The sequence below is a fragment of the Arthrobacter sp. MSA 4-2 genome (assembly GCF_016405885.1).
Taxonomy (GTDB): Bacteria; Actinomycetota; Actinomycetes; order Actinomycetales; family Micrococcaceae; genus Arthrobacter_D.
On sequence record NZ_JAEKGC010000006.1, the window covers coordinates 115344 to 228425 of the forward strand.

General features: G+C 69.7%; 101 protein-coding genes and 1 tRNA gene (1 of these 102 cut by a window edge). 44 read left to right on the top strand and 58 right to left on the bottom strand.

What is annotated here, in order from left to right; all coding sequences use genetic code 11:
* Window positions 1-636: the start of an MtrAB system histidine kinase MtrB gene (mtrB, locus tag I6N91_RS08410; protein WP_198812132.1), read on the bottom strand. Its footprint begins 1167 nt before the window's first position; the window shows 636 of its 1803 coding nt (coding positions 1-636); its start codon is at window positions 634-636; its stop codon lies beyond the left edge, outside the window.
* 1 nt (window position 637) lies between these two features.
* Window positions 638-1315, bottom strand: a complete 678-nt coding sequence (gene mtrA / locus I6N91_RS08415) for an MtrAB system response regulator MtrA (protein ID WP_198812133.1) — start codon at window positions 1313-1315, stop codon at window positions 638-640.
* Window positions 1316-1547: 232 nt separating this feature from the next.
* On the opposite strand from mtrA, the gene I6N91_RS08420 reads away from it, so the two are divergent.
* The 6 genes from I6N91_RS08420 (at window position 1548) to I6N91_RS08445 (ending at window position 7961) form a co-directional block, all read left to right on the top strand.
* Window positions 1548-2834 (top strand): proline-rich domain-containing protein, encoded by a 1287-nt coding sequence (locus I6N91_RS08420; RefSeq protein WP_198812134.1) that lies wholly within the window; start codon window positions 1548-1550, stop codon window positions 2832-2834.
* A 43-nt stretch (window positions 2835-2877) separates the two neighbouring features.
* Entirely contained in the window at window positions 2878-3522 is a 645-nt protein-coding gene (locus I6N91_RS08425; protein ID WP_233091648.1) for a DUF4129 domain-containing protein, read from the top strand.
* On the top strand, window positions 3519-4817 hold the full coding sequence (locus I6N91_RS08430) for a DUF4350 domain-containing protein (RefSeq protein ID WP_198812136.1): 1299 nt from the start codon (window positions 3519-3521) through the stop codon (window positions 4815-4817). The genes I6N91_RS08425 and I6N91_RS08430 overlap by 4 nt, the downstream gene beginning before the upstream one ends.
* Window positions 4814-5866: a MoxR family ATPase gene (locus I6N91_RS08435; protein WP_198812137.1), complete on the top strand. Its 1053-nt coding sequence runs from the start codon at window positions 4814-4816 to the stop codon at window positions 5864-5866. Before I6N91_RS08430 ends, I6N91_RS08435 begins: the two co-directional genes overlap by 4 nt.
* 60 nt (window positions 5867-5926) lie before the next feature.
* Window positions 5927-7219 carry a DUF58 domain-containing protein gene (locus tag I6N91_RS08440; RefSeq protein ID WP_198812138.1) on the top strand — a complete coding sequence of 431 codons (1293 nt, stop codon included), beginning with the start codon at window positions 5927-5929 and terminating at the stop codon, window positions 7217-7219.
* A gap of 79 nt (window positions 7220-7298) precedes the next feature.
* On the top strand, window positions 7299-7961 hold the full coding sequence (locus tag I6N91_RS08445) for a DUF4166 domain-containing protein (RefSeq protein WP_307843287.1): 663 nt from the start codon (window positions 7299-7301) through the stop codon (window positions 7959-7961).
* Here the strand turns inward: I6N91_RS08445 and I6N91_RS08450 are convergent.
* The 4 genes from I6N91_RS08450 to I6N91_RS08465 form a co-directional block, all read right to left on the bottom strand.
* The gene (locus tag I6N91_RS08450) at window positions 7958-9034 is read right to left on the bottom strand and encodes a hypothetical protein (RefSeq protein WP_307843288.1); all 1077 of its coding nucleotides are present in this window, start codon (window positions 9032-9034) and stop codon (window positions 7958-7960) included. The genes I6N91_RS08445 and I6N91_RS08450 overlap by 4 nt on opposite strands.
* Window positions 9024-9416 carry a chorismate mutase gene (locus I6N91_RS08455; RefSeq protein ID WP_120165064.1) on the bottom strand — a complete coding sequence of 131 codons (393 nt, stop codon included), beginning with the start codon at window positions 9414-9416 and terminating at the stop codon, window positions 9024-9026. Before I6N91_RS08455 ends, I6N91_RS08450 begins: the two co-directional genes overlap by 11 nt.
* A gap of 61 nt (window positions 9417-9477) precedes the next feature.
* Window positions 9478-10620: a tRNA 2-thiouridine(34) synthase MnmA gene (gene mnmA / locus I6N91_RS08460; RefSeq protein WP_198812140.1), complete on the bottom strand. Its 1143-nt coding sequence runs from the start codon at window positions 10618-10620 to the stop codon at window positions 9478-9480.
* Complete coding sequence (locus I6N91_RS08465; protein WP_198812141.1) at window positions 10617-11843, bottom strand: cysteine desulfurase family protein; 1227 nt, start codon at window positions 11841-11843, stop codon at window positions 10617-10619. Before I6N91_RS08465 ends, mnmA begins: the two co-directional genes overlap by 4 nt.
* 137 nt (window positions 11844-11980) lie before the next feature.
* Between I6N91_RS08465 and folP the strand changes: the two genes are divergently transcribed.
* The 7 genes from folP (at window position 11981) to I6N91_RS08500 (ending at window position 17826) form a co-directional block, all read left to right on the top strand.
* The gene (gene folP, locus I6N91_RS08470; RefSeq protein WP_307843289.1) at window positions 11981-12925 is read left to right on the top strand and encodes a dihydropteroate synthase; all 945 of its coding nucleotides are present in this window, start codon (window positions 11981-11983) and stop codon (window positions 12923-12925) included.
* Window positions 12922-13662, top strand: a complete 741-nt coding sequence (locus I6N91_RS08475; RefSeq protein WP_198812142.1) for a pyrimidine reductase family protein — start codon at window positions 12922-12924, stop codon at window positions 13660-13662. The genes folP and I6N91_RS08475 overlap by 4 nt, the downstream gene beginning before the upstream one ends.
* 102 nt (window positions 13663-13764) lie before the next feature.
* Window positions 13765-14712, top strand: a complete 948-nt coding sequence (locus tag I6N91_RS08480; RefSeq protein ID WP_198812143.1) for a J domain-containing protein — start codon at window positions 13765-13767, stop codon at window positions 14710-14712.
* Between the two features lie 9 nt (window positions 14713-14721).
* The gene (locus I6N91_RS08485; RefSeq protein WP_133405054.1) at window positions 14722-15189 is read left to right on the top strand and encodes a tRNA (cytidine(34)-2'-O)-methyltransferase; all 468 of its coding nucleotides are present in this window, start codon (window positions 14722-14724) and stop codon (window positions 15187-15189) included.
* A gap of 20 nt (window positions 15190-15209) precedes the next feature.
* Window positions 15210-16031, top strand: coding sequence for a class I SAM-dependent methyltransferase (locus I6N91_RS08490; RefSeq protein WP_198812144.1), 822 nt, complete (start codon window positions 15210-15212; stop codon window positions 16029-16031).
* Between the two features lie 280 nt (window positions 16032-16311).
* Window positions 16312-16941: an ECF RNA polymerase sigma factor SigK gene (sigK, locus tag I6N91_RS08495; RefSeq protein ID WP_198812145.1), complete on the top strand. Its 630-nt coding sequence runs from the start codon at window positions 16312-16314 to the stop codon at window positions 16939-16941.
* A 15-nt stretch (window positions 16942-16956) separates the two neighbouring features.
* Entirely contained in the window at window positions 16957-17826 is an 870-nt protein-coding gene (locus I6N91_RS08500) for an anti-sigma factor domain-containing protein (RefSeq protein ID WP_198812146.1), read from the top strand.
* 211 nt (window positions 17827-18037) lie between these two features.
* Here I6N91_RS08500 and I6N91_RS08505 read toward each other — a convergent pair whose 3' ends face one another.
* From I6N91_RS08505 to I6N91_RS08520, 4 genes are all read right to left on the bottom strand, one after another.
* Window positions 18038-18784: a PIG-L deacetylase family protein gene (locus I6N91_RS08505; RefSeq protein WP_198812147.1), complete on the bottom strand. Its 747-nt coding sequence runs from the start codon at window positions 18782-18784 to the stop codon at window positions 18038-18040.
* A 1-nt stretch (window position 18785) separates the two neighbouring features.
* Entirely contained in the window at window positions 18786-19733 is a 948-nt protein-coding gene (locus tag I6N91_RS08510) for an electron transfer flavoprotein subunit alpha/FixB family protein (RefSeq protein WP_198812148.1), read from the bottom strand.
* Between the two features lie 39 nt (window positions 19734-19772).
* The gene (locus I6N91_RS08515) at window positions 19773-20600 is read right to left on the bottom strand and encodes an electron transfer flavoprotein subunit beta/FixA family protein (protein ID WP_198812149.1); all 828 of its coding nucleotides are present in this window, start codon (window positions 20598-20600) and stop codon (window positions 19773-19775) included.
* A gap of 100 nt (window positions 20601-20700) precedes the next feature.
* On the bottom strand, window positions 20701-22284 hold the full coding sequence (locus tag I6N91_RS08520) for a S1C family serine protease (RefSeq protein ID WP_198812150.1): 1584 nt from the start codon (window positions 22282-22284) through the stop codon (window positions 20701-20703).
* A 344-nt stretch (window positions 22285-22628) separates the two neighbouring features.
* Here I6N91_RS08520 and I6N91_RS08525 point away from each other — a divergent pair, with 344 nt between their 5' ends.
* The 3 genes from I6N91_RS08525 to I6N91_RS08535 all read left to right on the top strand — a co-directional run bounded on the left by I6N91_RS08525 (window position 22629) and on the right by I6N91_RS08535 (window position 27139).
* On the top strand, window positions 22629-24692 hold the full coding sequence (locus tag I6N91_RS08525; RefSeq protein WP_198812151.1) for a TPM domain-containing protein: 2064 nt from the start codon (window positions 22629-22631) through the stop codon (window positions 24690-24692).
* Between the two features lie 72 nt (window positions 24693-24764).
* On the top strand, window positions 24765-25529 hold the full coding sequence (locus tag I6N91_RS08530; protein WP_159617998.1) for a PspA/IM30 family protein: 765 nt from the start codon (window positions 24765-24767) through the stop codon (window positions 25527-25529).
* Between the two features lie 221 nt (window positions 25530-25750).
* A complete protein-coding gene (locus tag I6N91_RS08535) occupies window positions 25751-27139 on the top strand; it encodes a deoxyribodipyrimidine photo-lyase (RefSeq protein WP_198812152.1) in 1389 nt (462 codons plus the stop codon).
* A gap of 6 nt (window positions 27140-27145) precedes the next feature.
* On the opposite strand, the gene I6N91_RS08540 is transcribed toward I6N91_RS08535, so the two are convergent.
* The 4 genes from I6N91_RS08540 to I6N91_RS17470 form a co-directional block, all read right to left on the bottom strand.
* Window positions 27146-28459, bottom strand: coding sequence for a right-handed parallel beta-helix repeat-containing protein (locus I6N91_RS08540; RefSeq protein WP_198812153.1), 1314 nt, complete (start codon window positions 28457-28459; stop codon window positions 27146-27148).
* Between the two features lie 202 nt (window positions 28460-28661).
* Window positions 28662-28735, bottom strand: a tRNA-Met gene (locus tag I6N91_RS08545).
* A 62-nt stretch (window positions 28736-28797) separates the two neighbouring features.
* Complete coding sequence (locus tag I6N91_RS08550) at window positions 28798-31746, bottom strand: UPF0182 family protein (protein ID WP_198812244.1); 2949 nt, start codon at window positions 31744-31746, stop codon at window positions 28798-28800.
* 307 nt (window positions 31747-32053) lie between these two features.
* Window positions 32054-33151, bottom strand: a complete 1098-nt coding sequence (locus I6N91_RS17470; protein ID WP_307843290.1) for a S16 family serine protease — start codon at window positions 33149-33151, stop codon at window positions 32054-32056.
* A gap of 324 nt (window positions 33152-33475) precedes the next feature.
* On the opposite strand from I6N91_RS17470, the gene I6N91_RS08560 reads away from it, so the two are divergent.
* Window positions 33476-34873, top strand: a complete 1398-nt coding sequence (locus I6N91_RS08560; RefSeq protein WP_198812246.1) for a zinc-dependent metalloprotease — start codon at window positions 33476-33478, stop codon at window positions 34871-34873.
* Window positions 34874-35000: 127 nt separating this feature from the next.
* Here the strand turns inward: I6N91_RS08560 and I6N91_RS08565 are convergent, their stop codons facing one another.
* The 3 genes from I6N91_RS08565 to nudC are packed head-to-tail and all read right to left on the bottom strand — an operon-like array spanning window position 35001 to window position 38618.
* A complete protein-coding gene (locus I6N91_RS08565; RefSeq protein WP_198812154.1) occupies window positions 35001-35567 on the bottom strand; it encodes a M48 family metallopeptidase in 567 nt (188 codons plus the stop codon).
* Window positions 35560-37662, bottom strand: coding sequence for an ATP-dependent DNA helicase UvrD2 (locus tag I6N91_RS08570; protein ID WP_198812155.1), 2103 nt, complete (start codon window positions 37660-37662; stop codon window positions 35560-35562). Before I6N91_RS08570 ends, I6N91_RS08565 begins: the two co-directional genes overlap by 8 nt.
* Window positions 37659-38618, bottom strand: coding sequence for an NAD(+) diphosphatase (gene nudC, locus I6N91_RS08575; RefSeq protein WP_198812156.1), 960 nt, complete (start codon window positions 38616-38618; stop codon window positions 37659-37661). The genes I6N91_RS08570 and nudC overlap by 4 nt, the downstream gene beginning before the upstream one ends.
* A 157-nt stretch (window positions 38619-38775) precedes the next feature.
* Here nudC and I6N91_RS17565 point away from each other — a divergent pair, with 157 nt between their 5' ends.
* On the top strand, window positions 38776-40383 hold the full coding sequence (locus I6N91_RS17565; RefSeq protein ID WP_374058931.1) for a phosphotransferase: 1608 nt from the start codon (window positions 38776-38778) through the stop codon (window positions 40381-40383).
* Window positions 40384-40585: 202 nt separating this feature from the next.
* Here the strand turns inward: I6N91_RS17565 and I6N91_RS08585 are convergent, their stop codons facing one another.
* Genes I6N91_RS08585 through I6N91_RS08595 form a run of 3 tightly spaced genes read right to left on the bottom strand, consistent with a single transcriptional unit; the run spans window position 40586 to window position 47781 of the window.
* Window positions 40586-43978: an ATP-dependent DNA helicase gene (locus I6N91_RS08585; protein WP_198812247.1), complete on the bottom strand. Its 3393-nt coding sequence runs from the start codon at window positions 43976-43978 to the stop codon at window positions 40586-40588.
* Between the two features lie 50 nt (window positions 43979-44028).
* Window positions 44029-47343: an ATP-dependent DNA helicase gene (locus I6N91_RS08590; RefSeq protein WP_198812158.1), complete on the bottom strand. Its 3315-nt coding sequence runs from the start codon at window positions 47341-47343 to the stop codon at window positions 44029-44031.
* Window positions 47344-47373: 30 nt separating this feature from the next.
* Window positions 47374-47781, bottom strand: coding sequence for an MGMT family protein (locus I6N91_RS08595; protein ID WP_198812159.1), 408 nt, complete (start codon window positions 47779-47781; stop codon window positions 47374-47376).
* Between the two features lie 64 nt (window positions 47782-47845).
* Between I6N91_RS08595 and I6N91_RS08600 the strand changes: the two genes are divergently transcribed.
* From I6N91_RS08600 to I6N91_RS08615, 4 genes are all read left to right on the top strand, one after another.
* Window positions 47846-48559, top strand: a complete 714-nt coding sequence (locus I6N91_RS08600; RefSeq protein WP_198812160.1) for a 3'-5' exonuclease — start codon at window positions 47846-47848, stop codon at window positions 48557-48559.
* A gap of 251 nt (window positions 48560-48810) precedes the next feature.
* Complete coding sequence (locus I6N91_RS08605) at window positions 48811-49818, top strand: methionine ABC transporter ATP-binding protein (protein WP_198812161.1); 1008 nt, start codon at window positions 48811-48813, stop codon at window positions 49816-49818.
* The gene (locus I6N91_RS08610; protein WP_198812162.1) at window positions 49815-50558 is read left to right on the top strand and encodes a methionine ABC transporter permease; all 744 of its coding nucleotides are present in this window, start codon (window positions 49815-49817) and stop codon (window positions 50556-50558) included. The genes I6N91_RS08605 and I6N91_RS08610 overlap by 4 nt, the downstream gene beginning before the upstream one ends.
* A gap of 160 nt (window positions 50559-50718) precedes the next feature.
* The gene (locus I6N91_RS08615; protein ID WP_198812163.1) at window positions 50719-51561 is read left to right on the top strand and encodes a MetQ/NlpA family ABC transporter substrate-binding protein; all 843 of its coding nucleotides are present in this window, start codon (window positions 50719-50721) and stop codon (window positions 51559-51561) included.
* Between the two features lie 96 nt (window positions 51562-51657).
* Here I6N91_RS08615 and hemL read toward each other — a convergent pair whose 3' ends face one another.
* From hemL to hemE, 8 genes are all read right to left on the bottom strand, one after another.
* On the bottom strand, window positions 51658-52980 hold the full coding sequence (gene hemL / locus I6N91_RS08620; RefSeq protein WP_198812164.1) for a glutamate-1-semialdehyde 2,1-aminomutase: 1323 nt from the start codon (window positions 52978-52980) through the stop codon (window positions 51658-51660).
* An 11-nt stretch (window positions 52981-52991) separates the two neighbouring features.
* A complete protein-coding gene (hemB, locus tag I6N91_RS08625; RefSeq protein WP_198812165.1) occupies window positions 52992-53978 on the bottom strand; it encodes a porphobilinogen synthase in 987 nt (328 codons plus the stop codon).
* Window positions 53975-54847 carry a uroporphyrinogen-III synthase gene (locus I6N91_RS08630; RefSeq protein WP_198812166.1) on the bottom strand — a complete coding sequence of 291 codons (873 nt, stop codon included), beginning with the start codon at window positions 54845-54847 and terminating at the stop codon, window positions 53975-53977. The genes hemB and I6N91_RS08630 overlap by 4 nt, the downstream gene beginning before the upstream one ends.
* A gap of 5 nt (window positions 54848-54852) precedes the next feature.
* A complete protein-coding gene (gene hemC, locus I6N91_RS08635; protein ID WP_198812167.1) occupies window positions 54853-55797 on the bottom strand; it encodes a hydroxymethylbilane synthase in 945 nt (314 codons plus the stop codon).
* Window positions 55797-56951 (bottom strand): ferrochelatase, encoded by a 1155-nt coding sequence (locus I6N91_RS08640; RefSeq protein ID WP_198812248.1) that lies wholly within the window; start codon window positions 56949-56951, stop codon window positions 55797-55799. Before I6N91_RS08640 ends, hemC begins: the two co-directional genes overlap by 1 nt.
* A gap of 44 nt (window positions 56952-56995) precedes the next feature.
* On the bottom strand, window positions 56996-57721 hold the full coding sequence (hemQ, locus tag I6N91_RS08645) for a hydrogen peroxide-dependent heme synthase (protein ID WP_198812168.1): 726 nt from the start codon (window positions 57719-57721) through the stop codon (window positions 56996-56998).
* 72 nt (window positions 57722-57793) lie between these two features.
* Window positions 57794-59269 (bottom strand): protoporphyrinogen oxidase, encoded by a 1476-nt coding sequence (hemG, locus tag I6N91_RS08650; protein WP_198812169.1) that lies wholly within the window; start codon window positions 59267-59269, stop codon window positions 57794-57796.
* A 2-nt stretch (window positions 59270-59271) separates the two neighbouring features.
* Entirely contained in the window at window positions 59272-60333 is a 1062-nt protein-coding gene (gene hemE, locus I6N91_RS08655; protein ID WP_198812170.1) for a uroporphyrinogen decarboxylase, read from the bottom strand.
* A 183-nt stretch (window positions 60334-60516) separates the two neighbouring features.
* On the opposite strand from hemE, the gene I6N91_RS08660 reads away from it, so the two are divergent.
* Window positions 60517-61914 (top strand): glutamyl-tRNA reductase, encoded by a 1398-nt coding sequence (locus I6N91_RS08660; RefSeq protein ID WP_198812171.1) that lies wholly within the window; start codon window positions 60517-60519, stop codon window positions 61912-61914.
* Window positions 61915-61946: 32 nt separating this feature from the next.
* Here I6N91_RS08660 and moeB read toward each other — a convergent pair whose 3' ends face one another.
* Complete coding sequence (gene moeB / locus I6N91_RS08665; RefSeq protein ID WP_198812172.1) at window positions 61947-63140, bottom strand: molybdopterin-synthase adenylyltransferase MoeB; 1194 nt, start codon at window positions 63138-63140, stop codon at window positions 61947-61949.
* A gap of 106 nt (window positions 63141-63246) precedes the next feature.
* On the opposite strand from moeB, the gene I6N91_RS08670 reads away from it, so the two are divergent.
* Both I6N91_RS08670 and I6N91_RS08675 read left to right on the top strand, forming a co-directional pair.
* Window positions 63247-63867 (top strand): TetR/AcrR family transcriptional regulator, encoded by a 621-nt coding sequence (locus tag I6N91_RS08670; RefSeq protein ID WP_307843292.1) that lies wholly within the window; start codon window positions 63247-63249, stop codon window positions 63865-63867.
* A 47-nt stretch (window positions 63868-63914) separates the two neighbouring features.
* A complete protein-coding gene (locus tag I6N91_RS08675) occupies window positions 63915-64139 on the top strand; it encodes a DUF3107 domain-containing protein (RefSeq protein ID WP_198812174.1) in 225 nt (74 codons plus the stop codon).
* Window positions 64140-64189: 50 nt separating this feature from the next.
* Here the strand turns inward: I6N91_RS08675 and I6N91_RS08680 are convergent, their stop codons facing one another.
* Complete coding sequence (locus I6N91_RS08680) at window positions 64190-64924, bottom strand: ferritin-like fold-containing protein (RefSeq protein ID WP_198812175.1); 735 nt, start codon at window positions 64922-64924, stop codon at window positions 64190-64192.
* 124 nt (window positions 64925-65048) lie between these two features.
* On the opposite strand from I6N91_RS08680, the gene I6N91_RS08685 reads away from it, so the two are divergent.
* The 3 genes from I6N91_RS08685 (at window position 65049) to I6N91_RS08695 (ending at window position 69380) form a co-directional block, all read left to right on the top strand.
* Window positions 65049-66551 (top strand): RNB domain-containing ribonuclease, encoded by a 1503-nt coding sequence (locus I6N91_RS08685; RefSeq protein WP_198812176.1) that lies wholly within the window; start codon window positions 65049-65051, stop codon window positions 66549-66551.
* A 309-nt stretch (window positions 66552-66860) separates the two neighbouring features.
* Window positions 66861-68501, top strand: coding sequence for a DEAD/DEAH box helicase (locus I6N91_RS08690; RefSeq protein WP_374058934.1), 1641 nt, complete (start codon window positions 66861-66863; stop codon window positions 68499-68501).
* Window positions 68502-68507: 6 nt separating this feature from the next.
* Window positions 68508-69380 (top strand): site-specific DNA-methyltransferase, encoded by an 873-nt coding sequence (locus tag I6N91_RS08695; protein ID WP_198812178.1) that lies wholly within the window; start codon window positions 68508-68510, stop codon window positions 69378-69380.
* 15 nt (window positions 69381-69395) lie between these two features.
* Here the strand turns inward: I6N91_RS08695 and I6N91_RS08700 are convergent, their stop codons facing one another.
* On the bottom strand, window positions 69396-70238 hold the full coding sequence (locus I6N91_RS08700) for a PHP domain-containing protein (protein ID WP_198812179.1): 843 nt from the start codon (window positions 70236-70238) through the stop codon (window positions 69396-69398).
* Window positions 70239-70321: 83 nt separating this feature from the next.
* On the opposite strand from I6N91_RS08700, the gene I6N91_RS08705 reads away from it, so the two are divergent.
* Window positions 70322-71953, top strand: a complete 1632-nt coding sequence (locus I6N91_RS08705) for an aminopeptidase P family protein (RefSeq protein ID WP_198812180.1) — start codon at window positions 70322-70324, stop codon at window positions 71951-71953.
* A gap of 94 nt (window positions 71954-72047) precedes the next feature.
* Here I6N91_RS08705 and I6N91_RS08710 read toward each other — a convergent pair whose 3' ends face one another.
* Together I6N91_RS08710 and I6N91_RS08715 are read right to left on the bottom strand one after the other, a co-directional pair.
* On the bottom strand, window positions 72048-72932 hold the full coding sequence (locus tag I6N91_RS08710; RefSeq protein WP_198812181.1) for a general stress protein: 885 nt from the start codon (window positions 72930-72932) through the stop codon (window positions 72048-72050).
* A gap of 126 nt (window positions 72933-73058) precedes the next feature.
* Entirely contained in the window at window positions 73059-73418 is a 360-nt protein-coding gene (locus I6N91_RS08715; RefSeq protein WP_198812182.1) for a hypothetical protein, read from the bottom strand.
* 89 nt (window positions 73419-73507) lie between these two features.
* On the opposite strand from I6N91_RS08715, the gene I6N91_RS08720 reads away from it, so the two are divergent.
* The 4 genes from I6N91_RS08720 to I6N91_RS08735 all read left to right on the top strand — a co-directional run bounded on the left by I6N91_RS08720 (window position 73508) and on the right by I6N91_RS08735 (window position 77330).
* The gene (locus tag I6N91_RS08720; RefSeq protein WP_198812183.1) at window positions 73508-74185 is read left to right on the top strand and encodes a winged helix-turn-helix transcriptional regulator; all 678 of its coding nucleotides are present in this window, start codon (window positions 73508-73510) and stop codon (window positions 74183-74185) included.
* Window positions 74186-74336: 151 nt separating this feature from the next.
* Window positions 74337-75620 (top strand): magnesium transporter MgtE N-terminal domain-containing protein, encoded by a 1284-nt coding sequence (locus tag I6N91_RS08725; protein ID WP_198812184.1) that lies wholly within the window; start codon window positions 74337-74339, stop codon window positions 75618-75620.
* Complete coding sequence (locus I6N91_RS08730; RefSeq protein ID WP_198812185.1) at window positions 75613-76212, top strand: DUF1003 domain-containing protein; 600 nt, start codon at window positions 75613-75615, stop codon at window positions 76210-76212. The genes I6N91_RS08725 and I6N91_RS08730 overlap by 8 nt, the downstream gene beginning before the upstream one ends.
* The gene (locus tag I6N91_RS08735) at window positions 76209-77330 is read left to right on the top strand and encodes a P-loop NTPase (RefSeq protein ID WP_307843293.1); all 1122 of its coding nucleotides are present in this window, start codon (window positions 76209-76211) and stop codon (window positions 77328-77330) included. The genes I6N91_RS08730 and I6N91_RS08735 overlap by 4 nt, the downstream gene beginning before the upstream one ends.
* A 133-nt stretch (window positions 77331-77463) precedes the next feature.
* On the opposite strand, the gene I6N91_RS08740 is transcribed toward I6N91_RS08735, so the two are convergent.
* Window positions 77464-77847, bottom strand: a complete 384-nt coding sequence (locus I6N91_RS08740; protein WP_198812186.1) for a sec-independent translocase — start codon at window positions 77845-77847, stop codon at window positions 77464-77466.
* 55 nt (window positions 77848-77902) lie between these two features.
* Window positions 77903-78538, bottom strand: coding sequence for an RNA polymerase sigma factor SigE (gene sigE / locus I6N91_RS08745; RefSeq protein WP_198812187.1), 636 nt, complete (start codon window positions 78536-78538; stop codon window positions 77903-77905).
* Window positions 78539-78789: 251 nt separating this feature from the next.
* Here sigE and I6N91_RS08750 point away from each other — a divergent pair, with 251 nt between their 5' ends.
* Window positions 78790-79428: an O-methyltransferase gene (locus tag I6N91_RS08750; RefSeq protein ID WP_133405096.1), complete on the top strand. Its 639-nt coding sequence runs from the start codon at window positions 78790-78792 to the stop codon at window positions 79426-79428.
* Between the two features lie 82 nt (window positions 79429-79510).
* Here the strand turns inward: I6N91_RS08750 and I6N91_RS08755 are convergent, their stop codons facing one another.
* From I6N91_RS08755 to I6N91_RS08775, 5 genes are all read right to left on the bottom strand, one after another.
* On the bottom strand, window positions 79511-79678 hold the full coding sequence (locus I6N91_RS08755; protein WP_081737717.1) for a DUF3117 domain-containing protein: 168 nt from the start codon (window positions 79676-79678) through the stop codon (window positions 79511-79513).
* A 177-nt stretch (window positions 79679-79855) separates the two neighbouring features.
* The gene (locus I6N91_RS08760; RefSeq protein ID WP_307843294.1) at window positions 79856-81076 is read right to left on the bottom strand and encodes a hypothetical protein; all 1221 of its coding nucleotides are present in this window, start codon (window positions 81074-81076) and stop codon (window positions 79856-79858) included.
* Window positions 81073-81690: a DNA-3-methyladenine glycosylase I gene (locus I6N91_RS08765; RefSeq protein ID WP_198812188.1), complete on the bottom strand. Its 618-nt coding sequence runs from the start codon at window positions 81688-81690 to the stop codon at window positions 81073-81075. Before I6N91_RS08765 ends, I6N91_RS08760 begins: the two co-directional genes overlap by 4 nt.
* Window positions 81687-82040 carry a DivIVA domain-containing protein gene (locus tag I6N91_RS08770; protein WP_307843295.1) on the bottom strand — a complete coding sequence of 118 codons (354 nt, stop codon included), beginning with the start codon at window positions 82038-82040 and terminating at the stop codon, window positions 81687-81689. Before I6N91_RS08770 ends, I6N91_RS08765 begins: the two co-directional genes overlap by 4 nt.
* A gap of 47 nt (window positions 82041-82087) precedes the next feature.
* Window positions 82088-82897, bottom strand: a complete 810-nt coding sequence (locus I6N91_RS08775; protein ID WP_198812189.1) for a TIGR00730 family Rossman fold protein — start codon at window positions 82895-82897, stop codon at window positions 82088-82090.
* A gap of 116 nt (window positions 82898-83013) precedes the next feature.
* On the opposite strand from I6N91_RS08775, the gene I6N91_RS08780 reads away from it, so the two are divergent.
* From I6N91_RS08780 to I6N91_RS08795, 4 genes are all read left to right on the top strand, one after another.
* Window positions 83014-83790: an amino acid ABC transporter ATP-binding protein gene (locus I6N91_RS08780; protein ID WP_374058932.1), complete on the top strand. Its 777-nt coding sequence runs from the start codon at window positions 83014-83016 to the stop codon at window positions 83788-83790.
* Between the two features lie 61 nt (window positions 83791-83851).
* The gene (locus tag I6N91_RS08785; protein WP_198812253.1) at window positions 83852-84700 is read left to right on the top strand and encodes a glutamate ABC transporter substrate-binding protein; all 849 of its coding nucleotides are present in this window, start codon (window positions 83852-83854) and stop codon (window positions 84698-84700) included.
* Between the two features lie 76 nt (window positions 84701-84776).
* Window positions 84777-85454, top strand: a complete 678-nt coding sequence (locus tag I6N91_RS08790) for an amino acid ABC transporter permease (protein ID WP_120165007.1) — start codon at window positions 84777-84779, stop codon at window positions 85452-85454.
* A complete protein-coding gene (locus I6N91_RS08795) occupies window positions 85451-86329 on the top strand; it encodes an amino acid ABC transporter permease (RefSeq protein WP_198812190.1) in 879 nt (292 codons plus the stop codon). Before I6N91_RS08790 ends, I6N91_RS08795 begins: the two co-directional genes overlap by 4 nt.
* Window positions 86330-86413: 84 nt before the next feature.
* Here the strand turns inward: I6N91_RS08795 and dapE are convergent, their stop codons facing one another.
* Window positions 86414-87508, bottom strand: a complete 1095-nt coding sequence (gene dapE, locus I6N91_RS08800) for a succinyl-diaminopimelate desuccinylase (protein ID WP_198812191.1) — start codon at window positions 87506-87508, stop codon at window positions 86414-86416.
* Window positions 87509-87541: 33 nt separating this feature from the next.
* Here dapE and dapD point away from each other — a divergent pair, with 33 nt between their 5' ends.
* Window positions 87542-88519 carry a 2,3,4,5-tetrahydropyridine-2,6-dicarboxylate N-succinyltransferase gene (gene dapD / locus I6N91_RS08805; protein WP_198812192.1) on the top strand — a complete coding sequence of 326 codons (978 nt, stop codon included), beginning with the start codon at window positions 87542-87544 and terminating at the stop codon, window positions 88517-88519.
* A 6-nt stretch (window positions 88520-88525) separates the two neighbouring features.
* Window positions 88526-89392: a hypothetical protein gene (locus tag I6N91_RS08810; RefSeq protein WP_198812193.1), complete on the top strand. Its 867-nt coding sequence runs from the start codon at window positions 88526-88528 to the stop codon at window positions 89390-89392.
* A gap of 15 nt (window positions 89393-89407) precedes the next feature.
* Here the strand turns inward: I6N91_RS08810 and I6N91_RS08815 are convergent, their stop codons facing one another.
* Entirely contained in the window at window positions 89408-90019 is a 612-nt protein-coding gene (locus I6N91_RS08815; protein WP_198812194.1) for a hypothetical protein, read from the bottom strand.
* A gap of 124 nt (window positions 90020-90143) precedes the next feature.
* Here I6N91_RS08815 and galE point away from each other — a divergent pair, with 124 nt between their 5' ends.
* Window positions 90144-91157: a UDP-glucose 4-epimerase GalE gene (gene galE, locus I6N91_RS08820; protein WP_198812195.1), complete on the top strand. Its 1014-nt coding sequence runs from the start codon at window positions 90144-90146 to the stop codon at window positions 91155-91157.
* A gap of 93 nt (window positions 91158-91250) precedes the next feature.
* Here galE and I6N91_RS08825 read toward each other — a convergent pair whose 3' ends face one another.
* From I6N91_RS08825 to fdxA, 3 genes are all read right to left on the bottom strand, one after another.
* Window positions 91251-92534, bottom strand: a complete 1284-nt coding sequence (locus tag I6N91_RS08825) for a citrate synthase (protein WP_198812196.1) — start codon at window positions 92532-92534, stop codon at window positions 91251-91253.
* A 155-nt stretch (window positions 92535-92689) separates the two neighbouring features.
* On the bottom strand, window positions 92690-93844 hold the full coding sequence (dapC, locus tag I6N91_RS08830) for a succinyldiaminopimelate transaminase (RefSeq protein WP_198812197.1): 1155 nt from the start codon (window positions 93842-93844) through the stop codon (window positions 92690-92692).
* A complete protein-coding gene (fdxA, locus tag I6N91_RS08835) occupies window positions 93841-94167 on the bottom strand; it encodes a ferredoxin (RefSeq protein ID WP_159617946.1) in 327 nt (108 codons plus the stop codon). The genes dapC and fdxA overlap by 4 nt, the downstream gene beginning before the upstream one ends.
* Before the next feature lie 230 nt (window positions 94168-94397).
* Between fdxA and I6N91_RS08840 the strand changes: the two genes are divergently transcribed.
* Complete coding sequence (locus I6N91_RS08840) at window positions 94398-94628, top strand: hypothetical protein (RefSeq protein ID WP_198812198.1); 231 nt, start codon at window positions 94398-94400, stop codon at window positions 94626-94628.
* 52 nt (window positions 94629-94680) lie between these two features.
* Here I6N91_RS08840 and I6N91_RS08845 read toward each other — a convergent pair whose 3' ends face one another.
* Complete coding sequence (locus I6N91_RS08845) at window positions 94681-95313, bottom strand: hypothetical protein (protein ID WP_198812199.1); 633 nt, start codon at window positions 95311-95313, stop codon at window positions 94681-94683.
* 205 nt (window positions 95314-95518) lie between these two features.
* Here I6N91_RS08845 and I6N91_RS08850 point away from each other — a divergent pair, with 205 nt between their 5' ends.
* Window positions 95519-96013, top strand: a complete 495-nt coding sequence (locus I6N91_RS08850) for a helix-turn-helix domain-containing protein (RefSeq protein WP_198812200.1) — start codon at window positions 95519-95521, stop codon at window positions 96011-96013.
* Here the strand turns inward: I6N91_RS08850 and I6N91_RS08855 are convergent.
* The 7 genes from I6N91_RS08855 to I6N91_RS08885 form a co-directional block, all read right to left on the bottom strand.
* On the bottom strand, window positions 96010-96513 hold the full coding sequence (locus I6N91_RS08855; protein ID WP_198812201.1) for a hypothetical protein: 504 nt from the start codon (window positions 96511-96513) through the stop codon (window positions 96010-96012). The two genes, I6N91_RS08850 and I6N91_RS08855, sit on opposite strands and share 4 nt — an antisense overlap.
* Before the next feature lie 19 nt (window positions 96514-96532).
* Window positions 96533-98449 carry a translational GTPase TypA gene (typA, locus tag I6N91_RS08860; RefSeq protein WP_198812202.1) on the bottom strand — a complete coding sequence of 639 codons (1917 nt, stop codon included), beginning with the start codon at window positions 98447-98449 and terminating at the stop codon, window positions 96533-96535.
* A gap of 209 nt (window positions 98450-98658) precedes the next feature.
* Window positions 98659-100380, bottom strand: a complete 1722-nt coding sequence (locus tag I6N91_RS08865) for an ABC transporter ATP-binding protein (protein WP_198812203.1) — start codon at window positions 100378-100380, stop codon at window positions 98659-98661.
* The gene (locus tag I6N91_RS08870) at window positions 100377-101369 is read right to left on the bottom strand and encodes an ABC transporter permease (RefSeq protein WP_198812204.1); all 993 of its coding nucleotides are present in this window, start codon (window positions 101367-101369) and stop codon (window positions 100377-100379) included. The genes I6N91_RS08865 and I6N91_RS08870 overlap by 4 nt, the downstream gene beginning before the upstream one ends.
* Window positions 101362-102288 (bottom strand): ABC transporter permease, encoded by a 927-nt coding sequence (locus tag I6N91_RS08875; protein WP_120164991.1) that lies wholly within the window; start codon window positions 102286-102288, stop codon window positions 101362-101364. Before I6N91_RS08875 ends, I6N91_RS08870 begins: the two co-directional genes overlap by 8 nt.
* Before the next feature lie 133 nt (window positions 102289-102421).
* The gene (locus tag I6N91_RS08880) at window positions 102422-104065 is read right to left on the bottom strand and encodes an ABC transporter substrate-binding protein (RefSeq protein WP_198812205.1); all 1644 of its coding nucleotides are present in this window, start codon (window positions 104063-104065) and stop codon (window positions 102422-102424) included.
* A gap of 350 nt (window positions 104066-104415) precedes the next feature.
* Window positions 104416-106227, bottom strand: coding sequence for an ABC transporter ATP-binding protein (locus I6N91_RS08885; RefSeq protein WP_198812206.1), 1812 nt, complete (start codon window positions 106225-106227; stop codon window positions 104416-104418).
* Between the two features lie 95 nt (window positions 106228-106322).
* On the opposite strand from I6N91_RS08885, the gene I6N91_RS08890 reads away from it, so the two are divergent.
* Entirely contained in the window at window positions 106323-106952 is a 630-nt protein-coding gene (locus I6N91_RS08890) for a PH domain-containing protein (RefSeq protein WP_198812207.1), read from the top strand.
* Window positions 106953-106963: 11 nt separating this feature from the next.
* Here the strand turns inward: I6N91_RS08890 and I6N91_RS08895 are convergent, their stop codons facing one another.
* The 5 genes from I6N91_RS08895 to I6N91_RS08915 form a co-directional block, all read right to left on the bottom strand.
* A complete protein-coding gene (locus I6N91_RS08895; protein WP_198812208.1) occupies window positions 106964-107998 on the bottom strand; it encodes an ABC transporter permease in 1035 nt (344 codons plus the stop codon).
* Window positions 107995-109536 carry an ABC transporter permease gene (locus I6N91_RS08900; protein WP_198812209.1) on the bottom strand — a complete coding sequence of 514 codons (1542 nt, stop codon included), beginning with the start codon at window positions 109534-109536 and terminating at the stop codon, window positions 107995-107997. Before I6N91_RS08900 ends, I6N91_RS08895 begins: the two co-directional genes overlap by 4 nt.
* Before the next feature lie 185 nt (window positions 109537-109721).
* On the bottom strand, window positions 109722-111515 hold the full coding sequence (locus tag I6N91_RS08905) for an ABC transporter family substrate-binding protein (protein ID WP_198812210.1): 1794 nt from the start codon (window positions 111513-111515) through the stop codon (window positions 109722-109724).
* Window positions 111516-112212: 697 nt separating this feature from the next.
* The gene (locus I6N91_RS08910; RefSeq protein ID WP_198812211.1) at window positions 112213-112509 is read right to left on the bottom strand and encodes a hypothetical protein; all 297 of its coding nucleotides are present in this window, start codon (window positions 112507-112509) and stop codon (window positions 112213-112215) included.
* 4 nt (window positions 112510-112513) lie between these two features.
* The gene (locus I6N91_RS08915) at window positions 112514-112741 is read right to left on the bottom strand and encodes a hypothetical protein (RefSeq protein ID WP_198812212.1); all 228 of its coding nucleotides are present in this window, start codon (window positions 112739-112741) and stop codon (window positions 112514-112516) included.
* Window positions 112742-113082 lie beyond the last annotated feature (341 nt).

The following is a 113082-nucleotide window of genomic DNA, read 5'->3' on the forward strand; positions in this document are numbered from 1 at the left end:
GGAGAGGTCGTAGATGATGTAGACGGCGTAGGTGGTGCTGTCCGGGGGCAGGGTGACCTTGGTGGCAAAGGCGACACCCGGCGCCTGCAGTCCGCCGGTCGCTTCTGAGCGGGGAATCGTGATCGGGGCCCAGTACTGGTCCTCGCCCTCCGCGACGGCGGCGCTAAGCTCGGGCGGGATGAGGGCCGACTCCGTCATCGCCTTATGGCTGGCCAGGGCCGGAACCCAGTAGCCCTGCTGGCCGGGCAGCGGGCTGAGCAGCCACTGCCGTGGGGCGTCGGCGCCGGGGGCCCCGAGCCGGTCGAGGGTGTCACGGGCCAGCCGGTCCGTCGAGTCCCGGTCGGCGGCCGTGGTATCCCTAAAGATTTCCTTGATTTCGCGCAGGCCGTTGCTCGCCTCGCTCTGGAACTGCCCGAACCGCTCCTTGTACAGGCCGTTGGCGATCTGGTTGGACAGGAAGCCCCCCACCGCCACGAGGGCGAGGGAGGTCAGCAGCAGCGTCGCAACGACCGTGCGGAACTGCAGGGAACGGCGCCAGCGGCCGGCGATGAAGGACGCCGCCCGGCGGGCCTGCCGCAGCCCCCGTCCGGCGCCCTGGATCGCCGCTTCGACGGCGCGGGCTGCCCGGGTGTTCACCTCAGCCTTGACCTGCCTTATATCCGACGCCGCGGACCGTCAGGATAATCTCGGGTGCCTCGGGGTCGCGTTCGATCTTCGAGCGCAGCCGCTGCACATGGACGTTGACCAGCCGGGTGTCCGCGGCGTGGCGGTAGCCCCAGACCTGCTCAAGGAGCAGTTCCCGGGTGAAGACCTGCCACGGCTTGCGGGCCAGGGCCACGAGCAGATCGAATTCGAGCGGAGTCAGCGAGACCTTGTCATTGCCGCGGGTCACCGAGTGTCCGGCGACGTCGATGGAGACCTCGCCGATCCTCAGCGTCTCCGGCGCCCGCGTGTCACCGGGCCGCAGCCGCGCCCGCACGCGCGCTACGAGTTCGGCCGGCTTGAAGGGCTTGGGCACGTAGTCGTCTGCACCGGATTCGAGGCCGCGTACGACGTCGGAGGTGTCGGACTTGGCTGTCAGCATCACGATGGGGACGTCGGATTCGGCCCGGATCTGCCGGCACACCTCGATGCCGTCGAGGCCCGGCAGCATGAGGTCGAGCAGCACGAGGTCCGGCTGGGCCGACCGGAACACCCCGAGCGCCGCGGCGCCGTCCGCGCAGAACACCGGGTCGAACCCGTCGTTGCGCAGCACAATGCCGATCATCTCGGAAAGGGCTTCGTCGTCGTCAATCACCAGGATGCGTGCCTTCATGCCTCAATAGTCTCCCATCCGGTCTCCAATGTCCCATTGGGCACTTCCTCCGCGTGCCGCAGCGGATCGGGCGGCATCGGCGGGACGTTTGGTGGACGTGCGGCGGGACGTTTTGTGCTCCGCCGGGCCCGGGGGAAACACCAGCGTGTCCGCCCTACTGCCCTCGGGAGGCACCGGTGATTATAGTTCAACGTGAACAGACCGCACCGGCGCCCGCTTCGAGAAGGACAGCATGAGCAACGATCCATCCGACGGGTCCCGCCGCGACCCCGCCTGGCACCCTCCCGCGGGGCCGGCGCCAGAGCAGTACCCCGGCTTCCCCCCGCCCTCCGGCGCGGCGCCGGACCAGCCGTTCCGCCCGCCGGGCCAGCAGGACCCGGGCTTTGCCGGGCCCGCCCCCGACGGCTCCGGCCAGAACAGCTGGGGTCAGAACAGCTGGGGCGGCGGGCACGGGCCGGGCGCGGCCGCCCCCAACCCGCAGGCTCCCCAGGGCTGGGGTTCGCTGCCGCCGCAGGCCTACGCCGCTCCCCCCAAGCCGGGGGTGATTCCGCTGCGCCCGCTGGGCCTTGGCGAAATCCTCGACGGCGCCTTCCAGGCCTGCCGCCGGAACCCGCTGGCCACCTTCGGCACGGCCATTCTCTTCCAGACCATAGTGGCCCTGGTGACCGTTTTGATGTCGGCCGGGGTGCTCAGCAGCCTCGAGCAGCTGGCGATGGGCACCGTCTCCCCCGACCAGCTGGGCGGCACCGTGGCCTCGGTGGTCTCCTTCGCCTCGGTGGTGACGATCATTTCGGGCGGGGCGCTGCTCATCCTCCAGGGTGTGCTTGTGATTCCGGTGGCGCGTGCGGTGCTGAACCAGAAGACCGGCTTCGCCCAGCTGTGGAAGCTCTCGGCGCGCCGTATCCTCCCCCTGCTGGGGCTGGGGGTGATGCTCACCCTCGCGGTGGTCGTGGGTCTTGGCCTGTTCGTGCTGATCGCCATCGGGCTGGCCGCGGCGCTTGAGGACGCCTCACTGTTCATCATCATCCCGCTGATCTTCGCCGTCTTCGCGGTCCTCATCTGGATCAGCATCAAACTGGCCCTCGCACCGGCGGCCCTCATGCTTGAAGGGACGGGACCAATAGCATCGGCCCGCCGGTCTTGGGTGCTGACCGGGCGCAACTGGTGGCGGACCTTCGGCATCATCCTGCTGACGAGCGTCATGGTTTCGATCATCACCTCGGTGGTGGCCACCCCTATCACCTTTCTCGTGTCGGCGCTGTTCAGCTTCTCCGACGCCCCGGCGGCCGGCACGGCGGATGCGCTCGATTCCCTCCCCCTGCTGTTCCTGACCCAGGTCATCTCGGCCTTCTTCGCCGCCATCGGCTACGCCTTCCAGTCCGGCGTCACCTCCCTGCTGTACATCGACCTGCGCATCCGCCGGGAAGGCTTTGACGTGGTCCTCCTCGCCGAGACCGAACGGGCCGCGGGCCAGGGCGGCCCGGGGTACCGGCCGGGACCACTGGAGGGCCTGCGGTGATGTTGTCGGGCCCGGCGCCCTGCCCCCGGACGTTCCCCCGGTGATGCGGGAAACGCCGGTCGACCGCGACGAGGCCCGGGAGCTGCTTCGGGAGGAGCTGGCCAAACCGGCCTACCAGGAGGCCCAGCCCTCCCTGCTTGAACGGGCAGTCCAGGCCGCCTATGACTGGATTCTGGAAGCGCTGTCGGGCATCCGGTCGGTGGGGGCTGGGCCGGGTACGCTCCTGCTGGCCGCCGGAGCCGTGCTCATCATCGTCGTGGCCGTCGTGCTGATCCGGCCCCGCCTCAACGCCCGGGCGTACCGCGCCCAGCGGGCGGTGTTCTCCACCGGAGCCGCCCTTCCGGCCGCCGAGCACCGCCGCCGGGCGGCGGCCGCCGCCGGAGCGGGCCGGTGGAACGAGGCCCTGGCCGAACGCCTGCGCGCGGTCGTCCGGGACGCCGAGGAACGCGGAATCCTCGAGGAGCGGCTCAGCCGCACCGCCACCGAGGCCGCCGCCGACCTCGCACCGGCCTTCCCGGGCTCCTCCGGGGAGATCCGCTGGCTGGCCGAGAGGTTCAACGAAGTCCAGTACGGCCGGGGCGCGGCCTCGGAAGCCGATGAAGCCGACGCGGCGCGGGCCCAAGCGCTCGACGCCGCCCTGGCCGGGGGCGTCCCGGCGGGCGAGGGCGTCCCCGGGGCCGCTCGGTGAGCCGGCACGCCGCTCCCCGGCGGGCCTCGGCGCAACCGCCGTCCGCACTGCCCGCCGACCTGCCCGTCGCCCTGACGGCGGCCGGCCCAACACCAGCGGACCCGTCTGCCGCTCCGGCCGCGGCGGGCCGTGGGATCACCGGTGACGGCGGCAGCGCCGCCGCGACCGGCCGCCGGCGGCTGCGGCGGGCGCTGCCGGGGCTGCTGCTGGCCTTCGTCATTGCCGCCGTCGTGGTGCTCGGGCTGCTCACCCGCACCGACGCCGATACCACTCCGCTCTCGCCTGGCAATGCCACGCCGACGGGTGCCCGCGCCGTGGCCGAGGTTCTCGGCGACCAGGGGGTCGAAGTGGTTCACGCCCGCACCCTGGTGGAGGCGGAAGCCGCCCGGGCCCGCTTCCCCGGGGCCACCCTTTTCTTCTCCGACCCCAACGGGTGGCTCAATGAGGAACAGCTTTCGTCACTGAACCGCTCGTTCCCGAGCAGGGTCCTCGCCGCACCCTCCGAGCCCCAACTGCTGGTGCTGGCCCCGGAGATCCTGCCCGCAGGACCCGCCGAGGACGGGCGCGGAACGGTGCGCGCCGGCTGCGACGAGGAGGAGGCCCGGACCGCCGGGGAGATCACCGGCGGCGGCCAGCTCTACTCGGCGCCCGTCGAATGCTTCAGCTCCCCCTCCGCCGACGGCGGGAGGGGTGCCACGTATGCCGCCGTCGGTGGGACGGTCGTCCTGGGCAACCCGGGGATCCTCATGAACGGCACCATCGAGGAGGCCGGCAACGCCTCACTCGCGCTGTCCACCCTCGGCGCGGGAGAATCCCTCATCTGGTACCAGCCGACCACCGCGGACCTCGCCGGCGCCACCGGCCCGCCCGCCAACCCGCTCGAGCTGCTTCCGGACTGGGTCAACACCCTGATGCTCTGGCTGCTCGGATGCGCCCTCCTGGCCATGCTGTGGCGGGGCCGGCGGTTGGGCCCGCTCGCCGTCGAACCCCTCCCGGTCGTCGTCAGCGCCGCCGAGACCGCGGAGGGCCGGGCCCGCCTCTACCAGGGCTCCCGGGCCGTGCGGCACGCGGCGGCGAACCTGCGGGCGGCCGCCCTCAGCCGGGCCGCGGTCCGGCTGCGCCTGCCGCCGTTCAGCGCCCGGGCCGCCGTCGTGCAGGCAGTGGCCCACAAGACCGGCCGCCGCCCCGAGGACGTCCATTCGCTCCTTGACGGCCCGCCTCCGTCCACGGAGAAGGACCTCGCGCGCTGGGCGCAACAACTTCTCGACCTCGAAAAGGAGATCAACAACTCATGAACCCACAGAGTGGATGGCAGCAGGACGGCACCGGGGCGCACGCGGCGCATCAGGGGGTCGACACCGTGACGGAGCAGGCTCCCGCTGAGCGGCAGGTCGACGACTCCCCCCGCCGCGCGCTCCTCGACGTGCGTGCCGAGGTCGGCAAGGCGGTCGTGGGGCAGGACGCGGCGGTGACCGGGCTGCTCATCGCCCTGCTCGCCAACGGGCACGTGCTCCTCGAGGGTGTGCCCGGGGTCGCCAAGACGCTGCTGATCCGCACCCTGTCGGCGGCGCTCAGCCTCGACACCAAGCGGGTCCAGTTCACCCCGGACCTGATGCCCGGCGACATCACCGGTTCGCTCATCTACGAAGCGCGCACCTCCGAGTTCACCTTCAGGGAGGGCCCGGTCTTCACCAACATCCTGCTCGCCGACGAGATCAACCGGACCCCGCCGAAGACCCAGGCCTCGCTGCTGGAGGCGATGGAGGAGCGCCAGGTCTCGGTGGACGGGGTCTCCCGTGCCCTTCCCGACCCGTTCATCGTGGCGGCCACCCAGAACCCGGTCGAGTACGAGGGCACCTACCCGCTGCCGGAGGCCCAGCTCGACCGCTTCCTGCTCAAGCTCGTCCTGCCGCTGCCCGGACGGGACGACGAGATCGAAGTGATCCGCCGGCACAGCGAGGGCTTCGACCCGCGGAACCTCGGCGGCGCCGGCGTCCGCGCCGTTGCGGGGGCCTCCGACCTCGCCGCGGCGCGCCGCGCGGTCGGCAGGGTGTCGATCTCCCCGGAAGTGATTGCCTACATCGTCGACCTGGTCCGCGCCACCCGCGCGGCGCCGTCGTTCCAGCTGGGCGTCTCCCCGCGCGGGGCGACCGCGCTGCTGACGACGGCGCGGGCCTGGGCGTGGCTGTCCGGACGCAACTTCGTCACCCCGGACGACGTGAAGACCCTCGCCATGCCCGCCCTGCGGCACCGCGTCGCCATGCGGCCGGAGGCCCAGATGGACGGCGTCGGCGTCGATGAGGTCCTCGGCGGGATCCTCGCCGTCGTTCCGGTTCCCCGGTGAACCGCCGCCGCACCGCACCGCTCCGGGCGGCCGGCGGAGGCACCGGAGGGGAGGCCCGCGGTGGCGGTTAGCGGACGCCTGGTGCTGCTGGCCCTGCTCGGCGCGCTGCCCATCGTGCTGTTCCCCGGCGCGCTGCCCGCGCTGATCTGGGCGGGGCTGCTGGCCGCAGGTGTCGCCGTCGACCTGCTGCTTGCCGCTTCTCCCCGCCGGGTCGGAGTGCGCAGGGCCCTGCCCGCCACCGTGCGCCTGGGCGAGGGCTGCGTCGGCACGCTCCTGCTGTCCAACGACACCGGCCGCACGCTCCGGGCGACTGTCCGCGACCCCTGGCAGCCCTCGGCCCGGGCCGCCAACCCCGAACAGCGCCTGCGCGTGGCCGCCGGCCGGGTGCACCGCATGGAGGTGTCGCTGCTGCCGGCCCGCCGGGGGATCCTCACCACGGGCTCGGTCACTCTCCGCAGCCACGGACCGCTTGGCCTCGCCGCGCGCCAGCTGACCCTCCCGGCGCCGGCGGAACTGCGCGTGCTCCCGCCCTTCCTTTCCAAGCGCCACCTTCCCTCGAAGCTGCGCCGGCTCAGGGAGCTCGACGGGCGGGCCGCGGTACAGATCCGGGGCGCCGGGACGGAGTTCGATTCGCTGCGCGACTACGTGCGCGGCGACGACGTGCGCTCCATCGACTGGCGGGCGAGCGCGCGGCGGCGGGACACCGTGGTGCGCACCTGGCGGCCGGAGCGGGACCGCCGCGTGGTGATCGTCCTTGACACCTCGCGGACCTCCGCCGCGCGGATCGCCGACGAACCGCGCCTCGACACCGGCATCGAAGCCGCCCTGCTGCTGGCCGTGCTCGCCCAGCACGGCGGCGACAAGGTGGACTTCCTCGCCTTCGACCGCCGCCTCCGGGCGCGGGTCGACTCCGGGGCAAAGGCGAACCTCCTCAACGCCTTGGTGCGGGCGATGGCGCCCCTGGAACCCGAACTGATCGAGGCGGACTTCTCCCGGATCCCGGCGCAGATCCGCTCGGTCTCCCCCCACCGGTCGCTGGTGGTGCTGCTGACCTCCCTCGACTCCGGCGCCGTCGAGGAAGGCCTACTGCCGGTGCTTCCCGGGCTCACCGCGCAGCACCTGGTGGTAATTGCCTCGGTGCGCGATCCGCGGCTCGAGGAGCTGCGGGCCGTGCGGGGCACGGCCGCCGACGCGTACCGGGCCGCCGCGGCGGAGCGGGCGCTGCTGGACCGGGAGGCGGTCACGGCCCAGCTGAAGCAGCTGGGGGCCGAGGTGGTCGATGAGCATCCGCTGGAGCTTCCGCCCCGGCTCGCCGACACCTACATCCGGCTCAAGGCGGCGGGCCGGCTGTGAATGCCGCGGCCGCTGCCGGCAGTTCCCGCAGGCGGGGCACCGCCCGCGGACCAGAGAGCAAGCAGGGAGGAACATCGCGGTGAAATCGATCTATCAGGAGGTTCTGGGCCGGGACTTTGACCGGCTCCAGCCGGAACTGCGCGAGTACTTCGGGCTTCACGCCGGCAGCGGAAAGTCCGGGGTGGGAACCGGCCGGTTCGACGTCGCCGGCTGCCCGGCCCGGTTCGCCCGGCCGGCGTTCCGGCTCACGGCCCTCGACAACGCCTTCTTCCCCGAATACGAGACGTCGGTGCCGTTCACGATCGCCAACTATCCCCATATCGACCCGTTCGGCCGGCCGGCGCTCACCGCACGGCGCGAGATCCGGTTCAGCACGGCGGTCCGGGTGTTCGAGGACACCACCTCGCTTCAGGACGGGCGGCTGACCGACTACCTGGGCTCGCGGCGGCGCATGGCGACTGCGCTGACCTGCTCGGTCACGGACGCCGGGCACATGCGCATGGTGTCAACCGCAACGCGCGTCTTCGCGGGGATCCGGATCGCCCTGCCCGACGCCGTCGGCGCCAGCGCCACCATGGAGCAGTGGTGGGACGGCCAGCGCTTCCGCATCACGACCCGGGTGGTGCACCGCCAGCTCGGCACGCTGCTCGTGTACGCCGGCGGTTTCGACTATGAGCTGCAGGCGTTCGACGGCGTGCTCCCCGGGCCGGCCCAGCCGCGGCGGTGGGAGGAGCGGACCTAGGCCTCCGCGGCGAGCTGGGTCAGGGCCTCAGCGGCGCCGCCCAGCCGCGTCAGGCTCTGCCGGGCGGCGGCGGGGGTGAGCCCGGCCAGCCCCTCCAGGGACGTCACTGTCAGGGCGCCCAGCGCCACGTCCGGGAGGCCGACCCGGCGCCACGGATCAACGACGGCGGCCACGAGGGCCGAGACCTGCGGCACCGTGGCGCCCGGGACCAGGACTCCGGCCCACAGGCGGCGCCCCGATTCCACGGCCTCGGCCAGCCGCTCCCACTGGGCGTCAGTTACTGCAGCAAAGGGCAGCCCGAGCGTGTCGGCGGGGCTTGAGAGGGCGGCGTCGAGCACGTCGTCGCCGCCGGGCACGCGGAGCACCAGCCGGTCCGCGCCGGCGGCGCGGACGGCCCGGTGCAGGCCCGCCCAGGCGTCGGTGGCCTCCTGGCGCGGCACAGCGCGCAGCGTCCGGTAGCCGCTGGCGGTCGGGATCCGGCCGGCGAGCACGGCGTCGGCCTCGGGCTCATCGAGCTGCACCTCGACGACGGCGCCGCGGGCCACCGCCGCGGTCCGCCGGACCAGGTCGGCGGCCCCCGCCGCCAGTGAAGCGTAGATCTCCCGGCGGGCGCCGGGGTCGAGCAGGGCCCGTTCCCCGGAGTGGAGGTGGACGTTGGACGCCACCGAGAGGGGGCCGCGCAGGTGCACCTTCACCTGTGCGGCGGGTGCCTCCTCGGCTCCGGCGATATCGCCAAGCGCATTGAGGTCCGACGACAGCGCGGACTCCGCCCTGCGCTGGTCCTTTCCCGGGCGGGCCACGAGGCGCCAGCCGTGGGGCTGAAGGTCGAAAGGGAGCTCAACGAGCATCCCGAGGGTGCGGCCGACGGCGTCGCTGCCGGGCCCGCGCTGCGGCAGGGCGGCAAGGAACGGCAGGTGCGGGCCGCCGAGTTCGCCGCGCACCGCACGGTGCGCCTCCAGCGGGTCGGTGCCGGGCCAGTCGCCGGGGGCCGTCGCGGCGGCCTGCACCGCCCCGGTGCCGGCCGGGCCGGCGGGGGTTCCGGTCGCGGGCGCGGCGGAGGGGTCAGGCGCCACCGGTGCCCTCCGGTGCGCGTCCGGACGCTTCCCCGTTGCGGGTCTCCGAAATTGCCTGGTGGTGGCGGATCACCTCGGAGATGATGAAGTTGAGGAACTTCTCGGCGAAGGCCGGGTCGAGGTGCGCCTCGGCAGCCAGGGCGCGCAGGCGCGCGATCTGGGCCGCCTCGCGGGCCGGGTCGCCTGCGGGGAGCCGGTGCTCGGCCTTGAGGTGGCCCACCCGCTGGGTGGCCTTGAAGCGTTCAGCCAGCAGGTACACGAGCGTCGCGTCGATATTGTCGATGCTGCTGCGCACCGACAGGAGTTCGGCCATCACCTCGGGCTTCACGGATCCCGCGAGGGAACTCGCCTCGGGGTCGAAACCACGTGTCTCTTCGCTCATGGATCCAGTCAATCAGACTTCCGGGGGCACCCTTAACTGTGTCTGCCCTGCGGCGGGAGGCTCAACCGGCGGCGCCGGCCGGCTCGGGGCGGAGGGCGGACCGGGCCGAATCGATGGTCGCCTGGCCCAGCACGCGGCTGCCCTGGTACAGCACGACGGTCTGCCCGGGGGCCACCCCGCGCATCGGTTCGACCAGGCGCACGACCAGTTCGGGGCGTCCGTCGGCACCGGCTTCGACGCGGGCGCGGGCGTCGACGGGGTCGCCGTGCGCGCGCACCTGGGCCATGCAGTCGAACTCCTCACCGGTGTCGACCTCGGCGATGGGCCTGCCGGCCCAGGAGACCTTGATGCCGCGCATCTGGTCGATGGCGAGCATCTGCTCCGGACCGACCACCACGGTGTTTTCCTTGGGCCGGATCTCCAGGACGAAGCGCGGCTTGCCGTCGGGCGCGGGCCGGCCCAGCTTCAGGCCCTTGCGCTGGCCCACGGTGAACGCGTTGGCGCCGGGGTGGGTGCCGAGCTTCGTTCCGTCGACGTCGAGGATGTCGCCCTCGGTGAGGTCGATGCGTTCCTCGAGCCAGCCGCGGGTGTCGCCGTCGGGGATGAAGCAGATGTCGTGGCTGTCCGGCTTGTTGGCCACCGACAGTCCGCGGCGCTCGGCTTCGGCGCGCACCTCGGCCTTCGACGGGGTCTCCGCGAGGGGAAACATCGAGTGCTTGAGCTGCTCGTGGGTCAGCACGCCCAGCACGTAGGACTGGTCCTTCGCCCAGTCCGCGGCGCGGTGGAGTTCCCGGTTGCCGTCGGCGTCTTCAATGACCTTGGCGTAGTGCCCGGTGCAGACGGCGTCGAAGCCCAGCGCCAAGGCCTTTTCGAGCAGGGCGGCGAACTTGATCCGCTCGTTGCAGCGCATGCAGGGGTTGGGGGTGCGCCCGGCGGCGTACTCGGCGATGAAGTCGTCGACCACGTCCTCCTTGAAGCGCTCCGAGAAGTCCCAGACGTAGTAGGGGATGCCGAGGATGTCACAGGCGCGCCAGGCGTCCCGGGAGTCCTCGATGGTGCAGCAGCCCCGGCTGCCGGTGCGCAGGGTCCCGGGCATCCGGGACAGCGCAAGGTGCACCCCGACGACGTCGTGCCCCGCCTCCACGGCGCGGGCCGCGGCGACGGCCGAATCGACCCCGCCGCTCATAGCTGCAAGTACCTTCATAGGGAAAAACCTGTTCCTGCCGTTTGGATTGATGATGCATGCCCGGCCATTCCCGCCTTGCGCGCACGGGCGTAGGCGTCGGGGAGGGCCGCGAGAAGGGCGTCGACATCCTCCGCGGTGGAGGTGTGGCCCAGGGTGAAGCGTTGGGCGCCACGGGCTTCGTCCTCGCTCAGCCCCATCGCCAGAAGGACATGGGAGGGCCGGGGCACCCCCGCGGTGCAGGCCGCACCGGTTGAGGATTCGATCCCGGCCAGGTCGAGCAGGAACAGCAGCGAGTCCCCCTCGCAGCCGGGGAAGGTGAAGTGGGCGTTTCCGGGCAGCCGCGCTCCGGCGGGCGCCGGGTGCGCGACGCCGCGCAGGACGGACTCGGGCACCGCCCGCCGGACGCCCTCGATCAGGCGGTCCCGCAGGGCGGAGAGCCGCGCCGTTTCCTCGGCCAGATGTCCCACCGCCGCGTCGGCGGCGGCGGCGAACGCCGCGATCCCCGGCGCGTCGAGGGTGCCCGAGCGGATATCGCGCTCCTGGCCTCCTCCGTGCTGGACCGGGGTGAGTTTCACCGACCGGCCCACGAACAGCGCGCCCACCCCCACCGGCCCGCCGATCTTGTGGGCGCTGACGGCCATGGTGGCCAGCCCGGAGCCGGCGAAGGAGACCGGAAGGGAGCCGAACGCCTGGACGGCGTCGGAGTGCACCGGCACCGCATGGGCCGCGGCCAGGGCGGTGATCTCGGCGATGGGCTGGACGGTGCCCACCTCGTTGTTGGCCCACATCACCGCGACCAAGGCCGTGGCGTCGGCGTGGGCCTCGAGTTCGGTGCGCAGCGCCTCGACCGAGACGACGCCGGCGCCGTCGACGGGCAGCCACGTCACCTGCGCCCCCTCATGCCGCTCAAGCCATTCGATGGTGTCCTGCACCGCGTGGTGCTCGACGGGCGAGGCGATGATGCGGGTGCGGCGGGGGTCCTCGGCCGTGCGGGCCCAGTAGAGGCCCTTGACGGCCAGGTTGTCCGCTTCGGTTCCGCCCGAGGTGAAGATCACTTCGGAGGGGTGGGCGCCGGCAGCGCGGGCGAGGCTTTCGCGGGCGTCCTCCACGCCCCGGCGGGCGCGCCGGCCGGAGCCGTGCAGCGACGAGGGGTTGCCGCTGCGGCTGAGTTCGAAGGTCAATGCGGCGAGCGCTGGCGCCGATAGAGGCGTAGTCGCCGCGTGATCGAGGTACACGGGCATACATCGATTCTAGCGGCGGAGCCGGTATCCGCCGATTCGACGGCGGGGCGCCGGGCACCGGTCCGGCCTTGCTCCGGTGCGGCGGACGGCGGGCACGGCCCCGCCCGGGCGGCAGGCGGGTCTGGTAGAAATAGCTCGTGGACGAAACAGCTGTGGCCCCGGAGCCACCGGGCATCTTCGTGCCGGCCTTCCGGCACCCCGTCCACGCCTTCGGGTCCCGGATCCTGGATTTCGACCGGCAGGTGGCCCTGATGGCCATCGTCAACCGGACCCCCGATTCGTTCTACGACTCGGGCCGGACCTTCGCCCTGGAGGCCGCAACGAAGGCCTCCCTGGCCGCCGTGGCCGAAGGAGCCGACTGGATCGACATCGGCGGTGCGCCCTTTGCGCCCGGAGAACCGATCCCGGAGGCCGAGGAGGCCGAACGCATCGTTCCCGTGATCGCTGCAGTGCGCGCGGCGGGCGACGTCATCATCTCCGCCGACACCTTCCACCCCTCGGTGGCGGCCGCGGCCCTGGCGGCGGGCGCCAACGTCGTCAACGACACGACGGGACTGCGGAACCCGGACCTCGCCGCGGTGGTGGCGGACGCGGGCGCCCACCTGATCATCACGCACAGCCTCGCCGAGCCGCGCACCGCGTACCCCCGGCCCCGCTACGACGACGTGGCCCGGGAGGTCGCCGACTTCCTGCTGCGCCGGGTCGACCTCGCGGTCTCCCTGGGCGTCCCCGAGGAGCGCATCCTGCTCGACCCCGGGCATGACCTCAACAAGAACACCCTGCACTCGCTGGAAATCACCCGGCGCTTCGCCGAGATCGCCGGGCTCGGCTTTCCGACCTTGGCCGCCGTCTCGAACAAGGACTTCATCGGCGAGACCCTCGACCTCCCCAAGGAGTCACGGACCGAGGGCTCCCTGGCGGCGGCGGTGATCTGCATCCTCGGCGGGGCGAGGATCGTGAGGATGCACAATGTCGCCGCGGCCCATTCGGTCCTGCGCCTGACCGAGGCCGTCCTGGGCTTCCGGCCTCCCGCCTACCTCCGGCACAACATGGGCGAACGGAACGGCTCCGACGGGCGATGATCACCTCCCTGCTCCCCGGCGCGCCCGGTCCGCTCACCGAGGCGGACCTGCTGGCCGAATACGCGTATCCGCCCTCTCCGGGCCCCTTCGTTCGGTTCAACTTCATCGCGTCGGCCGACGGTGCCGCGTCCGTCGCCGGCCGCTCCGGCGGGCTGGGCAACGACGGGGACCGGCTGATCTTCGCCCTGCTGCGGCGGCTCGCCGACGTGATTCTCGTGGGCGCCGGCACCGTCCGCGCCGAGGGCTACGAAGGCGAGCTCATCGATCCGCACGCCCAGGCCGCGCGCCGCGCGTCGGGCCGGGCGGGCCATCCCGCCGTCGCCCTCATCTCCGGCTCGCTCGATCTCGACCCTGCCTCGGGCTTCCTCGCCGCGCCGCCGGTGCGTCCCCTGATCTTCACCACCACCGCTGCCGACCCCGGCCGGCGCCGTGCCCTTGAGCGGGTTGCCGACGTCGTCGACTGCGGTGACGCGGCGGTGGACCCTGCGCAGGTGGTGCGGCACCTGGCCGGGCGCGGGTTGGGGCGCGTGCTGTGCGAGGGCGGACCCGCCGTCCTGGCCTCCTTCACGGCGGCCGGCCTTGTCGACGAGCTGTGCCTTTCGCTGAGCCCGCTCCTCGTCGGCGGGGAGGGGCCGCGCATCTCCAACGGCACGGGCCCGCAGCAGCCGGCGCCGCTGCGGCTCGTGTCGCTGCTGCATGAGGAATCGGCGCTCTATGCGCGGTACGTTCGACGCTGAGGTTCCCTCCGGTGCCCGCGCGGCACCGCGGGCAGCACCGGCCGGGGCCCCGCCCGGCCCGGGTGTACGAAGTTCCGAAGTTTCCCCAATGAAAGGCGTGCGATGCCCGAGCGGTCGGACCCGTCCTACTACGACATCCTGGGCATAGCTCCGGGTGCCACGCCCAAGCAGGTCAAGGACGCCTACCGCCGTGCCGCGCGGAAGGCCCACCCCGACCTTGGGGGCAGCGAAGAACTGTTCCATTCGGTGGCCGTCGCCTACGAGACCCTCTCCGATCCGGCGCGGCGCGAACAGTACGACAAGCGCGGGCGGTTCGGCGGACGGCGCGACGAGGCCTCCAGGTCCCGCACCTTCGGCGCAGGCACGCGCCCGGCCGGCAGTTCCGGAGCCAGGGACGACGGCGTCTTCTCCCACCCGCCGGTGTACCTCCCCCCGTTCTCCCCGGATCAGCCCCCCGTGCTGCCCCTGGTGCTCGCCGGCCGGCAGTCGCACGGCGCCGCGCGCCAGCCCGGGCTGATCGCACGGCTCGGGGCGGAGGCGCGGTCCCGGCTTGACGGGGAGCTGCGCACCGCGGCCCTGGTGGAGGCAACCGTGCTTGAGGGATACCCGGCGGCACGGCTCGTCAACGGCCTCGTGTTCCCCAACCGGGCCCGGACGGCCGCCGGCCACGTCGTGCTCGCCGGGTACCGGATCGCCGTGATCGATTCGTTCACCGCATCGCCCGGGAACTTCAGCTGGGACGGGCGTTCCCTGCGCCACCAGGGGCGCCCGGTGCCGCTGCGCATGCCGGCGACGGTGCGGGAGGTCCAGGAGCTCTTCCCCGAATGCAACGTCACCGGGTGGGTGCTGATCCACGGGGCCCGCAACAACCCGTTCGACCCCGTCATCGACACCCCGCCGGGGTTCGACCGCTCGGCGCCCGCACTGGTGCAGGTGGTCAACGCCGGGACCGCGGCCCGCACGCTCAAGGCGTTCCTGGCCGCCGGACCCCAGCCCAATACGGTTCAGCTTCCGGTGCTGGGGCGGCTGCTTTCGGCGGCCGGGAGCTAGGATGGAGCGGTGTTCCGTATCCTCTTCCACTCCCCCGAAATTCCGGGCAACACCGGCAACGCGATCCGCCTTGCGGCGGTAGCCGGAGCCGAACTCCATCTGGTGGAGCCCCTCGGATTCAGCCTCGAGGATTCGAAGCTGCGCCGGGCAGGCCTGGACTACCACGACCTGGCGGTCCTGCGCGTCCATGCAGACCTCGAATCCGCCTGGCGGGCGCTCGCCCCCGAAAGGGTCTACGCGTTCACCGCCGAGGGGGACGTTTCGTACACCGACATCAGCTACCGGCCCTCGGATGTGCTCCTGTTCGGCCCGGAATCGGTGGGCCTGCCCGAGGAGGTCAAGCAGGACCCCCACGTCACCGCGAGGGTCCGCCTGCCGATGCTCCCCTCGCGGCGCTCGCTCAACCTGGCCAATACCGCCTCGATCGCCCTCTACGAGGCCTGGCGCCAGCATGGCTTCGCCGGCGCCGACCGCTGACCCACCCTAGGAGCCCGCAGATGACCCCACGCCACGCCTCAGCCCTCCCGGACCAGGGGGCCGAGGACTTCGAACTGCTGGCTCCCGCCCTGTGGAACCCGATCGCCAACGCGGTGGTCTCCGCCGCCGACGTGCATCTCGGTGAGCAGGTGCTCGACGCCTGGGCCGGCACCGGCGCCGGCACGATCCCCGCGGCCCAGCTCTGCGGCCCGGACGGGACCGTCGACGCCGTCGACCCGTCGGCGGCAATGCTCGATCTGGCACGGGCCAAGGCCGAGGCGCTGAACCTCGAGAACATCCGTTTCAGCGTCGGTGACCCCGCACACTGGACCGCCGGTCCCTACGACGCCGTCCTCTGCTGCTATGGGCTCTTCCTCGTCCCGGATATGGCCGCGACGACCACCCGGATGGCTTCCCTCCTGCGTCCCGGCGGGCGCCTTGCCCTGAGCACATGGAACGAGGGTGCCCTCGAGGGGTTCGAGGCGATCCTCCTCGAGGCCTGTGCCGCAGAGCGTGCCCCCGCGCTTCCCCAGGCCCGCCCGGACTTCACCGCCAACTGGGAGAAGCTGGCGTCCGAGGAGAAGCTGGTGGACTGGCTGGCCGCCCACGGATTCGGGGAGGCGGAGGTCCAGGCGGTGTCGCTGTCGGTTCCCCTCGAACCCGGTATGGCTTGGTCACTGGTGCTCGGCAGCGGCTACCGCACGGTGCTCCCCGAAGCACCGGACCTGCGCGGGCGGATCCGCGACCGGTTCGCCACTCTGCTTGGCGAGGACTTCGTGCTGAACGCCGATTCCCTCGTTGCCACCGCCCGCGTCGGGGAACCCCAGCAGCCCTCGGCCTGACGCGCCCACCCGACCCGCCGATCGCGCCGGGCCGGAACCCCGGCTCGGCCCATCCGGAACCGGCTCGGCTCCGAATCCCTTGCATGTACGCTCCGGGCCGCAGTGGACGGCGGCCCGGAGCGCCACCCGCGCCGACGGCGCGGGCAGCTGACAGGGTTTCCGGAGCACATTAAGGGCGGTGAAGTGGGTGAATCGGGTCTCGGAACGGTTGCACGCGGCTCTCCTCCCCTCTTCAGGGGATGTTCGGCACCGGCCGGTTGGCACTCTATGCTTGGACCCTATGGACACGCCACGAGTAAGCCGGGCCACAGCCGGGAGAAGCCCAGCGGGTGGGCTGGCCAATGATGCTGCCGCCGGCACCGCCGGCGAGCCCACGCTGACCGACCTCCTGCTGCGGATCGCCCGGCAGGACCAGGAGGCGTTTGCCGCGTTCTACGCCCAGACCTCCAGGCGTGTCTACGGGCTGGCCCGGCGGGTCCTGATCGACCCGGAACTGAGCGAAGACGCAACTCAGGAGGTCTACCTCCAGGTCTGGAACAGCGCCGGCCGATTCGATCCGGCCGCCGGCAGTCCGATGGCCTGGTTGATGACTCTGGCCCACCGGCGGGCCGTCGATAAAGTCCGGTCCGAGCAGAGCTCGACCGACCGGGAAGCACGGTATGGCGCTGCCACCCAGACCATCGACCACGACGACGTCGTTGACACCGTGACCCAGCGGCTCGAGGCCGAGACCGTGGTGAAGTGCCTCGACACCCTCACAGACACCCAACAGGAATCTGTCAGGCTCGCCTACTACGGTGGACTGACCTACCGCGAAGTCGCAGAGAAGCTCGGGGTTGCGGTACCCACCATCAAGTCGAGAATCCGGGACGGCTTGCTGCGCCTCAAGGCATGCCTGGGGGTGAGTTGATTGCAGGACAAGGACATGAACAGACAATTCGCAGAAGACCTTCAGCAGGACCTCCAGCGCGGTCACGTGCTTGAGTGGGCCGAGATGTATGCCCTGGACGCCGTGACCGACGACGAGCGCGCCGCGATCGAGGAGTTCCTGACCCACGATGACGGCCTCCGGCAGGCCTTCAACGATAGGGTCCGCTCGAACCGCGAGACGATCACCACGGCCTATGCCATCCAGGAGGAGGAGCCTCCGGCCGGACTGCTCGAGAAGATCCTGAGCCAGATTCCAGCCTCCGCACCTGCCGGCACCGACGGCGCAGGCGGCGGCACTGAAGCACCGGCAGGGGATCCGGCCGGCGCCGCTGCTGCCGGACCGGCCGCCACCGCTGCGGGCGGCGCGTCCGCGGCCGGCGACGAACTCGCCCGCAGGCGTCGGACCAAGGGGATGTGGGCCTCCCCCGCCACCCGCTGGCTGACCGCCGCGGCTGCGGCGGTGCTGGTCGCTGCGGGCGGTGTCACCGTAGCGCAGAACCTCGGGCAGACCTCCATTGAGCAGGAGGTCCTCCAGGCCTCCGACGTCGTCACCGGCTCCTACGTGATTCCCGCCGGCGGCACGGCGGGCCTGGCCCTGTCCGAGGAGGAGGACGCCGCGGTGGTGACGCTGAAGGGCGTCCCGGCCCCGCCCGAAGGCTCCGTGTACCAGATGTGGCGGCTGCCCGCGGACGGGTCGGCGCCCGTCTCGGTCAGCACGATGGACGCCGAGGACGTCGCCGGCACAAAGGTGACCGAGGTGGAGGGGATCAGTTCCTTCAGGGGCATCGCCATCACCGTCGAGCCCGACGGCGGGTCGCCGGTTCCCACCACGCCCGTCATCGCGGAGATCCCCTTCCGCACCTGAGCGGCGGGCCGGGGCGGCGGCCCTTGACGGAGCACGCACCTGACAGACCACGTACCCGACAGACCACGCACCTGACAGAGCAGACAGAGGGGCCCGGTGGACACCGGGTCCCTCCGCTTGTGCTGTTGGCTTGTCCTGTTTGCCTGCGCTGTCTTGCCTGCGCTGTTTTGCTTCTGCCGTTCTGTCTGTGCCGTTTTGCCCCTGTGTCGGGCTAGAAGCCGGCGATGGTCTGCTCGGTGTTCACGCCCACGACGTGGAACCCCTCGGCGCTGCGCCCGCCGGGCAGTCCCCCACGGACGGCGTTGCCGAGGAGCATGCTGCGCACCGCGGCGTCCATCTTCTCGACATCGGGGTGCTGGCTGGTGTGGGTGCGGATGGCCTCGAGTTTCACATCCTCGAAGCCGGTGATGTCAACGAAGTGGTTCTCCCTCTCCTCGGGCCCGCCGTAGAACCACAGCCAGGGCACCCGGTAGGCCTCAAGGCCTGCTGCCGCCAGCTCGGGGAAGGCGAACGGGTTCTCCACCGCAGGGTACACCGCCCGCGTGACGGCCTCTCCGCAGGCGAGGTGGTCGGGGTGGCTCTTCTGCAGCCGGTCCCAGTTCCGTTCCGGGTGGGAGGAGACAACGATATCGGGGCGCACCTCCCGGATGCGGGCCACGATGCCGCGGATCACCGACTCGGTGGGGCTCAGGTAGCCGTCCCGTTCACCGAGGAAGCTGACGTCCTCGACGCCGACGATGCGCGCCGCCCGGCGCTGTTCCTCATGGCGGGTTTCGACAATGGTGTTCCGGTGCTCCTCGGAGAAGCCTCCGGCGTCGCCGTCGGTCAGGATGCAGTAGCTCACCTGGATCCCGGCTGCGGTCCAGGCGGCCACGGTTCCGGCAGCACCGAAGTCGAGGTCGTCGGGGTGGGCAGCGAAGCACAGGACGCGGCGGATGGTGTTGCGCGCGGGTTCCACCTCAGGCCCTGCGCTTCCGGATCTCCTCGGCCGCCTGCGGCAGGACGGTGAACAGGTCGCCCACCACGCCGAAGTCGGCGATCTCGAAGACGGGTGAATCGGGATCCTTATTGATCGCCACGATTACCTGGGAGGTCTGCATCCCGGCCTTCTGCTGCACGGCCCCGGAGATGCCGGCCGAGATGTATAGCTGGGGGGACACCGTCTTGCCGGTCTGGCCGATCTGCGCCGAGTGCTCGATCCACCCGGCGTCGGTCGCCGCGCGGGAGGCCCCGACGGCACCGCCGAGGAGGTCGGCGAGTTCCTCGAGCGGGGCGAAGTTGCCGTCCACGCCGCGTCCTCCGGCGACGATGACGCGGGCCTCCGCGAGGTCCGGACGGCCGGTGGCGGGCTTGTCGACCCGGCCGGTGATGACCGCGGCGGCGGCCGGGGCCGGCACCTCGACCCGGACGGTTTCCGGCGTGGCCGGCTGCCCGGCGTCGGCGGCTTCGATGCTGTTGGGCTTCACCGCGAGGATCGGGATGCCGGTGGTGACCCGGCACTGTGAGGTGTAGGACCCGGCGAAGACGGATTTCGTCGCGGTCAGGTCATCGGCCACCGCGACAACATCGGTGATGACGCCCGATTCCAGCCGGACTCCTGCGCGGGCGGCGATTTCCTTCGCCTCGTAGGCATTGCCGAGCAGCACCACCGACGCACCGGAGGCCCGCACCGCCTCGGCGAGGAAGGCGGCCTTGCCCGCGACGAGGGACTTCCCCACCGACGGATCGGCGGGAAGGTAGCAGGTGGACACCCCGTAGGAGCCCAGTCCGTCAAGCAGGGGGTCGCCGGCGTCGCCGGCCACCGCCGCGACGGGATCGCCGAGGGTCCCTGCCAGGGTGAGCAGTTCCCGGTCATTCTTGGCGAGCACCGCGCCGGGGTCGTGGAGGAAGACAAGTACCGTAGGCATGCTGCGGTCTCCTTTTCGAAGGAAGTGGTGGGCGGCGGGCTAGAGGAGCTTTTGTCCCGCGAGGAAGTCGACGAGCCGCAGGCCCGCGTCGCCTTCGTCCGTGATCACAATGCCCTGGCTGCGCGGAGGCCGCGGTTCGGCGGCCTCGACGGCCGTCCAGGAGCCGGCGAACCCGACCTCGTCGGCGGCCAGCCCGATGTCGGAGAGGGACAGCGTGCGCAGCGGCTTCTTCTTCGCCGCCATGATGCCCTTGAAGTTGGGGTAGCGCGGCTCATTGATCTGGTCGGTGACCGACACCAGAGCGGGCAGCGCACAGGCGATGGTCTCTGAGTAGGCATCACCGTCGCGGCGGGCCGTGAGCGTCCACCCCGCTTCCGCGGCCTCAAGCTCGAGGGCCGCGGCGAACGTCACCTGGGGCAGGTCGAGACGTTCGGCCAGCTGGGCCGGAACCAGGGAGGTCTCCCCGTCCGTCGAAGCCATCCCGGTGAGGACCAGGTCGAAGGGGCCGAGGTGGGAGAGCAAGGCGGCGAGCGCGCGGGACGTCGCGGAGGCGTCCGATCCGGCCAGAGCGTCGTCGGTGAGGTGGACCCCCTCAGCCGCGCCCATCTGCAGGGCCTTCTTCACGGCGCTGACGGCCGGACCCGGGCCCATCGTGACCGCCGTGACCCGGTGCCCGGCCGCGTCCCCGCCGTGCTGCTCCACGAGCTGTAGGGCCGCTTCGAGGGCGTACTCGTCGAGTTCGGAGAGGATGCTCTCGGAGCGTTCGGTGGTGTTGCGGGGGCCGTTGAGGTGGCGGTCGAACTGGGCGTCGGGCACGTGCTTGACCAGTACGGCGATATTCAGTCCCGGAGTCGGGGCCTCGTCCATGAGAAACCTTCCTAAGGTGGCAGTCTGTCCCGCGCTCTAGCTAACCATAAAGTTGTCCGGGCCTTCTCCGCCGGGGCGCCCCCGCGGGGCGCCCCGGGAATCAGGCGGCGGGCGCCTCGGCGAGGGTCACGTCGATGGTGACCGTGTCTCCGCCGCGCCGCACCTCGACGGGGACGGTCTCCCCGACCGGCTGCATTCGTACCGCTGCGGTGAGCGACTGGGGGTCCCCGATGGGTGAATCCCCCACCTTGGTGATGATGTCGCCCTCGCGGATCTCGGCGTCGTCGGCCGGTGACCCGGCTTCCACCCCGGCCACCTGGGCGCCGACGGAGAAGGTGGAGCCGGAGGAGGCGTTCTCCCCGGCCGCAGGCTCAACGGTCACGCCGAGGAACCCGTGGGTGGCCTTGCCGTTCTCGATGATGTCGTTGGCCACCCGCTCGGCGTAGGAGATCGGGATGGAGAAGCCGACGCCGATGTTCCCGGCGCTTTCATCGCTTCCGCTTGAGGCGATGGCGACGTTGACGCCGATCACCCGCCCCTGCGCATCGACGAGGGCGCCGCCGGAGTTGCCCTGGTTGATGGCGGCGTCGGTCTGGATGACGTTCAGGTAGATGGAGCCCTGGGACTGCGGCTGCGGCTCCTGCGACCCGTCGGGCGGCAGGAAGTTGAAGCCGTCGCCCTCCTGCTGCTCGGGGGCATCCGACTGCTCCTCCGGTACCGCCGAGGACGCCACGCTGATGGTGCGGTTGAGCGTCGAGATGATGCCGTCGGTGACCGTGCCGCTCAGGCCCAGGGGGGCACCGATGGCGATGGCGGTGTCGCCAACGTTCAGCTCCTCCGAGTTTCCGAGCGCGGCGGGCGTCAGGTCGGGTGCATCAATCTTGATGACGGCGAGGTCGGATAGCGGGTCGGTTCCGACGATGTCGGCCCGGAAGACCCGGCCGTCGTTGGTCTTGACCTCGACGGCGGCGTCGGCGACCTGCCCTCCGAGGGTGACAACGTGGGTGTTCGTGAGGATGTGCCCTTCCTCGTCGAGGATGATCCCCGAACCCGATCCGCCCGAACCGTTTCCGCTGACGGCGATGGTGACGACGCTGGGCGATGCCTTCACGGCGGCGGCGGTGATCTCGTTAACGCTGTCGGAGTTATTGACGATCACGGACTCGCTGCGTCCGCCGCCCGAGCCTGAGCCGGCGGTGCCCCCGCCGTCGAACAGCCCGTCGGCCCCTGCCGCGATGGCGCCGCCGAGCAGGCCGGCCGCGAGGACACCGGCGAGGAAGGCGGGAACGCCGATGCGCTTCTTCTCCCGGACCCGTACGGACGCGTGCTGTCCGGAGGACTGGAGCCACGGCTGGGACGGGGGCTGGGCGGGAGGCACCGGCTGGCCGAACGTTCCCTGCCGGAAAGAGTTCTGCCCGTAGGAGTTCTGCCCGTAGGAGTTCTGTCCGTAGGAGCTCTGTCCATGGGAGCTCTGTCCCTGAGACCCCTGGGGGGAAGCCTCGGAGGTACCCTGGCGGTAGGGTGCCTGCCCGCCGGTGGGGAGGGCCGCCGTATCGCCGCCGGTGCGGTCCTCGGGGGCACGACCGGAGTCGGCGACCTGCGCCTGCTCTGCCGTTGGAGGGTTTGCCGGTCGGGGCGGGATCGGGCGGTCAGGACCGGCAGGTCCCCCAAACTGGTCAGCCATTCGAATTCCTTTCATCGCGGTTGTCTCCACTATGGCAACGAAGACTGAACCTTGAGGGAGCATTTGCTGGAGGTCTGCTGGGAAGCAGCCGGAAAGCGTAGGGTCCCACTGCCCATTATTCCCCCTGCGGGCTGGTGCTTCATCTCCGCGGCCGGGCGGAGGCCCGGGCCTTCACCCCGGAAGCGGGATGGCTTCGTGAAGTTTCGCTTGGGGCTTAGGTCCGGGCCCGCCGTGCCGGTGGACGGCCCCAACCGCCGGCCATAGAATCAAAATTCAGGGAGCCCCGGCGTCCGTCGCCTTTCTTCCCGACGGGCGTGGCCGGGGAACATGCTGAAGGGTACTGAATGCAACGGATGACCAGGCGGACCGGCGCCGCCGCGGGACTCAGCGCCCTGATCGCGCTGACACTGGCGCCGGGTGCGGCCTACGCGGCCGACCCTATCGATATCCCGGACGGGGAGACGGTGGTCGACCAGACCGGAGTCCTCACCCCGGCCGACGTCAGCGACGTCGAGGCCGCCATCACCGACCTCCAGAACGAATACGGGTACACCGTCCAGATCGTCTATGTGGACACCTTTACGAGTCCCTCGGACCCGCTTACCTGGGCGAGGGAAACTGCCATAGCCAGCAATCTTAACGCGGACGACGCCCTGCTGGCGGTCGCGGTCGACTCCGGGCAGGCCCGATTCGTCGCGGGCAACGGCACTGAGGTCACACAGAACACCAATGACATCTTTGCCCGGCAGATCGACCCGCAGCTTGACGGCGGAAACTACGCCCAGGCGGCCCTTGCGGCCGTCGACGGCACGGAGGCGGTTCTTGCCGACCCGGGCGCCGGCGGAGCGGCGGGCGACGGCGGCGGGGGCGGTGCGGGATTCCTCATCGGGCTCGTAGCACTCGCGGGCGCCGGCAGCTATTTCTTCATGCGTTCGCGCCGGCGCCGGCAGGCCGCGCCCAAGGAGATCACCTACGGGCCGGGGCAGGCACCCGACGGCGCCGTCGTCGACCCGCTGGCCTCCCTCAGCGTCGAGGACCTGCGCAAGCGGGCGGGAAGCCTGCTCGTCGCCGCCGACGACGCGATCAAGTCGAGCGAGCAGGAGCTCGGTTTCGCCGAGGCGTCCTACGGCGAGGCCGCGGTCAAGCCCTTCGCCGCCGACATCGCCGCCGCCAGGGTGCACATGAGCGAGTCGTTCAAGCTGCAGCAGCAGCTCGATGACCACATCCCCGACACTGAGGGGCAGCAGCGCGCCTGGCTGGGAGACATCATCCGCCGCTGCGAGGCGGTCAATGAGTCCCTGCAGGCGCACAAGGCCGACTTCGACTCGCTGCGCGAGCTCGAGCGGAACGCCCCGCAGGCCCTCGACGCCGCACGGAACGCCGCCAATGCGGCCGGCACCCGGTTCGTCGCCGCTGAGGAGCGCCTGACCGCCCTGCGGCGCCGGTACGCCGGCACGGCCACCTCCCAGGTGCAGGACAACGTCGATCAGGCCCGCGAGCGCCTCGCATTCGTTGAAAGTGCCGCCACCGAGGCCCGGACCCGGATGGACGCCGGTGAAACCGGACCCGCCGTCGTCGCCGTGCGCGCCGCTGAAGAGTCAGTCAGCCAGGCCAACCTGCTGCTCGACGCCATCGACAAGCGGGCCGCCGAACTGGAGGCGGCTCAGGAGGAGCTCGACCGGGCCGTCGCCGACACCGTGCAGGACCTCGCGCAGGCGACCGCCATGGTCCGCACCGGACGCCACGACGACCTCGTCGGGCCGGTCGCGGCGGCGGAATCGGCGCTCCAGACGGTGCGCTCACAGCGCCAGGCCGGTCCCATCGACCCCATTGCACTGCTCGAACGCGTCGAGGGCGCGCACCGCCAGCTCGACGCGGCGATCGGTGGAGTGCGCGACCAGAGCGAGCAGGCGCGGCGGGCCCGCGAATCCCTGCAGCACACCCTCCTGGCCGCTCACTCGCGCATCTCGGGGACCGAGGACTACATCCGGGCACGCCGCGGCGGCGTCGGCAGCGAGGCCCGCACCCGGCTCGCCGAAGCCGGCCGCAACCTCGACTACGCCGTTAGCATCCAGGACTCCGACCCCGTCACCGCCCTGTCCCATGCCGAGCAGGCCGTGATGCTCGCCGAGCAGGCGGCGCAGCTCGCCGAGCAGGACGTCTCGGGCTTCGGAGGAGGCGGCTACGGCGGTTACGGTGGCTACGGCGGCCGCCGCGGCGGCGGTGATGGGATGGGTGGAGCCCTGCTCGGCGGCATCCTGCTCGGCGGGCTCCTCAACGGCGGCGGCGGATTCTTCGGCGGCGGAGGCGACGGCGGCGGGGACGTCTTCGGCGGCGGCGGCTTCGGCGGCTTCGAGGGCGGAGGCGGAGGCTTCGGCGGCTTCGACGGAGGTGGAGGCGACTTCTAATCCCGCGGCGGCAGCTCCGGCTCCGCCGCACCAGTACTCACGAGAAACATCCACAGATCGAGAGGAAACCTCATGGTAAAGCAGTCAATTTTCGGCCGGATCGCTCAGCTGGCAAAGGCAAACATCAACTCCGTGCTCGACCAGGCGGAGGATCCGCAGAAGATGCTGGACCAGATGGTCCGCGACTACACCAACAGCATCGCCGAAGCCGAGAGCGCCGTCGCCCAGACCATCGGGAACCTCCGGATGATCCAGGACGACTACAACGAGGACATGGAGAACGCCCGCAGTTGGGGCAATAAGGCGCTTGCCGCGTCGAAGCGGGCGGACGAGTACCGCAGTTCCGGCGACGCCGTCGACGCCGAGAAGTTCGACAACCTCGCCAAGGTCGCCATCCAGCGGCAGATCGCCGCGGAGAACGAGGCCAAGGGTGCAGAGCCGACCATCGCTTCGCAGACGGAAATCGTCGACAAGCTGAAGACCGGCCTGAACCAGATGAAGGGCAAGCTGGGCGAACTCACGTCCAAGCGGGACCAGCTCATCGCCCGCGCCCGGACCGCCCAGGCCCAGCAGCAGGTCCACGACGCCGTCAAGAGCATCGACTTCCTCGACCCCACGAGCGAGGTGGGGCGTTTCGAGGAGAAGATCCGGCGGGAAGAAGCCAAGGTGCGCGGGCAGCAGGAGCTCGCCAGCTCAAGCCTCGATTCGCAGTTCGAGAGCCTCGAGGACCTCGGGGAGCAGTCGGAGATCGAGGCACGGCTCGCGGCGCTGAAGTCGGGAGCCCCGGCCCAGCCGCAGTCGGCCATCAGCCAGGGCACCGAGACGACCGCCCCGTAGCCGCCCACTGACACGCGATTTCCCGAGGAGAGCCGCAGCGCCCGCGCTGCGGCTCTCCCTGCGTCGAGGCGCCTTGCGTGACGGCACCCGGAGCCGTGCAGCGCAGCGGGCCCGGTTTGGCGGGCCCGCTGCCGCGGCATCGGCGTGCCCCGCCCCGCCCCCTGGATCTCCCGCCTGGATCTGCTGCCTGCGGGACCCGGCAGGCAGGTACATTGGGGACCATGGCCCTTACCCTGGTGTGGCTCCGCGATGACCTCCGACTCGCCGACAATCCCGCGCTCCACGAGGCGGCGTCCCGCGGCGGGGAGGTCGTCGTCGTCTACATCTTCGATGAGGAGACCCCAGGCATCCGCCCCCCGGGCGGTGCCTCCCGGTGGTGGCTGCACCACTCGCTGGCCGCGCTCGCCGAATCCCTCGAATCCATCGGGGTCCCCCTCGTGCTCCGCCGCGGTCCCGCCGGAACCGTCCTGCCCGCCCTAATCGGGGAAACCGGCGCCGAGGCCGTACTGTGGAACCGGCGCTACGGGCTCGCCGAACGTGAGCTGGACGCCTCCCTCAAGGCGGAGTGCGCGGAGTCCGGCGTCGAGGCCTCGAGCTTCCAGGCCAACCTGCTCTTCGAGCCCTGGCAGGTGCGCACCGGCGCGGGCGAGCCCTTCAGGGTGTTCACCCCCTTCTGGCGCGCCTGCCTGCGGGAGCCCGAGCCGCGGCAGCCCCTGCCCCCGCCGGAGCGCCTCACCGGCCCGGCGGTGCGCTCTGACGCCCTCGGGGACTGGGGTCTTCTTCCCACCCCGGACTGGGCGCAGGGCCTGCGCGAGACCTGGGTTCCCGGGGAGGCCGGGGCCGCCGCCCGGCTTGCGGACTTCTTCGACTCCCTCGTGGAGGGTTACGCCACCAACCGTGACCTGCCGGCCGTCGACGGCACCAGCCGGCTCTCGCCGTACCTGCGTCATGGCGAAATCAGCCCCTTCACCGTCTGGCATGCGGCCCAGGCACGCCGTTCCGGCCCGCTCGCCGAAGACATCCGGTCCTACCTCTCGGAGATCGGCTGGCGCGAGTTCTGCTGGCAGCTCCTCTACTTCAACCCGGAGCTCGCCACGGTGAACTACCGGCCGGAGTTCAACGCCTTCGCCTGGGAGAGCGATACCGGCGCCGAGCTGAAAGCCTGGCAGCGCGGCCGCACCGGCTACCCCATGATCGACGCCGGAATGCGGCAGATGTGGCAGATCGGCTGGATGCACAACCGGGTGCGGATGGCGACGGGGTCCTTCCTGATCAAGAACCTCCTGATCGACTGGCGGGTCGGCGAACAGTTCTTCTGGGATGCGCTCGTCGACGCCGACGCTGCAAGCAACGCCGCGAACTGGCAGTGGGTGGCCGGGTCCGGGGCCGACGCAAGCCCCTACTTCCGGATCTTCAACCCCGTCACCCAGGCGAAGAAGTTCGACCCCGACGGCGACTACGTGCTGCGCTACGTACCCGAGCTGGCCGACGCGGAGAACCTCCATGAACCCTGGAAGGGCTCCGCGCCGGGGTACCCGGCGCCCGTGGTCGACCTGGCCGAATCCCGGCAGCGCGCCCTGGCAGCCTTCAAAGCCCTCGGCGCGGGCTGAACCGCCTCAGGAGACGAGGGACACCCGCGAGCCCCGTGGAACCTCGCCTCCCACCGCCTGGACCGCGACGCGTCCCACGCTGAGGGTCAGGTTCACCCGGGCGGCGGCGTCGGCGAACTGGACGCCGTACTGCTGGTAGAGGTTGGCGCCGTCGTACTTCTGGTCGAACGAGGTCCCCTGCACGGTGGAGGGGTGGCCCTTCCGGCCCCGCAGGTAGAAACCCGAGCCGGTGTAGCCTGCTCCCCGGCCGCTTCCGCCGCCGCCGTTGTAGCCGTTGCTGTCCGCCACCGCCCCGCTGATGCTGTGATCGCCTCCGGCGATGAAGTACCCATGCCCGTAGTTGTCCTGCGCCGTGCAGCCGACCAGGGAGATGCGGTGGCCGTCGAGGTGGAAACCGTTGCCCTGGCCGAACCCGTCGGCGCTCCGCCCGCTGAACCAGCTCTTGCAGTTGGCCAGCTGGATGTTTGCGTTGGGCAGCCGGAACCCGTGTCCTGCGGACAGGCCGCTCTCGCAGTTCGCAATGCAGGTGTCCGGGCTGTCGATGAAGTACCCGGAGGCACCCTTGGTCACCCGGCGGCCCGCCTCAAGCACCCGGATCGTATCGAGCACCCCGGCACGCAGCCGGCTGTCGCCGGGCCCGTTGAGCAGGTACACCCCGTGGTGTCCGGTCCGGTAGATGTAAAGGTTCGACAGCAGGTGGGAGGCGTCCCATTCCGTCCCCCTGCCCTGCTCGTAGAAGATGCCCGAGCAGGAGCTGTCCGGCCCGCCGTGGATGCCCAGCCCGCGCACGCCCGTGTACTGGGTGTCCGGCGAGTTCAGTTCGAAGACGCCCTGCTTCTCGCCGCCATCTAGGTCCGCCGTCGCCTGCAGGGTGGTGACCATGCGGCCCTGGCCCTGGACCTCGCAGTGGGCGCGGAGGCGGATCGGCGCGCTGATGCTGAATGAACGCCCCCACAGGCCAACGGAGCCGCCCTGGCTGCCGAAGGCGGGCGACCGGTCGTTGGAGAGCGACTCGAGGGCTGCGTTGATCTGCTCCTGGTCGTCGACGCCGTCGCAGACGTAGTCCGCGGCGTCCTTCACCGCCGGCGGCGCGTCGTTGGCCGCCACAAGGAGACTTGCCGCGAACCGTCCCGCGGGCCGGACGGCCCGTTCGAGCTCGGCCACCCGGGCGGCGAGGTCACGGGCAGGAGTGCCGACCGGGGCCTGGACCGGACCCGGGAACCCGGCGGCGGCAGCGGACGGCACCGCGGCGGCGAGGAGGGCCAGGAACCTCCGGCGCTCCCAGGGAAACACCGTCGGTCTCCGTCGGTGAACTGGCATGGTCCGCTCCTCGCACCCGGGGCTCCCCCGTCCTCCTGCCGACCGGGCAGGCTCAGCAGGGCCGAACCCCCATGCTATGCCGGGTCCCCGGACGCGGGCAGGCCCGAATTCAGTACTTCGACCCGATGCCGCCGGTCCGGTTCCGCCAGACCCAATAACGCAGAAGGTCCCTGTCAGAAAACTGACAGGGACCTTCTCTTCGTTGCGGGGACAGGATTTGAACCTGTGACCTCTGGGTTATGAGCCCAGCGAGCTACCGAACTGCTCCACCCCGCGGCGCGGTTTCAACTCTACCGGCCGCGGGATGGGGAGGCAAATCGGGGCTGCCGCCCGGCCGCCTAGCCGTTGTCTCCTTCGGCTGGCGCCTCGGTCGCCTCGCCCTCGGCCGGCGCTTCGCCGTCGGCCGGCGGAACGACCGTGCCGGTGATCTCGCCTTCGGCGTCCAGCGCGCGCTGCAGCGCCGCGTTCAGCTTGTCCTGGGCTGCGCCGTAGGCGGCGAAGTCGCCCTCGGCCAGCGCCGTCCGGCCTTCCTCGATGGCCTCGTTTGCCTCCGCAAGCGCATCGCGGAGCGCCTGCTGGGCAGTCGGGTCCTCGGTGGGAGCCGGCGGTGTCCCGGGGGTCGTGGGCGTCTCCCCTGCGTTCTCGGAGTCCCCGGCGCTCGCGCCGGAGTCACCGCCGAACACCTGGTCGAGGGCCTCATCGAGGGTCGGGGCGAAGCCGACCTTCTCACCGAAGCTGGCCAGGACCCGCTGGAGCGTCGGATAGGACGACGCCCCGGAGGACTGGACGTAGACCGGCTGCACGTACAGCAGGCCACCACCCACGGGCAGGCTCAGCAGGTTTCCGTTGATCACCTCGGAGGCGCCCTGCCGCAGCAGGTTCAACGCGTTGGAGACCGTCGGGTCGGAGTTGAAGCGGTTCTGCGCCTGCCCGGGGCCGGGCACCGAGGTCGAACGCGGCAGCTCGAGCAGCCGCAGCTTGCCGTAGTCCTCCGACTTCACCCCGGCCTCACTGCCGGCGTCGCCGACGGCCGACAGGAACCCGTACAGCACGTTGCGTGCTTCCCCGCCCGGCTCGACGAAGGGAATGAACGGGGTGGTCAGGGAGAAGGCCGCCTCGTCCTGGCCCGGCACCTTCAGCGAGAGGTAGAACGGAGGCTGCTTCACGTCGGCGCTCTCACCCTCGGTGGGGTCGTCGGGAACGCTCCACGCGTCGCTGTTGGCGAAGAACACGTCGACATTGGTGACGTGGTAGCGGGCCAGCAGTTCGCGCTGCACCTTGAACTGGTCCTCGGGGTAGCGGACGTGGGACATCAGCTCGGCCGACATCTCGCTGTAGGGCTTGATGGTGGTGGGGAAAATCTTGCTCCAGGCCTTCAGGACCGGGTCCTGGTCGTCCCAGGCGTACAGCTCGACCGAACCGTCGTAGGCATCGACGGTCGCCTTCACGGCGTTGCGGATGTAGTTGACCTGGTCGGCCGGCAGCGGGGTGGACAGGTTGTCCGCCGTCTGGGAGTCGATCGTCGCCGATTCGAGTTCCTGCTGCGTGGAGTACGGGAAGAACTCGTTCGTCGTGTACCCGTCGACGATCCACTTGACCCGCCCATCGACGATGGCCGGGTAGGAGTTGCCGTCGACGGTGAGGTACGGCGCGAGCTTCTCGACCCGCTCCCGCGGGGTGCGGTCGTAGAGGATCTGCGATTCGCTGTTGACCGCATCCGAGAGCATCAGGTCGGTCGACTGGAACTTGATCGCGTACACGAGCTTGTTGAAGAAGTTGCCCACGCTCGGGCCGCCCTCGCCCGCGAACGTGTTTTTGGACTCCTCGTCGGAATCATCGCTCTGCGGGCGGTCGATCTCGCGCGGCTCGGCGCCTTCGGGCGCACCGACAATCGAGTATTCGGGGGACGCTTCGCCGAAGTAGATCCGCGGCTCGTACGTTTCGTCGCTGCCGAGCACTCCGGCGGAGGGGATGCCGGAGAGCGTGAAGGAGGGCTTGCCGTCGGCTTCGACGACCGAACCGCGGGCGGCGACGATGCCGTAGCCGTGGGTGTAGAGCACGTGCTCGTTGACCCAGCCGGCTGGAACGCCCTCGGGGTTGAGCTCACGTGCGGCGATCACGGTGTCCTGGACCTCGCCGTCGACCGTGTAGCGGTCAACGTTCAGGGTGGGCGGGAACTGGTAGTACTGCCGGAACTGCTCAAGCTGGCTGAAGGCATCCGACACGAGGTTCGGATCGAGCAGGCGGATGTTCGCCGTCGTCTCCGCGTCCTCGCGCAGCGCGCCGGGCTCGGCGGTCGTGGTGGCGTTGTAGGGAATGGCCTCAACCTTGTCGAGCCCGTAGGCAACTCGAGTCAGGTCGATGTTGCGCTGGATGTACTCGCGCTCGAGGGTCAGCTCCGACGGGGTGACCTGGAACCGCTGGACCACCCAGGGGTAGACGCCGCCGGCGAGGATCGCGGTGATGATGAGCATCGCCGTCCCGATGATGGGCAGCCGCCAGCGGCCGATGATCGCGGCGACAATGAACAGGACCGCCACCAGGACGGCGGCGACAGCGAGGATGGCCTTGGTGGGGATCACCGCGTTGACGTCGGTGTACAGCGCGCCGGTCCAGCGTCCGCCGGTGTTCTGCAGGGTGGCGTACCGGTCGAGCCAGTAGTTCACTCCCTGCAGCAGGAGGAACAGGGCCGCGATGACGGCGATCTGGACCCGGGCCGCCTTCGTGGTGAACAGGCCCTTCTCCTCGAGCCGGATGCCGCCGTAAAGGTAGTGGGTGAGCACCGCGGCGATCGCGCTGATGATGGCGACGCTGGTGAGGAAGCCGATGAGGAAGCCGAAGAACGGCAGGGAGAACATATAGAAGGAGAAGTCCAGGCCGAACTCCGGGTCGGTGTCGCCGAAGGGCTCTTGGTTGATGAACAGCAGGACCTGCTGCCACTGGGAGGCGGCGGCCGTTCCGGCGAAGGCGCCCAGGACGATCGGGATGCCGAGCATGAGGAGCTTGCGGATCGGCTCAAGCTGCGCCTGGTACCGGTTGAGGTTGTCCTGCATCACACTGTCCGGCGCGTAGATGGGCCGGCTGCCGTAGGCGATGCGCAGGCTCGCGTAGACGGCGCCGGCCATGATGACGAAGGCGGCGACGAACAGGGCGATCCGGGAAAGGTTTTCGGTGAGGAACACGCCGAGGTAGCCCAGCTGGTTGTACCAGAGGATGTCGGCGTAGACCTGCGAGAGGTACACGAAGGCGATGACGATGACCGCGAGCACGATGACCGTGGGAATCAGGGGGCTGCGTCGTCGGGCGGGTGCTGTCGCGGTGGAACTCGAAGGGCTCGGTCTGCTGCCGAAGGGCCGGTCTGGTCCGGATGTCACATTTACCTCATCGTTGGCGGCTGTGGGTCACGACGACGAGCACAAAACGGTCTGCTGCAGGCCCCGCGGGCCGGAAACATGGCGCAGTCTCTGCCTTCGTGGTTCCATTCTGCCCTGTTAGCGCGCGGGCGGTACAACTCAGCGGCCGATTACACCGCTTCGCCGCGAATCGTTCCGCAATCGTGTCCTGGCTGGGGCCCCCGGGCTCCCGGGAATCCGGTCAGCTGCAGGTGGGCAGGCCGGCGCCGTCCCCGCCCGAACCCAGCACCTCGACGGCGTTGACTGCCTCCTCCAGGGTGCTGACCTTGACCACCTTCAGCCCGTCGGGCACGTGGCCGACGACCTCCGCGCAGTTCTCGGCCGGGGCGAGGAAGAACTCCGCGCCGCTCTCGTGCGCGCCGACCAGTTTCTGCTGGATGCCGCCGATCTTCCCGATCGCCCCGGTGGAGTCGATGGTCCCGGTGCCCGCGAAGTGGCGCCCGCCGGTGAGGTCACCCTCGGTGAGCATGTCGATGATGCCGAGGGCGAACATGGAGCCGGCGGAGGGGCCGCCGACATTGTCGAGGGCGATGGTGACGTCGAAGGGGAAGTCGAACTCCGAAGTCAGCAGGACCCCCAGCTGGTAATTCCCTTCGGGGGACTGTTTCGGGGTGACCGATACCTCCTCCGCCGATCCGGCGCGGAGCACTTCAAGGTCGACGCCTGCACCCGCGGCGTCCGTCAGCGCGCTGCGGAGGGTGTCGATGTTCCGCACCGGGGCGCCGTCGATAGAGGTGATGGTGTCCCCGGGCTCGAGGACTCCCGCGGACGCCGACCCGTCGGCCAGTTCCACCACGGTCAGCGACTCCTCGTAGGGGATGTCCAGGTGTCCCAGCGCCGCCGCGATCGCGGACTCCTGCGAGGAGGTCATGGAGACGGTGTTGCGTTCCTCGATGTCCGACCGGGTGGTGCCCGGAGCATAGACGAGCTCCTCGGGGCGCACGGTCTGGTCCGGGTCGATCCACGCCCGGAAGGCATCGAAGATGCTGACGTCGCCGTTGGGTCCGCCGCTGACGTACACCGTCGTGAGGTCGAGCTCACCCTCCGGGTCGAAGGTCTCCCGACCGGAGATTTCAATCAGCGGCTTCGAGCGGGCTTCCCCGATGGTGTTGAACGTCGGCCCGGGCGCCTCGAGGACGTAGGGCGCCGGCAGCAGCACCGCCGCGGCGCCGAGCCCCAGGGCGAGCGCACCGGAGGTCACCATGGCCCGGACGCGGGGGTCACGGGGGCGTTCCGGCTCCACGGGTTCGTAGGTTCCGGAGCGGACGGGCTGTGACACGATGGGGTTTCCTTTTCCCTGGCGCGGGCCGTTCGGCCCGGCCAGCGGGGCACGGGAGGACGAAGGGATCTGCTCTACAACCCTAAACGGTTCGTGTCCCGGCACCGTCCCGGTCCGGGTCTTTGCCCTCAGCGAACTCCCCCAGGGGTTCTAGGACAAGCCCGCTCCCCTGCCGGTAACGTTGCCTCAACAGCTGCGCGGACCGGTGCCACGGCACGCAGGAACGGCAGGCCTTTTCAGCGACTTCCAGGACTGGTGGTATTAGTGACCAACCCATCCAACCCCTCCAACGGCGACGACTCCCCCAAGGATCCGCTGTCGGAAATGATCGCGAGGCTGCTCGGCGGCGACGCCGAGGGGTTCGATCCCCGGGAGATCGCCAAGGCGGCCGGCCTGCCGTCGGATCCCCAGGCGATGGCGATGATGATGCAGCAGGTCCAGGCCATGTTCTCGGCCCCCAGCAGCGGTCCGGTGAACTGGCAGCTCGCGCACGAGCATGCCCGGCGGGTGGCCGCTGCGGACAACGACCCCTCGGTCACCTCCCTGCAGCGCCGTGCCGTCGATGAGGCTCTGCGCGTGGCCGAAATGTGGATCGACCCCTTCACCGCGTTCCCGCCCACCGGGCAGCTCGGCCGGGCGTGGTCGAAGGCCGAGTGGATCGAAGCGACGATGGGCACCTGGCGCCGGCTGACCGAGCCGGTGGCGGTGAGCATTTCCAAGGCGCTTTCAGACACGCTCTCGGAGCAGCTGCCCGATGAGATGAAGTCGATCCTCGGAATGGCAGGCGGCGGCGCCTCGATGTTCCAGAACATGGGCGGGGCGATGTTCGGGATGCAGCTCGGCCAGGCCGTGGGCGCGCTCTCCAAGGAGGTGCTGGGCTCGACCGACATCGGCATCCCCCTCGCCGACGGCCAAATGGCCCTGCTTCCCGCCAATGTGCGCTCCTTCGGTGAGGGCCTGGACATCCCCGAACAGGAGGTGACGCTATTCCTGGCGGTCCGGGAGGCCGCCCATGTGCGCCTCTTCACGCAGGTTCCGTGGCTGGCGGGCCACCTGATGGGCACCATTGAGCGGTATGCCCGCGGAATCCACATCGATATGACCAAGATCGAGGACGCCGCCCGCGAGATCGACCCCACGAATCCGGAATCGATGCAGGCGGCCCTGTCCCAGGGCGTATTCATGCCCGAGCGCACGGCCGAGCAGGAAGCGGCGCTGTCCCGGCTCGAGACGGTGCTGGCCCTGGTCGAGGGGTGGGTCGACGAAATCACCGCCGCGGCCGCGGTCAACCTGCCCTCGGCGGCCGCGCTGCGCGAGACCGTGCGGCGGCGCCGGGCCAGCGGCGGCCCCGCCGAGCACGCCTTCGCCTCCCTGGTCGGACTCGAACTGCGCCCGCGCCGGCTGCGCGACGCCGCCGCGCTGTGGGCCCACCTCACCGAGGAGCGCGGGCTCGAGGGCCGCGACGCCATCTGGGAGCACCCCGACCTGCTGCCCACCGCCGAGGACCTCGATGACCCGACGGGTTTCACCGCCCGCCGCCAGCTCATCGAGTCGGCCGGGTCCGACGTCGACGCCGCCCTGGAGCGCCTGCTTGCGGGCGACTTCGAAAAGCCGGACGCCCCGGAAGACGGGGCCGACGGCGGGGACGGCCCGCAGGACGGTCCCGACGGCGGGGGCGAGCCTGGGATTGAGGACCGCGGCCCGGACGGACGCACCCCATAACGACCCGCGCACCCGATAACGACGGAAGCACCCGATAACGACAAACGCACCGGTAAAAACCGGTGCGTTTGTCGTTAAGTGGTGCGCTTGTCGCGAGGTGGTGTGCAGGGCTGCTGCGGAGCGCCTGCTAGCGGCCGGCCAGCCCGTGGTCGGCAGCGAAGGCCGCGCCGGCGAGGAAGGCCTTGGCCTTCTCGGTGTCCGGGTAGGACTCGAGCAGGCGCCAGAAGACGCGGTTGTGGGACGGCTCGATCAGGTGCGCCATCTCGTGGAGGATGACGTAGTCGACCACCCAGTCGGGCATGCCCCGGAGCTTGTGCGAGAGCCGGATGGACCGGTGCGCCGGGGTGGCCGAGCCCCAGCGGGAGTTCTGGTTGGTGACCCATCCGATGGTCCCCGGGATACCCCGGCCCCCGAGGTAGCGCCCGGCAAGGTCGGCTGCGCGCTGTGCGAGGGCGCGGTCGGCGGCCGCGGGGTCGGAGGCCTGTCCGGCACTCCGGCCCTGGAGCTTTCGAACCATCCGGGCCACCCATTCCTTTTCCTGCGCCCGGGTGAAGGTGGCAGGAATTGAGATGATCATCGTCCCGTTGCGCACATCCGCGCTCACGGTGCGCCGCCGCCGCGCGGACCGGCGCACCTCGACCGGCATCGGCTCTGCCGTGCCAGGGGCGCCGGTGTGCGGGGAGGGCTCAGTCATTCCGGCTGATGATGTCGATGACCGCTTCGCCGTAGCGCTCGAGCTTGGCGGAGCCGACCCCGGCCAGTTCGCCGAGCTCCTCAAGGGTCTGCGGCTTCGCCTCGGCGATCGCGATGAGGGTGGCGTCGGTGAACACGACGAACGCCGGGACGTCCTTGTCGCGTGCCTCCTCCAGCCGCCACCCCCGCAGCGCCTCGAACGTCTCTTCACGGTAGGTCGCCGGGCAGTCGCCGCAGCGGCCCATCTTGCGCTCGGAGCCCGTCCCGAGCGCCTTCCCGCAGACGCGGCACACCGCCGGCGCGGCGGACTTGCGCACCTTGCGCGCCGCCGGCTGCCGGAACTGACGCCCGCCGGTTCCGGCCGGGCGCAGGGCGTCGAGGAACCTGGACGGCTTGCGGGTGGCCCGGCCCCCCGGCGAGCGGGAGGTCGACCAGGACAGCGCGAGGTGGGCCCGCGCGCGGGTGATGCCCACGTAGAGCAGCCGGCGTTCCTCGTCGATCGCCTCCTGGGTGTCGGCGAACGAGATCGGCATCAGCCCCTCGCTCAGGCCCACGAGGAACACCGCATCCCACTCCAGGCCCTTGGCGGAGTGGAGGGACGCGAGGGTGACGCCCTGCACGGTCGGGGCGTGCTGGGCGGCCGAACGTTCCTCAAGCTCGGCAACGAACATCCGAAGGGAGAACGACTCGCGTGTCCGGGACAGCTCGTCGGCCAGGCCCACGAGCGCGGCCAGGGATTCCCACTTCTCCCGCACGGCCCCGGAGGTCTGCGGCGCCGTGGAGGTATACCCGAGGGAGGAAAGGACATCGCGCACCTGCTGCGGGACGTCGTCCTCGCCCTCGGCGCGGGCCGCCGCCCGGAGCTGAAGCAGCGCGTCCCGGACCTCGCGGCGGGCGAAGAAGCGTTCCCCACCGCGCAGCTGGTAGCCGATGCCGGCGCTGGCGAGCGCCTGCTCGTACGCCTCGGACTGCCCGTTGGTCCGGAAGAGAATGGCGATCTCGCTCGCCGGTACACCCGAGGCCAGCAGCTCACCGATGCGCCGTGCCACCTCGGCGGCCTCGGCCTCGTCGTCGGTGCACGCGGTGAAGACCGGTTCGGGCCCCGCCGGTCGCTGCGCGACCAGTTCGAGCGGAGCCGACCAGGAGGTGGCCCCGGCCCGCCGGTCCACCTCGCTGCTGCGTGCGGCGAGGAGCGTGTTGGCCAGCCGGACGACCTGGGGGGTGGACCTGTAGTCCCGGACGAGCCGCACCACCTGGGCGCCCTCGTAGCGGCTGGTGAAGTCCAGCAGGTGCCGCGAAGTGGCCCCGGTGAAGGAGTAGATGGTCTGGCTGGCATCGCCGACCACGCACAGCTCCTGCCGGTCGCCGAGCCATAGGTCGAGGAGGCGCTGCTGCAGGGGCGAGACGTCCTGGTACTCGTCGACGACGAAGTGCCGGTACTGGCTGCGGACGGTCGCCGCGACCTTCTCGTCCTCCTGCAGGATCCCCACCGTGGTCAGCAGGACGTCCTCGAAGTCGATCAGGTTCCGGTCGATCTTGAGGTCCTCGTAGGCCGAAAAGATCCGGGCCACGGTCGTGAGGTCCATGCCCGCGGGTTCCGCCCGGCCGGCGGCGGCGGCGACGTAGCTGTCGGGCATCAGCATCGACACCTTCGCCCACTCGATCTCGGCGGCGACGTCCCGGATGGCCGCACGGTCGGTGGACAGACGCAGGCGGCGGGCGGCCTCAGCGATGAGCTGGGCCTTGTGGTCGACGAGCGCCGGCAGGGGCCCGCCGACCGCCGAGGGCCAGAAGTACTGAAGCTGCCTCAGCGCGGCGGCGTGGAAGGTGCGCGCCTGGACGCCGCCTGCTCCGAGGTCGCGCAGCCGGGTGCGCATCTCGGCGGCGGCCCGGGCGGTGAAGGTGACGGCGAGGACCTGCTGGGGCTTGTACACCCCGGTGTGGACGCCGTACGCGATGCGGTGCGTGATGGCGCGGGTCTTGCCCGTACCGGCGCCGGCCAGGACGCACAGGGGTCCGGCCAGCGTCGTGGCCACGGCGCGCTGTTCGTCGTCGAGGCCATCGAGGATGCGTTCTTCAAACGGCTGATCGCTCACTGGAGGCGGGCTCCGTCCGGTTCGCCCTCAAGCGGTCCGCCGTACCAGCGCTCGATCAGGGCGCGGGCGATGGACATCTCCCCGGCCACGGTGATGCGGCCGTCACGGAGCTCCTCGTGCAGTTCCCGGCGGGTGAACCACCTGAGCGTCTCGATTTCGACGCCGTCCGGTGTCAGGTCCGTACCTTCCGCCACCGCCGTGTAGCCAAGCATGAGGGAGGCGGGGAACGGCCACGGCTGGGACCCGAGGTACTGCGGGGAGTGCACTTCGATCCCGGACTCCTCGGCCACCTCGCGGAGAACGGCCGACTCCAGTGACTCGCCGGGCTCCACGAAGCCGGCGAGGGTGGAGAACCGGTTGGCGGGCCAGGACACCGCCGAGCCGAGCAGGATCCGGTCCTCGGCGTCGATCACCGAAACGATGATGGCGGGGTCGGTGCGCGGATAGTGAAGCGAATGGTCGACCGGGCAGCGGCGCACCCACCCGCCGTCCTCGGGCACGGTGGGGCTGCCGCAGCGCGGACAGTGGGTGTGGGTGGCATGCCAGTGCGCCAGTGCCGCGGCCTCAACGAACAGGCCGACGTCGCGGGCGTCGAGGGAGGCGGCGACCTCGCGCAGCCCGTGCCATTCCGCGCTGGGGGCGAGCGCTTCGTCGACGTCATCGAGCGTCACCAGCACGACGTGGGCGCCGGCGGCCCGCGCCCCGGGCAGGACCCGGCCGAGATAGACAGGGTTCTCCGGGCGCGGCACCGCGTCCGTCCCGAACAGCCGCAGCGCACCGCCGGCCAGTGGGGCGCGCCCCTGGGCCAGGACCAGCACCTGGGTGTCGGTGGACGCCCACAGCCTGGCGAACAGGTCGGGGGTGAGCCGGAAATCGGCTCCGCGGTCGGCGTGGGAGCGGGAAAGCGGAAGGGAAACGAGCGGCGGCTGGAGGAGGGTGCGCAGGGGTTCGCTCATCCTTCTACGGTACTAACTTGGTCCCCCAAAAGACATTTGAGGGCCGGGACGGTGGAGGAGAAGTCGCGGAATTTCAAGGCATTCGACGACTCGCCGCCGCTGAATTGTCCCGAGGTGCACCGATGCACCTACCGTTGACAGTGTGAAACGGACTCCCATGGAACTTGCTGCCATTGCCAGCGCCGCTGTGCCTGGGCTCGCACCCACCGGTGTTACCGGTGCACCGGACGACAGCGCGGATTTCGACGCCGCCCTGCTTGTGGACGCCGCCGGCAAGCAGTGGAGGGTCCGTTCCCCCCGTCACCCGGAGGCCAGCATGCGCCTCGAAACCGAGCTGCAGGCCCTGAGGGCCTTCACCCCGGCGGTCCGGGCCGAGCTTCCCTTCCTCATCCCGCACATCGCCGGGAGCGTCCGCCAGGGCAACCTGAGCACCTTCGTCTATTCGCACCTTGAGGGCAGCACCAGGGACCTCGAGACCCTCGCGGCCGGCGGCCGCGGCATGGCAGCCGAGATCGGGAGGGCGCTGGCGGCCATCCACGAACTGCCCAAGGCGCTCGTGCAGCAGGCCAACCTTCCAAGCTATGAGGCGAACGAGTTCCGGACCCGCAAGCTCAACGAGCTTGACCAGGCGGCGACGACGGGCCGGATCCCTCCGGTCCTGTTGCGCCGGTGGGAGCACGCCCTCGAAGACGTGACCCTGTGGCGCTTCAGCCCCACAGTGGTCCACGGGGATTTGCACGAGGACCACCTCCTGATTTCGGGCAGCCGGATCTCGGCCGTGACCGGGTGGACCGACCTGCGGATCGGTGACCCCGCCGACGATTTCGCCTGGCTCGCGGCCGTCGCCGATCCGGCATTCGTGGATTCGGTCTACGCCGCCTACGCCAAGGCGCGCGGCGCAGCCGACCAGCACCTTGCCCGGCGCGCGGCGCTGGCCGCCGAGTTCGCCCTGGCCCAGTGGATGGTGCGCGGCCTGGCCATGGAGGACCCCCAGATGATCGCCGAGGCGCACGACATGATGGCCTCCCTCGAGGCCGATGTTGTGGCCTTCGACCTCGCCTCTCCCGGCGACGGCCACGGTTCAGGACGCGGCGGCAGCCCCTCCGGAACCCCGGGGGCAGCGGCCCCCGACACCGCAGGCACCGGAACCGCAGGCACCGGAACCATGGGAGCAGTGACGGTGGTCACCGCACCAGCCGGATCCACGACGGCGGGCAGCACATCGGTTACCGGCACGACGGCGGGCAGCACATCGGTTACCGGCACGACGGCGGGCAGCACGTCGGTTACCGGCGAACGTCCGGAGGCCTTGGCCGGCACCGCCGGAGGACCGAGGCCGGCGGTGGTGACCCCGACCGTGGTGACCCCACCGGTGATCGCTCCGACGATGATCGCCCCCGCGGTCGTCGCACCCCTGGCGGTTCCGCTGGCGGACCCGACGCCGTCACCGGACCTCCCGGCTCCGGAGCTCGGCCAGCAGGCAAAGATGCCCGCCCAGGATGCCGCACAGCCCTCGCCGGACGAGCCGGCCGAGCCTGCCGCCGGTCCTGCGGCACCGTCCATCCCGGCCCCCTCGACCCTTCCTGCGGTCCAGCGGGCCGGGGGCCATGCCGCTGCCACCCACGGCGTGCAGGCCGATGGCACGAAGGAAGTCCTCCCGGCGGTGACCCTGCTCCGCCCCGCGGGTACACCCTCAACACCGGCCGCCGGCTCGACCGACCACCTCGCCACCACGGCAATGCCGATCATCTCCTCCCACCGCTAGGAGTCACGCCCCAGGAGGCACCCCGCGTGACTGCCCGCCCTCGGAGTGATTGGCCCGGAGTGATTGGCCCGGAGTAACTGGCCCGGAGTAATTAGCCTGAAGTAATGAGCCCGGGGTGATTCGCTCGAGGTGATTCGCTCGAGGTGATCGGCCCGGTGAGTGCTCAGGATAGCGCTCCGGCAGCGGCGCCCCGCGGGCGGCCCTACCCGCCGAGCTCAACAGCGGCGGCGATGATCCCTTCGAGTTCGGCTTCCCCGGCGAGGTCGTGCGGGCGGATCAGGGCGTTGTCCGCGACATAGAAGAAGGCGGCCCGGACCGATTCCAGCGGCACCTCCTTGAGGCGGGCCCAGGCGAGCCGGTAGAGGGCGAGCTGGACCGATTTGGCGGCCCGTTTCGCCTCGCTGGGCGGCCGGCCGGTCTTCCAGTCGATGAGGTCCCACCCACCGTCGGCGTCCTGGAACACCGCATCAATGCGCCCGCGCACGATGACTCCGCCGACCTTCGTCTCGATGGGGACCTCGATTCCGGCCGGGGTCCGGGCGGCCCAGGACGAGTTTCGAAAGATCTCGGCCATGTCGTCAAGGCCGAGCGCCTCGTCGACATGGGCGTCGGCGGCTCCCGGGTACTCCCCCAGGTCCAGCATGCCGCTGGTGCCGTAGAACTCCTCGATCCAGGCGTGGAAGGCCGTTCCCTTGCGGGCGGCGGAACCGGGCTGGCGCGGCACCGGCCGGCGCAGCTGCGCCAGCACGGCGGCAGGGTCTTCGCCCAGTTCGACGAGCGTCGACGCCGAGATGTGGGCCGGCAGGGTCACCGGGAGTTTCTCCTCGTCCTGGGCGCGCCGGGCGAGGGCGAGTTCGACCTCCCGGCTCCACCGGCCGGCCGGGGGCGCCCACGCCTCGCGCGCTGCCGGCCCCGCGGCGGCGAAGGCCTGCGCCGCTCCTGCGACGGCACCGGCAGCCTCGCTCAGGGCCGGACGCCGGGGACCGAGTGGATCGATGGGCCACGTTGCGCGCTGCGGTACGGCAGCGGCAGGGTTCTCGTCGCCCTCGTCCTCCGCGGCCAGCCAGTGCAGGACGGCGAAACCGTCCTCCCCCTGTTCGGCCAGGGTGAGCAGGTCGAGCAGGTAGCCCGAGGCGGGCGTGGGACGCGTGCGTCCGCCGCCCCAGGCCGAGGAGGTGCAGACGAGGACGTGCTTGGCCCGGGTGAAGGCCACATAGGCGAGCCGGCGTTCCTCCCGTTCGGCATGGGCCCGCGCCTCGTCGGCATACCGTTTCTCGCTCTCCACCCACTCCTTCGCATCGGGTTGCTCCCAGTCCCACTGGGGCAGCTCGGGAGCGTCGCCGCGCAGGGTCCAGGGAATGGCCGAATCGCCGCTGCTCCACCGGGAGGCCGTCCCGCTGGGGAAGGATCCCTCGTTCAGCCCTGGAACGAGCACCACATCCCATTCGAGGCCCTTGGAGGCGTGAACGGTGAGCAGTTGGACCGCCTCGCGGCTTGCCTCGAGCTGGGTGACGGGGAGCCCGTCCTCCTCGGCGTCGGCCGCCTCAAGCCACGCGAGGAAGGCGGGAAGGTCGACCCTTTCGGCCGTCGAGGTGAATCCGGCCACCGCCTCGGAGAAGGCATCGAGGTTCCGGCGGGCGTCGTGGATGCCGACGCCGGGTTTGGCCGCGACCTCGATGTCGAGGAGGATGCTCCGCTCCACCTCGCCGATGATCGTGCCGAGGTCGTCCCCCACGTAGTCGCGCAGCCGCCTCAGCTCGTCACGCAGGCGTCCGAGCCGTTCTCTCCCCTCACTGGTAAGGCTGCGGCCTGCCCCGGACTCCCAGCCGTCGGGCGGGAGGTGGTCAACGGCCTCGACCAGGCTGCCGCTCTCGGCCGCGTCCGGGGCGATGACGGCGTCGTCGTCCCCCTGCCCTTCCCCGGCACGCGCTGAACGCCCGGCCGCCGCTTCCCGCGCCCGGGCCAGCTGGCGGGACCAGTCGCCGAGCGCCATCAGGTCAGCGGGCCCGATGCGCCAGCGGGCGCCAACCAGGAGCCGGAGCATCGAGTCGGAGCGGTCCGGGTCGCCGAGGACCCGCAGGACGGCGAGCATCTCCACGATCTCGGGGGTCCGCAGCAGCCCGCCGAGGCCGACGATCTGCACCGGGATGCCGTTGCGCTCGAGCTCACGGCGGATCGGCTCGAACTGTTTCCGGCCGCGGCACAGCACGGCGATGGTCGGGCGCAGCCGGTCGCCCGAGTCGTCGCGCTCGAAGGTGCGCCGGGAGTGGAACATCACTTCGGCCGCCACGGCCTCGGCCTCGGTGGCCGGCCGGGGAGCTCCGGGACCGGCCGGCCCGGAGGCCTCCGCCGGCCGGTCGCCGGCCGGGGCATCCGCGAGGAACCTTCCGATCCGGACCTCCCCCAGCGGTGCGCCGGGCCGGGGGCTCAGGCCGGGAACCGTCAGCGAGGGCGCGGAGCGGAGCCAGGGGGCGGGCACGTTGAGGGCGGCGGAGACGGTGTTGGCTGCGGCCAGGATCGCCGTCGAGTTCCGCCAGGCGACCGAGAGGTTCGAAACCGGCGACGGCGCGAGGGCCCCGCCCGGCGCCTCGACCGGGAAGGCAGTGCGGAAGGTGCCGAGCTGGCCTGCGGAGGCTCCGCGGAAACCGTAGATCGACTGGTGCGGATCACCCACGGCTGTGACGGCCCTGCCGTCGGCGAACAGCCGGGAGAACAGGACCATCTGGGCGTGGGAGGTGTCCTGGAACTCGTCGAGCAGGACAACCTCGTACTTCTGCCGTTCCATCGCGGTCGCCTCGGGAATCTCCTGGGCGATCCGGGCCGCGAGGGCCACCAGGTCGCCGAAGTCGAGCTGGCGCCGGGCCAGCTTGGCCGCAGCATACTGGTCGACCAGCTCGGTGACGCTCACCCGTGTCCTCAGCTTGTCCAAGAGGTTCGCGACCGCCTGGGTCGGTTTGCGCGCCGAGGTCTGCGAATACTGAAGGCCTTCAACAGCCTCGATGTGCTCCCGCAGCGCGGCCCGGACCACCGAGGGCGGCGTCAGGTGCTCGGCGCATTCCCCGGCCATGCCCAGTACGGCGTTCACGAGGGTCGACTTGGCGGCGGTGAAGTGGCTCCACTCCCCGCTGTACGCCTCGACGACGGACACGGCGAGCTGCCATGCCTGAGCGGTCCCGAGCATCACCGAATCGCGTTCCACCCCGATGCGGAGCCCGTAGTCCTGGACGATTCCATTGGCGAAGGAATGGTAGGTCGACACTGTCGGGTCCAGCCGGTCCTGCCCCGGGGCGTCCTCGCCGTCGAGGGCGCGGTACAGGGCCGCCAGGCGCTGCCGGATCCGGGTCCCGAGCTCGCCGGCGGCCTTGCGGGTGAAGGTCACCCCGAGGATCTGCTCGGGGCGGACCAGTTCGTTGGCGACGAGCCACACCACCCGGTCCGCCATGGTCTTGGTCTTGCCCGAGCCGGCTCCGGCGACCACCAGCAGCGGCTCCAGGGGGGCCTCGATGACACGCGCCTGGTCGGCGGTGGGGTACTGAACCGGCGAGGCCGGGTCGGTGTGGAGCAGCTCTGCCAGCGCCCGGGCCGAGAAGCGCATGCCTGCCGCCCCGATGGGGTCGCCGGCGGGCCGGTTCGCAACGTCCCGGCTCACTCGGTGACCTGCTTTCCCTCGGCGCACAGCGGGCAGATCTCCGGAAGCCGGCACCCGCTTCCGCCGAACCCGGACCGGCCCGGGTCGTGCACCGAATCGAACTCGGCGGCGGCCATCAGCAGCGCCGCCTGGCCGATCATGTCCTTCGCCCAGGTGTCCCCGGGTTCGAGGGGAGCCTGTTCCTGCACCGAGGCGCCCTTCGCCGTCGTCCCGAGCTGCACCAGCGCGGCGCCGCCCGGGGTGTCCGATCCTGCGGCCTCAAGCAGGCCGCCTTCGCCCACCGCCGCCTGGTAGGCGGCCAACTGCGGGTGCTGTCCGAGCTCGGCCTTGGCCGGCGCGGACTTACCCGTCTTCAGGTCCACCACCACGAGGCGGCCCGCCGCGTCGATTTCGAGCCTGTCGATCTGGCCCTTGAGCCGCGCCGTGCGCTCGTTGTCACCGGCCGGCACGGGAATGTCGACGGTGAAGTCGACCTCGGTGGCGACGAGGGACCTGCCGGCCTGGCGGGCGTCGACAATGTAGGCGGCGAGCTTGCGCACCATGGTTTCGGCCCGCCGGTAGTCGAGCTTGCCCTCCCAGTTTTCCTTCATGCCCAAGGTGGGCCAGCGGCGCTGCAGTTCGGCGACGTACTCCCCGCCGCTGGCGTGCGGGAGGTCCTGGGCGATCTGGTGCACCAGGGTCCCCAGCGAGCGGGCGAAGTCGGTGGCCGGTTCCCCGCCGGCAGCCGAGACGAACCAGTTCAGCGGGGAGCGGAGGACCGATTCGACCTTGGAGGGCGAGACCGGGATGGCCGCGTCGGGCGGGACCACCGGGCCGTCGGAACTCAGCGGCAGCAGGCCCCACCACTGGGAGGGGTGGGCACCGGGCACCGGCGGTGAGACCCCGGCCATGCGGCCCAGGTGCAGGACGGCTTCCGCGGCCAGCGCCGGGCTCCGCACCGGTTCCTGCACGAACTTGCGCAGTTCGGCCACCAGGGCGCGCAGCGTGAGGGGACGCTGCACCTCGGTGCGGGCCCGCTCGTCCACTCCCGGTGGCAGCGGGTCAACGAGGTCGAGGAACTGCGAGGGCTGCTCGTCCGGGGAGGACACCCCGATGCACAGCAGCTGCTCCGTTGCGCGCGAGACGGCGGTGGAGAAGGTCCTCAGCTCATCGAACCGAATGTCCTGAAGCAGGCTCAGCGGGTCCCGGTGCTGGCGGAAGGAGGCGCCGTGGTCGAGCAGGGCGCGCAGTTCGCCCGATCCGAGCAGCTCCCCGCGCAGCCTCAGGTTGGGCCATACCCCTTCCTGCAGCCCGGCGACGATCACCAGGGGCCAGTGCCGTCCGGCGGCGCTGGCCGGGGTCAGTACCGACACCGACGCCCGCCGGTGGGCCCGGGGGGCGAGGGTGTCCATCGGGAGTTCCTGGCTCAGGAGGTATTCGAGGAACAGCCCCGCCGGGGCACCGGGCATCTGGTCGACGAACCGCTCGGCGGCCTGGAACAGGGCAAGGACCGCGTCAAGGTCGCGGTCGGCGCGGGCGGAGGACGGGCCTTCGGCAACCGCCGCAGCGGACCAGGTGGCGGAGAGGCCCGAGGCCGACCACAGCGCCCACACCACCGACTCCGGATCGCCGGCCGCGGCGAGCGCGTTCCGGCCCGCCTCGATCATCCGGGCGATGCGCTGCACCGGGCGTGCTTCCCGCGGCAGGGTACCCGCCGGCACGGGTGCGGACAGCAGTTCAACGAGGAGTTCGTCGCTGGTGCGCCCGCCACCCTCGGTGAGCTCCTCACGGCGCAGCACCTGCCGCAGGCGCCTCAGCTCAAGCGGGCTGGCGCCGCCGATGCGTGAGGTGAGCAACGAAACGCACAGTTCGGGGGTGATCTCGGTGGCACCCACAACCACTGAAAAGATGTCAAGGAGGGGCCGGACGGCCGGTTCGTCGCGGATCGCCGTCTCGGCGGCCGGCACATTGACCGCGAGCCCCTGGGCGGTCAGGAACCGCTGGACCGCCTGGACCTGTCCGCCGTTGCGGACGATCACGGCGATGTCATCGAAGCTGCGGCCGTCGTAAAGGTGCGCCTCGAGGATCCGCTGGGTGAGGTAGCGCTGTTCGTGGAACGCGGAGTCGACGAGGTGGACCTCGACTCCGGGCGTTCCGCCGGCCGGGACGGATCCGGCGTCCGGCGGGGTGGGGCCGGTCCCTGCAGCCGGGCCCTGCCCAGCCTGCCCAACCTGCTCCGTTGCCGGCCGCCCCGCCAGCTGGCGGTAGGCACTGCCGGCGCCGGCCGTGGCGATACGGGAGGCGACATTCCGCCACGCCCCCAAAAGGTGCTCGTGCAGGGTGAAGGAGGTGGGAAGCACAACGGTGCGCAGGCCCTGGCCGGCGTCGAGCAGCTCCTCGAGCCGCCCGGTGAGCTCGGGGCGGGCTCCGCGGAAGCCCTGGACGGCCGTGTCGGGGCAGGAGGTGATCACCGCCTCGCTGCCCTGGGCGAGGAGCCCAAGCAGGGCGTGGACGGCCGGGTTCGCTTCCTGGTAGTCGTCAACGAGGATCAGTTTCAGCCGCGCCCGTTCCTCGTCGAGGAACTCCGGGTCCTGCTCCAGCAGCTGGCGTGCCCCGGTGAGGATGCCGGCCGGGTCGAAGGCCTCGGGCATCCTCAGGTCGAGGACGTCGCGGTACTCCTGGTAGAGGGCGGCGGCCGCGCTCCAGTCGGGCCGGTCGAAGCGCAGGCCCCACGCGTGGAGTTCCTCGGCGGAGGCTCCGTACTCGCTGACCCGGTCGAAGAGCTCGCGGATCTCCTGCCGGAAGCCGCGCGTGCCCAGGGCCAGGGCCAGGCTGGCCGGCCAGGCAGGAGCCGGAGCGCCCTCGCCGCCGTGGCCCGCGAGGAGCTCCTTGATGATGAGGTCCTGCTCGGCGCCCGAGAGCAGCCGGGGAGGCCGGCTGAGGTGGGGCATCCGGCCCTCGATCTTGGCGCGGCGGATCAGGTCGAAGGCGTAGGAGCCCCAGGTGCGGGCCGGGGCGGTGCTGAGGCTGCGGTCAAGGCTGCTGGTGAGCTGATCGCGCAGCCGTGCCGCCGCGGCGCGGGTGGGGGCCAGGAGCAGGAGCCCGGAGGGCTCGAGCAGGCCCGAGTTGATGCGGTGGACCGCCAGCTCGACGAGCAGCCGGGATTTCCCCGCCCCCGGGCCGCCAAGCACGAGCGTCCCCCCGGGGGCCGGCGGAGCGGTCACCACCGACGCCGCGTCCGCAAAGCCGCGCGGGCGGCCGGGAGCCCCCGGGTCGGTGAACGCACCGGAGGTTTCGGCGTCGGTCCAGGGGCCGGAAAGGGTGGTGGTCATGCCTTAAGCCCATCACGAGGTACCGACAATTCAGGCGAGGGTCGGCGCTGTGTCGGTCTCCGACTGCCCACGCAGCCGCTCCCGGATCCGCGTCAGCTCCCCCAGCTCCTCCGCCGAGGGGGTCCACCGGGCGGAGCGGAGGTCGACGGCGTAGTCGCCGTCCCGCTCCGGGCCGCCCCGGGCCGCGCGCAGCGGGGTACCCTCGGCGGTGTAGTGGGGGTGGGCCTCCCGGGCGAGCCCGCGGGGAGGGAATCCGCCCGCCCGGATCACCCGCCACCAGGGCACCGCCGATCCGCTGCGGCTCATCGCCGCTCCGACCTGCCGCGGCCCGCCGCTCTCGAGCAGTTCGGCGATATCCCCGTAGGTCAACACGAACGCCGGAGGGATGAGCCGGGCCACGTCGAGCACCGACTCCTGGTAGTCGGCAGCGCTCCTCATGGTTTCAAGCCTAGCCGGAGCGTCGCCGCCGGAAACGTGGGTGGCTGCCGTTAGCGTGGAATCCATGACCAGCTGGCACTCCCTCCCCCGGGCAGGGTTCGACCTCGAAACCACCGGGCGCGATCCGTTGGACGCCCGAATCGTCACGGCCTCCATCCTGGTTGTGGACGGCGGCGGATCCGTCGTCGAGCAGCATGAGTGGCTTGCCGATCCGGCGGTGGACATCCCGGACGAAGCGGCGGCAATCCACGGCATCAGCACCGCCTACGCGCGGGCCCACGGCCAGCCGGCAGGCACTGTGGTGGCAGAGGCGGCGGCGGTCCTGCGGCGGCTGTTCTCCTCCGGGGTGCCCGTGCTGGCGTTCAACGCCCGGTACGACTTCACGGTCCTTGCCCGCGAGAGCGCCCGGTACGGGATCGACGCGCCCACTCCGTCACCGGTGCTCGACCCGTATGTGATGGACAAGCAGGTTGACCGCTACCGGCGCGGCAAGCGGACCCTGACGGCTCTGTGCGGGCACTACGGCATCGAGTTCGAAAACGCCCACACCTCAGCCGCCGACGTGCTGGCCACCCTGCGCGTCGCCGAAACCCTCGCGGCCCGCTATCCGACCCTCGCCCGCCCCGCCGGAGACCTGCACGAAGCACAGGTGGTGTGGGCCGACCGTCAGGCCGCGAGCCTTGAGGAGTACCTGCGGCGCGCCGATCCGGAAGTGGTCGTGGAGCGCGCCTGGCCCGTGATTCCCGACCCGGCGGAGACCCTCCTCGTCGCCGGCTGAGCCGGCCCGGCGCACTGAACGGCCCGGAACGGAGTTCCGGAGCACCCGAAAGAGGTTCCGGAAGGACCCCGGAGCGGCCGGAGCAGGGCCAAGAGAGGGACGGGCTCCAACTTTTTTACGGTGCATGACGCGCGCCGGTGTGATCCCGCACACACAATTTCGCCGGCCCTTTGGTCCATGCGACCATCGAAGGGTTACCCAAGTGCCGCAGCGCCGCGCCGAATCCATTTCCAGCCAAGCCATGAGGATCCATGATTACGGTTACTGAGCTGCGCAAGTCCTACCGCCAGGGCGGACGGACCATTGACGCCCTCGACGGGGTCAGCCTTGAGGTTCCGCGCGGAACGATTCACGGCGTCATCGGTCATTCCGGAGCCGGCAAGTCGACACTGGTCCGCTGCCTGACCCTGCTCGACCGCCCCACGTCCGGCTCGGTCTCCATCGACGGCCGGGACCTCACCTCCGTCAAGGACTCAGAGGTGCGTTCTGCGCGCCGCCGGATCGGCATGGTCTTCCAGCACGCCAACCTCCTCGACTCGCGCACGGCCGCGGGCAACGTCGCCCTGCCACTGGAACTGGTGCGGCTCTCCAAGAGCGAGAAAGACGCGAAGGTCGCCCGACTGCTCGGCCTCGTCGGCCTTGCGGAGTTCGCGGACGCCTACCCTTCCCAGCTCTCCGGCGGCCAGCGGCAGCGGGTGGGCATCGCGAGGGCGCTCGCCGCGGATCCGACGGTACTGCTGTGCGACGAGCCGACTTCGGCCCTCGACCCGGCCACGACCGATGAGATCCTCGACCTTATCCGTGAGCTGGCGGACACCCTCGGCCTGACCGTCCTGATCATCACCCACGAAATGAACGTCGTGAAACGGATCTGCGACTCCGTCTCGTTGCTGGAGAAGGGCCGCGTTGTCGAACAGGGCCCTCTGCGCGAGGTGGCCGGTTCCCTCAACGGAAGGCTGGTCCAGGCGCTGCTGCCGCTGCCGCCCCATATCCCGTCCGGCACCGGCCCTGTACTCGACCTGCTCACGGCGGGCGGCTCCGGCTCGGGCCCGGTGCTCTCCGAACTCTCCCGGCGCTTCTCCCTCGACGTGACCCTGCTTGCCGGAAGCGTCGAAACACTCGCCGGCGAGCAGTTCTCACGGATGCGCGTGGGGCTGGCTCCGGCCTCGGAGGACAATGCTCCGGCCGAACCCCTTGAATTGAACGAAGTGGTATCCCATCTTCGGGCCCGCGGAGTCACGGTGGAGGTAGCGGCATGAATTTCCTTGAGGAGATCGTAAACAATCCCGGGCTGACCGAGGCGCTGCCCACGGAGTTCGGCGCAACGCTTCAGATGATCAGCATCTCCGGTTTCTTCACGGTGCTCATCGGACTCCCCCTCGGGGTCTTCCTCATCGCTAGTGCGCCGGGCGGACTCCGCCCGATGCCGGTGACCCACCGCATCCTCTCGGATGTGGTCGTGAACATCACGCGCTCGGTCCCGTTCGCGATCCTGATGGTCTCCCTCATTCCGCTGGCGCGCCTGATCACCGGCACCTCGATCGGCCCGATCGCGGCCTCGGTGTCGCTGAGCATCGGCAGCATCCCGTTCTTCGCCCGGATCGTCGAGACGAGCCTGCGCGACGTCGCCGCCGGCAAGATCGACGCAGCCCTGGTGATGGGATCCACCCGCATGCAGGTAATCCGCAAGGTGCTCCTCCCCGAGGCCCTGCCCGGACTTATCGCCGGTTTCACCTCGACCCTCGTCGCCCTCGTCGGATACTCGGCGATGGCCGGCATCATCGGGGGCGGCGGCCTGGGCCGGCTTGCCTACAACTACGGGCTCCAGCGCTTCGACACCACCGTGATGGTGGTGATCATCGTGATCATCGTCGCGATCGTCCAGCTGATCCAGCTGGCCGGGGACCGGGCCATGGCCCGGGTGGACCACCGCAACGCCGCCACCGCGGGGGCGGGACGGCGCCGCCGGCGCGCCCCGGCCGTCGAGGTCTCCGCCTAGGCAGATCCCACACTTCACCAGGTCTCGACCCACGCGGGTCGACCGATGCAGGTTTCCGCATGCCGGACCACCATCCGGCCGCTGCGGTTCGGCAGCCAGTAGCCGCTAGCTGCCCCGTTTCCGGCCCCTGGGCGCCGGACCTCCGAAAGGAAACGCACCCGTGCGTAAACTGCTCTCCCTTGCCGCCACCGGCCTCGCAGCCACCCTCACGCTCTCCGCCTGCGGCGCCTCCGCGGCCGAAAGCGAAACCGTCGAATCCCTGGATCCGGCCAACCCTGTCACCGTGACCGTCGGGGCCAGCCCGCTGCCCCACGCCCGCATCCTCGAATTCGTCGACGAGAACCTTGCCGAGGAAAGCGGAATCGACCTCGACATCGTCGAGTTCGACGACTACACCACCCCGAACATCGCACTGAAGGACGGGGACCTCGACGCCAACTACTTCCAGCACCTGCCCTACTTCGAGCAGCAGGTGGAGGGCCAGGGCTACGAGTTCTCCCACGGGGAGGGCGTCCACATCGAGCCGTACGCCGCCTTCTCGGAGAAGCACGACGACGTCTCGGAGCTTCCCGAGGGCGCCCGGATCGCCATCACCAACGACCCCTCGAACCAGGCCCGCGCGCTGACCCTGCTGCAGGAAGCCGGGCTGCTGACTGGCATCGAGGAGGACGCCTCGGTCCTCGCGCTCACCGACGCGCAGAACCCGAACGGCTACGAGTTCGTCGAGAACCAGCCGGAACTGCTGCTCAACGACGTCAAGGACCCGTCGGTGGACCTGGCAATCATCAACGGCAACTACATCCTCGACGCCGGGCTCAACACCGAGGACGCCCTGATCGTGGAGTCGACGGAGGAGAACCCGTACGCGAACTTCCTGGCCTGGAACACCTCGTCCGAGGGTGATGCTCGGATCGAAAAGCTCGACGAGCTGCTCCACTCCGACGAGGTCCGTGCCTTCATCGAGGAGCAGTGGCCCAGCGGAGACGTCACCCCCGCCTTCTAGGCCGTACCTCCCCGCTTAAACATCCACTGCGCAGTAATGCCGGGCCCCGAGGGGTCTTTCCGGGAATTACTGCGCAGTGGATGCATTTAAGGCTCCCTAGGCTGGCTGGGCGGCCGCCGCGGCCTTGGCCGCCGCCGGCAGCGCCGCGAAGATCTCCTCCATGGCGGCGTCGTCGTGCGCCGCGGAGAGGAACCACGCCTCGAACACCGACGGCGGCAGATATACACCCGAGTCGAGCATCGAGTGGAAGAACGGCCCGTAGCGGAAGGCCTCCTGGGCCTGGGCGTCGGCGTAGCTGCTCACTCCCCGCTCGGAGGTGCCGAAGGCGACGCTGAAGAGGTTTCCGGCGCGCTGGATCGAGTGGTCCACCCCTGCACGGTTCAGCTCCTCCGAGAGCGCGGTCGAGAGTTCAAGGGAGCGGGCGTCGACGTGACGGTAGACCTCGTCGGTCGCGGCCGTCAGCGTGGCGACGCCGGCGGCCATGGCCAGCGGGTTCCCGGAGAGGGTCCCGGCCTGGTAGACCGGCCCGATCGGGGCGAGATGGTTCATGACGTCGGCGCGGCCGCCCAGGGCCGCCGCGGGGATGCCGCCGCCGATCACCTTGCCGAAGGTCAGCAGGTCCGGCGTCCACGGCTCGGCGGCGTCGGGCGCTCCGCCCGTCAGCTTCCAGTACCCGCCGGGGTGGGTCCGGAACCCGGTCATCACCTCGTCGACGATGAACAGGGCGCCGTGTTCGGTGGTGATGCGGGACAGGAAGGCGTTGAACCCCTCACCCGGGGTCACGACGCCCATATTCGCGGGCGCCGCCTCGGTGATCACGGCGGCGATCCGATCACCTTGTTCGCGGAACGCCTCCTCGACGGCGGCGGTGTCGTTGTAGGGAAGCACCAGGGTCTCGGCGGTCGTCGCCTCGGTCACCCCGGCCGAGCCCGGCAGCGCGAGGGTGGCCACCCCGGAACCGGCGGCGGCGAGCAGGCTGTCGACATGGCCGTGGTAGCAGCCGGCGAACTTGACGATCAGGCTGCGGCCGGTGAATCCGCGGGCCAGCCGCACCGCCGTCATGGTGGCCTCGGTGCCGGTGGAGACCATGCGCAGCAGTTCGACCGCGGGAACGCGCTCCTTCACCAGCTCGGCGAGGTCGGCCTCCGCGGGGGTGGAGGCCCCGAAGGTGAGCCCGTGATCGACGGCGCGGTGCACCGCCTCGATCACCGCCGGGTGGGAGTGTCCGAGCAGCGCCGGACCCCAGGAGCCGACGAGGTCGACGTAGGTCTTCCCGTCGGCGTCAGTGACGCGGGCGCCGTGGGCGTCGACGAGGAAGCGCGGGATGCCGCCGACCGAGCCGAAGGCCCGCACGGGCGAGTTGACGCCGCCGGGCATGAGGGCACGGGCGCGGTCGTACAGTTCTTCCGAGGTGCTCATTGTCTCTTCCTTCAGCTGCGGGTTTCGTTGAGCCAGAGCGCCAGCTCCGAGGCCCAGTAGGTCAGGATCATGTCGGCGCCCGCACGGCGGATGCCGAGGACGGACTCCTCGATGGCCCGGCGCCGGTCGATCCAGCCGTTCGCGGCGGCCGCTTCGATCATGGCGTACTCCCCCGAGACCTGGTAGGCGGCCACGGGAACCGGTGACATCGCGGCGACGTCGGCCAGGATGTCGAGGTAGCTCATGGCGGGCTTGACCATGACCATGTCGGCGCCTTCCTCGAGGTCCAGTTCGACCTCGAGCAGCGCCTCGCGCCGGTTCGCGGCGTCCATCTGGTAGGTGCGGCGGTCGCCCTTGAGCTGGGAGTCGACGGCCTCCCGGAAGGGCCCGTAGAAGGCCGAGGCGTACTTCGCCGAGTACGCCAGCACGCCGGTGGCGGCGTGTCCGGCGGCGTCGAGGACCTGGCGGATCACGGCGACCTGACCGTCCATCATGCCCGAGGGGCCGAGCACGTGCGCCCCGGCGTTGGCCTGCTCCACGGCCATCTGCGCGTAGACGGCCAGGGTGGCGTCGTTGTCGACCGACCCGTCCGGCGCGAGGACGCCGCAGTGACCGTGGTCGGTGAACTCGTCGAGGCAGACGTCGCTCATGACCACGAGGTCGTCGCCCACCTCGGCGCGCACGTCGGCGATGGCGCGGTTGAGGACGCCGTCGGGGTCGATCCCCGCGCTGCCGGTGGCGTCACGGCGGGCCGGGATGCCGAAGAGCATGATGCCGCCGACGCCGAGGCTCACGGCCTCGGCGGCGGCACGCCGGAGCGTGTCGGTGGTGTGCTGGACGACGCCGGGCATCGAGGAGATGGGCGCGGGCTCGGTCAGGCCCTCGCGGATGAAGGCCGGGAGGATGAGGTCGGCGGGGCTGAGCCGGTGCTCGGCGGTGAGCCGGCGCATCGCCGGGGTGGTGCGCAGCCGGCGCGGCCGGTGCTGGGGGAAGCTCATGGGGTGACTCCGTTCGTCGGCGATGGTGGTGGCGGGGCGACGGCGCCGGCGACGGCATCGGCGACGCCGCGGGGGGTCGGTGCGTCGGCGGTGGCGGCGAGCCGCAGCCCCACCCGGGCGGCTTCGGCCGCCGTGCTGGGTCCGATGGCGACGGCGGCCAGGCCGTTCGGGGGTGCGCCGTCCAGCAGGGCGGAGAACCGGCGTGCCGTGCTGGGCGAGGTGAGCACCACGGCGTGGACGCCTTCGGCCGCCAGTTGCCGGTAGGCGGCGGCGTCGAGCACTTCCGGCGCGGAGGGCGGCGGCGTTTCGGCCTCCGAGAGGCGGAGCGCGGGATCGGCCGGGTAGTCGACGGTGCGGTACGCCTCGATCCGGTCCACCCGCCACGCCCTGCCGGAGAGGCCTACGTCGAGCGCGTCGTCGGCCAGGGACGCCTGCGGCAGCAGCAGCGCCCCGGGTCCGGGAGGAAGTTCGGCGAGCAGGCCCTGGGCGGAGCTGTTCCGGGCGGTCAGCGACACCGGAACCCCGGCGCGGGACAGTGCGGCCGCCGTAGCCTCCCCGACCGCGGCGGCCCGGGTACCGGCGGGCACGGCGCCGGCCAGCGTTGAGCCGGTGCGCCGGGTGCAGGCTTCGAGGGCCGTGACCGTGGTGGCGCTGGTGACCACGAGCCAGTCGTACCCGCCCGCGGCGAGCCGCTCCAGGGCCCGCTCGAGCGGGGCCGGATCGGCGGGCCGCTCGAAGTCGATCAGCGGCAGGCAGAACGGGAGCGCCCCGCGCCGGGCGAGTTCCTCCCCGAAGTCCACCGACCGGCCCGGGGTGCGCAGCAGGACCACCCGGAGGCCGTCGAGGTTCTGGCTGTCGGGCAACTGCATGGTCCTCAGGCGCTGAGGGGCGCGATCCGGGCGGCCCCCGCCTCGAGCAGCTCCTCGGCGAGGGACACCCCGAGCCGGGCGGCAGCCTCGGGCCCCTCGTTGGGGGCGGAGCGGCTGCGCCGGAGCAGGTGGCGCCCGTCGAGGCTGGCCACCACCGCCTCAAGGGTCAGCGTGTCACCCTGCACCGAGCCGAGCGCTCCGATCGGGGCTGAACATCCAGCCTCGAGCCGCAGCAGCACCGCGCGCTCGGCGGTGACGGCGGCCCGGGTCTCGGCGTGGTCGTAGGCGGCCAGTGCTGCACCGAGGCCGTCTTCCTCGTCACCGGTCCGGAACTCCACGGCCAGGGCGCCCTGCCCGGGAGCGGGAAGCATGACCGCCGGGTCGATGTACTCGGTGATGGCGGCGTCCCGGCCCAGCCGGTGCAGGCCCGCGGCGGCGAGGACCACGGCGTCCAGGTCTCCGGGACCGCTCTCGGCGCCGGCCACGCGGCCCAGCCGGGTGTCGACGTTGCCGCGGATGTCGACGACTTCGAGGCCGGGACGGGCGGCCCGGAGCTGCGCGGCGCGGCGCGGCGAGCCGGTGCCCACCCGGGCCCCGTCGGGCAGGGTGGCAAGGGTCAGGCCGTCGCGCGCGCACAGGGCGTCGCGGGTATCGGCGCGCTCGGGCACGGCGGCGACCCGGAGCCCCGGGGCGGGGGTGGTGGGGAGGTCCTTGAGCGAGTGCACAGCGAGGTCGCACCGGCCGTCGAGGAGCGCTTCGCGCAGCGCCACGACGAAGACCCCGGTACCGCCCATCTGGGACAGCGGCCCTTTCAGGACGTCGCCCTCGGTGCGGATCCGCACCAGTTCATAGTCCCGCCCCGCCAGTTCGGCGACCCGCTCGGCGACCGTGGTGGTCTGGGTGAGGGCCAGGGCGCTGCCCCGCGTCCCGACCCGGATTCCGGAAGACATCAGGAGCCGGGGTTGGGAAGGGGCGTTCCCACGGTCGAATCCACTGCGGCGACCGTCGGCTTCTCGCCGCGCCGGTTGGCGCAGCAGTTCGGCCGGCAGACATCGAACCAGGGGCCCAGCGCGGTGGCCGCGGGCCGATCGGCGATGTTGTTCTCGATGGTGCGCTCGGAGACGAGGTCGATCAGCCCGGCGACGAACTTCTCGTGGGTGGCGGGGGTCGGCACCCGGTCCGCCACCAGGTCCAGCTCACGGCAGGTCTCCAGCGCCTCCGTGTCGAGGTCCCAGGCCACCTCCATGTGGTCGCTGACGAAGCCCAGCGGCACGATCACGACCCCGCGGACCCCGGCTTCGGCGCGTTCGCGCAGCGCGTCGTTCACGTCGGGTTCGAGCCACGGGATGTGCGGGGCACCGGAACGGGACTGGTAGACCAGCGACCAGTCCACCCCTTCGGCCTCGGGGATACGGTCGAGGACCGCCTGGGCGGTGGCGAGGTGCTGGGCGACGTACGCGCCGTCCTCGTAGGCCGGGCCGCCGCCGGCGGCGCGGGGGCCGGAGGCCTCGGCGTCGCCGGTGGGGATCGAGTGGGTGGCGAACATGATGTGCACGGGCGCATCCGCTTCGCCGCGCCCGGCCAGTGAGGCGCGGACCTTCCGGAGGCCTTCGGTCACGCCTTCGACGAAGGGCTCGACGAAGCCGGGGTGGTCGAAGTACTGCCGGGTCTTGTCCACCTCGAGCAGGCCTTCGAGCCCGGTCTCCACCAGGGCCATGCCGAGGTCCTCGCGGTACTGACGGCAGCTCGAGTAGGAGGAGTAGGCGCTGGTGGTGACGGCGAGGATGCGCCGGTGCCCGGCGTCGTAGGCCTCGCGCAGCGTGTCGGCGATGAACGGGGCCCAGTTGCGGTTGCCCCAGTACACGGGGAGGTCGATGCCGCGCCGGCGGAGTTCGGCCTCCATGGCCGCCCGCAGCGCGCGGTTCTGCCCGTTGATCGGGCTGATCCCGCCGAACGCGCGGTAGTGGTGGGAGACCTCCTCGAGGCGCTCGTCGGGGATGCCGCGCCCGCGGGTGACGTTGCGCAGAAAGGGGAGCACGTCGTCCTGGCCCTCGGGCCCGCCGAAGGAGGCGAGGACGATCGCGTCGTAGTTCTTCGGGGCCATCCGGCCGGATTCGTCGACGCCGTCGAGCGGGTTGAAGGTCTGGGTCACTGGAGAACCTCTGCGATCTCTTCGGGGGTGATGCGCCGGCCGGTGTAGAACGGGACTTCCTCCCGCACGTGGCGGCGCGCTTCGGTTTCGCGCAGGTGGCGCATCAGGTCGACCAGGTCAACCAGTTCGGGGGCCTCGAGGGCGAGGATCCACTCCCAGTCCCCCAGCGCGAAGGAGGAGACGGTGTTGGAGATGACCTGCGGGTACTGCCGGCCCTTCATGCCGTGGTCGTAGAGCATTTCGCGGCGTTCCTCGGTGGGGAGGATGTACCAGTCGTAGGAGCGGACAAAGGGGTAGACGCAGACCCACTCCGCCGGCTCGACGCCCCGGGCGAACGCCGGGACATGGCTCTTGGAGAACTCGGCATCCCGGTGGACGCCCATGGCCGACCACGCGATGGAAGTGCCGGCAAAGGGTTCCGACCGGCGGATCCGCCGGACCGCGGCCTGCAGGTCCTCGGCGCGCGGACCGTGCAGCCACACCATCACGTCGGCGTCCTCGCGCATGGCCGAGACATCGTAGAAACCGCGCACCGTCACCCCGTTGCCGAGGGTACCCAGGACCTCCGTCAGCGGCAGGCCCGCGGCGCCGGTGCCCGAGCCGGCCCGCCGGAAGACCGTCCACAGGGTGAAGAACTGCGGCGTCTGCGGCTCGTCACCGGCGCTTCCTGATGATTCGGAGGAGGTGGTTGGGGAGACCCGGTCGCCGGTTAGCTCGCTCATGCTACTAGTCTGCCCCCTGCGCTGGAGCAAAGAAAATCTCGATGTTCTACAAGACGTAGAAAGTAATGAAGATCACAGGAGATCGCCCCGCGGCCCTTCGGGGAGGCCCAGTTCAGCTGCGAGCGCCCGCGCCCGGGCGGTCGCATCGTCGATGACCGACACCAGTCCGGTGCCGGCGATCCAGCCGCCCGTGACCTCGAGTGCCTCGAGCGGGCCCACCGCCGCCCGGAGCCTGGCCACGCGGTCGCGGTGCCCGACGGCGGCGTGTGGAAGGGCGCCGGCCCAGCGCACGACGTCCCAGGCGAGGACGTCGGCGGCCTCGAGCCGGACCCCGAGCAGCGCCGAGGCGTCGGTGAGGGCCTGGCGGAACAGGTCCTCGTCCCCTGTTGAGGCACCGGAATCCGCCGGGGAGTCCCCGGCCCGGCCGTAGGAGACCCGCAGGATGTGCGAACCCGGGCCCGCCTGCTCCCGCAGCCATTTCCATTTGGCGGTCGAGTGGGTCAGGGCCTTGGCCTGGACGCCTGCCACGCCGCGCGCCACCAGGACGCCGGTGCCGCGGGGGCTGGCGTCAAGTTCGGGCTGGTCGACGATCAGGGTGACCAGCGCGACGCCGGGCACGGGGTCCGGGCGTTCCACAGCGGCCTGCGGCAGCACCCCGGCGAGCAGGTCGACGGCGCCGGGGCCGTCGGCGGCCAGCACCACGGCGGAGGCGCTGACGCTGCGCTGGAGGGTCGAATGTTCGGTGGACACGGTCCACCCGCCTTCGGGTGCGCGCCGGAGGGCCCGGACGGTTTCGGAGGTGCGCAGGTCGGCCCCGCCGTCCCGCAGGGAGGCGACGAGGGCATCGCGCAGCTGGACCATGCCACCGCGCAGCCCGGCGACCGCGGAGCCGGCGGGTGCTGCCTGCCGCAGGGCGCCGGCGGCTGCGCCCAGAGAGCCGAGCCGGGCCATGGCCGGCCGCAGCCCCGGGGCGACGGAGTCGACGTCGAGCGTGTCGGGGTCGGCGGAGAAGACTCCCCCGGCGACGGGGGCCACCAGCCGGTTCAGGACCTCCTCGCCCATCCGGGCCCGCACGAGCTCGCCGAGGCTCACGCCCGGGCGGGTGGCCAGGGCGCCCGGCGGCAGCACCTTGTCCAGGGCGGCGCGCAGCGCTCCGGTCCGCCCGATCAGCGCGGCGGTCCCCGGGTCGGTGGGGTCCGCCGGGATGCCAAGGACGCCCGAGGCGGGCAGGGGGTGCGCGCCGGCCGGGAGGTCCCGCGCCGGCAGCTGCACCCACGCCCCGGGGGCGTCCGGGGTGACGATGAGGTCCTCGAGGTCGAGCTCGGCCGCGAGGGCGGGCACCGTGTCGGAACGGGTGGAGAAGGACTCGGCGCCGCTGTCGAGGATGAATCCGCCGAGTTCGCGGCCGCCGAGATTGCCCCCGAACCCGTCCGAGCGCTCGAGCACGGTAACCTGCGCCCCGCGCAGCATCAGCACGCGCGCCGCGACCAGGCCGGCGACGCCACCGCCGACGACGACGACTGCCGGACGTGCGGTGCCCTCGCCCATGGTCAGGGCTCCACCGAGTGGATCAGTTTCACCACGTGGGTCAGCACGTCCGGGTCGGTCTCCGGCGGCACGCCGTGGCCGAGGTTCACCACGTGCCCGGGCGCGGCCGCCCCGGCCTCGAGCACGGCCCGGACGTGCTGTTCGAGCACCGGCCAGGGGGCGCCGAGCAGGGCCGGGTCGATGTTGCCCTGGAGCGGGACGGTGCCGCCGAGCCTCCGGCTGGCCTCCGCCAGGTCCAGCCGGTAGTCGACGCCGATCACGTCGACGCCGACGTCGTGCATGGCTCCGAGCAGCTCGGAGGTTCCGGTGCCGAAGTGGATCAGCGGGGCCCCCAGCCCGCGGACGGCATCGAGGGCCCGGGCTGACGCGGGCGCCGCGTACGTGCGATAGTCGGCCAGTCCGAGGGAGCCGGCCCATGAATCGAAGAGCTGGGCGGCGCTCGCGCCGGCCTCGAGCTGGGCCCGCAGGAACCGCCCGGAGGCATCCGCCGCCCACTCGGCCAGCGCCTGCCAGGTCTCGGGGTCGGAATGCATCATGGTGCGCGGACCCAGGTGGTCGCGGGAGGGCTTGCCCTCAACCATGTAGGCGGCCAGGGTGAAGGGCGCCCCGGCGAAGCCGATCAGGGGGGTGCTGCCCAGTTCGGCGACCGTCAGGGCGACCGCGGCGCGGATCGGATCGAGGGCCTCGTCGGTGAGGACGGGAAGGGCGGCGACGTCGGCGGCCGTCCGGACCGGTGACCCCAGGACCGGGCCCACCCCCGGGACGATGTCGACATCGACCCCGGCGAGCTTGAGCGGGATCACGATGTCGGAGAAGAAGATCGCGGCGTCCACGTCGTGGCGGCGGACCGGCTGGAGGGTGATCTCGGCGGCCATCCCCGGGTCGAGGCAGGCCTCGAGCATCGCGGTTCCCTCGCGCAGCGCCCGGTACTCCGGCAGGGACCTTCCCGCCTGGCGCATGAACCAGACGGGACGGCGGGACGGTTTCCGCCCGCGGTAGGCCGCAATCAGCGGGGAATCTGCGGTGCGGCCGTCCACCAGCGGGTGGGATGCTCCAAGGGTCATACCCTGATTCTGCCCAAGATCCCGGGCGATGGTTAACCGGCGGGCGTTCCGGCGGGCAGCCGGGTGGTGAAAATCACGTACACCGGGTCCCGTGGAATTCCGCGGAAGTCCAATGAAATCAAGCCCGCACTTAGGGTTTCCTATTACCATCCGCAACCATCGGCTCGCTATGCTTGGGGAGCTGTGGTTCTACTTTCTCTCGTTGCGACTCACTCGAATGTGGACCTGGAAACCGTTGCCCGCCTGAGCGTGGGGGCGCCCCAGGTCCCTTCAGCCGTGCTCGCGGACGACCGCCCCGTGTCCGGCGCCGTGGTGCTCTCCACCTGCAACCGCTTCGAAATCTACTTCGAGGCCCCCTCCGAAGAGGACGTCGAGGCCGCCCGCTCCGCCATCATCTCCACCATCAGCAGCTACTCCGGCATCCCCGAGCCCTCCGTGTCCTCCGCCTTCGTCACCAAGAAGGGCGGCTCGGTCGCCAAGCATCTCTTCGCGGTGGGGGCCGGCCTCGATTCCGCCGTCGTCGGTGAGCGCGAAATCGCCGGCCAGGTCCGCCGCGCCCTGATCGAGGCACAGGCCTCGGGTGCGGCAAGCAAGGGCCTCGTGCGCCTCTTCCAGGCCGCCTCCCGCACGGCCAAGGACGTCGGGGCCCGTACCGTCCTCGGCAGCGACGGGCGCTCGATCGTCTCCGTGGCGCTCGAACTGGCCGGGGATATCTCCGGCAGCGCCGACTGGTCGCAGAAGTCGGTCGTCCTCTTCGGGACCGGCGCCTACGCCGGCGCGACCATGGCCCTGCTCAATGAGAAGGAGGCCGGCGAGGTCGCCGTATTCTCTTCCTCCGGACGCGCCGAGGCGTTCGTCGCCTCCCGCGGCGGCCACGCCCTTGACGCGGACAGCCTCGCCGGGGCGATCCGGGAGGCCGATGTGATCATCGGCTGCAGCGGCAGCGACGCCCGTATCGAGGCCTCGGACCTCGCGTCGATCCGGGAGGGCTCGTCGAACCCCCTGGTGGTCATCGACCTGGCGCTGAGCCATGACTTCGATCCCGCCGTCGCCAACCTCGACAATGTCGAGCTAATCACTCTGGAGTCCGTCCGGCTCGCCGCCCCCGAGGAGCAGGCCGAGACCCTGCGCCAGGCCGGTGAGCTGGTGCAGCAGGCGGCCGATGCCTTCGAGGAGCAGCAGAACACCAGGGCCATGGACGCCGCGATCGTCGCCCTGCGCAAACACACCCAGCAGGTGCTCGACGCGGAGATGAAGCGGGTGCGCTCACAGCACGGGTGCACCGCCGCGGCCGAGGAGGTCGAGCTCGCGCTGCGCCGGATGGTGCGCCAGCTGCTTCACACCCCAACCGTGCGCGCCCGCGAGCTCGCAGCGGAGGGACGCCAGGACGACTACACCGCGGCGCTCGAGGCCCTCTACGGCATCGATCTGCGCCCGACGGCCTCCCCTGAGCTGCCCGAGGCCCCCGCAGCGCTTTCACGCCCCGCGCTGCACCCAGCCGGCGTTCCGCACCCGGCCGGCAGTGGGGATCCCGCGCAGTGCCCGGTCAGCCACGAACCGCCCACTGCCGCCTCCGCCTGACCGCGCGGCGCGGTGGGTGCCACGCACCCCGGTCAGTAGACCGGCTGGCCCGGTTCGATCGCCGAGACCCAGGCCAGGATGCCGCCGTCGACGTTGAAGACCTGCCGGTGCCCCTGGCTGCGCAGGTGGCGCACCACCTCGGCCGAACGCCTGCCGGACTTGCAGTGCACGTAGACCGGCCGTGACGGTTCCGGGGTGTAGCCGCCGGCCAGCACCCGGTCCTTCGGAATCAGCTGCGCACCCTCGATCCGGACGATGCCGTACTCCCCGGGTTCCCGGACATCGATCAGGTCGAACGCCGCCTCGCCGCGTTCCCTGCCGCTCAGCAGCTCCGCAAGTTCCCGCACCCCGATCGACGGCACTTCCTCCTCCTCCGCCGGCGACAGTCCGCAGAACGCCTCGTAGTCCATCAGGGCCGTCACCGGCGTAGCCGTGGGGTCCCTGCGCACCGTGATTTCCTGCCACGACATATCGAGGGCGTTGAAGATCAGCACCCGGCCCAGCAGCGTTCTGCCGACACCGGTGATGAGCTTGACCGCCTCGGTACCCATGAGGGAGCCGATCGACGCGCACAGGACGCCGAGGACCCCGCCCTCGGCGCAGGAGGGAACCGATCCGGGCGGCGGGGCCTCCGGGTAAAGGTCCCGGTAACCGGGGCCGTGCTTCTCCCAGAACACGCTCACCTGCCCGTCGAAGCGCAGGATGGAGCCCCACACGTAGGGCTTGCCGAGCAGCGCGGCGGCATCGTTGACGAGGTAGCGGGTGGCGAAATTGTCGGTGCCGTCCACCGCGAGGTCGTACCCGCCCAGCAGCTCAAGGGCGTTGGCGGAGGTCAGGCGTTCGGGGTGCAGGACCACCTCGACGAGCGGGTTGATCTGAGCCAGGCTGCGCTGCGCGGAAGCGGCCTTGAGGTCGCCCAGGTCGCCCACCCCATGGATCACCTGGCGCTGCAGGTTCGAGATCTCGACGGTGTCGTCGTCGACGATGCCCAGGGTGCCCACGCCGGCGGCGGCCAGGTACTGCAGGACGGGCGAGCCGAGCCCTCCGGCGCCGATCACCAGCACCCGGGCGTTCTTGAGCCGCCGCTGCGCCTCCAGGCCGAACTCGGGGATCAAAAGATGCCGCGAATAGCGGACCATCTCCTCCTGAGTGAGTTCCGGGTGCGGGTCGACCAGCGGCGGCAGCGGAGGAAGCGGCGTGCCAGTGGCGCGGTGGTGTGCGCTCATGCCTTCAATGTATGCCCGCACCGCCTGCGCTGCCAGCCGAATCGGCCCCCGGGAGCACCGTAGGTAAACTGAACCGTACGGAACTCCAGAACAGAGGTTGCAGGTTGTGAGCGCAGAGGCTTCACCGAATGGAAAAGCGCTGCGGCTGCCGCGCGACGAGCGCCGCCGCCAGCTCCTGAACGCCGCGCACGAGGTCTTCGTGGCCCACGGTTTCCACGGCGCTGCGATGGACGACATCGCCGAGGCCGCAAAGGTCAGCAAGCCGGTGCTGTACCAGCACTTCCCCGGCAAGCGGGAGCTCTACCTGGCGCTGCTGGAGAACCACCTCGCCGAACTCACAGACCTGCTCATGGAGGCGCTCCGCTCCACCGGGGACAACAAGGTTCGGGTGCAGGCCACCATGCGCGCCTATTTCTCCTTCATCGCCCGTGACAGCAAGGCCCACCGGCTGGTGTTCGAGTCCGATGTCAGCAACGACCCCGAGGTCAGCGCCCGCCTAGAGGCGTTCAACGCCCACTTCGCCAATGCCATCGCCGAGGTCATCGCCGGGGACACTCAGCTGTCCATGGTGGAGGCCACCCTGCTCGGACGCGGCCTGGCCGGCATGGCGCAGATCAGCGCCCGGTTCTGGCTCGAAACCGACGGGACCCTCGACATCGAAACGGCCAGTGAGCTGATCTACCGTTTAGCTTGGCGCGGAATTAGTCGGTTCCCCAAGGAGATCTAGAGTAGGTTTCCAAGGGCTAAAGGTTCACTACACAGGAGGCACCCGCCGTGGAAATTAAGATCGGTATTCAGAACGTCAACAGGGAGATTGTTCTGGAGTCCTCCGAAAGCGCCGATGCGATTGCGGAGGTGGTCGCCTCGGCGATGAACGGCGGCTCCGAACTCCGGCTCACCGATTCCAAGGGCCGCACGGTGATCGTCCCGTCGACGGTCCTCGGGTACGTCGAGATCGGCGCCGAAGAGCAGCGCCGCGTCGGCTTCGGGGCTCTCTAGGGCCCACCTTCCGCCCCGGCCCGCCACCGGCGGGCCGGGCCCTCGGGCCGTCAGGCCGTCAGGCCCAGGGCGCTCATCCTGCGCGAATGGTTGCGCGTGAGCTGGGCAAACAGCGCTGTCGTATGGGCGGCCGGGTCGGTCGTGTCGGCGAACAGCAGCCCGCCGAGGAATTCGCGCTCAATGCCGATCCGCTGGGCCTGGGTCAGGGCCTCCCCCACCAGCCGGCGCCCCCACAGGGCCAGCCGCGAGGCGAGCCGCGGATCGTCGGCGAGCGCCTCCTTCAGGCGCCGCCCGAGCAGCGCGGTGTCGTCGTCGGCGTCGATCCTGCCGATCAGCCCACGGGTCTCGGTATCCAGCCGGTCCGCCAGGGCCCGGTAAAAATCGCCGGAGATCGCATCGATCACGTACGCCTTCATCAGGGACTCGAACCAGTCGGCGGGCCGGGTCCGCTCGTGGAAGGCATCCACCGAGGCCACGAACGGCGCCATGGCCTGCTCCACGTCGATCCCCCGGGCTGCGAGGTGGCTGCTGACCAGCTCGAAATGCGCAAACTCCTGCACCGCCAGTCGCCCGATGCCGGCCCGGTCGGCAAGGGTCGGGGAGAACCTCGCGTCCGAGGAAAGCCGTTCGAATCCGGAAAGCTCCCCGTAGGCGATCACCCCCAGCAGATCCGCGATGAAGCGGGCGTAACGGGGGTTTTGGACCCGGTCCGGGTCGGCTGCTGCGAAGGAGGTTTCGGCTCCATCGGGGCCGGGCTGAACGCCTTCGTTCGTGCGGTTGTTCATTCTCCTAACACTACAGAAGGCCCGGCCGTGCCGGGCCTCCCTGCCCCCGCCGCCCGATGATGCGGCGCCGCGCCCTCCGGGCCGTCCCCTCCCAGCGGCGCGGTGCGTGTATTACGGTGAGCGTGTGCCGTATTTGCATCCGGGTCTCGGGGACAGCGCCTCCCAGCAGCACCTCGCCGTCGCCCTGAAGGCGCTGCGGGACGAACTTGAGCTGCGGACCGTCTTCCCTCCGGAGGTCCTTGCGGAGGCGGAGGCCGCGGTCGCTGCCTACGAGTTCCCGCCCGAGGACCTCACCGGCCTGGACTTCATCACCATCGATCCCCCCGGCTCGATCGACCTCGACCAGGCCGTGCACCTGCAGCGCCGGGGTACCGGCTACCGCATCTGGTACGCCATCGCCGACGTCCCCGGTTTCGTCCGGCCGGGCGGGGCCGTCGATGCGGAAGCCCGGCTGCGCGGCCAGACCGTGTACGCCCCCGACGGACGGATCTCCCTCCACCCCGAGGTGATCGCCGAAGACGCGGCCAGCCTCCTGCCCGGGGTGGTCCGCGGCGCCTACGTCTGGGAGTTCGACCTCGATTCATCCGCCGCGGTGACCAAAGCGTCAGTGCGCCGCGCCTCCGTCCGCAGCCGCACGCAGCTGACCTACGCCGAGGTCGAGGAACACCTGCGCTCGGGCGGAGCGCCGGAGAACCTGGTGCTGCTGCGGGAGATCGGCCTCAAGCGCATCGAGCTCGAACTCCAACGCGGCGGAGCCAGCCTGAACCTTCCCGCCCAGGAGATCGGCTTCGAGCGGGGCCGTTACTTCCTCATGACCGCACCAGCGTTGCCCTCGGAGGACTGGAACGCCCAGATTTCCCTGATGACCGGGATGGAGGCCGCCCGGATCATGATCGAGGGACGCATCGGCATCCTGCGCACCATGCCGGCACCCGACGAGGCGGCGCTGGCGAAGTTCCGCAGCCAGGCAGCGGCCTGCGGAAGGGCGTGGCCGGAGGGGATCGCCTACGGCGGCTTCCTGCGGAGCCTTGACACCGATCGGCCCGAGCAGCTCGCCCTGATGCACGCCGCCGCGTCGCTGTTCCGCGGCGCCGGGTACACCGCCTTCGACGGCGAGGTGCCCGACGCGGTGGTGCAGGCCGCGATCGCCGCCCCCTATGCGCACACCACTGCACCGCTGCGCCGTCTGGTCGACCGGTACGTGCTGGTGATCTGCGAGGCCCTGTGCGCGGGGCGGCCGGTGCCCCGGTGGGCCCGGGAGGCCCTGCCCGACCTGAATTCCCTGATGTCCGCGGCGAACCAGGCCTCGGCGCGGATGGAATCCGGGGCCATGGACGCCCTGGCGGCGGCGCTGCTGAGCGACGACGTGGGCAAGGACTTCACCGCCGTGGTGTTGGCTGGTTCGAGGCCCAGCAACGGGGACGCCGGGCCCCGCAGCCGCCCCTCCGGCACGGTGCAGTTGATCGATCCGGCGATCGAGGCCAAGTGCTACGGCGAGCTGACCGCCGGTTCCCTGGTGACGGTGCGGCTCGTCGAGGCGGACACCGCCCGCCGCGTCGTGCGTTTCGAGCTGGCCGCACCCGCCGCCACGGGCGGCCTGCCCGTTTCCGCCGCGCCCTCGGGGTAGACTGGCCTCGTAGTAATGGATGCCCGGTCGTTATCGACATACCCCGATGACCCGCAGTACCTACTCGGTCCCGAGTTTTTCCCAGCCGGCGCTGGCGCTCAAACCGCCAGCCGGCACGCAGTTGCAAGCCCGCGATCGGCTTCCACTGGACGCCCTGCGCCTCCGATACGCTCCGAGCTGGATGCCAACCCCAGCTACCCGTCGAGCCTCGGTGGCCGCTTGGCCTTAATGAACGGTACGTAATTGAACACTGAGAACAGCCCGGTTGCGGATTCGCACCACCTCCTTGCCGATAACAGCGACGACGCCATCGACGTCGAGGACACGCTCGTCACCACCGAGGAACCTCACAAGGAGGTTCCCGAGACCTTCGCCGACTTCAACGTCCGTCCCGACATCGTCGAGTCGCTGGCCGACGCCGGGATCCTCCACCCCTTCCCCATCCAGGCGATGACCCTGTCGATCGCCCTGGGCGGCCACGACATCATCGGCCAGGCCAAGACCGGAACCGGCAAGACCCTCGGCTTCGGCATTCCCGCCCTGCAGCGCGTCGTCGGCCCCGATGACGCCGGCTATGACAAGCTGCCGGTCCCGGGAGCACCCCAGGCCCTCGTCGTCGTGCCGACCCGCGAACTTGCCGTCCAGGTCGCCGGCGACCTCACCACCGCGGCGAAGAAGCGCAACGCGCGCATCGTCACCATCTACGGCGGCCGGGCCTACGAGCCGCAGATCGAGGCGCTGCAGCGCGGCGTCGAGGTCGTCGTCGGCACCCCGGGCCGGCTGATCGACCTGCACCGCCAGAAGCTCCTGGTCCTCAAGAACGTCAAGATCGTCGTGCTCGACGAGGCCGACGAGATGCTCGACCTCGGCTTCCTGCCCGACGTCGAGACGCTGATCGCCGCCACGCCCCCGGTGCGCCAGACGCTGCTGTTCTCCGCCACCATGCCCGGCCCCGTCGTCGCCATGGCCCGCCGGTACATGACCCAGCCCACGCACATCCGCGCCGCGGATCCCGAGGACGAGGGAATCACCAAGAAAGATATCCGCCAGGTCATCTACCGCGCCCACAACCTCGATAAGGCCGAGGTCGTCGCACGGATCCTGCAGGCCCGCGGCCGCGGCCGCACCATCATCTTCACCAAGACCAAGCGCACCGCGGCGAAGCTTTCCGAGGAACTCATCGACCGCGGCTTCGCCGCCGGCGCGATCCACGGCGACCTCGGCCAGGGCGCCCGCGAGCAGGCGCTGCGCGCCTTCCGCGGTGACAAGATCGACGTCCTGGTCGCCACCGAGGTCGCGGCCCGCGGCATCGACGTCGAAGACATCACGCACGTGATCAACTACCAGTGCCCCGAGGACGAGAAGGCCTACCTGCACCGCGTGGGCCGCACCGGCCGCGCCGGCAAGAAGGGCACCGCCGTCACGTTCGTCGACTGGGACGACGTCCCCCGCTGGGGCCTGATCAACAAGGCACTCGGGCTGGACTCGCCCGAGCCGATCGAAACGTACTCCTCCTCGCCCCACCTGTTCACCGACCTGGACATCCCGGAGGGCACGAAGGGGCGGCTGCCGCGCGGCGCCCGCAAACTGGCCGGCATCGACGCCGAGGTGCTCGAGGACCTCGGCGAGACCGGCAAGAAGGGCCGCACCGGCGGCGCGCCGACCGGCCGCGGAGACGGTCCGCGTCGGGACAGCGCCCGCGGCGACGGCCAGCGCAGCGAGGGCGGGCGGAGCCGTTCGCGATCCCGCTCCGGCGGCCGGGGGTCCGGTTCCGCCGACGAGGGCAGCGAGGCCTCGACCACCCGCCCGCGCCGTTCACCGGCTGCCGCGGAGGGCGCCGTCGACACGGCCGCCCCGTCGGCCACTTCCCCCGAGCGTCCCCGCCGCACCCGCACCCGCAGGCGCAACGGCGAGGTCGTCGCCCAGCCCACCAGCGGCTCGGAGGAGTAGCACCCGATGACGGAACCTGCCTGGACCCCGGGCGGCAGCAACCTCGTGGTCCACGCAGACAACGCCGCCTATCTCCCGACCCTGCCCGACGGCGCCTTCACCATGATCTACGTCGACCCGCCCTTCAACACGGGGCGGGCCCAGCGGCGTCAGCAGCTGAGCATGGTCCGCAATGCCGACGGCACCGGGGACCGGGTCGGATTCAAGGGGATGAGCTACTCCACGGTGAAGGGCATGCTCGCCAGCTACGACGACGCGTTCGAGGACTACTGGGACTTCCTCGCGCCGCGCCTGGCCGAGGCATGGCGCCTCCTCGCCGAGGACGGCACGCTGTACCTCCACCTTGACTACCGCGAGGTGCACTACGCCAAGGTGATGCTCGATTCACTGTTCGGCCGCGAGTGCTTCCTCAACGAAATCATCTGGGCCTACGACTACGGGGCCCGCGCCAAGCGGAAGTGGCCGGCGAAGCACGACAACATCCTCGTCTACGTCAAGGACCCGGCCCGGTACCACTTCGACAGCGCCGAGGTGGACCGGGAACCCTACATGGCGCCGGGGCTGGTCACCGCGGAGAAGGCCGCGCTCGGCAAGCTGCCCACCGATGTCTGGTGGCACACCATCGTCTCGCCCACCGGGCGGGAAAAGACCGGTTATCCGACGCAGAAGCCCGAGGGCCTGCTGCGCCGGGCGGTCGCCGCGAGCAGCCGTGAGGGCGACTGGGTCCTCGACTTCTTCGCCGGGTCCGGGACCCTGGGCGCCGTCGCCGGGAAGCTGGGACGCCGGTTCGTGTGCATCGACCAGAACCCGCAGGCCGTGGAGATCATGCGCAGGCGCCTGGCTCCCTACTGCGAACCGGCCGGACGCAGCAGCGCGTGACCGGCGGCGCCGGCCCTAGCGGACGCGGTGGCCGCCCGCCCACTCAATGATGCGGTCGAGGGTTTCGGGCGCCGTCACGTTCTCCCCCAGCAGGTTCGGCTTGCCCGCGCCGTGGTAATCGCTCGAGCCGGTGATCAGCAGGTCGTGTTGGGCCGCGGTGCGCCGGAGCGCGGCCCGCGCGTCCTCGGGGTTGTCGCGGTGGTCGATCTCCAGGCCGAGCAGCCCCGCATCGATCATCTCGTTCAGGACCGCGCTGCCGATCACCCGGCCGCGGGCGAAGGCCGACGGGTGGGCGAAGACCGGCACGCCCCCGGCGCTGCGGATCAGTTCGACCGCGAGGGCCGGATGCGGAGCATAGTGCCCGACCCAGTACTTCGAGCGCACGGTGAGGATCCGCTCGAACGCCTCGGAGCGGTCGGCGACGATCTTCAGGGCGACGAGTGCGTCCGCAATGTGGGGGCGCCCCACGGTGGCCCCGTCGGCCAGATGGTCCTCGACCAGGTCCCAGCTGATCGGGAAATCCTCGGACAGCCGCTCCACCATGCGCCGTGCACGGCTCAGGCGCGCCGCCCTCGACTTCTCGATCTCCGCGAGCAGGCCGGCATGGGCGGGGTCGTGCAGGTAGGACAGGACGTGCACGCTGATGCCGGTGTCGCTCTGGCACGACACCTCCATCCCCGGGATGAACCTGATCCCTTCCGCCGAGGCCGCCTCCGCTGCCTCTGCCCAGCCCGCCGTGGAATCGTGGTCGGTCAGCGCGACGGCGTCGAGCCCGGCACGCTGCGCCGAGCGAATCAACGCCGCGGGGCTTTCCGTGCCGTCGGAGATGTTGGAGTGCGTGTGCAGGTCGATTCTCACCAACCCAATCTACGCCAGCGGACGCGGATTCCTCCTTCCTTGAAGGGGCGGCCCGCGCTTCAACACGCGCACGCCGCGGCGGTATGTTTGGCCGCCCGCGGGACCGGTGGGACCATGGACCAGTGAGTACAGCAGAGAATCCTCAAGCGTTCCAGCCCGAGCCCGGGGCCACCCCGGTCACCCCCGAAGACCAGCCGCTGTCGAGCCGCAACGAGAACCGGTCCCAGCGGCCGGACTCCGAGGCGTTCAAGGCCTTCATGGCCGGCAGTTGGGCACCCACCGACACCGCCCTGCCGGAGAAGGCTCCCGTGGCGGATTTCGCCGCGCGGCGCCGGCGCGCAATCTCGGAGCAGTTCCCCGGCGAGCGCCTCGTCATTCCGGCCGGCCCGCTGAAAGTCCGCTCCAATGACACGGACTACCGCTTCCGCCCTCACTCCGGCTTCGCCCATCTGACCGGCCTCGGCCTGGACCACGAGCCCGACGCGGTGCTCGTGATGGAACCGGTCGGCGAAGGAACCGGCGACGACGGCGGCCACCACACCGCTACCCTGTACTTCCGCGAGCTGGCCGGCCGGGACAGTTCGGAGTTCTATGCCAACGCGCGCTACGGCGAGTTCTGGATCGGCCCGCGTATGTCCCGCGCCCAGGTGTCGGCCCTGCTGGCACTTGAGACGGCCGACCTCGACGGCCTCGAGACGGCGGTGACCAAGGACGCCGGCGTACCGCAGATCGGCGGCATCAGTATCCGGCTCCTCCGCGAGGTCGACCTCAATGCCGACGCGCTCGTTGACACCTCCCGCATCAACACCGGAGTCGACCTGGAGAAGGCCGACGCCCTCGACGCGAAGCTCGCCGAGGCCCTCTCGGAACTGCGCCTGATCAAGGACTCCTACGAGATCGAGCAGCTCCAGTCCGCCGTGGATGCAACCGTCAACGGCTTCCATGAAGTGGTCCGCCAGCTCCCCCGGGCCATCTCCCACCCCCGCGGCGAGCGCGTGGTGGAGGGGGCGTTCTTCACCCGGGCCCGGGAGGAAGGCAACGACCTCGGCTACGACACCATCGCCGCCTCGGGCAACAATGCGACGGTGCTTCACTGGATCCGGAACAACGGCCGCGTCTCGGCCGGGGACCTGCTCCTGCTCGACGCCGGCGTTGAGGCCGAAAGCCTCTACACCGCCGACGTCACCCGGACCCTGCCGGTGAACGGCACCTACTCCGAGGTGCAGCGCCGGATCTACTCGGCGGTCCTCGAGGCCGCCGATGCTGCCTTCGCCGCGGCCCAGCCCGGTCGAAAGTTCCGTGACATCCACACCGCGGCCGTCACCGTCCTCGCCGAGCGCCTCAACGACTGGGGCCTGCTCCCGGTGCCGCTCGAGGAGGTTCTCGCCCCCGAGGGCCAGCAGCACCGGCGGTGGATGCCCCACGGCACCAGCCACCACCTCGGGATGGACGTCCACGACTGCGCCCAGGCGCGCCGGGAACTCTACCTCGACGGTGTGCTCACCGAGGGAATGGTGTTCACCATCGAGCCCGGGCTGTACTTCAAGAACGAGGACCTGTCGGTGCCCGAGGAGTACCGCGGCATCGGCGTCCGGATCGAGGACGACATCCTGATGACCAAGGACGGTCCCGTAAACCTCAGCGCCGCCCTCCCCCGCGATGCCGACGACGTCGAGGCCTGGATGGCCGGCATCTACAGCCCGACCGGCGAGTAGGCGCGCCGGCGGCGAACCGCCCGGGAATGCGGAAGAGCCCGGCACCCATGGGTGCCGGGCTCTTTCGCATGCCGGTGCTGCTCGTGCCTGGTATCTACCGGCCGTCGAGGGGAGGCTCGACCCTCGTCGAGCCATGCTGGCCCGCGTCCCCGGCCGGCCCGTCCGCAGCCGGTCCCTCCGGCTCCGCGGCCGGAGGCTGGCCACCGGCCGAACCCTCGGCCCGCGGGACGTCCTCCTGGACGGGGGTGTCGACCCGAATGCCGTACTGGGGCCTGCCGTCGGGCAGGTCTGGATACTTGCCGCGCCGGGGTCCCGCCGGGTCTCCGGGCGCACCGCCGGGGCCGGCCGGGGCCGGTGTGCCGGCGTCGGGTCGGGCCTGGCCGGCGATTTCCCCGGGACCGGGGACGCCGCCCTGCGGGACGGGGGGCTGATAGCCTTCCGCGGGCCGGTCCCAGCCGCCCGCCGGACCGCCGGGATGCAGCGCCTGGCCGTTCATGGGAAGCTGCTGGAGCCGGCGGCGCGCCTCCCCCGCGACCGAGGGGTCGACGATCACGTCGTAGCTTGTGGCGATGACCTGGTTCGTGGAGGTGAAGTCCCGCTTCCCCCGCTGGAACGCATAGGTGATGACTCCGAAGAGAAGCCAGAACATCGCACCGAGCGCCATGGAGGAGAGGACGCTGGTGAAGGGTTCGCTGCCGCCGAAGAGGGTGAGGATCAGCCCGACGAAGAAGCCGAACCAGGCGCCGGTGGCCGCACTGGCCAGGGCCACCCGCGGGTAGCTGAGGCGTCCGGTGACCCGCTCCACCGTCTTCAGGTCGTTGCCGATGATGGAGACGCGTTCCACCGGAAACTTGTTGTCGGCGAGGTAGTCCACCGCCTTCTGCGCCTCGAGGTAGGCCGTGTAGCGGCCCACCGTTTCACCGCGCGGCAGAGCGCGGCCTTCGTCACGGGACGGGGTGCGTCCAAGTACATTCGCCATGGGCCCATTGTTCACCACATCCGGACGCCCGGGATGGAGTATCGCTTGCAGTGAACTCGCGCCGCGACCGCCTAACGGCCGCACGCGATGGTGGGAGGTCCCGGCGGGGCGGGACGGCGGCTCCGCCTAGGCGGCGTACGCGAAGGCCCGGTCGGAGGGGCCGGCGTTTTCGCCGGCGGCGAGCGGAGTCAGAAGGAGTGAGCTCTGCTCCTCGGTGAGCAGCTCCGGACAGCTGAGCGCGAGGTGGGCCACCGCGAGGGCGGCGACCATCCAGTAGGTCCCCTCGACGCGCCCCATCGTGCGGGTGACCAGTGCCCGCAAGGACGGCATGTCGACGCGGTCCGTCCGGGAGGCGAGGCGCACCACCGTGCTGTTGAATGAGGTGTGGGACTGGACCACCTCATAGCTTGCGGCCGCGGCCTGAAGACGCTCCGGCGTCCACTCAATCCCGAAGATCCGGTCCAGCGGTGCGGCTGACTTCTCCATAATTCGCCTCCCATGCAGCTTTGATCCTGTTCTAGGATCATAAAATCTTATTCCCATACCAACCCGTGCAGCTGCGATATAATTCCTTCATGGCCCAGAGAACTTATGACGACTCGTGCGGAGCGGCCCTCGCGATGGATGCAGTCGGTGAACGGTGGTCGATGCTGGTGGTCCGTGAGCTCCTGCTCGGACCGAAGCGCTTCAGCGACCTGCGCGCCGGCCTGCCGAACGCCAGCCCGAACGTCCTGAGCCAGCGGCTGAAGGAACTTGAGGCCTCGGGCCTGCTTCGGCATGTGAAACTCGGGCCTCCGGCAAGTGTCTCGGCCTATGAGCTCACCGACAGCGGGCGCCAGCTCGAACCGATCCTCCTTGAGCTCTCGCGGTGGGGGTCGAGGATCTCGCACCGGCCGGAGAAGGGCATGAGCACCGACGCATTCATGCTGATGCTCAAGGCGCTCTACTTTCGGCCCGAGGGATCCCGGTTCGACGCGAGGATCCGGATCCGGGTCAACGGGGACCAGTTCACCGTGGTGGTGGCCCCGCAGGCCATCGACGTCAGCCGGTCCGGCGCGGGAACCGTCGACGTGGAGGTGGCCGGAGATGTCCTCGCCCTCTGGGACCTGATTTTCAGCGGCGAGACCGTGCCCGACGCGCTCGCGTCCGAACGGATCACCCTGGCCGGGGACGCCGGGCTGGCCGCCGAGTTCTTCACCCTGTTTTCCGTCGCTCCGCCCGCGGTGCTCTCACCCGTGCCGGTGGGCGGCTGACGCAGGGCCCCCGTCGACGGGGCACCGCACCGCTCGCCGGGCCGCACCTTCAGGACCGGCGTGCTTGCCGGAAAGCCCCCGGGACAGCCTCCGCACCGATGAAACTGTCACCGAATACACCGGATCCCGCTCCGCGAAGTAGCCTTGCCTTGTGAGTACCAATCCAACCCGCGTCTTTGTGGCCCGCCTCCTCGGCCTCGACGTTTTCGACCCCTTGGGCGACCGCCTGGGCCGGCTGCGCGATGTTGTGGTGCTCGACCGCGGCGCCCTGAAGGAGCCGCAGGTTGTCGGCATCGTCATCGAGGTTCCGGGCAAGAAGCGCATCTTCGTGCCCATGACCAGGGTCACCTCGATGGACACCTCGCAGATCATCTGCACAGGCCTTGTGAACCTGCGCCGCTTCGAGCAGCGAGGGGCGGAACTGCTGGTGGTCGGCGAGCTGTTCGACCGGAAGGTCACCCTGCAGGACGGCTCCGGGGATGCCGTCATCGAGGACATCGCCATGGAGAAGAACAGGGCCGGGGACTGGCATGTCTCCCAGCTGTTCATCCGGCGCGGCGGGCCGACCTCGCCCCTGCGGAGCCTGCGCAGGAGCGGCGAGCGCCTGATCATCAACTGGCTCGACGCCTACCACGGGGCCGCGAACGAACCCCAGGGGGCCTCCCAGTTCGTCGCCCAGCACGAGGACCTCAAGGCCGCCGACTTCGCCGAGGCCCTCCACGAGATGAGCAACAAGCGCCGCCTCGAGGTGGCCGGCGAGCTTCAGGATGACCGGCTTGCCGACATCCTCCAGGAGCTGCCCGACGACGACCAGGTCCAGATCCTCTCATCGCTCAACCGCGAACGGGCCGCCGACATCCTCGAGGAGATGGACCCCGACGACGCCGCTGACCTGCTCAACGAGCTCCCGGAGGCCCAGAAGGAGGAACTGCTCCAGCTGATGGAGCCGGACGACGCCGACGACGTGCGCCGCCTGCTCGAGTACGAGGAGGACACCGCCGGCTCGCTCATGACCACGGTGCCGGTCATCCTCCCGCCCGAAGCGACGGTGGCCGAGGCGCTGGCCCACGTCCGGCGCGAGGAACTCACCCCGGCGCTCGCCTCCTCGATCTTCGTGTGCCGCCCGCCCCTGGAAACCCCGACCGGGCGTTACCTCGGCGTGGTGCACATCCAGCAGCTCCTGCGTTTCCCTCCGCCCGAGCAGCTGGGCAACATTCTCGATGCGGACCTAGAACCGGTCAGCGACCAGGCCAATGTCAGCGAAGTCTCCCGCATCCTCGCGACCTACAACCTCAACTCGCTGCCGATCATCAACAAGGAGGGCCGCCTGGTGGGCGCGGTGACGGTGGACGACGTGCTCGATCACCTTCTGCCGGACGACTGGCGGGCCCAGGACGACGCACGCGCACTTCGTCGGGGAGGAACAAATGGCTGAGAGAATCCGCTCGACCTCGACCGGTCTTGACACCCCGCGGGAGAGCCGCAAACGGGTGTTCCCCCGGCTGCGCCCCAACCCGGACCGTTTCGGCAGCGCCACCGAGAACTTCGCCCGTTTCATGGGAACCCCCCAGTTCCTCTTCTACATGACGGTGTTCTGCGTGCTCTGGCTGGTCTGGAACACCTGGGGACCGGCGAACGCCCGGTGGGACAGCGCGGCGCTGGGCTTCACCGCCCTGACGCTGATGCTGTCCCTGCAGGCCTCCTACGCGGCTCCCCTGCTGCTGCTGGCCCAGAACCGGCAGGACGACCGCGACCGGGTGTCGCTGCGCGAGGACCGGCACCGGGCCGAACGGAACCTGTCCGACACCGAATACCTGACCCGTGAGATCGCCGAGCTGCGCATCGCCATCCGCGAGGTCGCCACCCGCGACTACGTGCGCTCGGAGCTCCGCTCGGCGCTCGAGGAACTGCTCGAGGCCGCGGACGGCCAGGAGCTGACCCTTTCGAAGAAGCCGCGGAGGAAACCGTCGGATAACACCATGAGCCTGCCCCGGGTCGCCCCGCCGGTCGGAAGCGACAATCAGTGATCTCTGAGACAGCAGTGCTCACGGCACTCGCTTCGGTGCTCGACCCCGAACTCCGCCGGCCCATCACCGACCTCGGCATGGTCGAGGGGGTGGAGGCCTCCGGTGACGGCACCGTGACCGTTCGGGTGCTGCTGACCATCGCCGGGTGCCCCCTCTCCACCACCATCACCTCAGACGTCGAGGCGGCCCTGGCAGGCCTGTCCGGCGTCGAGCGCGTACGCGTGGACCTCGGCGTGATGAACCAGGACCAGCGCGATGAGCTGAAGACCAAACTCCGCGGCCCGGGCGGCGCCCGGGGCATTCCCTTCAATGAGGAGGGGTCCCTGACCCGCGTCTACGCCGTCGCCAGCGGCAAGGGCGGGGTCGGTAAGTCGACCGTCACCGTCAACCTCGCCGCCGCCATGGCCGCGCAGGGGCTGCGGGTCGGCATCATCGATGCCGACGTCTACGGGTTCTCGGTGCCCGCGCTGATGGGAATCACCCAGCAGCCGACGAAGGTCGATGAAATGATCCTGCCGCCGGTGGCCCACGGGGTGAAGGTGATCTCGATCGGCATGTTCGTCAGCGGCAACCAGCCGGTGGCCTGGCGCGGACCGATGCTTCACCGCGCCCTCGAACAGTTCCTGACGGACGTCTACTTCGGCGACCTCGACGCGCTCTTCCTCGACCTGCCCCCGGGCACCGGGGACATCGCCATCTCGGTGGCCCAGCTGCTGCCGCGCTCCGAACTGCTCGTGGTCACCACCCCGCAGAGTGCGGCGGCGGATGTGGCGGAACGGGCCGGGGCGATGGCCGCACAGACGGGCCAGAAGGTGGCCGGCGTGATCGAGAACATGTCCTGGCTCGAACTGCCCGGCGGCGGGCGGCTCGAGCTGTTCGGCGCCGGCGGCGGCGCCACCCTCGCCTCCCGGCTCACCGACACCCTCGGCACCGACATCGGGCTGCTGGGCTCGGTGCCCGTCGAGGTGGCCCTGAGGGAGGGCGGCGACGCCGGCCTGCCCATCGTCCTATCGGGAGGGGACTCCCCGGCGGCCGCTGAGCTGAGGAAGGTTGCAGACGGGCTCGTGCACCGCCCACGCGGGCTTTCGGGGACCAAGCTGACGCTCTCCCCGCGCTGAGCCCGGGCCTAAACAAACCCCGGCGGGCCTGACGGTCCAGCTCGCCGGGTCCAGCTCGCCGGGTCCAGCTCGCCGGGTCTAGGTCGCCGGGTCTAGGTCGCGCGGTCCGGTCACCCGGTCCAGGTCGTTGGGCCTAGGTCGCCTCGGCGTCATAGGGCGCCGCCTGCCCGGCGGACAGCCGGGCCGCCGGGGGCGCGCTGGGGATTGATGCAGGGGGGACGGGTACGGGCGCGCCGCTGCTGACGGGCTTGAGGACGTCCTCAAAATCGTCCAGGAGCGCTTCGCGGATGATCCGCCGGGGATCGTACTGGCGGGGGTCGAGCTTGCGCCAGTCGACCTCGTCCAACTCGGGGCCCACTTCCTCCCGCAGCTGCTCGCGGGCGCCGGTGGCCATCCTCCGGAGCCCCTTGACGAGCCGGGCGAGCTGGGCGGCGTACTCGGGAAGGCGCTCCGGGCCGAGGATCACAACGGCAAGCAGCGCCAGCACGACAAACTCGAGACCGTTGATTCCCAACACGAGAAAAGACTACCTTCCTGGGCGGCACCCGGACCATTTGGTCCGGTGCAGCCGCCTAGCCGACGCCGGCGATGCGCGGGATCGACAGGGCCGGACGGCGCGGCGCGCGGTGGGCGAGCTTCTCCCGGAGCATGGTGCGCCCCCGGTGGATGCGCGAGCGCACGGTTCCAAGTTTCACCCCGAGCACCGCGGCCACCTCGTCGTAGGCCAGCCCCTCGAGGTCGCAGAGCACGACGGCGGCCCGGAAGTCCGGGGGCAGCTCCTCGAGCGCGGACTGGACATCGATGTCGAGGTTGTTGAACTCGTAGCTGCGCTCAGGGCCGGGATGGCCGCTGGGGAGCCGGCTTTCGGCCTCCTCGGTGAGCCCGTCGAACCGGATGCGGGTCTTGCGCCGCGCCTGGTCGAGGAAGAGGTTCGTGGTGATGCGGTGAAGCCAGCCATCGAGGGTGCCCGGCTTGAAGTTGGCCAGCGAGCGGAAGACCCGCACGAAGACCTCCTGCGTGAGGTCCTCGGCGTCGTACTTATTGCCGGTGAGCCGGTAGGCGAGCCGGTACACCTTGGGTGAGTAGTTGGTGACGACTTCCTCCCAGGACGGCGCAACCCACTCACTGTCGCCCGTGCCGGCTTCGGTCCCTGCCTCGATTTGAGGGAGCGCCGGCCCCGCGGCCGCTGCCGCCCGTACTGTAGACATCAGTTTCCTCTTCCCGCCGTCGAACTGTTCCCGCTCCGGGCTGCTGCGAGATGAAAATGCAGCCAGAAGGAGTTCGACGCCGCACGTGCGTTGGATGTCCCGGAAAGAAAATACTTTCGCATCAAGCTGGGAGCACGCTGATAAAAGCAGGTGCGTTGGATGGACGTCGGTGCGCGCCCTGAGGGGCATTAACAGTAGGGTTGAAGCGGGGTGGGGACCCGAACCAGAAAACACCGACAGAACGGACACCGATGGCCGCGGATAAGCAGAGCAGCTGGTCCTACACCGAAGGGCTTCCGGAGGAGGACGACGTCCTCCTGCGTGCCCGGGACCGATCCCACGAGCTCGGCGTGACCCCCGTGTCCCCCGGCGTGGGAGCAGCGCTGACAGTGCTTGCCGCGGGCTCCAAGGCGCAGACGGCCGTGGAGGTCGGCGCGGGCGCTGGGGTCTCGGGCGTGTGCCTGCTGCGCGGGCTCGGCCGCAGCGCCGTGCTGACCACCATCGACTCCGACGTCGACCATCTGCGCACCGCCCGTGAGGCCTACGCGGAGGCGGGAATCCCCGCCAACCGCACGCGCACCATCTCTGGGCGCGCAGCCGATGTGCTCCCCCGGCTGACCGACGCCGCCTACGACCTCGTGTTCATCGACGCCGACAAGCCGAATCTTCCCCTGTACGTGGACCAGGCCATCCGGCTGCTGAAGCCCGGCGGAATGCTCATCGTCAATGACGCCCTCGACGCGGACCGTGTGGCCGAACCGGCGGTACGCGAGGCCTCAACCAATACGCTGCGCCAGGTCGGCAGGACCGTTCGGGAGCACGAGAAGCTCCTGTCGGCGCTGCTGCCGACGGGCTCGGGCCTGCTGCTCGCCGTGAAACGCCAGGCCTGACGCGGCCAATCCGTCGGGCCTGACCGGGCTGGCCGTCGGGCCTGACCGGGCTGGCCGGGCGGCCCGACGCGGCGCGGCGGGCTCAGCCGGTGACGGTGAGCAGGCAGTCCTTAAGCTTTCCGGCTTCCTCCGCGTTGAGCTCGACAACGAGCCGTCCCCCACCGTCGATCGGGACCCGCATGATGAGGCTGCGCCCCTCCTTGGTGACTTCCATCGGTCCGTCGCCGGTTCGCGGTTTCATGGCAGCCATAAGGAGTGTCCCTTTCAACAGTGCGCTGCCGGATGAGGGCCGCGCGTCGGTAAGCGGTGTGCGCGGAACGCACCCCCTAAGAGAGAAGCGCGCCGATACACGTCATCACCAAACATTATCCAGCACAATCGCGCGCAGGGACTAATTCAGTGCGGTGCGGATCACAGTGTCGCGCCCTCAGGGGGGAAAGTCGCTGGTGCCCCCGGAGGGGTTCCACATCCACAGCAGGGCGATCCAGACGGCCTGCAGCAGCACCGACACCGCGAGGACGGCACACCGGGCCGGCGTGGACCGCACGGCGAAGACGGCGGCCAGCGCGAGGGGGAACAGCGGCAGCAGGATGCGGTAGGTGCTGGTCTGGGGATTCCAGAACGCCGCCAGGTACAGCAGGTAGGAGGCGCACCACCAGACGGGCACCCGCCCGAGGCGCCGCACCGGCTCCAGCCGCAGCAGCAGGACGCACCCGGCCGCGGCGGCCAGCACCGCCACCGGCCCACCGACCGGCCCGAGCAGGTTCGTCCCGGCCTGCAGCCAGGGCAGGAAGGGTGCCAGGTGTGATCCCCGCCAGGCCGTCTCGGTCTCCAGATAGGCGTCGATCCGCCCGGTCACCGCCCATGCGGTGGTGGGCCAGAGAAGCGCCGCGGCGCCCGCGGCCAGGGTCAGCACCGCGAGCCGGGCCACCGCCGGACCGGAGGGCTCTTCCGGGGACGGGCCGGCCGGCCTCCGCCCATACCGGACCGCCGCCCGGACCAGCAGGGCAAAGACGAGCACCGCGAAAGGGACCCCCGCCGGCCGGGCCAGGCCCATCGCCAGGACCACCGGCACCGCGCCGAGGTAGCGTCCGGTCGCCACCAGATACAGCGCCAGCGCCAGCAGGAGCAGATGGAGCGACTCGGCGTACGGAACCTGGAGGATCGGCGCCACCGGCAGGAACGCCACGAACGCCACCCCCCACACCGCCTCCCGGTGGGCGGCGGCCAGGCGGAAGAGCCGGTAGAGCACCAGGGCGGCGGCGAAGCCGCAGGCGGTGGCCACGGCCGGGGCCAGGACATTCCAGCCGCCTCCGGTCAGGAAAGAGAGCAACCGGACCAGTGCCGGGAAGAGGGGATAGAACGCCCACTGGTTCTGGAGCACGGACCCGTCCTCGGCGCGCGGCAGAACCTCGGGATATCCCTCGTCATGGATCCGCCGGTACCAGCCGCTGTCCCAGAATTCGACGAAGGAAAGGTAGGTAGGGAAGGCCGGCCCCCAGGGGCTGGCCGACTGGCGGGAGGCCGCGGCGGTGAGCAGGACCGCGGAGACGGCACGGGCGGCGGCGAACACCAGAAGGACCTGCACCGGCCAGGGCCACCGGAGCAGTGCCCCGCGCGTGCCTCCCTGCAGTCCCTGGCGCGTCACGGCACCGGCGCCGACGCGCCGTCCGGCCCACCGGCGGCGGTTTCCGCGCGCACCCAGCAGGAGGCGAGATGGTCGTTCACATAGCCGGTGGCCTGCATCATGGCATAGGCCGTGGTGGGCCCGACGAACCGGAAGCCATGGCCGCGGAGGGCCTTCGCGAGCGCCGTCGACTCGGCGGTGATCGCGGGAACGTCCTGCAGCTCCACGGGCGCCGGGCGCGGGGCCGGCTGGTGCGCCTCGAGCAGACCGGCGAGGCTCACCCCCGGCGGCAGGGCCGCCAGCGCCCGGGCGTTGGCGATGGTCGCCAGGATCTTGGCCCGGTTGCGCACGATCCCGGCGTCGGCGAGCAGCCGGGCGATGTCCTCATCGTCGAAGGCCGCGACCCGGGACGGCTCGAAGCCGGCGAAGGCCTCACGGAAGGCGGGGCGCTTGCGCAGGATGGTGATCCAGCTCAGCCCCGACTGGAAGGCCTCGAGGCTGAGGCGCTCGAACAGGGCGGCCTCGCCGTGGACCGGCCGGCCCCACTCCTCGTCGTGGTAGCGCTCGTACTCGGCGCTGGAGACCGACCACCCGCAGCGCAGTTTCCCGTCGGACCCGGCGGCGGCCGGCGTCACGGCTGCGCCCCGCCGTGGCCGCCGGAACCCTGAGCGCTCCGGCGCAGGGCCTCGATCTGGGCATCCCGCTCCGCGAGCGCCCCGGCGAGGGAGTTCAGGACCTCATGCACCTGGTCGGTGCGGTAGCCCCGCAGGGCCCGTCCGAACCGGATCGCGGTGACATCCTCGGCGGCCGGTGTGTCCGGGAGCAGGATCGGCGGCAGCACCGGGAGCTGGACGGCAAGACCCGGAAGCACCCAGCCGGGGCGCGCGGACCGGCGCAGCGCGGTGCGCCCCTGCGGGAGCCGCCAGGCCGCGGCTGCAGTGCCGGCCAGCAGGGCCACCGCGACGAGAACGAGGAAGATACTCACAGTGCCATCGTGCCAGAAAGCCCTCCGGCAGCGGTTATGGTCCCGCCTTAGGGCGCGGTGTGGGTCTTGGTGTCGGCAATGACGAAATTGACGGCTTCCTCGGCGGTGTCGACGAGGTGCACCAGGCCCAGATCCGCTTCGGCGATCATGCCCTCGGCAAGCAGGGTGTTCCTCACCCAGTCCCACAGCGGAGTCCAGTAGTCGATACCGATCAGCACGATGGGGAACGAGGTGACCTTGCGGGTCTGCACCAGGGTCATGGCTTCGAAGAGCTCATCGAGGGTGCCGAAACCGCCGGGCAGCACCACGAAGCCCCGCGCGTACTTCACGAACATGGTCTTGCGGGCGAAGAAATACCGGAAGTTGATGCCGAGGTCGACCCACTCGTTCATTCCCTGTTCGAAGGGAAGCTCGATCCCCAGCCCCACCGACATGCCGCCGGCCTCGCAGGCGCCCTTGTTGGCGGCCTCCATGGCACCCGGGCCGCCACCGGTGATCACGGCGTACCCGGCCCCGACGAGCCGCCGGCCCACCTCCTCGCCCACGGCGTAGAAGCGCGAGTCCCGCGGCGTCCGCGCCGATCCGAAGACGCTGATCGCGGGGCCGAGTTCGGAGAGGGTGCCGAAACCTTCGACGAATTCGCTCTGGATCCGCAGCACCCGCCACGGATCCGTCTTGGTGAACGTCGGCTCTTCATCGGCGTCCAGGAGGAAGCTGTCGGACTGCGGCTCGGCCGCCTGCCCCCGGCGCAGCTCGACCGAGCCGCGTCGTCGTGGCTCTCCCCCGGTGGCCCGTGAAGGCACCTGGCGGGAGGGGGTGCTGGCGTCGGCGTCGGAGTCGCGGTTCAGGTGAGGCATGCTCCTAGGCTAACCGTCCGGCCCGCCGTTGGGGCTTTGGTTGCTCTTGAATCACAATTCCCCCTTTTGGGCGCGCTTGTATTGCCAGAGGGCATTCGTTCGCTAGATTCTTCTCCATGACAAGCGAACCGCAGCCGTCCACGTCCGCGTCTTCTGCGCACCCTCTGGTCTCCCTGAGGAAGGTCAACAAGCACTACGGTCCCCTGCACGTCCTCAAGGACATCGACCTGGAGGTGGCCCGCGGCGAGGTCGTCGTCGTGATCGGCCCGTCCGGTTCCGGAAAGTCGACGCTGTGCCGGGCGATCAACCGCCTGGAGACCATCGACGACGGCGAGATCCAGGTCGACGGCAAGGTGCTGCCCGCCGAGGGCAAGGCGCTGGCACGGCTCCGCGCCGACGTCGGAATGGTCTTCCAGTCCTTCAACCTCTTCGCGCACAAGTCCATCCTTGAAAATGTGACCCTTGGGCCGATCAAGGTCAAGGGCATGAAGGGCGGCGAAGCGAAGGAGCTGGCCATGTCGCTGCTCAAGCGCGTGGGCGTCGACAACCAGGCCGACAAGCTGCCGGCCCAGCTCTCCGGCGGCCAGCAGCAGCGCGTGGCGATCGCCCGGGCGCTGGCAATGAAGCCCAAGGTGATGCTGTTCGACGAACCGACCTCGGCCCTGGACCCCGAAATGATCAACGAGGTCCTCGACGCGATGGTTGCCCTCGCCAAGGAGGGAATGACGATGATCGTTGTGACCCACGAGATGGGCTTTGCCCGCAAGGCCGCCGACCGGGTCATCTTCATGGCCGACGGTCAGATCGTCGAGCAGGCGACTCCCGAAGAGTTCTTCACCAACCCCAAGAGCGAGCGGGCCAAGGACTTCCTTGGCAAAATCCTCGCCCACTGAGTTCAACGACCTGCCCGTACCGCACCTCAAGGCCTTCGAGGCCGCAACGCAAGGAGAAATCATGCGAAAGACCCGTTATGCAGCCGCTATGGCAGCGGCAGCAGCACTCACCCTCACCGCCTGTGGTGGCGGAGGCGGCAATGAAGGCGGCGGCGGTGGCGGCGGCGGCGAGGAAGGCGGCGGCGAAACCATCACGATCGGCATCAAGTTCGACCAGCCGGGCCTGGGCTTCGACGAGGGCGGCTCCTACTCGGGCTTCGACGTCGACGTCGCCAAGTACGTCGCGAATGAACTCGGCTTCTCGGAAGACCAGATCGAGTGGAAGGAAGCCCCGTCAGCCAACCGCGAGAACCTGCTCTCGAACAATGACGTCGACATGATCTTCGCGACCTACTCCATCACCGACGAGCGCAAGCAGACCGTCTCCTTCGCAGGCCCGTACTTCGTTGCAGGCCAGGACCTCCTGGTGCCCAAGGACAGCGACATCGCCGGCCCCGAGGACCTCGAGGGCAAGAACCTGTGCTCGGTCACCGGTTCCACCTCCGCGCAGAAGATCAAGGACCAGTACCCGGGCGTGAACCTGGTCGAGCAGCCCGGTTACGCCGAGTGCGTCAGCGTGATGGGCGGCGGCCAGATCGACGCCGTCACCACCGACGACATCATCCTGGCCGGCCTCGCCGCCCAGGAGACCAACGCCGGCCAGTTCAAGGTCGTCGGCAACCCCTTCTCCGAAGAGCGCTACGGCGTCGGCCTGCCCAAGGACAGCGACCGCTGCGAGGACATCAACGCGGCGATCGCCAAGATGATCGAGGAAGGCGCCTGGGAAGAGGCGATCACCAAGAACACCGAGGGTGCGGACTACAGTTTCAATGAGGAACTGAACCCGCCGGAGCCCGAGCCCTGCGCCTGATCACCTCCTGTCTTGGTGGGGCGGCCGATCCCGGCCGTCCCACCAATGCATGTCCCCCCAATGAATGAGGTGAACCGTGGATAACTTCCTGACGCTCTTCGAGACCTACAACGTCCCGGCGGCCTTCTGGGTGAACATCCAGCTGACCTTCTGGGCCGCCGTGTGGTCCCTGGTGCTCGGCACCCTGCTGGCGCTCATGAGAATCTCCCCGATCCCCAGCCTTCAGTGGCTGGGCGCTGCGTACGTCAACATCTTCCGCAACACCCCGCTGACGATCATCATCGCCTTCGGGGTGCTCGGGCTTTTCGGGCAGCTCCAGGTGTCCCTGACGGACGACTTCAACCTTAACTTTTTCCGTCTGGCCATCCTCGGCCTGACGATCTACCACGCGGCCTTCGTCTGTGAGGCGATCCGCAGCGGCGTGAACACGGTGCCGCTCGGACAGGCCGAAGCCGCCCGCGCGATCGGGCTCAGCTTCCTCCCGGCGGCCCGCCTGATCATCCTGCCGCAGGCCTTCCGCGGGGCCATCGCCCCGCTGGGCAACGTCCTGATCGCCCTGATCAAGAATTCGACGGTGGCCGCGGCCGGTTCGGTCGCCGCCGAGGCCTCAAGCCTGATGAAGACCATGATCGAGTTCCGCGGCGACCTGGTCATCCCGATCTTCTTCACGTTCGCCATCGGCTTCGTGATCCTCGTGATCCCGGTCGGGCTCCTCACAACCTGGGCCTCCAGGAGATTGGCGGTGGCCCGATGAGCGCCCAGAACGTCCTGTTCGACGCCCCCGGCCCCAAGTCGCGGCGCAATATCCTCATCTTGAACATCATCGGGGCCCTGCTCATCGCCGGGCTCATCGCTTATGTGGTGTTCCTGCTGGGCGGCAAGGGACAGCTTGCGGCCGGCAAGTGGACGCCCTTCCTCGAGGGGCGCACCTGGGAGTTCTTCCTGCTTCCGGGCCTGCTGAGCACCCTGCGGGCGGCGGCCATCGCCGTGGTGACCTCGGTCCTGTTCGGGCTGATCTTCGGCCTCGGCCGGCTCTCCCATGTGAAGCCCATCCGCTGGTTCGCCGGGCTCATTGTGGAGTTCTTCCGGGCCGTGCCGGTCCTGCTCATGATGATCTTCCTGTGGCTGGCCCTCGGACGCTCCAACCTCGTCGAGGACGCGCCCTTCTGGGCCGTCGTCATCGCCCTGACCCTCTACAACGGCTCGGTCATCGCGGAGCTGATCCGTTCGGGCGTGCAGGGTCTGCCCAAGGGCCAGCGCGAGGCGGGCCTTGCGATCGGCATGACCCAGATGCAGTCCCTGCGCACCATCGAGGTGCCCCAGGCGCTCATCGCCATGCTGCCGGCGCTGGTGAGCCAGTTCGTCGTCATCCTGAAGGACTCGGCCCTTGGCTACATCATCGGCTTCCCGGAGCTGCTGCAGAACGCCCGGCGCCTCGGGGTCGGCGAGGGCAACCTCCTGCAGTCCCTCCTTATCGCCGCCGTGATCTTCATTGTCATCAACTTCGCGCTGTCCTCCCTCGCCACGAAGCTCTCCACACTGCTGAGCTTCCGGAGCAAGGGCAGGGCACGTGATGAAACCCTCGATGGGATCGCCGCAGCGGAGCCCGAGGGCACCCTCTCCCGCTGAGTCGCACCGGGCGTCTGCCCGGACGACGTCGGCACCCTCCACAAAAGGGCCCCGGTCAGCTCAGCTGACCGGGGCCCTTTCCTGTCAGTCGGAGAGCCAGGTGGTCAACACCCGCAGGCACTCGCGCACCTCGCCGGCATGCAGGTGCTCGTCGTCGCTGTGGGCCAGCAGGGCGTCGCCGGGCCCGAAGTTGACCGCCGGGATGCCCAGTTCGCTGAAGCGCGCAACGTCCGTCCACCCGTACTTGGGCTTCGGCTCAGCCCCGACCGCCGCCACGAAGCTCGCCGCGGCGGGGTGCTGCAGCCCCGGCCGCGCACCGGCCGCGGCGTCGGTCCGCTCGATCTCGAAGCCCTCAAGCACCCGCCGGACATACTGTTCGGCCTCGTCCGGGCTCTTATCCGGGGCGAAGCGGTAGTTCACCTCGATGACGGTGCGGTCCGGAATGACGTTGCCGGCGGTGCCACCGCTGATCAGCACCGCGTTAAGGCTCTCGCGGTAGTCAAGCCCGTCCACCGGCACCGTCGCCGGCTGGTGCTCCCGCAGCCGCACGAGCACCTCGGCGGCCTTATGGATGGCGTTCTCGCCGCGCCAGGCGCGGGCCGAGTGGGCGGCCTTGCCCGTCGTGGTGACGTTGAAACGGGCCGTGCCGTTGCATCCGCCCTCCACGGTGCCCGCAGTGGGTTCGAGGAGCACGGCGAAATCGGCGCTCAGCCATTCAGGGTAGTGCTCGGCCAGCCGGCCCAGGCCGCTGAGCGAGGCCTCGACCTCCTCGTGGTCGTAGAAGACATAGGTGACGTCGCGGACCGGGTCCGTCAGCGCGGCGGCCAGCGCAAGCTGGACCGCGACGCCGCCCTTCATATCAGTCGTCCCCCGGCCGTAGAGCACCTCGCCGTCCCACTCGCCCGGGACCGTCGCCCGCGCGCCCGCAGCGGTGGGCAGGGGCACCGTGTCGAGGTGCCCGGCCAGGATCACCCGCTCGCTGCGGCCCAGGGAGGTGCGCGCGATCAGCGCGTCGCCGTCCCGCACCACCTCGAGGTGGGCAAGGCCCCGCAGGGCCTCCTCGAGCGCGTCGGCGATGGCGCGTTCCTCACCGGAGACGCTGTAGATGTCAACGAGATCTGCTGTCAATTGGGCAACATCGACGCCGAGATCGAGGCGCCGCAGGCTGGGCTGAGTCATTTTCCCACCCTATCCCTCGGTAGACTTCTGCCCATGACCCAGAGCGAAGATCATCCCTCCACGCCCGCGCCCGGCGCACGGACCGCTTTCGGCCTTGGCCTCGCCACCCTCGCCGCCGACGGCAGCGTGCTCGAGGCGTGGTTCCCGGCCCCCCGGCTCGGGGAGGTCCAGGAGCAGGGATCCGACCGGGCCCTGCGGAGCGAACTCGAGGCCCTCGCCGTGGCGGGCGCCGATCCGGTGCGCCGGACAACGAGCGCGCTGGTCTCCCCCTCGATCGACCTTGACGCCCCGCCCGCCGACGCCGTCGACGCGTACCTGCGCCTGCACCTGCTCTCACACCGGCTGGTCACCCCGAACAGCATCAACCTCGACGGAATCTTCGGGCTCCTGGCCAACGTCGTCTGGACGAACCACGGGCCATGCGCCGCCGCAGACTTCGAGGGCGTGCGCCTGGCCCTGCGGGTCCGCGGCCCGGTGAGCGTCCTGTCCGTCGACAAGTTCCCGCGCATGGTCGACTACGTGGTGCCCACGGGAGTGCGCATCGCCGACGCCGACCGGGTGCGGCTGGGAGCCTACCTCGCGGAAGGCACGACGGTCATGCACGAGGGCTTCGTGAACTTCAATGCGGGCACCCTCGGCACCTCGATGGTTGAGGGCCGGATCTCCGCCGGCGTCGTCGTCGGCAACGGCTCCGACATCGGCGGCGGAGCCTCGATCATGGGGACGCTCTCCGGCGGCGGCACCCAGAGGATCACCATCGGCGAGCGCTGCCTGCTCGGCGCCCAGGCCGGTGTGGGCATCTCGCTGGGCGACGACTGCGTGGTGGAGGCCGGGCTCTACCTGACGGCCGGCACGAAGGTCACCCTCCCCGACGGCAGCACCACGAAGGCTGCGGCCCTGTCAGGGGAACCGGGGATCCTCTACCTCCGCAACTCGACCACCGGCGTCGTTGAAGCCCGCCCCCGCCGCGGCGAGGGCATCGCCCTCAACGCCGCGCTGCACGCCAACTAAGAGAGCATGCCTGCCACCAGCCCCTCGCGGGCAGTCCTCCGGCGTCGGAGAATCGGAGCCGCCGTGCTGCTCGCCGTCGTGGGCGGAGGCGTGTGGGCCGCGGCCGCGCAGCTTGAGCCCCCGGAGGTCCTCCGCACCGAACGGTGCACCGCCACCGTGGGCTCGGACAGTTATGACCTCACCCCGGTGCAGGCGCAGAACGCCGCCCTGATCGCCGGGGTCGCCGTGGTCCGCGGCCTCCCGGCGCGGGCGGCCTCGATCGCGATTGCCACCGCCGTGCAGGAGTCCCGGCTTGAGAACATCGACTACGGCGACGACGCCGGGCCCGATTCGCGTGGGCTCTTCCAGCAGCGGCCCTCCCAGGGCTGGGGCACCGAGGCGCAGGTGATGGATCCCCTGTACGCGGCGGGCGCGTTCTACGACGCGCTGGTGCGCATCCCGGGCTACGAAACGCTGCCCATCACCGACGCCGCGCAGCGGGTCCAGCGCAGCGCCTACCCCACCGCCTATGCCGACCACGAACCGGAGGGACGGGCCTTCGCCTCCGCGCTGACCGGACAGTCCCCGGCCGCCCTGACGTGCGTGCTCCGCAAGGCCTCTGCCCCGGGCGATCCGGCCGCCGTAGCCGCGGCCGCAGAGCGGATCTTCGGCCCCCTCGGCGGTGTGGCGGACGGCAATGCCCTGGTGGTGCCGGCCACCGAGCCCGGGGGCTGGACCACCGCATCCTGGGCCGTGGCGACGGCCGATGCCCTGTCCATCACGGAGGTCTCCTTCGCCGGGCAGGTGTGGACCCGCGCGTCGGGCGAGTGGAGCCCCTCCCCCACCGAGGCGGGAAACCTCACCATCACCGTCGCCGGCGATCCGGCCTCCTGAGCGGGACCCTGCGGTCTACGCAAGCATCTTGATGACCGGCTCGACATAGCTGCGCAGGGCTCCCTCGTCCGCGCCCAGGTCCTGGCACATCAGCAGCCGGTCCGGCTCCACCCACCAGGCCCGCTGCGCGCCCAGCGGCAACTCGACGACGTCGAGGGCGAAGCGCCGGGCGCTGCGTCCCAGCTCGAGTTCGCGCTCCTGCACGAGGACTTCCAGCAGGGCTTCGAGCCGCTCTCCCCGGGCGCCGGCGTGCAGGGCGTACTCCGCCCGGCGTTCCTCCGCCCACTCGATGGCGGAGCCGAAGTGCGCCTGGGCAACCCGCTGCAGGGCCGCCATGCCGTCGAGCTCCTCAAACTCGGGCGGGATCGGCAGCGACGCGCCGGCAAGGTCCCCGCTGACCAGGCGGTGCCACCAGGCCTCCCACTCGACCCGCAGCGTCTCGGTTCCACCGGCGTCCTCGACCGGCCGGCCCAACGTTGATGCACGGACGGCGGGGCGGACCGGCGGGAGGCAGGGCTGGCCGATCCCGCGCAGTCCTGAGCAGTCGCGGAGGTACAGCGCTACGAGCAGGACCTCCGAGGTATCGACGCTGAAGCGTCCGCCGCGCTGGGACGGCTGGTGCGTCATGGGCCTCCTTCGACCGATGTGCTGCTCCAAGAGTAGACCTGACTTCCCCGCCGCTCCAGAGTCTTCAACCGCACCGGGCGCCCCGCTTTCCTGCTTCGGCCCGCGGGCAAACTAGAGTGGAGGCATGAAGATTCTCGTTACCGGTGGAAGCGGATATATCGGCTCGCACACCGTCCTTGCCCTGCTCGAGGCCGGCCACGAGGTTGTCGTGATCGACAACCTCTCGAACTCGACGGAGACGTCCCTGCAGCGCGTCCAGAAGCTGGCCGGACTGCCCCTGCGGTTCCACAAAGTGGACCTGCTCGACGAGCCGGCCCTGCGGGCCGTTTTCGCGGAGGAAGCGGTCGAGGCGGTGATCCACTTCGCCGGGTTGAAGGCCGTCGGAGAATCGGTGGAGAAGCCGCTGACGTACTATCACAACAATGTGGGCGGCACCCTGAACCTCCTGCGGGTCATGGACTCCTACGACGTCCGGACGCTCGTCTTCAGTTCCTCGGCCACCGTCTACGGCGCATCCGAGCAGGTCCCCCTGATCGAGAAGATGCCCCTGGACGCGGTGAACCCGTACGGGCGGACCAAGGAACAGATCGAGGACATCCTCTCCGACCTCGGCGCCGCCGACGGCCGCTGGAACATTGCCCTGCTCCGCTACTTCAACCCGGTCGGCGCGCACGAGTCGGGGCTGATCGGCGAGGACCCCACCGGGATCCCCAACAACCTGCTGCCGTTCGTGGCGCAGGTGGCAGTGGGCCGGCGGGAGAAGGTGCGGGTGTTCGGCAACGACTACCCCACGCCCGACGGCACCGGGGTGCGCGACTACATCCACGTCGTCGACCTCGCGGCCGGGCACCTTGCCGCGCTCAAGTACCTGACCGAGCACCGCGGGGTGTACCGGTGGAACCTGGGCACCGGGAAGGGCTCCTCGGTCCTCGAGGTGCTCGAAGCCTTCTCGAAGGCCTCGGGGCGCGAAATCCCCTACGAGTTCGCCCCGCGCCGGCCCGGAGACGCCGCCGTGAGCTACGCCGACCCTTCGGCCGCAATGGCCGACCTCGGCTGGTCGGCGCACCGGAACCTCGACACCATGTGCGAGGACCACTGGCGCTGGCAGAAGAACAACCCGCAGGGTTACAACGGCTGACCAGCATTTCTGAACCGAAACAAGAACAGACGAAGGCGGCCACCCACCGACAGGTGGGTGGCCGCCTTCGTTCTGAGCGGTCCGGCCGCGCGGCTAGCGCACGGGGTAGTTGCGCTCCGGTGAGCCCGTGTACAGCTGGCGGGGCCGGCCGATCTTCGTCTGCGGGTCCTGCATCATTTCGCGCCATTGGGCGATCCAGCCCGGGAGGCGCCCGATGGCGAAGAGCACGGTGAACATCTTCTCGGGGAAGCCCATCGCCTTATAGATCAGGCCGGTGTAGAAGTCCACGTTCGGATACAGCTTGCGCTCGATGAAGTAGTCATCTGCCAGGGCCTTCTCCTCGAGACGCATCGCGATGTCGAGCAGCTCGTCGTTGCCGCCGAGCTTGGTGAGGATGTCGTGGGCCGTGGCCTTGACGATCTTCGCGCGGGGGTCGTAGTTCTTGTAGACGCGGTGCCCGAAGCCCATGAGCTTGACGCCGTCTTCTTTGTTCTTGACCTTCTCCATGAAGTCCTCGGGCTGCATGCCCTTGGCCTGAATGTCGCGGAGCATGTTCAGCACGGCCTCGTTCGCGCCGCCGTGCAGCGGACCGAACAGGGCGTTGATCCCGGCCGAAACCGAGGCAAACATGTTGGCGTTGGAGCTTCCCACCAGGCGCACCGTGGAGGTCGAGCAGTTTTGCTCGTGGTCCGCGTGCAGGATCAGGAGCAGGTCGAGGGCCTTGGCCACCATCGGGTCGACGTCGTACGGCTCGGCCGGGAGCCCGAAGGACAGGCGCAGGAAGTTCTCGACGAGGTTCATCGAGTTGTCCGGGTACAGCATGGGCTGGCCGATTGACTTCTTGTGGGCGTAGGCGGCGATCACCGGGAGCTTCGCCATCAGGCGGAAGGTCGAGAGCTCCACCTGCTCGTCGTCGAACGGGTCAAGCGAGTCCTGGTAGAAGGTTGACAGCGCCGACACGGCCGAGGAGAGGACCGGCATCGGGTGGGCGTCGCGGGGGAAGCCGCCGAAGAAGCCCTTGAGCTCCTCGTGCAGCAGCGTGTGGCGGCGGATCCGGCCGTCGAACGCCGAAAGCTCCTCCGGGGTGGGCAGGTTGCCGTAGATCAGCAGGTAGGACACTTCGAGGAAGGTCGAGTTCTCTGCCAGCTGCTCGATCGGGTATCCCCGGTAGCGCAGGATGCCCGCATCGCCGTCGATGTAGGTGATCGCCGACGTTGTCGCGGCGGTGTTCATGAAGCCCGGGTCGAAGGTGACGTGCCCGGTCTGCTTCAGCAGCTTCGAGATGTCGAAGCCGTGGTTGCCCTCAGCCGCAGCCATCGTGGGCAGGCTGAGTTCACTGCCGTTGAAGTGCAGCGAGGCACCGTTCTGCTCGGTCATTGACTCTCCTTCAGGAGCTGGAGTGGAACCATCACAACGAAGGAGGGAAAAATCCACACCGCGTTGGCCTATTCAGTCTGAAACGGTACCGGTATGACCGCCCTCTGCACTAATCCTCCATCGCGTGGTGTGACGGTGGCAACAGAGGTTCGGCTTTACAGTGCGCCGCGGAGCCTTTCGACGGCGGCGTCGATCCGCTCGTCCGTGCCGGTGAGTGCCACCCGCACGAATCCATGGCCCGCCTCCCCGTAGAAGGTGCCCGGTCCGACCACGATGCCCCGCTCCGCGAACCGGGTGAGCGCCTCCCAGGTGTCCTTACCGTCGGTGGCCCACAGGTACAGGCCCGCCTCGGAGCCGGACACCGTGAAGCCGAAGGACTCGAGCGCCGGCAGGAGCCGGGCCCGGCGGGAGCGGTAAAGGTCCTTCTGCTGCTGGACGTGCGCGTCGTCGGCCAGGGCGGCCCGCATGGCCTCCTGCACCGGGAACGGGACGATCATGCCGGCGTGCTTGCGCGAGTTGATGAGATTGGCCACAATCCTGCCGTCACCGGCCACGAAGGCGGCCCGGTAGCCGGCGAGGTTCGACTGCTTGGACAGCGAATACACGGCGAGCAGCAGGTCATTGCTGCCCCCGGAGACCCGCGGATCCAGGACGCTCGGCACGGGCTGCCCGCCCCGGGCGCTGTCCCAGTCGCCCCAGCCAAGCTCGGCGTAGCACTCATCGGAGGCCGTGACGGCGCCCAGGGAGCGGGCGTCGTCGACGATGTCCTTCAGCCCCTCGACGGGCAGCACCGATCCGGTGGGGTTGCCCGGGCTGTTCACCCAGACCAGCCGGACCCGCCGGCGGACCTCCGCGGGCAGTGCGGCCAGCGAATCCGCGGCCACTGGCGTGGCTCCGGCGAGCAGCGCCCCGACGTCATAGGTCGGGTACGCCACCGTGGGCCGCACGACGACGTCGCCCGGGCCCAGCCCGAGCAGGGTCGGCAGCCACGCGACGAGCTCCTTCGAACCGACGGTCGGCAGAATGTCATCCGGATCCAGGCCGGGGACACCGCGCCGCCGTTCGAACCAGGCGCTGATCGCCTCCCGCAGCGCCGCCGTTCCGTGGGTGGTGGGGTACCCCGGGGCATCCGCGGCACCGGCGAGGGCGGTGCGGATAAGCTCGGGCGTCGGGTCGACCGGGGTGCCGATGGAGAGATTAACCACGCCCCCGGGATGCGTCGACGCCGTCTGGATATAGGGGGCCAGCGCCTCCCACGGGTAGTCGGGAAGGCTCAGCCCGAAGGCGCGCGTCGGCCCCCCAGCGGTCATGCGGGCTGGTTCTGCGGAGGGAGGGCGGCGATGATCGGGTGGTCCGTGCCGGTGTTCCCGACCTTGGCGGCACCGCCCGGAGAGCCGAGGTCGTCGAAGAATTCGACGTTGGCCTTGTAGTACTCGGCCCACTGCTCCGGGGTGTCGTCCTCGTAATAGATGGCCTCGACCGGGCACACCGGTTCGCACGCGCCGCAGTCGACGCACTCGTCCGGGTGGATGTAGAGGGAGCGTTCACCTTCGTAAATACAGTCCACCGGGCATTCTTCAATGCAGGCCTTGTCCTTGACATCCACGCATGGCTGCGCGATTACGTAGGTCACTTCCCACGCCTTTCCTTGAGACTGTTTACTGCGGGCACACCCTTGGTGCTTCCTCCAGCTTACCCAGTCCGGGGCGACCGGGAGTGCCCGGATCCAGCAGGCGGCCCGCCCCGGAAGGCACGCCGCCTGAGCTTCTCCACCTGCGCTCCCCCGCTCCTACCCAGTTCGCCTCCCGTGCGCCGGCCCCTGCTCCTGTCCCTGGAGCCGGCCGGTCCGGATACGCTGAAGGAATGACAGCTCCGGTCCGCCTGCTCCAGTCCCTCGCGCAGGGAACCCGGGTGGTTGTCCGGTACCGGATCGACGGGCAGCTGACCGATGCCCTCGGCGATCTGATCGCGCTCGACGACGAATCGTGCACCGTCCGCACCCGGCGCGGCGACGCCGTCGTACCCCTGAGCGACGTGACCGCCGCGAAACCCGTTCCGCCTGCGCCTCCCCGGAGGGAGGCCCGACCGCGCTGACCATCCCACGGCGACCCCGTGACCGGGCGAAGACTGCGGGCGCAGGTGCCGGTCAGGCCTGTCCGTCATGGCGGCGGCGGGCTAGCAGGCCAACCACCGCGCCGGCCGCGAGCACGGCCGCACCCAGCACACCCAGGCCGGACCCGATTGCGGGGTCCGTGCCGCTGGCCGGCACCCCGGTATCGGCGCCCCCCACCGGTACCTGCTCTATCTGTGGGCCCGGGAAAATGCCGAACTGCTGGGGGCCGAATATCTGGACGTAGTTGATGAAGCAGGGGTAGCGGCCATCGGGGAAAACAATACTTCCCGGGTTCTCCGCGCACAGATCGATTCCCTCCGCTGTGATCACACGCCCCGGAACGATCGTCACGGCAGTCGGGTCGACCACGGTGGCCTGGTCGAACGGAATCAACGTCGGCATGTTGATGGGAAATCTCGCACCGGGGGTGGCTTCCCAACCGATAAAGCAGGGGTAGGTTCCGTTGGGGAAGACAATGCTTTCCGGTTTCGTGGCGCAGAGATTCGTTCCATCAGCGCCTAGCAGGCCGCCATCAGCGTGAATGACATCGGCTTCGTTGACGACGGTCGCCTGATCGAACGGGACGAAGTCCACCGGTTCCGGCGCGGCCAGCGCACTCGTCGAAGCACCTAGGAGCACCACTGCTGCCAGGGCGTCTCCGGCCATGGTACTTACATAATTCACTTCGGTTTCCCCCCTTTAATGCAGTCCACCGAGGACAGCGGTGCGGCCAGTGAACCAGATGAAGGTGCTGATTTCTAGAGCACCAGCGCCTCCCAGATGCCCTGAAATCTGATCGGAATACTGAAGGGAAGATCGGACGCATTGGTATTCACCAATGGCACGCCTCCGCTACCGTATGATGTCCCTCATGCACACTGACGAGGACATTCAGGCGCGGGCCCGCGCCCTGAGTTCGCCCCTCCGCCTGCGGATCCTGCGCCTCTGCCTGCACAAGGCACGGACGAACAAGGAGATCGCAGGCATCCTCAAGGTGAACCCGGCCACCGCGCTGCACCATGTGCGGACGCTCCTGGCCACCGGATTCCTGCGCGCCGAAGAACCCCGGACGGGCAACCGGGGCGCACGTGAGATTCCGTACCGGGCGACGGGCCTGTCCTGGGGTACCCAGCTGCCCAATGCGGCGCCGGTGCTGGTTGAAACCTTCCTCCAGGAGATTGAAGGACTTGCCCCGTCGGAAATCGACGTCTGGCGGCTCGGCATCCGCCTGAACCCGGCGAACCGGGCGGAAATGATGGGCCGACTGCGCGAGATCTTCGAGGAGTACGCGGCCCGCGGAGCCGATCCCGACGGCACGGCGACCTCGATTCTGCTCGCCCACCACCTGGACCGCGCAGCGGACTAGCTCCCGGTCGGAGCGCTTCCACCGGAGCGGTGGCCGCGCAGCGCCGCGCCGCACACCGCGATGCCGGCGATGGTGGCCGCCGCCAGTCCGAACATCCAGATGTTCCCCGCCAAGACGGCGGCCGGTTCCGGGCCCGGTCCCTCGAGCCCGGTAAGGATCAGGGTTTCGGTACTCAGTGAGACCAGGGCGACAAGTAGATACGCCGTTCCGCCGCTGAGCGCCGAGATGAGGATGCTTCGGGCCCACAGCCCGCACCAGGTGATGACGCTTCCAGCCAAGACCAGCGCGGCGGCCGCCCCCACGGGCAGCGCCAGCTCGCCAACCCTCAGCACCTGCGCGTGGAGCGCGGTCCCGAGCAGCGCCGCCAGCATTCCCCCAAGCAGCGCGCCGGCCACCGACCGCCAGCGCGCCAGCGCCGGGCCGGAGGGGCCGGCGGTGTTAAACGCCGGACGCCGGCCCTTCCGTGGAACGGAAGGACCGGCGTCGACGTCGTAAGGCATGATCCGGGAGGACCCTTACCTAGGCGCGGGCACGCGAGCGGGAGGCACGCATGCGCTCGTTGGCGTCCAGGATCACCTTGCGGATGCGGATCGATTCGGGGGTCACCTCGACGCACTCGTCCTCGCGGGCGAACTCGAGGGACTCCTCGAGGGTGAGGTTGCGCGGCGGGGTCAGGTTCTCGAAGGTGTCCGAGGATGCCGCACGCATGTTGGTGAGCTTCTTCTCCTTCGTGATGTTGACCTCCATGTCGTCGGCGCGGGAGTTCTCGCCGACGATCATGCCCTCATAGACCTCGGAGGTGGGCTGCACGAAGAACGAGCCGCGCTCCTGCAGGTTGATCATGGCGAACGGCGTCACGACGCCGGCGCGGTCGGCGATCATCGACCCGTTGGTGCGGTACTCGATATCACCGGCCCAGGGCTCGTAGCCCTCCGAGATCGACGCCGCGATGCCGGCACCGCGGGTGTCGGTCAGGAAGCGGGTGCGGAAGCCGATGAGGCCGCGGGCCGGAACGATGAATTCCATCCGGACCCAGCCGGTGCCGTGGTTGGCCATGTTCGTCATGCGTCCCTTGCGGGCGGCCATGAGCTGGGTGACGCCGCCGAGGTATTCCTCGGGCACGTCGATGGTCATGTGCTCCATCGGCTCGTGGATCTTGCCGTCGATGGTCTTGGTGACAACCTGCGGCTTGCCGACGGTGAGCTCGAAGCCTTCGCGGCGCATCTGCTCGACCAGGATGGCCAGGGCGAGCTCGCCGCGGCCCTGGACCTCCCACGCGTCGGGACGCGCGGTGGGCAGGACGCGCAGCGACACGTTGCCGATGAGCTCCTTGTCCAGGCGGTCCTTGACCTGGCGGGCCGTGACCTTGGCGCCCTTGACCTTGCCGGCGAGCGGCGAGGTGTTGATACCGATGGTCACGGAGATGGCGGGGTCGTCAACGGTGATCAGCGGCAGCGGCTGGGGGTTGTCGACGTCGGTGAGGGTCTCACCGATGGTGATGCCCTCGATGCCGGCGACGGCGACGATCTCGCCGGGTCCTGCGGACTCGGTCGGCACGCGGTCCAGCGCCTTGGTGGCCAGGAGCTCGGTGATCTTGACGGTCTTCAGCTCGCCGTTCTGGCGGGCCCAGGCAACGGTCTGGCCCTTGCGAAGGGTTCCGTTGAAGATGCGCAGCAGGGCGAGGCGGCCCAGGAACGGCGAGGCGTCAAGGTTGGTGACGTGCGCCTGCAGGACACCGTCCGGGTTGTACCGGGGGGCGGGGATGTGCTCGATGATGGTCTGGAACAGGGGCTCCAGGTTGTCGTTCGAGGGGGTCGTGCCGTCGGCGGGCTGCTCGAGCGAGGCGGCTCCGGCGCGCGCAGCGGCGTAGACGACAGGCACGTTGAGGATCGAGTCGAGGTCAAGGTCGGGGACCTCGTCGGCGAGGTCGGAGGCAAGACCCAGGAGCAGGTCCATCGACTCGCTGACGACCTCTTCGATGCGGGAGTCGGGGCGGTCGGTCTTGTTGACCAGCAGGATCACGGGGAGCTTCGCGGCGAGGGCCTTGCGCAGCACGAAGCGGGTCTGGGGCAGCGGGCCCTCGGACGCATCGACGAGGAGGACGACGCCGTCGACCATGGAGAGGCCGCGCTCGACCTCACCGCCGAAGTCGGCGTGGCCGGGGGTGTCGATGACGTTGATGGTGATGGTCTCGCCCTTGGCGGCCGGGCCGTTGTAGAACACCGTGGTGTTCTTCGCGAGGATGGTGATCCCCTTTTCGCGCTCGAGGTCGCCGGAGTCCATGACGCGGTCGGCGACGTCGCCGTGGGCGGCGAAGGAGTTGGTCTGCTTCAGCATGGCATCGACCAGCGTGGTTTTTCCGTGGTCAACGTGGGCCACGATGGCTACGTTGCGGAGATCGCTGCGGACAGCGGTGTTGCCTGTGGTTTCAGACATGCTTAATGACTCAATTCAGTATCTAAAGCGGGGAAATGTCGGCGGCAGCAATGCGCGCCCTGCGTCAAGTCTACGGGTTTGACAAAACCAGACCTAATGCGCGGGCGCCCGCGGGGGCCCTCCAACGACGAACGACGCCGGCGCTGCCCCGCATTCGGGGAGCACCGGCGTCGTTTCGGCCCTTAGCGAAGCGCCGTCAGCTCAGCACCTCAGGCGGCTTCCGGAGGAAGCACCAGGCCAGCACCCGGAATCGCCGCGAGCAGCGACTGAGTGTAGGCGGTCTTCGGGCTGTCGAAGACCTCGTCGGTGGAGCCCTGCTCAACAAGCTTGCCCTTCTCCATCACGGCCACGTGGTCCGCGATCTGCCGCACGACCGCGAGGTCGTGGGTGATGAAGAGGTAGCTCAGGCCCAGCTCGGCCTGAAGGTCGGCGAGCAGGTTCAGGATCTGCGCCTGCACCAGCACGTCGAGCGCCGAGACGGCCTCGTCGCAGATGACGACCTCGGGATCCAGGGCCAGGGCCCGGGCGATGGCCACGCGCTGGCGCTGCCCGCCGGAGAGCTCGTTGGGGAAGCGCTGCATCATCGAGGACGGCAGTGCCACCTGGTCGAGGAGCTCGCGCACCTTCTTCTCGCGGCTCTTGGCGTTGCCGATCCCGTGCACCCGGAGGGGTTCCTCGATGGTGCGGTAAATGTTGTACATCGGGTCGAGCGAACCGTAGGGGTCCTGGAAGATTGGCTGCACCCGGCGGCGGAAGTTGAACAGTTCCTTCCGGCCCAGGGTGGTGATGTCCACCCCGTCGAACCGGATGTCCCCCGCCGTCGCCGTCTCCAGGCCCAGCACCATGCGGGCGACCGTCGACTTTCCGGAGCCGGACTCCCCCACCACGGCGGTGGTGGTGCCGCGGGCGATCGAGAACGACACATTGTCGACCGCCGTGAAGTCGGTCGACCTGCCCCAGCTGCCGCGGATCTTGAAGACCTTGGTGAGGTCCTTGACCTCGATCACCTTGTCCTTGGAGTCGGACTTCTCGGCCGACGGCGCGAGCAGGTCGTCCGTTGCGACGCCGAGCTTCTTGGCCGATTCGATGCGCCGGGAGGCGATCGAGGGTGCCGAGGCGACCAGCTTCTGGGTGTACGGATGGCGCGGGTTGGTCAGCAGCTCAAGTGCGGGACCGGCCTCGACGACCTGCCCCTTGTACATGACGATGACCTTGTGCGCGCGCTCGGCGGCGAGGCCGAGGTCGTGGGTGATCAGCAGCACCGCGGTGCCCAGCTCATCGGTCATCCGGTCGAGGTGATCGAGGATCTGGCGCTGCACCGTCACGTCCAGGGCGGACGTGGGTTCGTCGGCGATCAGCAGGCGCGGTCGGCACGAGAGCCCGATGGCGATCAGCGCGCGTTGGCGCATGCCGCCGGAGAATTCGTGCGGGTACTGGTTGGCGCGCGACTCCGCGTCGGGAAGTCCGGCTTCCGACAGCACCTTCGCCACATCCTGCGTGGAATACGGCAGGCCGTTGGCCCGCAGGGTCTCCTTGACCTGGAAACCGATCTTCCACACCGGGTTCAGGTTTGACATCGGATCCTGGGGGACCATGCCGATCGAGGATCCGCGGAGTTCGACGATGCGCTTTTCGCTGGCGTTGGTGATGTCTTCGCCGTCGAAAAGAATCGATCCGCCCGAGACCCTGCCGTTGCCGGGCAGCAGCCCGATCGCGGCGAGGGCCGTGGTGGACTTGCCGGAACCGGACTCCCCCACGATGGCCACGGTTTCGCCGGGCATCACGGTCAGATGCGCGTTGCGCACCGCCGGGACCTCCCCGTTCGCCGTGTCGAACGTGATTGCCAGGTCCTTCAGTTCGAGCAGGGGCCGTACTTCCGACGGTGTGGAACGAACCTCGGTGATGCCGTCGTTTCCAAGAGTTGAGCTCATCGCTTGCGCGCCTTCGGATCGAGAGCGTCACGCAGGGCGTCGCCCAGCATGATGAAGCTCAGAACGGTCAAGGACAGGGCCAGACCAGGCCAGAAGATGGCACTGGGGTTGGACCGGAGTGACGACTTCGCGGAGAAGATGTCATTACCCCACGACATGACGTCCGGCGGCAGCCCGATGCCCAGGAAGGACAGCGTGGACTCGGCCACGATGAACGTGCCCAGGGAGATGGTCGCGATGACAATGACCGGGGCCAGGGCGTTGGGGATGACGTGCTTGATCAGCGCCGACATCGGGGAAACGCCCAGGGAGCGGGCTGCCATGACGAAGTCCGCGTTGCGGACCTCGATGACGGCGGCGCGGGTGATGCGCGCGATCTGCGGCCACCCGAAGGAAACCAGGATCACCACGAGCGTCCAGACGTTGCGGTTCTGCTGGAAGAAGGGCAGCTGCACGACGACGATGGCGCCGAGGATCAGCGGCAGGGCGAAGAAGATGTCCCCGATGCGGGCCAGGATCGCATCGACCCAGCCGCCGAAGAATCCGGCGAGTGCGCCGATCAGGCCGCCGATGACCAGCACGCCGAGGGTGGCGAACAGTCCAACGGTGAGGGAGGACTGGGTGCCGTGCACGACGCGCGAGAGGATGTCGCAGCCCTGCTGGGTGAAGCCCAGCGGGTGCCCTGGTGCGGGGCCGCCGTCGGAATTGGCCAGCAGGCAGTTCGAGTTCGGCGGCTCGTTCGTGAACAGTCCAGGGAACAGTGCCACGACGAGGATGGCCAGGATGAGGACCGCGCTGATGAGGAAGAGCGGCTGCCGGCGCAGGCTGCGCCAGGCCTCGCGCCAGAGGCTCGACGGAGCCCCCTCGGCGGTGGCACTGTCGGTCGCCCGGACAGGGGTTTCCTCAATATCGGCGACATAGTGCTCGATTGGGTAGGCGGAGGTCTTCACCCTTCCCGCCGTCTTCAGGTTGTTCTCAAGCTCAGGCATATCGAATCCTTGGGTCAAGCCACGCGTACAGGAGGTCCACCAGCAGGTTCGCGAGGCAGAAGATGAGGATCAGGAAGGTGACGATCGAAACGACGGTCGGCCCGTCCCCGTTCAGAACGGCGCGGTACAGCGTGAGGCCGACACCGTTGACGTTGAAGATTCCCTCGGTGACGATGGCCCCGCCCATGAGGGTTCCGAGGTCGGCGCCCAGGAAGGTGACGACGGGGATCATCGAGTTGCGCAGGATGTGCACCACGACGACGCGCTTGCGGCTGAGCCCCTTGGCGGTGGCGGTGCGGACGTAGTCGGCCTTGACGTTCTCAAGGATGCTGGTGCGCGTCAGGCGCAGCACGTACGCGAAGGACACCAGGCCCAGCACGACGGCCGGCAGGATCAGCTCGGAGACGGTTGCGTCGCCGCTGACGGTCGGGTTCGTCCACCCGAGCTTGACGCCGATCAGGAACTGCATCAGGAAGCCGAGGACGAAGATCGGCACGGCGATGACGACGAGGGAGAGCACCAGGACGGTGGAGTCGAAGAGCTTGCCCTTGCGCAGGCCCGCGATGAGGCCGAAGACGATACCGAAGATAGCCTCGAAGATGAGGGCCATGACGGCGAGCTTGGCGGTGGTCGGGAAGACCTCGGCGATGATGACGGCGATGGGGCGGCCCGAGAAGTTGGTGCCCAGATCGAAGGTCAGGACGCCCTTGAGGTAGAGCAGGTACTGGATCCAGAACGGCTCGTCCAGGTTGTACTGCTCGCGCAGCGCGGTGACGACGGCGGGGGTACACCCGCGCTCACCACAGATGGCTGCGGTGGCATCGCCGGGAAGGCTGAAAACCAGGAAATAGACGAGGAGCGTAGCTCCGAGGAAGACCGGAATCAGCTGCAGGAAGCGCCGGGAAACATACCAGGTCATTAGTGCGCACCTCCCGGCGCGTCAGGCGTTCGGACGGAACGCTCTTGGGGGTTGCTCATTTTAGGTTGGAACCTTTTCGTTGGATCACGGAAAATGGGGGCCCGCCAGAGGCGGGCCCCCATTCCGTGTCGGATTACTTGCCGGTGATGGCGTGGTACAGAGGTACGCCGTTCCAGCCGAATTCAACATTGTCCACGTTGTTGCTCCAGCCGCCCTGGGCGACCTGGTACCACAGCGGGATGGCCGGAAGGTCCTCGAGGAGGGTCTCCTGTGCCTCGTTCATTGCCTTGTTGCCCTCTTCGACGGACTCGGCAGCAAGCCCGTCCTTCAGGGCCTTGTCGAACTCCTCGTTGGTGTACACGGAGTCGTTGGATCCGGCGCCGGTGGCGTAGATCGGTCCGAGGAAGTTGTACAGCGAGGGGTAGTCGGCCTGCCAGCCCGACCGGATGGCGCCGGTGAGCGTCTGCTCGGTCGCCTCGGTGCGGGCTTCCTTGAAGGTGGCGTACGGCTTGCCGGTGATCTCGATGCCCAGGGTGTTCTTGACGCTGTTGACCAGTGCCTCAACCCAGGTCTTGTGATCGCCCTTGTCGGCGTTGTAACCGATGGTCAGCGGCTCGGAAGCGTCGTAAGGCTCGAGCTTCTCGGCTTCGGCCCACAGTTCCTTGGCCTTCTCGGGGTTGTACTCAAGGTTCTCGCTGCCGGGCAGGTCTTCCTCGAAGCCGGGGAGGACGGGGGCGGTGAATTCCTTGGCGGGCTCGCGGCCGCCGTTGAAGATCACCTCGGTGATCTCGTCACGGTTGATGGCCATCGACAGGGCCTGGCGGCGCAGCTTGCCTGCCTCGCCGTCCCAGTTCTTCAGGTAGTACGGCACGGCAATGGTCTGGTTGCCGGCGTAGGGTGACTCAATCGAGCGCTCACCAAGGTCGTTCTTGAAGTTCTTGATGTCGGACGTCGGGATGGTCTTCAGCACATCCAGGTTGTCCGAGATCAGGTCCTGGTAGGCCGTCGTGTCGTTCTGGTAGATCTTGAAGGTGATGCCGCCGTTCTTGGGCTCCTGCGGACCTTCATATTCCTCGTTCGGCACAAGCTCGATCTGCTCGTTGTGCTTCCAGGCACCTTCGGCTGCGAACTTGTACGGGCCGTTGCCGACCGGGTTTTCGCCGAACTTCTTGGGGTCCTTCAGTGCGTCGGCGGGCAGCGGGTAGAACGCGCTGTAGCCGAGGCGCTGGGGCCAGTCCGACTCGGGCTGCGACAGGGCGACGGTGAAGGTCTTTTCGTCGACAACCTTCAGGCCGCTCATCTCCGTCACGGTTGAGCCTTCGGCGCTGGCCTCCGCGTACCCTTCGATGCTCTCGAAGAAGTAGCTGCTCAGCTGGGCGTTCTTGGCTGCCGCGCCGTAGTTCCACGCGTCAACGAAGGAGCTGGCAGTGACCGGATCGCCATTGGTAAAGGTCATGCCCTCCTTCAGGGTGATCGTGTAGTTCTGGGCATCCTCGGTCTCGATGGACTCGGCGACCTCGTTCTGCACCTTGCCATCGGCGTCGTAGCTGACGAGCCCGGCGAAGATGAGGTCGAGGACTGCTCCGCCGCCGACTTCGTTGGTGCTGGTCGGGATCAGCGGGTTCTGGGGTTCAGAGCCGTCGACCACGATGACGGCATCGGTGTTGCCGCCGGTAGCTGCTTCGTCGGTGCTTCCGCCGCCGCCGCCGCATGCGCTCAGCGCGAAGACAGCGACAGCTGCCACGCTGAGAATTCTGGAATTGCGCGTGAAACGCATTCCGCCTCCTAGTTGTTGGATTTCACCCGGCGCTGTTACAGCCGGGGCTGTTGGACTCGAATGGTACGCATGAGCCAACTCACACCGGGAAATCATATGCCCCACGGGTTTGCCCCAAGAAACGCAGGCATGGCGGCAGCGGGCGAAAACTTTCAGCGAAGACTCAGGAAACGGGCGGCGAACAGACGCTGTCGCAGGTGAGGAGGACAGAGGCCGGGAAGGTCACGATTCGGTAACGTCCACGCCTCGAACGCCCCGTGGAGGCTTTTCGGTACAACGCTGTATCCCCCGCCACAGCCGCGGCGCACTCCCCTGGCAGGCGGCGGAGCACCGTCGGGCGGTCGGTTTGCCTACTCCGCGGCCAGCAGCTGGGCGCGCAGTTCGCGCCGCTCGCGCTGCTTCTGCGGATCCGGAAGGGGGACGGCGGCGAGCAGCCGCTGGGTGTAGGGATCCTGGGGGCTGCGCAGGATCTGGTCGCGGGTCCCCTGCTCCACGATGCGGCCGCGCTGCATCACGCAGATATGGTCAGCGAGGACGTCGACGACGGCCAGGTCGTGGGTGACGAACAGGCAGGCGAAGCCGAGTTCGCGCTGCAGGTTCTGGAACAGTTCGAGCACCCGGGCCTGGACCGAGACGTCCAGCGCGGAGGTCGGTTCGTCGGCGACCATGAGCTTGGGGCGCAGCGAGAGCGCCCGCGCGATGCCGACCCTCTGCTTCTGCCCGCCGGAGAGCTCGTGCGGGTAGCGGTTCCGGTAGCTCCGCGGCAGCTCGACCTGGTCGAGGAGCGCCTCGATGCGTTTCTGCAGTTCCGCACCCTTGGCCTCGCCGGCCAGGTACATCGGTTCGCCGATGCTCTCGCCGATCGGCAGCCGCGGGTTCAGGGAGGACGACGGGTCCTGGAAGACCATGCCCACGTGGCGGCGCACCGCGGCCAGTTCCTTGGAGGCGGGCCGGAAGCCGGAGATGTCGGTCCCCACGACGGACAGCGTCCCCTCGGCCACCGGAAGCAGGCCGACCGCCGCCCGGCCGATGGTGGTCTTGCCCGAGCCCGACTCCCCCACCAGGCCGATGACCTGGCCGGGATAGACGACGAGGTTCGCCCCCTCGACGGCACGGAATGCAGGCACCCTGCCCTGCTTGGGGTATTCAATCGCGACGTTCTTCAACTCGAGGACCGGGTCCGCCTGGGGCGCCGACTCCTCCTGCAGGCCGGCCAGCACCTCCCGCTCGCGGCGCTCCAGCTCCTCGTGGTCGACGCCGACCAGCTCCGAGTGGGTCGCGGCGGCGAGCGCGGCCGTGATGTCGACGTCGTCCTGCCCTGCCCCCTGGCCCAGGTGCGGCACCGCCGCGAGCAGTGCCCGGGTGTATTCGTGCTGGGGTGCGCCGAAGATCTGCTCGGCGGTGCCCGTTTCGACGATCTCGCCCTTGCGCATGACGGCGATGCGGTCGGCGAGGTCGGCCACGACGCCCATGTCGTGGGTGATGAGGACGATGGCGCTGTCCAGCTTGGTGCGCAGGTTGCGCATCAGGTCGAGGATTTCCGCCTGCACCGTCACGTCAAGCGCCGTGGTGGGCTCGTCGGCGATCAGCAGCTTCGGATCGCAGGAGAGGGACTGGGCGATCATGGCACGCTGGCGCTGCCCGCCGGAGAGCTGGTGCGGGTAGGACCGGAACGCCTTGTCCGGGTCGGGAAGTTCGACCATGTCCAGCAGGGCCAGTGCCCGCTGCTTCGCCGCGTCCGGGGACATTTCGTTGTGGAGGCGGAGGGTTTCGACGATCTGGAAGCCCACGGTGTACACGGGGTTGAGTGCCGTCATCGGCTCCTGGAAGATCACCGCAACCTCGCTGCCGCGCACGGTGCGCAGCTGCGCCGGCGACATGGTGAGGACCGACTTGCCGTTGAGGAGCACCTCGCCGGTGACCCGGCTGTTCGAGGGCAGCAGCCCCAGGAGGGACATGGAGCTTGCGCTCTTGCCCGAACCGGACTCGCCCACGATCGCCAGGACCTCACCCGCGTTGACGTAGTAGTTCAGGTTGATCGCCGCCGGCACCCATTTCTTCTCGACGCCGAAGTCGACGCTGAGGTTGCGCACCTCCAGCACGGGCCCACGGGGGTCCCGTGGGTCGTTTAGATCGGGACCGCCAATAACGTCGCTGGTCATGATGTGCTGTCCTTCCGCCCGGCACCCGGGAGTGGTGTATCCGCCGTGTGGCCTCCGGTTGACCCACCGGAGGAAAATGCTGGAATCATGGAGCGATGAGCAGCGCCACGGGCGGTCCCGTCACCACAGTGTTCCGACCGCGCACCAGCAAGGTCTTCACGGCGGTGGCCTTCGCCCTGACCGCAGTGGGCCTGGTGTCCGTGGTGGTGTCGGAGGGGGTCTCCGGACTGCTGGCGGGCTGGCCGCTCGTCGCCTTCGCCTTCGCGGCGTGGTGGTTGTTCTGGTACCCGTCCGTCGAGGTGGATCCCGACGCCGTGACCCTGCGGAACCCGCTGACCACCGTCTCGGTGCCGTGGGCCGCGCTGGTGCACGTCGATACCAAGTTCGCGCTGAAGCTCGTCACACCACGTGGTTCCTACACGGCCTGGGCCGCGCCCGCCCCAGGAGTCTGGGGCACCCACGCCGGCAAGCCCGAGCATCTGGCCAATCTTCCCGGAAACAGTTACGGGCCGGGGCGTTCCGTACGCCCGGGCGACCTCACGCACACCGACTCCGGCTACGCCGCGTTCCTTGTCCGCAGCCGGTGGGAGAAACTCATCGGCAGCGGTTCCCTCGACGTCGACCTCACCGACTCGGCGGTGGTGGCCAGGAGCGTGAACTGGCTGCCGATCGGCGTGGCAGCGGCGCTCTTGGCGGCGTCCATTGCTTCGGCCGCACTGGCCTGAACCGCCGCCCCTCACGCGCGCACCGGACGATTTGCTTCCTTCGCCTTGCGCGCATTGAACTTCTTCTGGCGCGGGTCGAAGGCGTCGCGGAGGCCGTCGCCGATGAAGTTAATCGTCAGGCAGATCAGCACGATGAAGATGCCCGGGAACCAGAACAGCCACGGGCGGGTCTGGAAGGCCTCCTGGTTCTGGCTGATGATCAGGCCCAGGGAGACGTCCGGTGCCTGCACGCCAAAGCCGATGAAGCTCAGGCCGGTCTCGAGCAGGATGGCCGCCGACATCAGCAGCGTGGTGTTGACGATGATCACGCCCACCGCGTTGGGCAGGATGTGCTTGAAGATGATGCGGGCGTTGGAGGCGCCGGCGATCTTGGCGGCATCGACGAACTCCCGCTCGCGCAGGGACAGGAACTCGCCGCGGACCAGCCGGGCCATGCCAGTCCAGGCGAGCAGGCCGAGGACCACGCCGAGGAAGAAGACGGCCGCGCCGGGGCCGAGGGCCTGCCCGACGGTGCGGCCAAGAACGGCGGCGAGGACGATGAGCGGAATGATGATGACGATGTCCGTGATGCGCATCAGGACGGCCTCGGTCCAACCGCGGAAGTAGCCGGAGCAGGCACCGACCACGACACCGACGATGCCCGAGATGGCCCCGATGAGGAACATGATGATGATCGAGTTCTGCGCCCCGCGCATGGTCAGGGCGAAGTAGTCACGCCCGATCGAGTCCTGCCCGAAGGGGTGGTCGCCCCAGCTGAAGGGCCCGGTGACCGTGGGCGCTCCCCCGTCGATCACCGGCAGGAACTGCGTGTGGTTGTACTTCCACCAGCCGGGGATACCGGCGAAGCCCAGCGAGGTGAAGGCGAGCAGGAAGATGAGGGCGAAGACCGCGAGGCTGATGATGGCCGCCGTGTTGTCGAAGAAGCGCCGACGGACGATCTGGCCCTGCGACATCCCCTTCGTCTCGGGGTTGGCAACGGGCCCCACTTCACGCGGGGAAGGGCCTACTTCTCCCCGGGGGGTCTCGGAGGAATCCTGGATGGTCATGCTTTCACCCTTACGCGTGGATCAAGGACCGAATAGACAAGGTCGGCTATGAGGTTGAAGACGAGTGCCAGAATCCCGACCACGAGGAAGAAGCCCATGATGGGATTCGGGTCCGTCCGGTGCAGGGCCTGCACGAACAGCTGGCCCATTCCGGAGAAGGCGAACACCTGCTCGGTGATGACGGCGCCGCCGATCAGTGCGCCGATGTCGAAGGCGACAAGGGTGGCCAGGGGGATCAGCGCGTTCCGGAAGGCGTGGCGCATGACGACGGTCCGCTCGGACAGGCCCTTGGCCCGGGCCGTGCGGATGTAGTCCATGTTCATGATCTCGAGCATCGAGGCCCGTGAGTACCGGCTGTAGCTTGCAAGGGAGGCGAGCAGCAGTGCCAGGGTGGGAAGGAGGAGGTGGGTGAAGTTATCGATTCCCTGAATCCAGAAGTCCCCTTCGAGGCCCGGAGTCGAGGCACCGATCGTGGCGATCGGCCTGCCGCGCACCCGGGAGTTCGAGACGTAGGACGGCCAGGTCACCATGAACCGGTCGAGGACGATCAGCCCCGCCATGAGGAGCCCGGTCAGTGCGGCGGTGCGCATGCTCTGGGCCCGGTCGTACCCGCCGAGCAGGAACCCCACGCCCATGCCGACGCCCACCGTGATCACGGCAAGGAGCAGCAGGAGCCAGATCGTCGCCCCGCCCAGGAAGGGGTTGACGACGTAGTACGCCACCAGGCCGAGGGTCACCATGATCAGGGCCGAGTAGAGCGCCTTCCGGTTCTTCAACCCGGCGGTCAGCAGGGTGATGCCGTAGGCCGCCGCCACGCCGAAGACGAGGATGACGATCGGGCCAAGGCCGGGTCGGGTGAACCAGTCGATGAGGTTGAGGAGGTAGAGGAGCCCTCCGGCGGCCACCGCGCCGACCAGGAACGCGACCGCCTTTCGTTTGAGGGTGCCGCCGGCGAGGATCGTGAAGATCACCCCGCTGATCAGGGCCACGACCAGGATGTTCGACAGGGGTATGTCCGGGTCGGTCAGGAAGTTATTGAATCCGATCGCGCCGAATTCCTTGAGCAGCACCGCCAGCCAGAAGATCGGCAGGGAGAAGAAGAGGAAGGACATGAAGGTCACGCCGTAGTCGAGCCCGCTGTACTGGCGCAGGGCCGAGATGATGCCGAGGGAGATCCCAATGATGATCGCGAGCACGGTGGCCGCCGTCACGAGCATGATGGTGTTGCCCACGGCCCGGGTGAGCGCATCAGTGACGGCCTCACCCTGGATGCTGCGCCCGAGGTCGCAGTTGCCTACGAAGGGCACAACGCACTGCACTGCGCCGGACAGCCAGCCGAAGTAGCGAAGTGGCGCCGGGGTGTTCAGGTCCAGCAGTTCGGAGCGGGCCTGGATGAGCTGTTCCCGGTTGGGCGCATTGCTGGCGCGCAGGTCCTCGAGGGGATCACCGGAGGCCGCCGTCAGCAGATAGACGATGAACGAGGCGCCGAACAGGATTAGAACAGCTGTTGCTAGTCGCCGAACGATGTAGGTCACCATGCTTGCGAGGCCTCAATGTCTGGTTGCGGGTTTGCTGTGACTCTGGTCGCATTCTAATCCTCCCCTTCCGGGGCGGCCTGCACGTGACACGGCTGACATCGCCGCGGAACGCAGGAAGGTGCCGGAACCTGGATGGACGAGGTCCCGGCACCTCCCGTGGTGCGGTTAGAACTGCACTGGTGGTGCTACTGGACGACTTCCCACTCCCAGAAGTTCCACCAGATACCGGTCTGGTTCGGCATGTAGTCCATGCCCGCGACCTGATCGGTGTGGGCGTTCAGGCCGGGCAGCTGGAACAGTGGCAGCCCGTACTTGGAGTCCCAGATCAGCTTGTCGATCTGGACCTGCAGGTCCTCCTGCGCGGCCGGATCCGTTTCACGGATCAGCTCCTCCATCAGCTTGTCCGCCTCAGGATCGGAGAAGCCGTTGAAGTTCGAGCCTGCATCGCTCTTGAAGATCTGCGGCACGCCGGCGACGCCGACGCCCGAGTTGATCCAGCCGAAGATGGTCGCGTCGTAGGTTCCGTTGCCCAGGGCGGCGCCCCAGTCGGAGGCGCCCAGGCCGCCGTCGACGATCTTGAACCCTGCCTGCGAGGCGGACTCCGCGATCAGGGTATAGGCGTCGAGGCGGTTGGGGTTGTCACGGTTGTACATGATGCGCACCTCGGGGGTCGCACCGGCAAGAAGCTCGCGTGCGCCCTCGATGTCGGCTTCCGCGTACTCCTCGGACCCGTTGTTCTCCTTCGCTTCCTCGTAGCGTTCCTGATCGGCGAGGTACAGCTGGGAATCCAGCGGAGCGGCGTCGGGGTTCAGCTTCTTGATGATCGTGTCGACAATCTGCTGGCGCGGCACGGTCTTCATGAAGGCCTCACGCACATTCTCCTCGGCGAAGACGCCGGAGAAGTTGAGGTCGAGGTGGTCATAGGACAGCTCGTTGCCGCGGAGCACCTTGATGCCCTCGAGGCCCTCGAGCTGCTCGGCGGTGTCCGCGGAGGCCTGCGGCGCGATGACGTCGACCTCGCCGTTCTGCAGGGCCTGCACCTGCGCCGGAGCCTCACCGATGTAGCGGATGGTGACTTCGTCGATCTTCGGCTCGGGGCCCCAGTTGTAGTCCTCGTTGCGTACCAGGGTCATGCTCTGGTCCGGGGTCATGTCCGAGACGATGAAGGGGCCGTTCGACAGGAAGAGTGAGGTGTCCGTGGGCAGCGACTTGGTGTCGAAGCCGGTGTTCCAGAAGTCGGCAACGGCCTGCAGCTCAGGGCGCTCCACGGGCTTCTCGGGATCGCCCTCGGGGGAGGTCTGGATGAGCTCGATGAGCGCGTCCTCGTCGGCGAGGCCCGCCTTCTCCGCAAGGACGTGGGCCGGCATACCGATGCCGCCTTCGGTCATGGTGCCGAACGCGACCTCGTAGTCGGCGTAGGGCTCGGAGTAGTTGAGGGTGATGGAGCGTCCGTCGTCACTGATCTCCGGAACGTCGGTCAGCCCGAGTCCGCTGGTGTCGCCGGCGTAGTCGAAGTAGCTCGACCCGGAGGTAACCTCTCCGGCCTCGTCGGTGGTGGCATCGTTGAAGTGCCCCGACTGGACAGCCCAGGCCAGCAGCATGTCGCCGGCATCGACGGCCTCGCCGTCCGACCAGGCCACCTCTTCGTTCACCGTGTACTTGACGCTGAGCGGGTCCTCGGAGACCACTTCGTAGGTGCCGAAGTCCTCGTTGGGGACCACCTCGAGGTCGTTGTTGATGTAATTGAAGCCGGAATGGGTGAGGTAGGCGACGGTGCCGTTGATGTCCACGTTCCCCTCGGCGGTGCCGGAGTTGAACGAACTGAAAGCATTGACTTCAACTACCCGGATCTCGCCGCCGGTTGCTTCGCCCTCGGCGCCGTCATCGGTTTCAGTACCGGTGTTGGCGGCGCAGGCGCTAAGTGCGAGCGCAGCTGCCGCCGCGACCCCCACAGCTTTGGAAGTACGTCCGAAACGCATTCCGCCTCCTATTTCTTGGTGTGGAATCAGCCCCATCTGATGTTGCATGACGACCCGCGAGCCCTAAAGGTGGCGCGCCTCACATGTCCAGAAGCCTAGTGGCGGAGTGTAACCAGACGGTCTCGAATCCCTCAGCCTGGATAGGTTGTTACCGAGATGCAATCAAAGCCGGCCTTGCGGCATCATCGGGGGCGCTACGCCGAATTGTCATATCGGTTTTATCCGGGCGCCTGCCCGCATTGTCCATCCGGGATGTGGAGGCTAGTGTGGTCTGCGGCCGCCATATAGGTCTCGCAACGCTCATGGCGGTGGTGTTAAGGCCCGTCCGGTAGGGGTACCGGACGGGCCCACAACCGCCCTCCTGCGCTGAAGCGACACCGGGAACGGCTTCCTCGATGCCCGCCTATCCAGCGCGGACCCCTCCCGGACATGAGAAAACCCCCGGCCAGTCTCGCTTGGCCAGGGGCTTCGCAGCGTTTGATCGCCGCCTCAGGCAGGTGCCGACCGGAATCGTGGGGGGATATTCTGTCGGCAACCTAGCCATCAGCAAGCTTCCCTTTTTCTGCTGCACTAGTCAATTCGGCAGAAGCGGCACCGCACAGGATGATTCTTCGGTGATCGGCCCTCTTGCTGGCCAATGCGGCCCGCCGCCGCTGTGGGAGCGGGCCGCTGCCTTCTGCTTATGGGGTGACGACGCTTACGGGGCGACGACCTCCACCGAGGCGAACCTCTTATTGGTTTCGCGGTTGGGCAGGTCCACCGTCATGATTCCGTAGGATCCCGGCTTCAAGTCCGCAGGAAGTGTGATGGGCAGCGAGTAGTGGCCGTTCGCGTCCGCATAGACCAATGGCATATCGAGAAGATTGGCATCCGTCGACATCGGGCCGAACGTTACGAAGATTTCCGCTCCGGGGGCGTAGCCGTCACCGATGATGTTCCAGGTTGTTCCCGCTTTCCGCTCGACCCTGACTGCGTCAAACTCCGGAACGGGCATCAGGTCAGGATAGGACGCTGGTGCCGGCTGCGGCGCAGGAGCCGGAGCGGGTGGTTCTTCGGTTGGCTCGGGCACCGCGGCGGGCGTCGGCGTGGGAGTCGGCGTGGCAGTCGGCGCCGGGGAGGGAGTCGGGGTAGGACTCGGGGTCGGCTCCTGGCTGGTGGCTTCCGGCGAGGGGCTCGCCGACGGGCCCTGCGCCTGACCGGACGCAGTCGATTCGGGAGTTGCGCACCCGGAGAGTAGAAGGGCTGTAATGGATAGCGCGAGGATAGGTCGTTTATTCACTGACGTGCTTTCGTCTTGAAGGGTGGCTCCTCTGAGTTGAGGCCCTCGAAGCACCGCAGCGGGCCCGCAGGGGTTTCGACTCAGTGGAAACCGGGACAGGGGGTGCTTCAGGCCCCTGTTTCTACGTGCGTGGCCACCCCCGGCTGCCCCCACAGTCCGGACGGTGAGATGGACTCTACAACCGGACAACGCCATACGCTGCCTGCTTTCCATTACGGTCCTGCAACGCTTTGCGGCGCCTCAGCGGTCCGGGAAATACGGAGCTTCTGTTGAGTGCATTGAGATGCA

Excerpts from the sequence above, each read along its gene's own strand:
- mtrA (WP_198812133.1), bottom strand. The coding sequence starts at position 1,315 with ATGAAGGCACGCATCCTGGTGATTGACGACGACGAAGCCCTTTCCGAG.
- I6N91_RS08420 (WP_198812134.1), top strand. The coding sequence starts at position 1,548 with ATGAGCAACGATCCATCCGACGGGTCCCGCCGCGACCCCGCCTGGCAC.
- I6N91_RS08425 (WP_233091648.1), top strand. The coding sequence starts at position 2,878 with ATGCGGGAAACGCCGGTCGACCGCGACGAGGCCCGGGAGCTGCTTCGG.
- I6N91_RS08435 (WP_198812137.1), top strand. The coding sequence starts at position 4,814 with ATGAACCCACAGAGTGGATGGCAGCAGGACGGCACCGGGGCGCACGCG.
- I6N91_RS08455 (WP_120165064.1), bottom strand. The coding sequence starts at position 9,416 with ATGAGCGAAGAGACACGTGGTTTCGACCCCGAGGCGAGTTCCCTCGCG.
- mnmA (WP_198812140.1), bottom strand. The coding sequence starts at position 10,620 with ATGAAGGTACTTGCAGCTATGAGCGGCGGGGTCGATTCGGCCGTCGCC.
- I6N91_RS08465 (WP_198812141.1), bottom strand. The coding sequence starts at position 11,843 with ATGCCCGTGTACCTCGATCACGCGGCGACTACGCCTCTATCGGCGCCA.
- I6N91_RS08475 (WP_198812142.1), top strand. The coding sequence starts at position 12,922 with ATGATCACCTCCCTGCTCCCCGGCGCGCCCGGTCCGCTCACCGAGGCG.
- I6N91_RS08480 (WP_198812143.1), top strand. The coding sequence starts at position 13,765 with ATGCCCGAGCGGTCGGACCCGTCCTACTACGACATCCTGGGCATAGCT.
- I6N91_RS08490 (WP_198812144.1), top strand. The coding sequence starts at position 15,210 with ATGACCCCACGCCACGCCTCAGCCCTCCCGGACCAGGGGGCCGAGGAC.
- sigK (WP_198812145.1), top strand. The coding sequence starts at position 16,312 with ATGGACACGCCACGAGTAAGCCGGGCCACAGCCGGGAGAAGCCCAGCG.
- I6N91_RS08500 (WP_198812146.1), top strand. The coding sequence starts at position 16,957 with ATGAACAGACAATTCGCAGAAGACCTTCAGCAGGACCTCCAGCGCGGT.
- I6N91_RS08510 (WP_198812148.1), bottom strand. The coding sequence starts at position 19,733 with ATGCCTACGGTACTTGTCTTCCTCCACGACCCCGGCGCGGTGCTCGCC.
- I6N91_RS08515 (WP_198812149.1), bottom strand. The coding sequence starts at position 20,600 with ATGGACGAGGCCCCGACTCCGGGACTGAATATCGCCGTACTGGTCAAG.
- I6N91_RS08520 (WP_198812150.1), bottom strand. The coding sequence starts at position 22,284 with ATGGCTGACCAGTTTGGGGGACCTGCCGGTCCTGACCGCCCGATCCCG.
- I6N91_RS08525 (WP_198812151.1), top strand. The coding sequence starts at position 22,629 with ATGCAACGGATGACCAGGCGGACCGGCGCCGCCGCGGGACTCAGCGCC.
- I6N91_RS08530 (WP_159617998.1), top strand. The coding sequence starts at position 24,765 with ATGGTAAAGCAGTCAATTTTCGGCCGGATCGCTCAGCTGGCAAAGGCA.
- I6N91_RS08535 (WP_198812152.1), top strand. The coding sequence starts at position 25,751 with ATGGCCCTTACCCTGGTGTGGCTCCGCGATGACCTCCGACTCGCCGAC.
- I6N91_RS08540 (WP_198812153.1), bottom strand. The coding sequence starts at position 28,459 with ATGCCAGTTCACCGACGGAGACCGACGGTGTTTCCCTGGGAGCGCCGG.
- I6N91_RS08560 (WP_198812246.1), top strand. The coding sequence starts at position 33,476 with ATGATCGCGAGGCTGCTCGGCGGCGACGCCGAGGGGTTCGATCCCCGG.
- I6N91_RS08565 (WP_198812154.1), bottom strand. The coding sequence starts at position 35,567 with ATGACTGAGCCCTCCCCGCACACCGGCGCCCCTGGCACGGCAGAGCCG.
- nudC (WP_198812156.1), bottom strand. The coding sequence starts at position 38,618 with ATGAGCGAACCCCTGCGCACCCTCCTCCAGCCGCCGCTCGTTTCCCTT.
- I6N91_RS17565 (WP_374058931.1), top strand. The coding sequence starts at position 38,776 with ATGGAACTTGCTGCCATTGCCAGCGCCGCTGTGCCTGGGCTCGCACCC.
- I6N91_RS08585 (WP_198812247.1), bottom strand. The coding sequence starts at position 43,978 with ATGCGCTTCTCGGCCCGGGCGCTGGCAGAGCTGCTCCACACCGACCCG.
- I6N91_RS08590 (WP_198812158.1), bottom strand. The coding sequence starts at position 47,343 with ATGACCACCACCCTTTCCGGCCCCTGGACCGACGCCGAAACCTCCGGT.
- I6N91_RS08595 (WP_198812159.1), bottom strand. The coding sequence starts at position 47,781 with ATGAGGAGCGCTGCCGACTACCAGGAGTCGGTGCTCGACGTGGCCCGG.
- I6N91_RS08600 (WP_198812160.1), top strand. The coding sequence starts at position 47,846 with ATGACCAGCTGGCACTCCCTCCCCCGGGCAGGGTTCGACCTCGAAACC.
- I6N91_RS08605 (WP_198812161.1), top strand. The coding sequence starts at position 48,811 with ATGATTACGGTTACTGAGCTGCGCAAGTCCTACCGCCAGGGCGGACGG.
- I6N91_RS08610 (WP_198812162.1), top strand. The coding sequence starts at position 49,815 with ATGAATTTCCTTGAGGAGATCGTAAACAATCCCGGGCTGACCGAGGCG.
- hemL (WP_198812164.1), bottom strand. The coding sequence starts at position 52,980 with ATGAGCACCTCGGAAGAACTGTACGACCGCGCCCGTGCCCTCATGCCC.
- hemB (WP_198812165.1), bottom strand. The coding sequence starts at position 53,978 with ATGAGCTTCCCCCAGCACCGGCCGCGCCGGCTGCGCACCACCCCGGCG.
- I6N91_RS08630 (WP_198812166.1), bottom strand. The coding sequence starts at position 54,847 with ATGCAGTTGCCCGACAGCCAGAACCTCGACGGCCTCCGGGTGGTCCTG.
- hemC (WP_198812167.1), bottom strand. The coding sequence starts at position 55,797 with ATGTCTTCCGGAATCCGGGTCGGGACGCGGGGCAGCGCCCTGGCCCTC.
- I6N91_RS08640 (WP_198812248.1), bottom strand. The coding sequence starts at position 56,951 with ATGGCCCCGAAGAACTACGACGCGATCGTCCTCGCCTCCTTCGGCGGG.
- hemQ (WP_198812168.1), bottom strand. The coding sequence starts at position 57,721 with ATGAGCGAGCTAACCGGCGACCGGGTCTCCCCAACCACCTCCTCCGAA.
- hemG (WP_198812169.1), bottom strand. The coding sequence starts at position 59,269 with ATGGGCGAGGGCACCGCACGTCCGGCAGTCGTCGTCGTCGGCGGTGGC.
- hemE (WP_198812170.1), bottom strand. The coding sequence starts at position 60,333 with ATGACCCTTGGAGCATCCCACCCGCTGGTGGACGGCCGCACCGCAGAT.
- moeB (WP_198812172.1), bottom strand. The coding sequence starts at position 63,140 with ATGAGCGCACACCACCGCGCCACTGGCACGCCGCTTCCTCCGCTGCCG.
- I6N91_RS08680 (WP_198812175.1), bottom strand. The coding sequence starts at position 64,924 with ATGAACAACCGCACGAACGAAGGCGTTCAGCCCGGCCCCGATGGAGCC.
- I6N91_RS08695 (WP_198812178.1), top strand. The coding sequence starts at position 68,508 with ATGACGGAACCTGCCTGGACCCCGGGCGGCAGCAACCTCGTGGTCCAC.
- I6N91_RS08705 (WP_198812180.1), top strand. The coding sequence starts at position 70,322 with ATGTTTGGCCGCCCGCGGGACCGGTGGGACCATGGACCAGTGAGTACA.
- I6N91_RS08710 (WP_198812181.1), bottom strand. The coding sequence starts at position 72,932 with ATGGCGAATGTACTTGGACGCACCCCGTCCCGTGACGAAGGCCGCGCT.
- I6N91_RS08715 (WP_198812182.1), bottom strand. The coding sequence starts at position 73,418 with ATGGAGAAGTCAGCCGCACCGCTGGACCGGATCTTCGGGATTGAGTGG.
- I6N91_RS08720 (WP_198812183.1), top strand. The coding sequence starts at position 73,508 with ATGGCCCAGAGAACTTATGACGACTCGTGCGGAGCGGCCCTCGCGATG.
- I6N91_RS08730 (WP_198812185.1), top strand. The coding sequence starts at position 75,613 with ATGGCTGAGAGAATCCGCTCGACCTCGACCGGTCTTGACACCCCGCGG.
- sigE (WP_198812187.1), bottom strand. The coding sequence starts at position 78,538 with ATGTCTACAGTACGGGCGGCAGCGGCCGCGGGGCCGGCGCTCCCTCAA.
- I6N91_RS08750 (WP_133405096.1), top strand. The coding sequence starts at position 78,790 with ATGGCCGCGGATAAGCAGAGCAGCTGGTCCTACACCGAAGGGCTTCCG.
- I6N91_RS08755 (WP_081737717.1), bottom strand. The coding sequence starts at position 79,678 with ATGGCTGCCATGAAACCGCGAACCGGCGACGGACCGATGGAAGTCACC.
- I6N91_RS08775 (WP_198812189.1), bottom strand. The coding sequence starts at position 82,897 with ATGCCTCACCTGAACCGCGACTCCGACGCCGACGCCAGCACCCCCTCC.
- I6N91_RS08780 (WP_374058932.1), top strand. The coding sequence starts at position 83,014 with ATGACAAGCGAACCGCAGCCGTCCACGTCCGCGTCTTCTGCGCACCCT.
- I6N91_RS08785 (WP_198812253.1), top strand. The coding sequence starts at position 83,852 with ATGCGAAAGACCCGTTATGCAGCCGCTATGGCAGCGGCAGCAGCACTC.
- I6N91_RS08795 (WP_198812190.1), top strand. The coding sequence starts at position 85,451 with ATGAGCGCCCAGAACGTCCTGTTCGACGCCCCCGGCCCCAAGTCGCGG.
- dapE (WP_198812191.1), bottom strand. The coding sequence starts at position 87,508 with ATGACTCAGCCCAGCCTGCGGCGCCTCGATCTCGGCGTCGATGTTGCC.
- dapD (WP_198812192.1), top strand. The coding sequence starts at position 87,542 with ATGACCCAGAGCGAAGATCATCCCTCCACGCCCGCGCCCGGCGCACGG.
- I6N91_RS08810 (WP_198812193.1), top strand. The coding sequence starts at position 88,526 with ATGCCTGCCACCAGCCCCTCGCGGGCAGTCCTCCGGCGTCGGAGAATC.
- I6N91_RS08815 (WP_198812194.1), bottom strand. The coding sequence starts at position 90,019 with ATGACGCACCAGCCGTCCCAGCGCGGCGGACGCTTCAGCGTCGATACC.
- galE (WP_198812195.1), top strand. The coding sequence starts at position 90,144 with ATGAAGATTCTCGTTACCGGTGGAAGCGGATATATCGGCTCGCACACC.
- I6N91_RS08825 (WP_198812196.1), bottom strand. The coding sequence starts at position 92,534 with ATGACCGAGCAGAACGGTGCCTCGCTGCACTTCAACGGCAGTGAACTC.
- dapC (WP_198812197.1), bottom strand. The coding sequence starts at position 93,844 with ATGACCGCTGGGGGGCCGACGCGCGCCTTCGGGCTGAGCCTTCCCGAC.
- I6N91_RS08840 (WP_198812198.1), top strand. The coding sequence starts at position 94,398 with ATGACAGCTCCGGTCCGCCTGCTCCAGTCCCTCGCGCAGGGAACCCGG.
- I6N91_RS08845 (WP_198812199.1), bottom strand. The coding sequence starts at position 95,313 with ATGGCCGGAGACGCCCTGGCAGCAGTGGTGCTCCTAGGTGCTTCGACG.
- I6N91_RS08850 (WP_198812200.1), top strand. The coding sequence starts at position 95,519 with ATGCACACTGACGAGGACATTCAGGCGCGGGCCCGCGCCCTGAGTTCG.
- I6N91_RS08855 (WP_198812201.1), bottom strand. The coding sequence starts at position 96,513 with ATGCCTTACGACGTCGACGCCGGTCCTTCCGTTCCACGGAAGGGCCGG.
- typA (WP_198812202.1), bottom strand. The coding sequence starts at position 98,449 with ATGTCTGAAACCACAGGCAACACCGCTGTCCGCAGCGATCTCCGCAAC.
- I6N91_RS08865 (WP_198812203.1), bottom strand. The coding sequence starts at position 100,380 with ATGAGCTCAACTCTTGGAAACGACGGCATCACCGAGGTTCGTTCCACA.
- I6N91_RS08870 (WP_198812204.1), bottom strand. The coding sequence starts at position 101,369 with ATGCCTGAGCTTGAGAACAACCTGAAGACGGCGGGAAGGGTGAAGACC.
- I6N91_RS08875 (WP_120164991.1), bottom strand. The coding sequence starts at position 102,288 with ATGACCTGGTATGTTTCCCGGCGCTTCCTGCAGCTGATTCCGGTCTTC.
- I6N91_RS08880 (WP_198812205.1), bottom strand. The coding sequence starts at position 104,065 with ATGCGTTTCACGCGCAATTCCAGAATTCTCAGCGTGGCAGCTGTCGCT.
- I6N91_RS08885 (WP_198812206.1), bottom strand. The coding sequence starts at position 106,227 with ATGACCAGCGACGTTATTGGCGGTCCCGATCTAAACGACCCACGGGAC.
- I6N91_RS08890 (WP_198812207.1), top strand. The coding sequence starts at position 106,323 with ATGAGCAGCGCCACGGGCGGTCCCGTCACCACAGTGTTCCGACCGCGC.
- I6N91_RS08895 (WP_198812208.1), bottom strand. The coding sequence starts at position 107,998 with ATGACCATCCAGGATTCCTCCGAGACCCCCCGGGGAGAAGTAGGCCCT.
- I6N91_RS08900 (WP_198812209.1), bottom strand. The coding sequence starts at position 109,536 with ATGGTGACCTACATCGTTCGGCGACTAGCAACAGCTGTTCTAATCCTG.
- I6N91_RS08905 (WP_198812210.1), bottom strand. The coding sequence starts at position 111,515 with ATGCGTTTCGGACGTACTTCCAAAGCTGTGGGGGTCGCGGCGGCAGCT.
- I6N91_RS08910 (WP_198812211.1), bottom strand. The coding sequence starts at position 112,509 with ATGCCCGTTCCGGAGTTTGACGCAGTCAGGGTCGAGCGGAAAGCGGGA.